Below are 115,343 nucleotides of genomic sequence, written 5' to 3'. Positions count from 1 at the left end.
CTGTTGCCTTATAATAACGGACTGCATAAGAGAGTAACGGTGTAGGAGCTACTTCGGAAAATAAGATGACCTTGATCCCGAAAGATGCAGCCACTCCTGCGGTGACCTCTGCAAATTCTCTGGACCTTCTTCTGGAATCGTAAGCGATTACTAAAATCGGTTTTTTGGATTTTTGGACCAGATATCTAGAAAAGCCTAGGGCTGCTTTTCCCACGGTGAACTCGTTCATTCTACCGATCCCGTTTCCGATCCTTCCCCTCATTCCTCCGGTACCGAATTCTAAAGGTACGGTAAAAGCTTCGACCTCTAGGCCGTTTGTTTCTCCCTTTTTGTATCTATCCAGGACGCCTTTTGCTTCTTTCTGTACCTGGGGAGAAAAGGGGGCTTTGGTCCAGGATTCTATGTGGGATTCTGTGCTCATATATTTCTCTAGTTCACCCTATACTTGGAATAAAAAATCTAGTTCTTCCTGGTTCAAGACGTTTTTTCGCCGATTCTATAAGTATGGAATCTAATGAAATTTCCCGAGAACAACATAGGGAACTGGACTCACTTAGAGCGGTATTAAGGAATATTTCCTTTCTTCTGTTTTTACTTTCCGGAATTCTAACATTCGGAGCCTTTTTGAAAGAGGCTCCCGGAAAGATTGTAATCCAAGCCGTATCTGCGGTTTTATTTTTTATCTTGGGGATTTTGGGTTACGGGGCTTCTCTTTCTTTCCGTAAATCCTTGGTCTTGGAGGAGAAGGACCCGGAGCAGATCTTATTTGCTCTCAAAGACCTGAGATTTTTCTTAAGCGGACTTGGCTGGATATTACTCGGTCTATTTTTACTTTCGTTTTTTGGAGCTTTTGCATTGCTTCTTTCCTGAATCAGGAAACCATGATCCGGACGTGAATTTAAGAGAATTTTTCATAGAAGATCGTCTGGAAAAATTTAGGACGGAAGCTCCTTGCAATTTGGGGGAAAGCGGGATCAGAAACCTGGATCTGGACGCGCTTGCTGAATATCTAGATTTAGATCTAAGAGAATTGGGAAAACTCTCTTTGGCGGACTCTCCTAACTCAGGCAGAAAAGATCTAAGAGAAGAAATTTCAAAACTGTATCATAATGTTTCTCCCGATCAGGTACTGGTAACAACCGGAACGGGAGAAGCACTCTTCATTGCATTTCATCTATTTTTGCAAAACGGCGATCTAACTTCTTTGTTTTGGCCTGCATTCCAGGCATTGTACGAAGTTCCAAGATCACTCGGCGCAAATCTCCAAAAAGTGAACCTTCTTCCCAGATTAGAAAATGAGGAATTGGGATTTGGAAAAGAAAATCTAAACAAACTATTTCAAAATTCTCCCAAACTTATTGTATTCAATCATCCCCATAATCCAACCGGTATCATCGCGGAAGAAGAAGATAAAAAAGAAGTCCAAAGACTATCTGCAAATTTTCCGAATTGGATCTTATTCGATGAACATTATAGATTTCTTTCGGAAGAAGAAGACCTGGGTTGGAGCGGTTTTGGTATTTGTGAAAATTCAATCTCTACAGGTTCGATCACAAAATGTTTTGGTGTGATGGGACTTAGGATTGGTTGGTTGATTGGTCCTAGAGACTGGATCCAGAAGGCAAGGTCCATGAAGGATTATCTAACTCATACAGTTTCTCCCATTTCTGAGTTTTTGACATTAAAACTTCTGCAGAACCGTAAAACACTCCAGAGTAAGATCCAGGAAACTCTCAAGCGAAATATAAGAACCTTCGCCCATGCAGCACGAGAAAATAAACTCCCTGGCATCATAAGTTTTAAAGAACCAAGAGGTGGAGTTGTAGGTTTTGCAAAATTGCAGCCGAGTTTGGAATCTAGGAAATTTGCAGACCTTCTGTATGAAAAAGCGGGAGTGTTCGTTTTGCCTTCCGCTGATTTTGAAACAGAAGGTTATATCCGACTTGGATTTGGGGAAACAGAAGAAAGATTTCGCCTAGGCCTTGCACGTTGGAGTAATTTAGGATCGGATGAGATCGCTCTTTTGAACAAATAGGCGATCTGCCTATCTCTTGCAAATGACTCCGACTCCAGAGTAAAATAGGATTTTCCTAAAAACACATGAGGACTTTCTAATATACTTTCGAATTGTGAATTTTCTCCGGCAGGTTTCCAGGTCCATTCTAAACCTCTGATCCCAATTTTTAAGATTTCTCCTTGGATTTTCCAATAAGTCTCACCTGTCCGGAAAGGTAATCCTTGTCGGAGTCTAGGATCTTCTTCTTTTAAAAGTTCTGGAGAAATCCAAACTCCGAGCGGGAATAATAAAGGTCTTTCCGGATCGATTTCCTCTTCTTTTGTGTGACCATAGACCCAGACTTCGGTTCTATACACTCTGTTGGGACTTGGGTACGTATCTTCGTAAAAATTTCCCAATTGATGAGACAATACCCTCATGGATTGGATCCGGACCTTCCACTTTCCAGGCTCTCCCACTGGAAGAACGGATTCCGGCAAACAATCTTGGAACAGATCGGAAGGAACAGAGGTCTCCCAAATTACGAATGGAGAAAGTGTAAGAGTGCTTGTTTGGGGAAACCAAACTTCCCAAAAATATGGTTTGTTCCGAAGGTGGAATGTTTCTTTTTTACGGGCCTTCTTCTTTGGTTCTTCTTGGAATAAATTTTCTCCAGGATGGAATGCTCTGAAAGACGGTTCTGATTCTTGGAGTTTGGATTTCCAAGGAAGAAAAAAGAGTAAGGACCAAAGGGAAACTTTATGTTTTCGACTACGATAGAATTTTCTTTTTGCATTCGGAAAAACTTCTTCTCTTTCGGTTTCCGTGAAGGAGAAGGGCGGAAGGTTTTGCGACCAGTCTTCGGTCGTTGCGGATTCTTTTCCGTTAAAATTGCGTAAAAACCTGGAATGGGACTCGGCAGTAACGTAAGGATCCAGTCTTTTTTGGAGTCTGATCTTTCCCGCTTCCCATTTAATGGAAAGGTGGAAAAAGGAGGACCGAAACCTGGAGAAAATTTTTTCTTTTAAACTTCTGAGTCCAATCATTCTTGGAGATAGGTTAATAGACAGAGTTGGGAAAGGCAAGCCTAACTTCCCCTAAAAAAAGGAAAGAAATATGGGAAGAACGTCCTTAGAACATGATGAGTTTTTAAAATCCATAGATGCGTTTCATCTAAGGGTCCTTGCAGAGATTGATTATCCTCAATCCCTTTTTAGAGAAGGAAAGATCCAGGATACGATCTGCTTATTCGGATCTGCTAGGATCTTAAGTCCGGAAGAATGTAGAGAGAAAGAGGCAAAAAATCTCTCCGAATCAGAAAAGAAATTATTCCTAAAACAAAAAGAGATGTCCGTTTATTATGAGGCTGCCAGAAAAACCGCGAGTCTTATCACTTCTTGGGGAAAAGAAATTTCTAAAGATGCCAGAAGAATGGCGGTCTGCACAGGCGGTGGACCTGGTATTATGGAAGCCGCAAACCGTGGAGCCAAAGAAGCGGGAGGCCCAAGCCTCGGTCTGAATATCAGACTTCCTTTCGAACAATTCGTGAATCCGTATGTTGATCCGGAGATCAGTGTCGAATTTCATTATTTTTTCATGAGAAAACTTTGGTTCCTAAGACTCTCTATGGGAGTAGTGGCCTTTCCCGGGGGATTTGGAACTGTAGATGAATTATTCGAGACCTTGACCCTAATCCAAACAGGCCGCAATAATAGGAAGATTCCTGTGATCTTATACGGGACCAAGTTCTGGAATGAAATATTCAATTTAGAAAATATGAAAGAATATGGACTGATCGATCCTCAGGACCTGGACCTGATTACTTACTGTGATAGTCCAGAAGACGTCCTAGAAACATTAAAGAAGAAGGTCCCATTGGATGCAGATTGAACCTAAAACTGGGAGAAATTCTAGGATTTTTCCTAAATCTTTTTGGATTCCTTGACATAAGCATATCTAAGAAAATTATGGTCGCAGTATGGCCAGAAAATGTGTTGTGACAGGGAAAGGAACGATATCCGGAAACAATGTTTCCCACTCTCACCTTAAAACCCGTAGAACCTGGAAAATCAATCTGATCAAAAAACGTATCTTCTTAGAAGATGAGAATCGTTGGGTAACCGTTCGTATCTCTACCCGCGCTTTAAGAACCCTGAAAAAGAAAGGGATCAAGGCTGCGATCAAAGATAACGGCGAATCACTAAAAGCACTTGCTCCCAAAAAGTACGTCGGAATCCAAAAAAAGGCGATCTAGTCCTTCTTTTTCCGCTACCCCTGAATATGTTTCTCGAATTTACTTCCTACTCAGGAAGGAATTCGGGGACGTAAATTCTCCTCTCCAATATTCCAAAGACTACGAATTTGCGATCTCGGTAATTCTTTCCGCTCAGTGTACTGACGAAAGAGTAAACCAGGTTACTCCTATTCTTTTTGCAGAACTTCCTACATTGGAATCTATTGCTTCTGCTCCTTTAAAGAAGATAGAAAAGTTAATTTATTCTACAGGTTTTTATAAGAATAAGGCAAAGTCGGTTTCCGGTTTTGCGAACCTTCTTCTGAATGAATACGATGGTAAATTGCCAAAGAGTATCAAGGAACTGATCAAACTTCCAGGTATAGGAAGAAAAACTGCAAACGTCGTATTAAATGAGATCCATCATATTTCCGAAGGATTCGTGGTAGACACTCATGTTAAAAGAATTTCTAAAAAGTTAGGTCTTACCAAACAAACAGATCCGGTAAAAGTGGAGAAGGACCTAATGCAAAATATTCAGCCTGAATACTGGATGGATCTGTCTTTGTATTTTATATTTTTAGGAAGAAAATACTGTAAGGCGCATAAGACATTCTGTGAGACTTGTATTCTCAGAAAAGAATGTCCTTCTTCCACTTCACCCAAAGATTAGAGAGGCCAAAATGAGTGTAGAAGTCTTTTTAGATGAAAAAATCCAAGGAATGGAATTAAGCACACAACATATAGTCATGTCCAGGGACTTAAACCAACACGGTTTCCTCTTTGGAGGACAGATGCTTGCTTGGATCGACGAAGGTTGTGCGATGTATGTCATCGAAAAAATAGGATATTCTAATCTTGTTACAGTAACAATGGATAACGTGATCTTTAGAAGCCCAGGATTACTCGGTGAGATCATTCAGATTTTTTCTAAAATAGAAAAAGTAGGAAAAAGTTCCATCACCATCCGAAGTGCTGCCATTGCCAAAAATCAGATGAAAAAAGAAATAAGAGAGATCATAGATTGTAGAGTAACCTATGTTTGTTTGGATGATTCCGGAAAACCATTCCCTTATTTTAGCCAATTCGATCCGGAAGAATTCCTAAAAAGATAAAATGGCCGCTTTATTTCCGGTCTCTCCCGAAAAAGCAAACCTTCTTCTTTCCAGAATGAAAAAGCTGGGAGTCCAAGAATCAGATTTAGAAGAGACTTTTGTAAGAAGTGGAGGTAAGGGCGGGCAGAACGTAAATAAGGTTTCGACTGCCGTCCGATTACTTTATAAAAAAACAGGCCTCGAAATTAAATGTTCCATCCATCGCACCCAAGGATTAAACAGATATAAGGCGAGAATCCTTCTATGTGAAAAATTAGAGGCGGAAATTTTAGAAGCTTCTAAGATAGAAGATCCTAAACTTACAAAGATTAGAAAGGCCAAAGCGGATAAGGCTAGAAAAGCCAAAAGAAAGGCCATTTCCAAAACTTTGGCAGGTCTAAAAAGAAAAATCTCTCCTGTAGATTGGAGCGAAGAATAGTCCACCATGCCAGATATTATCAATCATACTCTGATTGTAGAAAAACTCAAAAACCTGACTGGTTCTCCAGGATGTTATCTCTGGAAGAATTCAGAAGGTGAGGTGATCTATGTAGGCAAGGCTAAAAATTTAGATAAAAGGATCCGCAATTATTTAAAAGATAAACAGACTGATTTAAAGACTAGATACTTACAGAGAGAAATTTTTGATCTAGATTGGTTTGCAACTTCCACAGAGAAAGAAGCTTTAATTTTAGAAGCTACACTGATCAAAAAACATAATCCCAGATATAATGTACGTTTAAAGGACGATAAAAAATATCCATATATCTGTGTTTCACTTTCTGAACCTTATCCAATGGTGTTTATCACTCGTAAAATAAAAGATAACGGTGATAGATACTTCGGCCCTTTTACCGACGTGAGGACCACTCGTGAAATTTTAGATGTTATCTTACGAATTTTCCCGATCCGAAAAGTTCGCCAAAAACTTCCACTTCCTAAGCCAAAACGTCCTTGTTTAAATTTCCAAATGGGAAGATGTTTGGGCCCTTGCCAAGGAACCGTTCCGGAAGACGAATATGCAGTCATTGTAAATCAGATCATCCAATTTTTAGAAGGTAAAAAAGAGATACTAGCAAACGAACTCACCAAACGTATGGACGAATATTCAGGAAAACTGGAATTCGAGATTGCAGCTCGTTACAGAGATATGTTGGGAAGACTTCAGATATTCCGACAAAAACAAACTGTAGTGAGCATGGACGGAGGGGACGAGGATGTGATTGCATTCGCCCGTAAAGAGGACGAGGGACAAGTAGTTCTTATGGAAGTTCGGGGTGGACTTCTGGATAATAAAAAATCTTTTCCTTTGCAAGGTGTGCAGAATTCGACTGAAGAGGAAATATTGTCCTCCTTCTTCCGAGATTATTATATGGGAGCCGGAATGATTCCCGCAAGTATCGTAGTTCCTATCGGTTTAAAGGAAGAAGGTGAAACCGTGTTGGACTTCCTACAAGAGAAAACCGGATTTAGACCTAAATTAAGATTTCCTAAAGCAGGAGATAAAAAGTCCCTCTTAAAGATCGCAGAAAAAAACGCTGAACTTGGGCTGACGGAGAGACTTCTTGCTACACATTACAAGGACCAAACTGTCGCTCTAAAAGAAATACAAGATATGTTCCAATTGAAGGAACCTCCTCATATTATAGAATGTTATGATATTTCCCATTTCCAAGGATCATTTCCTGTTGCGAGCGGTGTGATGTTTGTGGAAGGAAAACCGTTCAAACAAGGTTACAGAAAGTATAATATCCGAGGTCATGAAGGGATCAATGATCCAGGGATGATGCATGAGGTAATTTCCAGAAGATTACAAAGGATCATCAATGAAGATGGTGTAATGCCTGATCTGATCGTAATTGATGGAGGTCCTACACAGCTTGGAAAAGCCTGTGAGGCAGCAGTGGAGGCAGGTGCCGCAAATCTTCCTATGGTAGGGCTTGCTAAAAAAAGGGAAGAGATCTATTTTCCCGGGGAAAGTTCTCCTTATAGTTTTGATATGAATTCACCTGGGATGAGATTACTTCGCCATCTTAGAGACGAAGCCCACAGATTCGGAGTGGAACATCATCGTTCCAGAAGAAATAGAGAAGCTCTGACCGGTCTGATTCGAGAAGTTCCTGATATAGGTTTAAAAAGGAGTAAACTATTACTACAATCATTCTCCGGACAAAAAAAGATAGAAGAAGCAAATATTGCAGAACTGATGAAGGTACCAGGAATTGGAGAAGCTTTAGCGGAAAAGATTTATAATTATTTCCATACTTCTGCAAGTCCCGACGGAACAACTATTCCAGAAAATTCTCCAACGAATTCTTAAAAATCGCAATTAAGAAATTTTCCCCCAGACAAGTAGCTCTGGAGGAAAAAATGCGAACAATACTATTCACCATTGCGCCTATTATCTTTTTCAGTTCTGTTTCTTGTAAGCAAGACTCCGGTTCCGAATTGCTTTGGCAAAAAAATGAAAAATCTGTCCAATTCCAATACGATCCATTTTACACGGGAGAACCAAAACTTCTTTCCGATCTGATCCATGAAAACGGACAACCCTGCTTAATCTCAGGAGAAGATCCCGGTTTTAAGATCCAGATCTGCATTCAGGAAGAAGGAATTTCAGAATTTGCAAAAATTCTTTTCGCTTGGAAAGAAGGTATACTGGTTTCTGAATTTAGCTCTGTTCTTTCGGATGATTCAGAATACAAACTAGGAACCTATCCTTTTTCTGGGATAAAGAAGAAATTAGAAGGTTCCAAATTTGCGCTCGTTGGGGACAGAAAGTTTAAGTCTTTAAGCTCCAGCGCAGTTACTTGGGATAGAGAACAATTCAATCTCAAAAATCATTTTAGAACTTTTAGTATATTCTTTCTTTCTAATGGAAAATTCGTTTTGGTTCTTTCCCCTATGGAAGAAGGAGAAGTTTATCTTGGACTCACCTTTGAAGCGCCTGGCCTTGAAAAGGAAATCCAAGATTCGATTATATCTAAAAACCAGGTTGGATTGGAAACCTGCGACTCTTCTCTGCCTACCATCACTGAAATTTTCGGCGAAACAAACACTAGTATTGGAAGATGGATTGAGATTTATAATCCAAATACAATGCCGATCTGCGAAGAAGGTCTGGAATTAATTTTACTCGGAAGCAAGGTTTCCATTCCAAAAACAACAGGTTTTCTTTCTCCCTATGAAGCTCGAGTTTATGCGGAAGATTCTGCCTCTTTTGAAAGGATCTCTTTAATGGGAATCAAATGGGGAGATCTGAAGAAGGTAGGTAAAATTGATATAACTCGGGGAGATCGAGCCTTCGAGTTTTCTCTTCCTGGGACAGGTTATCTGTTTGGAGAAACATACTATTCTTGGAAGGGGAATTCTTTTTCCAATTGTGAATCTAATCTTAAGTTTTGTATGGATCCTGGAAGGAATCAAATCGCTGGTTCTAAGAATGAGTTCAGCTGTGATCCAGGAGATTTTGAATTAGAAGAATTGAATCCGAATGGGTTATTGCATAAGAGTATTTTACGAGAGGACTGGAAATACTTAGATCTGATCTATAGAGGTCAGAAAATTTGTGATCCTTCTTCTTTGAAGATCAACTGGGGTAAAAATCTTTTTCCAATCCGGATCTCTAAGAAAATTTCGGAAGGGGAAATACTCAGTATCGGAAATCTTCCATTTCTATTAGGAAGTCCCTCTTATTCACTTTCGATTTTTAAATCCGTTACTACAAACGATATCGTTTCCTTATCCGATTCGAACGGAAAAGAAAAACTCCTTTGGGATGGGATCTTTAGGACCTCAAAGGGAATTCCAACTCGTCTTGTACTCCAAAAAACGAATGGAGAAACCGTAAGCGTTTGTTTTGAGAATGGACGGTCCTTTCTTCATTCTTATGTAAATGCGAAATTGTCTTCTGATTTTACACAGTCGGCATTGGATTTTGAAAATCCTCGAACTTCTGTAGGTAGAAAATTTTGTTCGAAGAAAGATGTAACAGCAGCAAATATTAAGTTTTCAGAAATCTCTTGGATGGGTTCCTACCACGGATCAGATCCGATTTCAAAAGATAGATTTTTGGAGTTTACATCTGGTTCTGAAAACTCTCCCGATTCAGCTTATTTAGAGATCGTCCAAGGCAACGGAACAGCAACCTCGATTTTACTTCCTTTAGAGAAAGAGGGCCTAAGTTTACTTTCCTCCGGAAAGTCGATTTGTTTTCCTAAGACGGAGTTTTGGAAGGATACCGCCTTCAGTTTACCTTCTTCTGGATCGAATACTCTTAAAGTTTATGATCCGTACACGGGAGAACTTTGGGATGAGGTTACTTATAGCTCTTCCGGTCCAGGTATCAATGATACCAGAAATAAGATTCGAAAATCTGCATATTCCAAATTGGAATCAGGAGCACGAGTTTGGTCAGCAAGCCAATATATAGGAAAACCTTATCGTGATCCTGATTGTTCTCTGACAGATGCTAATCCAGGAACTTTGGAATAAGAAGGTGACTCATGAAAAACATCTTCTTCTTATTTCTATTTTTATCAGCCCAAATCTTATCTTCGGAAGAAGTTAAAGATCCTGCTTTGGAGATTTATTTCCAATGGATCCTGTTTAGGACCCAAGGAAGGGTTTCCAATGAAAAAGAAAGTTCAAGAATTTCTGCGTTGTCTTCGCCAGTGATACTTGGATTTAAATTCGAGAAGTATAATGAAAAATTTAAAACCAATCTTGAATGGACACTTATTAGCACTCCTAATTCTGGAGTAATATTTTTACCCGGAAAAAACTCTTATTTTGGAGTGTTATACAAAGGGTTTTTATGGGGAGCCGGAAGAAAGTCCGATTCGGAGGAATTTCCGGCCTGGTCTTCTTGGAAAGACGGAGTAGAAGGTCTGTTTGTAGAAACTGATTTGGATAGGATCAAGATCAGATTCGACGTATTGGATCTATATAGAGGATTTCCTTTAATAGAAAACCAATGGTTGAAACTGCAAGGGAGAGACTCATTCCTTCCAAAACATGCAAGGGACGAACTGCTTACGGATAAAGAATACTCGCCGACTTCTCAATCCAGATATAGGGCTGGCATTAGTCTGACTGGAAATAAAGAAGATCGTTTTGTATATCGATTTAGAGCCCGTTATCTGTCATTGGGAGACTGGGGAAGGTTCGGTTCCGATACAAAGGAATCCAAGTCTGAATCGGTAGAAGGAGATCGAGATTATTTAGTAGAATGGAGACTTGGCCTTGGATTTTTATGGAAAAACTTTTATATCTCCGGAGATTTCTTTCTTTCGAGAGGGATCGATAAAACCGGATACCATCCGGCTCGTTCTGAAAGATCTATACCGATCAGTGGAGAAGCCCTTCGATTTGATTTAGGTTTTTATAATTCTTACGTAAAAATTTCCTTTTTTGGTTTTTTACCGGATAGAGAAAAAAGATCCCCTCAAGGTGATATTTTAGAAATGGGTTTTGTAGGAATGGGAGCTTCTCCCATTTCGAATCCGATCTTACAACAAGTTTGGGGATTTTATCCTTCTGCTTGGATAACAGACCAAGGCTTAGAAAGGGAAGAGACTAATTTCCCAGGCAAAAGACCTGCAAATTTATTCGGTTGGAAAGCAGAAGGAAAGTTCTTAGGAATTTCTCCGGGTATTCATTTCACCTATATCGGTTTTTTAAAAGAAGAGAATTCTTCCTCTGGTCTTTGGGCAATTTCCAGAAATATGCAAAACAAATTTTTGAGGGAGGCGGGAGTAAGTATTGCCTGGTCTCCTTTAGAGGATGGATCCGCGAAGATTGAATTAGATTTAGGAGGTTTTGAATCGGATGAGGTAACGGGACTTAGGCAATGGTACATGCTTTTTCGTATTGGAGGAGTTTGGAAATGAATAAGTTGATCCTAATCTTGTTTGTAATTCTTTGTCTATTCGCCTGCGAAAGAACAGATGAAGACGTTTCTCTTTTCTGGGAGGAAAGTTTATATCCTAAGGTTTTCTTTTCCTATCCGGGCAGATTTGTTCCAATTGGCAAAAAGAGAATGGTTCGAGATGAGGTCTTACGGGTGATTCGAGAAACCAAAGAATTTATCTACATGCATATCTATTCCTTCGATGATCCGGAAATTGAAGCGGAACTCGTCCAAGCGAATAAAAGAGGAGTTCATTTGGAACTCATGGGTGAATGGGGGAAAACGTATCCAAGTTCTATTTTACCTTTTCTAAAATATTGGAAAGGAACGGGCTTGCAACATACTAAGGTTTTGGTTTCGGACAGATCTTTAGTGTTTCTCGGAACGGGAAATTTTACCCATTACGGTTTGGAACAGGATCATAATGCGTATTTGGAATTCAAATTGGACCAAAAAGAATGGGAAAACTTTTCTTCATTTTTAAAGGAAGAATATCCTTTTCCTGTTTTGAAAATCGGCGGATTAGAATTTTGGAATTCTCCCTTGGAGGGAAATTTAATCCAAAACCGACTATTAGATTCTGTTTTCTCTTCCGATTATTCTATACACTATCTAATCTTCGATCATTATGATCCAATTTTAAGTTCAGGATTTACTCGGGCTAATCATGGATCCATTCGTGGAATTTATAATCGTCCTGTTGATCCGGAAGGTGATATTCTCTCCAGTATTTCGGGGATTGAAATTTTCGAGGATGGAAATGAGGATATTTTAGATGACCCGACGATTGGTAAAGGTGGACTTCTACATCATAAAACTATGATCTTGGACGATCTGGAAGTTTTAACTGGATCTTATAATTATTCTCTGAGCGCAAGGGATTCCAACCGAGAAATCCTGATACGAATACAAGATGCAAGAATTGCTAAAAAATTTCAGGAAGAATGGGATAATATTCGAAATAAATCAAAATCTGTTGATGTTTCTATATCAGAATTGCAGGTAAGTAATACTTATAATTTCGAGCCTGGTAATGATTTGATATGTAGATCCGAAACAAAACCCGAGGATTCGTTTTTGGATATAGGATTTGTCTGGTTTCGTTGGATTAATCTGTATAGATGGAAGGAAGAATCTTGTAAATCAGTAACAGATTATGAATCCATCAGTTCTCGTCATTTTGGAGGTAAAAGTGAATTTCCAAAAGACCAAACGGAAGAATTAGGAATAAGAAATTTTACAAGGTTTGGAAAGATCAAATTTTCAATATCAAAATCAGATTTGATGAACGAATTTCATTCCTCGATTTTAAAACCTTCTCTTTTTTTGAGACCATTCCAATTTTTAGCGGCAGAAGGCGCTTGGGTATTTTCAGAAAATTCCGAATTAGCAAACCTTCTTCTTTTTGATAATTTTCCAAAACAAGTTTGGATCTTAGAAAGAGGTAAACTTCTTAAAAAACTAGGAGTTTCAATCGAAGATAATATATTCTATCTTTCGGAAAGTATAAGTTCCAATTCGGGTGTGGTTCTAGTTGAATATGAAAACTTCGGGTTGTATTTCTGCTATAAGTCCATCAATTATAATCTAAATTGGCCAGAGCAAATACTATTTTCTGTCTATAATTTTAGACAAAATTTAGAGTTTCCGAGCCATTCTTCTAAATCTGATCTGGAATTTTTTGCAGAACAAGGCCTTCCAAACCAAAGAAGGAAAAATTTATGCGTTATTTCTCTTTGATAGTAAGATCTCTCCCTTTATGAAAAGACCTAATAGGATCCAGAACAAGATGACCACTTCGTCATCCTGGAAATAACATTGGAATAAACCTGAAACAAAAAATCCGATAAGTCCGTAAAAGAATAAAATGATCTGAAAGTCTTGTTTGGATTGGAATAGATATGCTAAGAAAATTGCTCCCAATCCCAAGTAGATCAATACTGCGGGGAGTCCGAATACCGATCCTAGATGAAAATAATCGTTATGGGCATGTCCTCTTTGTGTAACTTCGTAAAAATAGGAGAGTTCTGGATATTCTTCAGAATGAACAATTCTTACTTTTTCGATCTCTTTATTATAATTTCCGGGACCTACTCCTATGATAGGATGTTCTTGAATCAATGGAAAGCTGGAATCCCAGATGAAAGTTCTGCCTGAGTCGGTATGTTTTTCTTTTCCGAACAGAGGACCTATTACTTTTTTACCCGCGGGACTGAATGCCAATACAAGTCCGATCAAAAACAAAAGTCCTAAAAATAAAGAGGCTCCCTTGATCAAAAAGGATTTTGAAAATTCTTTTCGGATAAAGAACAAATGGATTCCTGCAAAAAAGATACTCACTCCGGCTCCGATCATACTAGATCTGGCTTGATTCAATAAGAATACTAAACAATATAAAAAGAGCAAAAGCCCTGCTATCAGGATCTTCTTCTTATTTCCTTGGATGAGTGTACGCAAAAAACCGAATACAGCAAAAGCGGAGAAAAATTGTAATAGTCCTCCGAAGGTCAAATGAGTGTTCATCAAACCTATAGAGATATAAAGAGGAATAGAAGAAATCGAACCTAATGGATGAGTGAATCTATAATTGCTGGAAGTTTTGTATAAATCACTGATAAGCCTAGAAAGGCGAACTGAGGAAAAACCTCCGATAACTCCGGTAAATACCAGAATCAAAAAGAGCCAGAAGAGTGCGCGATAAACCTTGGGCAAATCTTCCTTTGTAGTAAATCCTACAGAGAGTAATCCGAAAAATAAAAAGAAGTCTTTTAGCTCTCCATTCCAAGCCGCTTTCGAATATCCTGTGTCGGAATTGTCCAAAACAAGATGGATTAGAAATACAATCCCATACCAAAGAAAAAGAGAAATGGAAATTTTAGAAACTGGATGATTTGGTAGGATCTCCTTCCACTTTCCCGATCTTATTTGATCCGATAGTCCGAAAAAAAAGGAAAGTACCAGAAATCCCTGGCTAAGGCTAACCGAAATTCCAATGGAAGGAAGGGTTGCGAGTAAACAGAATAGATGTGCTTTTTTCAAAAACTCGTTCATCTGGTTTCTGGAAATAATCTCACCGATCTATTCTTTGTAAATTCGATTATTTTTCACATAGATTTATGGAATGGAGTAGCAAAATCCATATTATAAAGGAGATTGGTTCCGCATTAGGAACCTAAATGAAGATTCTTTATTTTTCGGACACCTTTTTACCCAAAATAGACGGGGTCGCTATTTCGATGAGAAATTTTGCGGAAGCCCTTGCCGAAAGAGGACATGAATTTTTGATTTGTTGTCCACGTTATGGAGAAGGTGATTTCGACAGAATGGGAGACCATATCCGACTGGAAAGATTCAGAAGCGGATATCTGCCTAGTTACCCTGATATCAAAGTGGTTTTACCTTCTCCTTCTAAGATCAAAAGGGCAATCAAGGAATTTCAACCGGATCTAGTGCATATTCACACTCCTGGACTCATGGGAGTTTATGGGATCAATGCTACCGAAAAATACGGGATCCCAAGTATAGGGACTTATCATACTTTGATGTCCGAGCAGGACATGTATCTTTCTTTTTATAGGCTTCTCAAACTGGATAAACTTTTCATGAGAATTGGAAAGTTGAATAAGAAGATCAAAATAAAGGATTTGGTGAAGTTCGAAAAATTCGACAAGTTCAATATCCGCAAAAAGATCATTCTAAAAATTACCAATAATTTATACGATCGTTGTGATCTGATCATTTCTCCTTCTCATCTGATTAAAAAACAATTGGAGGAGTTTGGATTAAAGAAACCGGTTGCTGTTATCTCTAACGGATTGGATCTTTCTCAATTTAAAGGAAGTCCTAAAACCCTTTCAGGAAGCCCTAAACTTCTGCATGTAGGAAGGATTTCCTACGAGAAAAATTGTGATGTAATTATAAACTCTTTCAAATTGATCAATGAAAAGATCCCGTCGGCTACTCTTACAATTATAGGGGATGGACCTGCTTTGGCTTCTCTTAAGGTGCAGGCCCAAAAACTCGGAATCGATCATGCGATTACTTTTACTGGTTTTATAGATAGAGCGGAACTTCCTAAACATTATCCGAATTATGACCTTTTCCTGACCGCTTCTACCATGGAAACTCAAGGACTTGTGATCCTGGAATCCGTGGCTTGCGGTCTTCCTGCAGTGGGTGTGGATTCATTTGCAATCCCGGAACTAGTGCATGATGGTGTGAATGGATTTATAGCAAAACCATTCGATGTAAGAGATATCGCAGACAAAACGGTTAAAATTCTAGAAGATCCTGCGATGTATGAATCTTTCTCCAAAGAATCCCTAAAAATATCCCAGAACCATGAAATGAAGGCCTGTGTGGATAGAATGGAAGAAGTTTATAGATCAGTTGCAGATCAAAAGAATAAGAAGAAAAAAAGATCTATACTCAATACGATCTTTTCTCTAGATCCATTCGGCATTTTAGGCTGATCAAAAAAGTGTATTGATATTCTTGATGACGTTGATCCGTTTGATCACGTCTTCCGGAGTAATTCTTTCCATACAGGCAAAGTCTTTTCGATAACAGGTCGTATTTCCGTAAATACTGCATGGCCTGCAAGGTAGATCTTCTATCTGTAAAACCCCAGTGTCTTCCTGTCCAAAAGGTGCAAATCCTGAAAGTGGGTGAGTGGTCCCGAATAGAGCGATGACAGGGCGTTTGAGAAGTGCGGCGATATGGATATTGGAAGAATCCATTCCGATGATCACATCCATTCTTTCCATGATCCCCAATTCACCTCTTATTCCCAGTTTGCCTCCGGAAACGATTGTCATGGATTGGTCTCCATTTCTCCATTCTTCCATTTGAGCGGCTTCTTGGGAGGAACCGAATAAGAATATTCTAATATTCGGAAATTCCTCTTTTAGTAGCTTGAGTAGTTCTATACTTTTTTCCAAAGGCCACTCTTTCAATTTATGGCCGGCAAAAGGTGCGTATCCTACCCAGAGGCCTTCTTTTTTATCTATCTTTCTAGCAAGAAGAAAGTCTTTGGCGTAAATTTTGGATTCGGGATCCACATTGATCCAAGGCCCTTTGCGTACTGTCGCAGGAAATCCCGCTTTTTCGAAAACTTTTAGATATCTGTCGACTGTGTGGGGAAGTTTACGCAATATCTTACGGGTCTTGCGTATCTGGCGCATTTTCTCTCTTCTTCCCTTGATGATCCTGAAAACGGAAACACCTCTGATCCAAAAGAAAAAACTGATAAAACGGGATCTAACGCTGGAATGTAGGTCTACAATCTTTTCGTAAGGGCCTAGTTTATTTAGCTCTTTGAATAAACGATATAAGCCTGAAAGGCCTTTATACTTTTTGAGATTGATCCCGATTACATGGACATTCGGGATATTATAAAAGAAGGGAGCGTAGTTTCCTCTCGTAACTACCGTGAGTTGTATATTCGTATACTTGGCGGCTACGGCGATCAATGCCGGAGCCATCAAGGCGACATCTCCCATCGCTGAGAATCTTAGCACCAAAAGATTCATGCTTGTTTTGTATATAAGGATGGGTTCAGATTTTTGTCGTTGTACATTTTCATCTGTCTATACACCTTATAAAATTTATCTCCTTTAGATAAATCGTCCAGAAGTTCATCCAGACATTTGGAAAGGTCTATTCTCTGTTCTAACAAAACATTCAACTTGTTCTGGCAGGTTTGGATATGTTCCGGGCTCACATCCTTTCTTTCCGTTTGTTCTTTCATATGATAAATTTTGAGTTCCAGGATACTCATTCTATCTATCAGCCAAGCCGGGGTTTCCGAGTTCATTCTTGCATTTGGCTTTTTTTCCACGGATTTGTACAGGGCAGAGATCTGATCGTCTATCTGTTCTACGAGATCGGTCCTTTCCTGATTCAAAGCGTCTATTTTTCTTTTGAACTGGACCAGCTCCTTATCCGGTAGGTCGGGTCTTCTAATCTCATCCTCAACATGCCATTGGATGGTATCTATCTGGTTTTTTTGGTAAAATAGGAATTCAAGGGAGGACTGGGGGAATGGATTCGGAGAAAGAACTTCCTCTTTATGCCAGTCCGAGACGGAATTTTTGAATATCTCCACCACTTTGGCCGATTCTAACTTCATCGGAGCTAGAATTTACGTGATAGACCAAAAATCAAGAGGATTTCCTACTGTCGGTCCGTCGGCTAATACCAGAGTAAGATATAGTTCCGCTTTACAAAATAAATTTCCCAGGTTAGGATTTTGCCCGCATGAAAAAAATAGTTCCTCCGGAAGCGTTGCAATTTTTAGCGTCAATCCCCTTGTTCAAGGGTCTCCCGAGAAAATTACTAGTCTTACTTTACGGTCATATAGAAGAACGAAATATCCACAATCATACAGTCATTTATTATAAGGGAGAGATCTCCAAAGAATTGTATCTGATCCGACATGGAGAGGTGATGATCACATTAGGAGAGGCAGGCAAAACAGTTCGTTATTTGGGAGAAGGTGACGTATTCGCCGAAAACAGCGTCCTTACAAGAACGGCTCATACCGGCTCGGCAACCGCCATCTTGGATACATTATTGTATGTTTTAGATGGTGAATATTTTCTAAAACTAGCCGCAAAAGAAAGGGTTCTTTCCCAAAACCTGATGAGGCTAATGGGAATGAGAATGAGAGAGGTGATGGAAGATTCTTCCAGCCAAATGCATTCTCCTAGAAGATTAGTATGTCATATCCCGATTGAAGAAGTAGAAGATTTTAAGGTCCATCTTGAATCCATAGTGGATAACGGTAGGAAGTCACACGAAGGTCATGTTTCCCTTCTAAGAATGGACACGTTTAAAGGAAAATCCGTTTCCGACATGATCCGAACGATTGCCCAGCTTAGAAAGAAGTCATCTATACTACATCTTTATTTCAAAAATCCTGTGATCCAACCTGAATTGGATAAGTTAGTACAACAATGTGATCAGATTGTTTTCTGGGAAGAGAAGCCGGAAAGAAATCTGAAACAAAAAAACGAGATCCTAGGTTATTGGGAACCTAGGATACGCAACTTTTCGGGAAGAACTTCTAGAATTATCGTTTCAGAAAACGGATTAAGAAAACATGAAGAATCCGCTAATCAAAAGATATTTTATAAGGGAGAAACTTTTGCCAGATATTTGGTTTCTAGAACCAGAGGACTTGCATTAGGAGGAGGAGGTGCAAGAGCACTTGCTCACGTAGGTCTTTTGAAAGTTTTGGAAAGAGAAGGGATCCGTTTTGATTTCGTAAGCGGTTCTTCATTCGGAGCAGTGATCGGAGCACTTTATGCAAGGGGAGAAAGTACCGATTCCATCTTCAAAATGATCGGCAAGTTTTTTGGAGGTATCGAAAAGCCTTTCGATCCAACCATCCCGCTTATCTCATTCTTTAAAGGAAAAAGAATGCTTCGAATGTTAAAGGATGCATTCGGGACCCAATTGATAGAAGATTTAAAGATCCCATTTGCAACTTCCGCAGTGGATCTTCATAGCGGACAGGAATATGTAATGGACCAAGGTCCCGTCTGGGAGGCGCTTGCGGCAGCTATGAGTTTACCTGGAATGTTCCCTCCGGTATTTAAAGGAGATCATCTTCTGATAGATGGGGGAGTAATTAATAATGTTCCGGAAAATTTGATCCGAAGAAAGGGTGCTGATGTAATCTTATCTGTGAACGTTTCGCCGCTTAGAGACGAGGGAATTGTTAGGCTTTTAGAAGACAGGAAGGTGACCGGAAAATCATTCTTCAAAAATCTTTGGGAAGATATCACTTATCCTCCCATTCTTAAAATTATGGCAAGAGCTATCACATTAGAAGGAAGAGAGATCACTAAATTACGAAAAGAAAAAATGGATCTTTTTATCAATTTGCATATAGAAGAATTCGCATTTACCGATTTCGGAAAATACAAGGAAATTATTAAGAAGGGAGAATTGGAAACGGAAGCCGCAATCGGCGATATCCGTAAACTATTCTTCCCCGCTGAAAAATAGTTAGAGATAACTTAGGATCTTTTCCTGGAGTTTGTCGGAATGTTTTCTCCAGGAAAGTTTCCATTCTTCGCTACCTTTTGGTCCTACTTTATTCGTAAGAGCGAATATTGTTCCGAAAGGAATATTGAATAAGTTACATACCTTTGCAAGACCGAAGGCTTCCATATTTTCGAAACCTAAACCTTCTACCTTGATCCTTTCCATAGCACGAGGACTTAGATCTTCTAGGGTGACTGAACCTGTTCCATTGGTTGCAGATTCTACAAAATCATTTCCTTCGAATGGAAATTGTAAATCGGGGAATTCGTATTTAAAAGTCATACTTTCGGGAAGTCTAATCTTTTTGTCCAAAAAAGCGATCTGGTAATTTGAGAATATTTTCGAAATTCCGAATTTACCTTCCCATTCTTTTCTCGGGATCCAGGTATAAACTCCTGCAGAACCTATTCCCAAAATCGCTTTGGGTTTCCAGGTAGAAGGATCTGAAAGATATTTTTGGAGATTGATGGCGGCTTCCAATTCTCCAATACCTGCTTCGAAGGTGTGGATCCGAGGATCCGATTTTAATTTGTCTATCTCTCCCGCGAAAGCCGCGCAAAAAAGGATGTCCTGGATTTTAAGGTCGCTCATCTGATTAAAGGAAGATCGTTTTTATAAGATCCGCATAGAGTTCTGCAACCTTATTTCTTTTCACTTTCATGGTTTCGGTGAGTTCTTTTCCTTTTTCGAACTCCTTGTCTAAAAGGCGAAACTCGTTAATTTTTTCGAAATTTTTAAATCCGTTCTTTTCGGAAACCGTATTCTTGATCAGATCCTTATAAAATTTCAGGACTTTTGGGTCTTGCACCAGGGCAGAATTCTCATTCGGCAAACGAATTCCTTGTCCAGAAAAATGATCTCTGAGTTTGGTAAAATCAGGCACAAGTAAGACAGCCAAAAATTTCTGGTCCTGGCCTATAACTACCGCTGTCAATGCCCAGCCTGTTTCTAAAATTTTCCCTTCTATAGGCTCAGGCTCTACATTCTCTCCTGAAGAAAGAACGATTGTATCTTTTGCTCTACCTGCAAATTTTAATTCTCCCGTTTTGGTCCAAACGAATAGATCGCCAGAGTTAAACCATCCGTCCGAAAAATTAGATTGGGTGAGTTCCGCATTTTTATAATAACCGGCGGTTACATGTGGACCCTTATGCCAGGCGATCCCTTTATCTCCCGGTTTAGAAACCACCACATTTTGCTCGTTGACTAATTTGATATGCGCTCCGGGAAACACAGGTCCAATCGAACCGGTTTTAGGGATAGGAAAGCTTCCTAAGGCTCCCATACCTGTGGTCTCAGTCATTCCATAGGTTTCTATAATCGGAACTCCCATGGACCTGAAAAAAAATTGGATCTTGGGAGGCATTGCTCCCGCTCCACAGAATGCGTATCTTAATTGCCCGCCGAATAAAGCTCGGACCGGTGCGAGTACCTTTTGTGCTAAAATATTTAGAGAATAGAAAAGTGGAAGAAGTAGGGTAGAAACTACTGTATCGGTTAACTTATCTTCTTTATTCGATTCTTCCGTTTCCGAATAATTGCCTGTGACCGTATCTAAAAGAGAATTATAGGTTTCGGCGATTCGGACTGCCGTTTTAAAAATTGCAAGTTTTACAGGAGATGATTTGGAAACCTTATCCCAGATCCTACGGTATAATGCTTCCCAAACCCTAGGAACGGATACAAGAACCGTAGGTTTGATGATCTCGAAATCCCGGGTAAGCCCGGAAACATTAGAACAGGCGAGTGAGGCTCCCCAAGATAGAAGAGCTGTTTCTAAAATTCTTTCTGCTATATGCCAAGGCGGAAGAAATACGACTACTCGATCGGAATAATTCGCAGGCACGAATTGTTGTAACTGATCGATCGTCCAAGTGAAGGATCTATGTTTTAAGACAACGCCCTTCGGAACACCTGTGGTCCCGGAAGTATAAATGATTGTAGCAATATCGTCCTCGGTTAAGGATTCTCCAATAGAATGAAGAAGAGATTTTCCTTTTTTTTCCACCCAAGCTCTTCCGCGAGCGATTGCGGTTTCTAGATCTACAAATTCGATTTTAGGATGAGCTGCCTTTAATTTTGCTAAAGAAGCAAAGTTTTCCTCGGACTCTATAAGTATTACTGTTTCTAAATGTTTTAATCTGTTTAGAATATTTCCTAGTTTAAGCAAGACTTGTTCTTTTTCTATAAATGTGATCTTAGAGTTAGTATGGTCTAGGATATAAAATATCTCTTCTTCGCTTGCGTCACATCCTCTTGGAACGTCCGCTCCTCCGGAACACATTACTGAGAAGGAGCATAATGCCCATTCTGTCCTATTATCACAGAATAAGCCGACCTTATCACCTTTACCTAGATTTTTTTGTCTAAAAAACCCGGAAAGATTTTCCAGATTTAAGAACCATTCCGAATAAGAGATCCCGGAGAAACTTTTTAATTTTTCATCCCAGATCCATTGGAAGGGTCTGTCCTTGTAATGAATACAAGAATCCCGGACCAGATGATAGATACTTCTTTTTTCCATGGAAGATTAGGGAAGTAAGCCTAAAGTCTCAGTCTCGTTCAACATTAAATTTATATTTTGTAATGCCTGGCTAGCTGCCCCCTTCATTAGATTGTCCAGAGCCGAAACGATCGTGATATTTTTGCCTCTTTGTCTCAGGCTAATATCCAAGAAGTTCGTATTTTGCACTTTTGCCAGGTCTATCTCTTCCGGTGTTTTTCTGATCCGGATAAATGGTTCTGATTTAGAATTTTCAGCCAGAGTTTCCAGAAAAGGTAGATTTTCTGAATTTGCTTCCAGATAGATTGTGGACAAGATCCCTCTATATACCGGAAGTAAATGAGGCACGAATAAAATTTCAGGTTCGGGAAGTCCGGACCCTGCATAACAATACTCTTGAATCTCTGGCTCATGTTGGTGGCTTAGAATTTTATAAGCTCTGAAGTTTTCGTACACACCATTGAAGGAAAATCCTCCGTCTTCTACTCTTCCCCCGGCTCCGCTGATCCCTGATTTACAGTCGGCTACGATTCTTGGTTTGATCTCTTTTCTGAGATTCCCCAAGAAGTACAATGCCAAAATTACGGAAGTGGAGAAACAACCGGGATTGGAAACAAAGTCCGCTCCTTTCAGTCTGTCTCTGAATATTTCCGGAATACCGAATACTGCCTTGTCCGTTAAAGAGAAGCTAGTATGTTTTAATTTATAATTCGTTTCGAATTTTTCTTGGTTATGAAGACGATAGACTCCGGAAAGATCGATTACCTTATGACCTTTGTCCAAAAACTTTGGAGTCAACTCTAGGGAAGCATCGTTTGGAACTGCGAGAACTACGAGTGAACCTTTTGGAACTTCGTCCTCGTGTTTTTTAAAAATTAAATCTTTAGGTGAAACTAAGTCCGGAAAAACTTCGGATAGAGATTTGCCTGCTAGTTTATCACTAGTAACATGCACCGCTTTGTATTTTGGATGGCGAGCTAGTAGTCCTAATAATTCTTTTCCTGTAAATCCGCCTGCTCCAATGATGCTGATCTCTGACATAGGTCTTCCTTTTGACTAGCGTTTGAAACAATTCTAAAAATCGGGACTAGGCTTGGAATAAAAAAACGCCGGATGAGATTTCATCCGGCGGTCAATGGTTTCTAAAAAGAAAGCCAGTAGTAATATTAGCCTGCTGCTTTTTGGACTTCTTCTGACGGTTGAGCAGGTGGTAATTTTCCGTCAGCTGCTAAAACAGGTAATCCGTTCAGATCTCTTACCATATTCTCTATTTGGAAGGCGATCTCAGGATTCGATTTTAGATATTCTTTAGCGGCTTCTTTTCCTTGGCCTATCTTTTCCGTATTATAGGAATACCAGGCCCCGGATTTGCTAATAATGTCGTGTTTTACCGCTAAGTCAACGAGAGAACTTTCTCGACTAATTCCTGTGTTAAAGATTATGTCGAATTCGGCCTGACGGAAAGGTGGTGCCATTTTGTTTTTTACAACTTTTACACGTACCCTGTTTCCGGTGGCTTCTTCCTTTTCCTTTAAGGTTTCAATCTTACGAATATCTAAACGAATCGTACTATAAAACTTTAAAGCGTTTCCTCCGGTAGTTGTTTCTGGAGAACCGAACATAACCCCGATCTTCATACGGATCTGGTTGATGAATACTACAACCGTTTTGGACTTAGAAATGGTTCCAGTCAGTTTACGAAGAGCTTGGGACATAAGTCTTGCTTGCAAACCCATATGAGAATCTCCCATATCTCCTTCGATCTCTGCTTTAGGAACCAAAGCGGCAACCGAGTCTAAAACTACGATATCAATTGCATTACTTCGTACTAACGATTCACAGATTTCTAATGCTTCTTCTCCGTTATCGGGTTGGGAAACAAGTAGTTCCTCTAAGTTGACTCCTAACTTTTTTGCATAAGCAGGGTCTAGGGCATGTTCTGCGTCGATAAACGCAGCGACTCCGCCTTTTTTTTGGCACTCGGCGATTGCAGAAAGGGTTAGAGTGGTTTTACCAGAAGACTCTGGACCATATATTTCTACGATCCTTCCTAATGGATAGCCACCGATCCCGAGGGCGATATCCAAATCTAAGGATCCTGTAGGGATCACAGGGGCAACTACGCTTGCGGATGCAGCTCCTAATCGCATAATAGAGCCCTTACCGAATTGTTTTTCGATTTGGGTCATTGCCTGATCAATCGCCTGGCGTTTGGAATCGTCCAAACCCTGTGCTTCTTCTTTTTGCTTTTTCATGGACTCTTTAGCTCCTTCTCTTGCCAAGACCCGGTTCCCCCTCAGATAAAACTGCGTGTACTTTTTAAATGGGAATCAATCTTTTCTAATACGAAGGATACTCTTAGTCCCGGACAAATTCCAGATCAGATCTAAAAAACCTTCGGATTCCCTGGGAAAAGTTTCTGATGAAATCACTCTTATGTCACCCAAAAAATTGGATCAGGGTTGAAAAAAGTGCAAATATTTGTATAGTAAATATGGTTGTAGTAGAATGAGCCTGAAAAAATAAGGCTTATTTGGACAAAAATCCCTTCTCGGCCTTCTCCTTGTCCGCCAAAAACGAGGCTTCGGCCTTATGACTTCGTCTAGTCTGTTCTAAAAGGAATCTCCAAAACCTTCCAGCATATAATATAAATATAATGAAAGAAGAAAAGACCAAGAGTATTTTAGAGAGAAGTAATATATAGAATGGCCCCATATTATGATTCGGGAAATAGAAAAGCTCAATTTTGTCCTCAGAGAAGTTTTTCACATTTCCAGCATGCTTTTTATCTTCTTCGAAGAATGTACGGACCTCTCTGATATCTAAGTTTTTTATAGGAAAGTCAGGGATTGTTTTATATAATAAAAGTGCACCCGATCCAGAATAGAGTAGAAAGCTTCCTTGTAGTTTTAATTCTCCCCATTTAGGCAAAGGATGATAGGGAAGATTACGAAAAATATATCTAATAGAGACAGAACCAGTCTCGAATTCGTAATAAGAATCCGGAAAATTCCCCTTATCGTAGAATAATGTCTCCCATTCTTTTCCGGAGAATTGGATCTGCACTCCTTCGAACCTTTCCAGACTTTGCAGATCTTTCCTCAATTTGTCTAATCCTGGTTTTTGGTTTCGCTTTTTATCCGGTTTTAGGTCATTTTTTAGAAACAATTCTAAACTTTGTTCGGAGTCTTTTTTCAGCTCGGTAATATATTCGGCACATAGGTTACGGACTATCCTTTCTTCGGTTAAAATCGGATGTCCGGACCATTCTAAAAAAGAATTCCAAAACTCATCCGTAGATTTTTCGGAAGCAGTAAGGCTTAAGGGATAGGAGAGAAAGAAAAGCAAAAAGAAGAATCGGAAAACCTTTGACATGGACGGCTTTTATTATCCTGTATTACTCAAACCATAATCGAAAACCCCAAACTGAAAAGCTTTAAAAATATGAGCCTCCAAGAACTACATAAAATACAAACCACCAAATCTTCCTGGCAGGATTTTGTGGAATATAGCATCCATACTCCTTTTTATACCGAAACAAAGGCAAAAACCCAATCCCTGGTTGAGGCGATACAGCTCACATTATTTCATGATTATCTCTCCACTTTTTCGCCCGAGGAAAAGTCCGAATTCCTTTCTTCTCCCGATGCGCTCCGGGCATCTGCGGAAAAATTCGTGAATATTCTAGAAGGTGTACGTTATTCCCAAGACGGTTATAATAAAAAGGAAAGATCCTTGTTTTTGGGAATGTTAAAGTCTTTATTGAAAGAATACAAGGTGGATGAGAACGGAGAAAGAAAGGATCTGGAAAGATACCATTTTTATAGATGTATTATCCGTTTCTGTTCTGATACGGATTACATCTTTAGGGTATACGAAAAATACAAATCTTACCTTTCTCAGGGCAGCGGGGTGTAATGGCCCAAAAGACCTTAGTCGTTTCTCCAGATTGTCCCATATGTTCCGTACTACGTGGGCCAAAGATCCCAGGTTTAATTCATCAAAATTCTTCCTTCATTATCCGCCATGCTCCCGAAGATAAAAAAATCCCGGGTTATCTATATATAGAACCAATTTCCCATAGGGAAAAATATGCAGACTGGGACCCTAAAGAATTCAAGGATTTAGGAGAGACATTTTCTTTCGCTACGGATTGGATCCAAAAGAAGTATTCTCCGCCTAAAATTTATACCGTCTTGATCGCCGAAAAAGTGGCTCATATGCATTTTCATCTAGTTCCTAGATACGAAGAAGTAAAAGGACCAGAGTATATTCGATTAGCATTAGAAGGTCTGGCCTCGGCTCCGGTCGGGATACCATTCCCTAAATTCGAATGATCCTTTTTCCTGTCCGTTATTATCAAAAAATTTCTGTCTAAAGTAAAAGGTTATGAATCAATCCAATATAGAAACCCTGATCGACGCGGGTAAAAAAAGAAAAGCGGACTTCGTAGAAATTTATGAAGAAGAATCCCGAAATTCTTCCATTTCACTCAGAGACCAAAAAATAGAACAATCACTTGCCGCAACTGATTACGGGATCGGGATCCGATTGGTGTATGGAACAGATGTATTGTATGCATACACAAGTAATGATGACCAAGAACATTTACTTTCCTTAATTCATTTATTAGCTGATTCCCGGGGAGAAGTGGCAAATAATTCTAGTGTATTTACTCTACCTGGAGATGTTTCCAAATATTCTTTTTCTAAGAATATACATGATCCTAGAAAAGTTCCTCCATTTAGAAGGTTGGAACTCCTACAAACTGCGGACACAATTGCTAGAAAAGTTTCTTCTAAAATTATTCAAGTAGGAGTAAGCGCCTCGGATATAGTTACGAATGTTCTGATCGCAAATTCGGAAGGACTTTGGGTAGAAGATTTAAGAGTTAGAAGTAGATTTTTCCTTTCTGTCACGGCTGAAAATAAAGGAGAAAGATTTGTAGCAAGTGAATCTCCGGGCGCTCTCAAAGGATTCGAATTTTTTGAAGGATTGGCTGTTGAAGATATCGCAAGAAAAGCCGGTGAAAGAGCTCTTTTCATGTTGGATGCAGGTTATATAGAAGGTAAAAAAATGCCAGTGGTCATGGGTAACGGTTTCGGTGGGGTAATTTTCCACGAAGCCTGTGGTCATCCTCTGGAGACAGAAGCAATTCGCAAAAAATCTTCTCCATTTGTAGGAAAGTTAGGAGAGCCTATCGCTCAGTCCTGTTTGACTGCATATGACGACGGAACGATCGAAGAACAATACGGTTCCTTAAAGGTAGACGATGAAGGAATGCCTACACAAAAAACACTTCTGATAGAAAACGGAATTTTAAAAGCATATCTTGCTGATAGGATCGGATCCATGGAAACAGGATCTCCTAGAACAGGAAGTGGTAGAAGAGAATCTTATCAATATGCGCCGGTTTCCAGAATGAGAAATACTTATATCGGAGCGGGAAAGGATTCCTTGGATGAAATGTTCTCCTCGGTGGATTTTGGTCTTTATGCAAAAAGAATGGGTGGCGGCTCCGTTAACCCAGCCACCGGAGAATTCAATTTCGCGGTAGAAGAAGGTTACGTTATTCGAAACGGAAAGATCGCCGAACCTGTCAGAGGAGCTACTTTGATAGGTAAAGGTCATGAAATTCTTCCTAAAATTTCCATGGTAGGAAAAGACTTGGAATTGGCTGCAGGAACCTGCGGTGCTTCTTCCGGATCTATCCCTGTTACTGTTGGACAACCTTCACTCAAAGTAGATGAGATCCTAGTGGGGGGAAGATAATGAATTTGGAACAGGCTGCCGGATTCGTATTGGAAGAAGGAAAACGTTATGGAATTGATTCCTTCGACCTGATCGCCACCGACTCGGAAGATATAGGGATCGAGGTTTTCAAGGGGAGGATTGTTTCTACGGAAACTTCTCGTTCTAGAGGAGTGGGTATTCGTGTTCTGAACAACTCTCGTCCCGGATATTCTTACAGTGAACGTTTTAGCAAAGAAGCTCTTTCCCAAATGGTGAGAGACGCAATGGACCAGACTGAGATTACAGATCCTCTGGACATGGAATTACCAGGACCAAAACCGTTGGCCGAAGTGGATCTAAAACATTATAATCCTGAATTGGAAAAATTAGATTTTGCTTGGATGAGAGAACAAGGACTAGCATTAGACAATGCTTCTTGGGAATCCGACAAAAGAGTAGAGAATGTTCCTCATGTAGGAGTGGGAAAAAGTTCCACCCAAAGTTTAATCGCAAACTCAAAAGGTGTATTCGTAAAAAAAGAATCAAATGTAGCCTATCTCGGAACAGGTCTTGTGGTGGCAGAAGGCGATATCAAAAAGATGGGAAGTTATTATCGTTCCGGTAGAGATATTTCCCAATTCGATACAGCCTATATTGCAAAAGAAGCTGCCCATAGAGGGACCGAGCTATTGGGAGCGAAACCTCTTCAAAGCGGTGTGTATACGATCATTTTAGGAAATCGTATCAGTCCTCAGATATTCGGAATGTTTTCTTCTCCTTATTTCGCGGATGCGGTTCAAAAAGGTTCTTCTCGTTTGGTAGGGAAATTAGGGAACGAAGTTGCTTCTCCTATATTAAGTATTTATTGTGAAGCTCATACTCCGGATTATCCTGGATCTCGCTTAGTTGATGCAGAAGGAATTCCTACATCTGCGCGGACCAAGGTTTTGGAAAATGGAATTCTCAAATCCTATTTGTATAATCTTGAATCTGCTAAAAAAGACAATGTTGCACCTACAGGTCACGGAGTTCGTTCTTATTCGGGAAGGGCAGGAACTTCTTTTTCTAATATGATCGTCCCTTTGGGAAATAAGACCAGAGAGGAACTTTTAGCATCAGATTCTCATTGTATTTTAGTGACTAAATTGGAAGGAGGAGCAGGTTGTAGTGCGGTCTCCGGAGAGATTTCTATAGGAATCCAAGGGATTTATTATAAAAATGGAAAGCCGGAACATGCAGTAGATCGTATTACAATGAATACGAACTATTTCGATTTACTTCATAAGATCCAAGGGATTTCCAATGAATATTCTGACAGTTATTCTTCTATCAAGGTCCCTGATGTTTTAATCTCGGAAATTCACGTAGCAGGTTGATCATGTCGGAAGAAAGAAACAAGCCCGAAACATATTTACTTTCCAAAGAACTGGAAGAAGCAGTACAAGTAGCTGAGATCACTGCGAGACCCTTATTATTGAAGGGAGAACCTGGAACTGGGAAATCACTTTTAGCGGATTATCTCTCCTTCAAGACTAAGAAAAAATTATATTCTTGGCATGTAAAATCCACCTCTCTTGCAAAAGAAGGTTTATATTTTTATGATGCGGTTTCCAGACTGAACGATTCCAGATTTACGGAAGATAAGGAGAAGGTCCGCAATATCGAAAATTATATCCGATTAGGCGCTCTAGGTGAGGCATTCTCCGCAGACGAACATTCGGTTGTATTGATAGACGAAATCGATAAAGCCGATATAGAATTTCCTAACGATTTACTCTTAGAATTGGACAGAATGGAATTTGTGATCCAAGAAACCGGTCGTAAGATCAAGGCGATTCACAGGCCTTTAACTCTGATCACTTCCAATAATGAAAAGGAACTTCCGGCGGCATTTTTAAGAAGATGTATTTTTCATTATATAGATTTTCCTGAACCTTCTTTTATGGCGGATATAGTATCTTCTCATTTTCCTAAAATTGAATCTTCTCTTTTGAAAAGGGCACTCGAATCCTTCTATGTGATCCGTACGATGGATGATATGAAAAAAAAGCCGGGCACAAGTGAACTATTGGATTGGATCCAAATTCTAATCCATATGGGGGCCAAACTTCCAGAAGATGGAAGGATTCCTTATATAGGTGCTCTTGTGAAGAATGAAGAGGATCTGAAATTGTTCAGATAATAAGTTTTGTTTTTTCCTTTTTTCTACAGACTGAAATCATCCGGAGTTCCTATCTCCACCGTGGAGCTTCTGGATTTTTTAAAAGCGACTGAAACACTTACCAGAGGCAAAACATTTCTCTCCGTAAACGAATTCTATAGAGTTTCCAGGCTTTGTCTGGTAAAAGACGTTAAATATTACGATGCGTTCGATCTTGTATTCACCGAACTTTTCGGGGAGCGAGGAGTGCTTAGAGAATCCTTCCGTAAGGAAATGATGGATTGGCTTTCTAATATATTCGAAAATCCGAATAAACTTCCACCAGGTATGATCCCACCAGAAGAGCTCTGGAAAGAATTTTTGGACAGGCTCCAAAATCAAAAAGGGGAACACCATGGTGGAAACAAATGGATCGGTACGGGAGGAAGTTCTCCTTTCGGTCATTCAGGAGTAAATCCAGGCGGGGTTCGGATCGGTGGGGAAGGTGGCGGGAAGTCTGCGATTTTCCAAGCCATGGAAAGAAAATACAAGGACTATCGAACAGACGAACAATTGGATGTTCGGCAGATTAAAATAGCACTTAAAAAACTCAGGAATTTAAGGAAAGAAGGAATCCCTGAATTCCATCTTCCTAAAACCGTGGATGCCACCTGTAGAAATGCAGGAGATCCGGAACTTGTATTTGATCGTACTAGAAAGAACGGGATCAAAGTATTACTTTTAATGGATACCGGCGGGAGTATGACTCCATATGCGGAAAGAGTGAGTAAACTTTTTTCGGCAGCTCACCAGATGAACCATTTTAAAGAATTCGGGCATTATTACTTTCACAATTCAATTTATGATTCCGTTTATCCTAAGGGAGATCTCAGATATCCTATCCCTTTAAAAAATCTTTTTAAAAAACATAAGGATGATACCAAACTGATCATAGTGGGAGACGCATACATGGCTCCTTACGAACTTTTGGATCCCGCTTATGGATTTTATCATTCCAGATTTAGACAAGAGTCTAGACTTCCTGAACATCCTGAATCAGGATTAGATAGTTTTAAAAAGGTCAAATCCCATTTTAGTGATACGATCTGGATGAATCCGGAACCAAAAAGGTATTGGGATGCACCTACCATTTATGAGCTCAAAAAAATATTCCCCATGTTTTTCCTGAGCGTAGATGGATTAGAAGATGGGATCCGAGAACTTCTCGGAAAAAGATAATTAAGGTTTTAGAATAGTCGCTTCGCTCCTGAAGCCCGGATTCTACCATTTTAAGTTAATTCATATTTTTAAGGCCGGACTATAGTCGCTTTGCTCCTGAAGCCCGGATTCTACCATTTTAAGTTAACTCATATTTTTAAGGCCGGACTATAAACTTATATTCTATACTAACCTCGTCCTTTGCAGTTGCAAATAATAGACTAGGCCTTTCTACATCAAAATCGCTCATTAAAACCTGGAATTTGCCAGAGAGAATGGTTTCTTGTCCTTCTTTTTGAATCGTTGCCACAGACCTAATCGTTTTGGTTTTTCCTTTAACAGTCAAATTTCCAGTGACCGTCCATTCATTATCTTTTGCGGTAATGGATGTGCTCGTAAAACTGATATTGGTAATCGTAGGATATCCTAAAGATTCTATGATATGTTCGTCTCTGTTCTCGTCTCCGGATTTGATCTCCGAAAGTGGGATTTCAATTTTTATAAGTTTAGGGATTTGTAAACCTCCGGGTCCTTGTGTCAAACTGGTAGGACTTACAGCGGTCCCGGAACATTTTCCATAAACTGTTTTAAAAGGATGGATTGCTATAAAATTGATCTGAGATTCTTGCAGCTTCAATTCTTCCCCAAAAGCGGAAGAAAAACTTAATATAAACAAAATCAAAAAACGTACAATAAAAGACATGGGAACACTCCTAAAAATAAAAAACAGCGATAGAAACACTGAACGCTCCAAAGCCGGCCCAACCAACCGCTCTCATCTCATTTGCAGCGCTTGGACCTTCCTTCGAGATTCTTTCTCCAATAAATGGAAGTGCAAGCATTGCGGGTAAATGGATCCAAATCATTGCTTTATGAGTGAATATTGTGCTTAGGCCGGGTTCCCTTTCTAAAGTTTTGGAAGGGGAGAAGAATGCAAGTCCCGCCGTCAGCGCATATAATGTAAAAGTGGTCCCGGCCAAAGCAGAATGCATACTCCCGGAAGATTCAGAATCCCAAGGAGAGGACTTCATGAGTGCAGTATATAAAAGTAGATTTTTTTGAGGATCCGAGATCAGCAAATAATTCGCATAAGGCTCATATTCTCTTTTGAGATTTGAGAGAGCTTGTTCTCCGACTAAGTTCGTAGCGAGCCAAAATCCCCAGGTCAAAAGTCCTAAACCTTGGTGCCAGTCCAAAAGTGAACGGCGTAATTCTAGACGTTCTTTTTCCTTTTGTAAATCCTTTGGCTCGGCAGTATTTAAAGTAGAAGATTCCTGGTTATAAAATTTGGGAGAATATTTAGAATAATCAGGAGTTAAAGGATTAACCTCTGACCAACCGGAAAAATCATTATAAACATACGGAGAAGAATGCAAGATCGTGCTCGTGCAGAAAAGAAAAACAATAGAGAAGACTATTTTCTTTTCGAAAGACATATCTGATTTATAAAACGAATTATAAAAAAGAAAATCAATATTTGTAGGAAGTGACAAAAAGCAATAAACGACTTGGTTTTTGGAATGAACGAAAAGGTATAAAATCCTCATAGACGATCAGAGGATTTTGAGAATGTGTTTCTATCTTATCTTTTATTTTGCACTTTTCGAAGGACTTCCGTAACTGCCTGGGTATATCCGTCGTATACACCCTTATCGTAATCGGATAGGGATTTGTAACTTAAACCGGAAAATTCTTTAAGAAGTTTAGAAAGTTCTTCTTCGATTATATTTTTGCGAATATATACTGTTTCGAAATGGTTCGGATGCATAAAGTTATCCGTAAAATTCTGATCTAAGCCTATGGCTAATTTCTTTTTGGTACCTTATTAGAAACTTGGGATATTCCATTTTCAACCAATTTATGGCCTCGCGGTATCTAACGTATTCTTTTTCCTTACGTTTGAATTCTGGGCTATGAATGGAATTTTGGCCGTTTTTGATCCTTGTAGGAAGAATATGATGTAGAATTTCATGGTGCACCACATGCTCCAAAACATAGATCGGCACCTCTTTATGGTCCAATATGGGACTAATACGTATATTCATATTCCGTTTTTCGTAACTACCCAATCTCCTTTTTCCGAGTCGATCCGCCCAGCCAATGGACAATAGTTTTGAATCCATTTTGGGAAAATAAAAAGAAGAAATTTTTTCTAATATCACTTTCAGATCGTATGCGGCTCCGTTTTCTCTTAACTTTTTGAAATTCCCGGTTCCTGACTCGGGAAGAGTATTCAGGAACTCTGCAACTTCTTCTTTCCAGATTTGTTTTGATTTGAGCCCCAATAATTTAGAAATGAGTAATGAAACAAAGGATAATACCGTTTCTTCTCCGGCTTCTAATAAGGAGGTATGAAATTTGGCAGTTAAGATCCCGTTATGATACGATATGGAATGATTCCCGTTTCTATAAGGGTAAAATTTAAGTTGTACAGAACGGACCTGACTCTCTTTAAAACGCCTGGACCTACCTTTTAAAGAATCCCAAATGGAGACTAGGAATTCTTCCCAGTTCCTGTCTGGAATCGGGTCAGGAACCGAAAAACTCTCTAATTCTTTTTCTGGCATCTGACTCGGTTTGGTTTTGTTTTTTTTGAGAAGAAGAAGGATTCGAGGTCTCTTCTTTTTTCTTGATAAAAATTTTATCTAATACTTTTTCGGGCTCTCTGATCTCTTCTACAAATCTGGAAACACGATTGAAATATTGTGAATTTTTCTGTTGAGAGATTTGAGGGTAGGTGAGCACTAATTTCCTTTTAGCTCTTGTAATTCCCACGTAGAATAATCTTCTTTCTTCTTCTAAGTTTTTTTCTCCTCTTCCGGACGGAAAGGAACCCTCTGATACATTCAATAATACGACGGTATCGAATTCTAATCCTTTAGATGAATGAACTGTGGATAAAACCAATCTTTCGTCTTCTTCCTCAGGAGAAATTTTGTCCAGGCTGCGGTTAGGCCCTTCTAAGCTCATATCCACTAAAAACTCATGTAGAGTTTCATATTTTTGGGAAAGAGTTAAGAATGCATTCAGATCTTCTAATCTTCTTTTAAAATCATCATATTTCTTTTCAAGTAGTGGAGAATAATAATCTATAAAGTTTCCTAAAAGTTTTTTTAAGTCTTTTTCGGAGTCATTGGTCAGATTGTACAATTCCTTTAAATAGGACGCTGTGGCACCTTTTGAATCGGAAACGATTCTTTCCAGATTTCCGCCCGATCTTTCCAAGTCTGTGAGAATAGATCTTGCTTTTGAAGCTCCTATCCCAGGAAGAAGAAGTAAAACTCGCAGCCAAGAAACTGAGTCCGTCTTATTCTCCTTAATTTTTAGAAGAGAAAGATAATCTTTCGCGTGAGCACTTTCTACGAATTTTTTTCCGCCGAATTTTAAGAATGGAATATTTCTCTGGGAAAGAACGAGCTCAAGTTGATTTGAATTCCATCCGGATCTAAATAGGACTGCAATATCTTTTAGAGGAACACCATCTTCTCTTCTTTCTAAGATCAGATCTGCGATTCCTTCTGCTTCTTCTAATTCGTCCGCATAACCGATCAACGCTGGCTTTTGGAAGTCTTCATTTTTGGTATATAGATACTTCTCGTATTTTTCCCTAAAATTGGAAAGGACCACATTCGCCAGATTTAAGATAGATGGAGTACTTCTGTAATTTCTTTCTAAATAGATCGTTTTGGTCTTCGGGAATAGTTTCGGAAAATTGAATATACCGTTTACATCTGCTCCACGGAAGGAATATACACTTTGGGCATCGTCTCCGACTACCAAAATGTTTTCGTGATCTAAGGCGAGTAGGCAAGCGATATGAGCCTGGATCTGATTTGTATCCTGGAACTCATCTACCATGATGTATTTGTACTGTTCGCTAATCTTCTTTCGGACAGTTTCATTCTTGTTTAAAAGGTCTCTTGTATACGTCAGAAGATCATCATAATCTAATAGAGATCTTTGCTTTTTATATTCTGCATACTCTTGGAAAATTTTACGAACAGCGGATTCCTGATCCAAAAACTTGGGATATTCAGCTTCCAAAAGTTCTTCCAAGGGTTTTCCTCGATTGATAATAGAGGAATGAAGAGAGATCAATGTATCGTTAGAAGGAAATCTAGATTTCTGTTTTGCGTATTCTCCTTCTGTTCTTAAAAGTTGGAATATATCGGAAGTGTCCGATTCATCCAGAACGGAAAATTGTGAGGAAAATCCAAGCATTGGTGCATATTTTCTGAGGATATGACTTCCAAAAGAATGGAATGTGCCGCCATGAACACGAGCGCAACGTTTATCCAAGAGAGATACGGCTCTGGAAAGCATTTCTCTGGCCGCTTTTCGAGTGAATGTAAGAAGTAAGATATTTTCGGCAGGAATGCCGGATTCGACTAATTTGGAAAGTCTGTGGACGATTGTTTTGGTTTTTCCCGTTCCGGCACCGGCGATCACTAAAACCGGGCCGTTTAGGGTCTCGATAGCTTCCTTTTGTTTTTCGTTAAGTGACTCTAAGGACGCACTCATTTGAGATCAGTGGTGGTGATGTCCTCCCTCACCGTGAACATGTCCGTGACTTACTTCCTCATCGGTCGCAGTTCGGATATTTACGATCTGGACATCGAAAATCAGATCCACCCCGGCTAAAGGATGGTTTCCGTCCACGATCACAGATTCTCCCTTGATATCAGTAATCGTATAAACAGTATCCGGCTCGTCAGTTTGGAACATCATTCCAACACTCAATTCTTCCCCTTCTGGGAATTGGCTTTTAGGTACGTCGAATACTAATTCTGGATTTTTTTGGCCATATGCCTTATCAGCGGAAACGGAGATTACTTTTTTGTCTCCTGCAGTCATACTTTTGATTTCGTCTTCTAGACCGGCAATGATCTGTCCGGTTCCTTCCAGATAAGAAAGAGGATGGCTTCCTTGAGAAGAATCGATTTCGTTTCCTTCTTTATCTGTTAATTTATAGTGAAAAGTCACTACTCTTGGGTTCATGTATTGCTCCAACCGGGGTTAAGCCCTTGACGGGGAAGGGAGGGAAGTTCCGGCACGTGATTTAAGTTAGTATATTCTTGGAAGATCCTAGGACAATCAGATTTTTGAGACTAAGTCAAAAGTCGTAGGAAATTTCGACTCCGAAATTCTCCACATCCTTAATAAATTGTTCTACTCGATTCGCCAAAAAGAACCAAGAATCTCTATGAACAATATCACTTAGAAAATTTAGGAATCGATTTGTATTTCTGAGAGCGAACTCCCTGTCCTGGGTGTAGTTTAGAAGAACTGTATATGCCAAAGACTTTAGAACTTTATCATTTTCAGCTAATTCGAAGTAACCAGGAAGGTCAGGCTCAAATAAGCTAAGCCTGGTTTTGGCGCTTCCGTCGGTTACATATAAATTATAATCTGATGAGTTCGGCACTCTATCGGCTGAGTATACTTTCATTTTAGGTAACTCCTCTAAGAAACCAGAGGAAAATGTGGTTTCCATTAAGAAACATACCCGCAAAAAGTCAACGGGAAAGAATAGTTTTGGCATTTCTTCGCCACAAAACAAACCTTAGTTTAGAGAATGTTTTAGGAAACCTTTCTGAAATAATCTGTTGGACGGAACATTCTTTGCACGTCCAATCGTACCCCTCCAGTAAGTCTAAGAGTATAACACCTGTAATCCCAAGTTGAAAATAAATTTTTGCTAATATTCGTTTTTAGTTTTGTTCCGTTCCAATCCCGGTTGCCGCTAAATAACCTTCTAACATGGCCCTTTTTGCATCTATTCCGGAAGCATCTTTTGCTCCACCGATCAGATAAGAAGGGATAGAACTTCTTTCCTTGCTGAAAATTTCATATAAAGAAGCATCGCTTGTTTGTCCGGCGCAAAGAATGATAGAATCGCATTCCAAAGTTTTTGCTCCTTCTTTTTTGGTCTCGATTACGAGTCCTTTATCATTCACTTCTTTATAAGTAAGTGAAGAAAGAAAATCCACACCTTTGGATTGTAATTCTTGTAAAAGTGCCCAAGAGGTAGTAGCTCCAAGGCCCGCTCCCACTTTTCCATTCCTTCTTAAGATAGAAACTTTCCTATGAGCCGTTTCCGGTTTGATTGCAGCTTGAGTATAAGAGTTCACATTATACTTCTCAAAATAAGTAGGAATATCCGGGTCCTTTTCTTCGGTGAGTTTATGAGCCACGTCTACACCGATTCCCCCACCACCGATAATGGCTACCTTGGATCCTGCTTTGAAGGTCCCATTCAGGAACTCTACATAACTTGCATGAGGTTTTTTGTCCAGACCAGGAAGATTTAAGTTTCTAGGAAGAACGCCTGTCGCAAAAATTACTGCGTCCGGTTTAAGATCATCTAACAATTTTAGATCTGCTTTTGTGTTCAGACGTATATCCACTTTTAAACGAGGAAGTTCGTTTTTGAAATAACGGATTGTTTCAAAAAATTCGAATTTACCTGGGATAGCAGCTGCCAGATTCAATTGGCCTCCTAATTTTTCAGAAGCTTCTAGAAGAATGACTTCATGTCCACGTAAAGCGGCAACTCTTGCGGATTCCATTCCTCCAGGACCGGAACCGACTACTACCACTCTTTGTCTTTTTGCTTGTGGAAGAGATTTCCATTCCAACTCTCTGTTCGCAGAAGGATTTACTAAACAAGAAACCATTTCTTCTTTGAAAGTATGATCCAAACAAGCTTGGTTACAAGCCACGCAAGTATTCACCCTTTCCGTTTGGTTTTCTTTGATTTTATTTACTATATCAGCATCCGCTAAAAATGGCCTTGCCATACTCACTATATCAGCTTCTCCGGCATTCAATACTTGGATGATTGTTTCCGGCATATTGATCCTGTTGGAAGCGATGATTGGAATTCCTGGAACTGCGTTTTTTACTTTCCCTGCGATTTTTGCCCAAGCACCTCTTGGAACTAACTGAGAGATGGTAGGAATACGAGATTCATGCCAACCGATCCCGATATTAAGTGCATCCGCTCCCGCTTCCTTTAGTTCTGTTGCAAGTGCGATCACTTCTTCGAAGCTTGGGTTGCCTGGGATCAAATCTATTCCGGACATTCTAACGATAACGGGAAAGCCAGGGCCAACTTGTTTGCGCACTTCTTTCATTGTTTCGATCGCAAATCGTCTGCGGTTTTCAGGAGAACCACCGAATTCGTCTGATCTTTTGTTTGTTACTTCGGAGAAGAATTGGTTTACCAAATATCCTTCGGAAGCCATAACTTCTACCGCTCTGAAGCCTACTTGTTTTGCACGTAATGCGGAAGATCCGAAATCACGGATGGTTCTCCAAGCATCTTCTGTTGAAAGCTCTTTTGGTATGAATCGATTGATAGGTGCGCGTAGCGCAGAAGGTCCTACAAGTTCTCTGTGATAAGCGTATCTTCCTGCATGGAATAATTGAGCACAGAAAATCCCCATTGGTTTAAGAACGGAGGCGACTTTTTCAAGCTCTACGCAGTCTTCTTCCTTCTGGAAATCAAAAAATATATTAGAACCTTTTCCTTCCGCATTCACCGAAATTCCTCCGGTGGTGATCAGTCCAACACCTCCTTCGAACCTTCTGCCATAAAATGCTGCCATTCTATCTGCGGTATGGGGCATTCCCTCCAAACCCAAGTGCATGGATCCCATGATAATACGATTTGGAATAGTTTCGGCTCCGATGGATATCGGGCGAAAGATTGGGGAAATATCTAAAGAAGACATTCACAGTCCGCCTTTCTTTTTATTTGAGTAGAACAGTCGTTCTACTGAGAAAGGATTTTACCTGAATTTGGAAAAGGCAACGGTTTTTCTAGGAATTTTGAAAATAGATACCGAACATAATTCGGCAAAACTTTTTCAATTTATAGAAAAACGATTTAATGCGGAGATATATGCTTGAGAACAAGCCTCAATAATATCAGTGGAGCTTGCTTTTCCTACAACTCTTTCTCCATGTTTTTCTAAAGTAACGGAAGCTTCTGCCAAAGCGTCTTGTCCTTCTGTTACTGGAGAGATCACGAGCTTAATGAGTTCCACATCGGAGATAGTAGCTTTCTGGATTGCCTTAAAGATAGAATCTACAGGACCATCGCCCGTAGCGGATTCTTCCTTGTGATTTCCTTCGATGGAAAGTCGGATACTTGCAGTAGGAGTACTCTTAGTTCCGGTAGTTACATGAAAACTTTCTAATACGTATTTATCATTGGAAGATTTTCTGGACTCATCAGCAAATAATGCGCGGATATCCTCGTCAAAAATTTCCTTTTTACGATCTGCAATTTCTAAAAATCTTTGGTAGGCTGCTTCTAATTCTTCCGGGTGAGGGCTAAATCCTAAACGAACGATCCTATCTTTGAAACCGGCTCTTCCGCTATGTCTTCCGAGTACCATACGGTTGGATTGGATCCCAACACTTTCAGGAGTCATGATCTCATAGGTTTCTCTATTTTTCAAAACACCGTCTTGGTGGATTCCTGACTCATGAGCGAATGCATTTGCGCCCACAACCGCTTTATTCGGTTGGACTACCATTCCGGTGATCGTTTTCACCAGGTAAGAAGCTTTTGCGATCTCTTCTGTTTGGATCCTGGTTTGTATTCCGAATTTATCCTTACGTGTACGAAGTGCCATGACTACTTCTTCCATGGCGGTATTTCCGGCTCTTTCTCCGATACCGTTTACAGTACATTCTACTTGTCTTGCTCCGTTTTGGATCGCAGCCAAACTATTGGAAGTAGCAAGTCCTAGATCATTATGGCAATGTGCGGAGAAGATCGCCTTCTCACTTCCTTTCACATTTTGGATCAAAAATTTGAATAATTCTCCGTACTCGTACGGTGTTGTATATCCTACAGTGTCCGGGATATTGATTGTGGTCGCACCAGCTTCTATCACAGCTTCACAAAGTTCTCTTAGGAACTCAGGCTCGGAGCGAGTGGCATCCTCCGGAGAAAATTCCACATCATCCACATGATCTCTGCAGATTTTGACAGCCTCTACGGCCATTTTCAAAACCTCGGAAGCATCCTTTCCTAATTTGAATTTCATATGAATGGGAGAAGAAGCGATAAAAGTATGAATTCTTCTTTTTTTAGCGGGAATGATCGCTTTGGCAGCGGCTTCTAGATCAGGACGGACAGCTCTTGCGAGTGCCGCTATGATTGGACCTTCGATCTCTCTGGAAATTCTTTGGACAGCTTGGAATTGGACGGGAGAAGAAACCGGGAAACCTGCTTCGATCACATCCACATTCATTTTTGCGAGTTGGAGTGCGATCTCTATCTTCTCATTCTCGCTCATCGCCGCACCTGGGCATTGTTCTCCGTCTCGGAGAGTGGTATCGAAAATCCGAACAAAATCCAAATTTGAGTTCATATGCTTGGAAAACTTCCCTAACTCCAAAATTATAGTCTGAATTGGGCCGTAAACCCAATAAATACCGGGTTTTGCGCTTTCGGAGGTTAGACTTAATACATGGACCAACACTCCCTTAGTTTTTTTGGAGCCAGTTTAAAGGCCGAAAATTGTACCGAAGCGGCAAAACTTTATTCTGAACTTTTCGGCGGAGAAGTCCAAGTTTTTAGTCCTGGTCATGCTGAACTTCTATTTTTCGAAAACCAAAGAGTGATCTTTAGTAAAGAAACGGAAGACTGTCCCGTATCTCCCGGCACCCTCGTTTGGAAAATTGATCGGGAGAAGGTCCCTTTATTCGAAACCAAACTATTAAGCTTTGGATTTGAGAAGGAATCGGAAACCAGTAAGTATTCTTCTTATCTAGACCCTTGGAAAAACCGGATCTGGTTGTACTGATTGTAAAACTCTTGGCGTCTTTGCGACTCTGCGTGCTATTAAAACTGTTATAATTGGCGCACAGAGTCACGGAGCCACAAAGAGTAGAAGGTCTTGGTTTTTTTGACCTTAGTTTCTCAGTGAATCTTTGTACAAACTTTTAACCGGGATAAGGTTGGACTTCTTCTTTTCCTTCTTTGAGAGCTGCTTCTGCCATTTTATGAGCGTCTTCTCCTAGATATCTTTCGATCCAGTAATGGGCGAGGTAGATCAAAGGAGTGATCCCGATCGCAATAAAGATCTTATAGAAGAAGTTGGTATAAGAAATAGAATTCAGAGTTTGGAAATCATAGGTTCCCCAGTACGCAACAAAGATGACGACATAAGAATCCAATAGTTGGGAGAAGATCGTGGAACCTGTGGCTCTCAGCCATAGAAGTTTATTTTTGGTTTTTTTACGGATCAAATGGAAAACTTGGATATCCACTAACTGCCCAATCAAGTAGGCCACGATAGATCCCGTGATCACTTGCCCTGTGTTAAAGAATACAACCTGAAACGAATGATCGTCTACGGGTGAATTTCCTGCGGCAGGAATTGCCATGTCTAGTTGCAGAAGGAAGAATGCCAAAACGATCATTACCATTCCGACTAGAGTGAGGTATCTGACACCTCTTCTTCCATAATATTCATTCAAAAGATCCGTTACGATAAACGTAATGGGGAAGGGAATCACTCCCAAAGTCATAGTTAATGCCTTGTTCCCGATCAGCACTTGGAACCATTTGGAGCCGGTCACTTCTGCCATCAAAAGGAAGGTTATGAAGATGGATCCTAAAACGAAAAATAGTTTGAAGGGCCGGTGAAACTGCATCTGAGGAAAAATCTTGCGAATTAAGTCTCTGTCAATCAAAGAACAGATGGGATTCCCACAAACGTTTGACAGACAGGCCAACTATAAATCACTGGAAGAGAGTCGGTGCTTTACTTTTAGCCTCCACGATTCGATAAATATATAGAGCTCAAATGAATCCAAACGATGAACCTTACACCCCAGAGGACTTAAGCCGTCCAGTGCCATACCAACCTAAAAAACAGCCTATCTGGCAATCAAGCCTAGTGAGTCTGACTTGGTTGGTACTTTCCGGAATTTCTTTTTATCTAGGACTCCAAGCCTTAAAGGCAGATCCTAAGCCTAGTTCTGCCCAAGCTGGAACAGAGCAGGTAGCATTTCAAAATACTACTTTAAAATCGGACCTGGCTCCTACAGAGGGTGCTTGGGAATCTTGGAAGAAATGGTGGAATTCTAACAATGCTAGTTCAGAGTCTGATGGGACTTCCAATACTGTAAGTTCTTCCGAGCCTGAGTCTGAAGACGATCCTGCTTTCAGAGCTTCTACTTGGTTCTCGGACTATGAAGCGATGAAACGTACTGTTCATCTATACAATGAGATCCATCCGTTTATTTATGGATTCAAAGGAAGAGAAACAAATAGCGGAGATCTTTATTCTCTTTGGGGATCCGCTCAAAAACATGCACGCGTTGCTGAACTTAAATCCTTAAACCCAAAAGTTAAGATCATTCCTACAATTTTCCGCTGGGAAAATAAGAATGAAAAAATCTCCGAGAACATAGGTTTGAACGGACGTAACGATATCAGAGATAAACATATCCAGAATATTCTATACGAAGTTGATACTTATAATTTTGACGGTATTGATATAGATTACGAAGGAATGAGCTGCGAGAAAAAAGAAAAGTTTGAGGAGTTCATCGTTCTTCTTTCCAAAGAGATCCATAAACGTGGTAAACTTCTTTCCGTTGCTGTTCACCCTAAAACTGCGGCTAAAAAATCCAGCCAAAAAGCATGTAAGGGTTTAAAAGAAAAAATTAATATGGACTTTGCCGAGAATTGGAGAGGTCCGATGACCCATGATTACGCTTTCTTAGCAAAACATGCAGACCGTGTAAAAGTGATGGCTTATGAGCTTCATCCTCGTAAGTATAGAAACCCGGGACCTGGCCCTCAGGCTCCTAATGTTTGGATCCGAAATATCATCACTTACGCTAAAGAAAGAGTTCCTGCTAAAAAATTGTACATGGCGATTCCTACTTACGGATACGATTGGGCTTTGAATTGTAATGCAAAGATTAAGTCTGTATATTGGTCCGATGCATTAAAACGCCAACAACTTGGTGTGACCAAACAGCCTACGAATATCAGCCAAGTTTTAGCTGATAATAAGAACTCTGGATCTTGGACAAATCTTTCCAAGTTCAGCTGGGTTCACGAAGGTAAAACTTACGAAGATCCAAGTATCTGGTACAAGTCGGAAGGTTGTGATCGTGTAGCTTTCTTCATGAACAGAAAAGCTTTCGAAGAGAAAATGACCTTATTAAGATCTTATGATATAGGTGGATTCTCTTTTTGGCAGTTATTATCTGATAATGATCCAGGCATCAACGATTACCTAGAATTACTTGTGACTAATAAACTTCCTCCGGTTCCTAAGGCAAAACAGCCTGTGGCTCCTACTCCTGACGTAAAACAAGCTCCTCCGGAAGAAGGTCAGGAAGAAGCCAAGAATACCCAGGATCTTGTCAAAAAATAAAACTACAATCATCACAGAAGATCCTTCCCTTGCGGCAAAAGTGCTGAAAGAGGGGGGGATCGTTCTATTTCCTACTGAGACTGTTTATGGTCTCGGTGCGGATTCCAGAAATCTTTCCTCTTGTTTAGAAATTTATAAAATTAAAGATCGTCCTGCGGATAATCCTCTCATCGTTCATCTGGGAAACCCTGCTCTCATTCCAGATATAGGAGAAGTTCCGGAAACTGCAAAGATCTTGATCAGACAATGTATGCCTGGTCCTTTAAGTCTGGTTTTAAAGAAGAAGGATAAATCCGTTTTTTCAACGGGACTGACTACAATAGCGGTAAGAGTTCCTTCTCATCCAAAGGCCTTGGAAATGCTTTCTTATTTTGGAGGACCGGTTTCTGCTCCTTCTGCAAATCTTTCTGGACAACCATCTATTACTAGATTAGATGATGCGATCTCAGAGTTTGATGGAAGAGTAGATCTGATCTTAAAAGGCGCCGAACCAGAGATAGGTTTAGAATCTACTGTTGCGGATTTTTCCGTTTTACCGCCTAAACTTCTACGTCCCGGATATTTTGGATGGGAAGAATTACAGAAATATGTTTCGGACTTAGAAGACTATAGTCAACTGAAGGAAGGAGAAACTCCTTCTAGCCCTGGACTCAAATATAGACATTATGCTCCCAAGGCAAAGGTAATCTTCTCAGAAAATCAAACTCCTGATAGAGAATCTGCAGCGATCGGGATCGGTCTGACCAGGGGTTGGAAATTTGCTTTGGATCTAAGAAATAACTCCGAGTATATGAAAAATTTATACTCTTTCTTTAGAGACTGCGATCGCCTTGGGATTCCGAAAATTTATTGTTTTCCACCTGCAAATGCTGCCGGCAAAGAAGCGCTCTTAAACCGAATTCTGAAGGCGCAAGAATAGTAGTGAGGCGCAGAGAATTTCCACACAGAGGCACAAAGTCACGGAGATTTCTTATTGTATCGATTTTAAACTCTGCGACTCCGTGGCCCTGTGTGAAAAAAACTTTGTGCCTCATCTTTCTCTGATGCTCAAATATTCGAAAGTTCCTGAGCAATCTCGGAGAGATGTAGGACTTCTAACGGGTTCTGCTTCTTCTCCGCATTCAATTTAGGAAAGAAAGAAAGTTTGGAGAGCTGCATTCCTGGTTTTAAATCCTGTATTAGATCCTTCCAGCTATATGTTCCCGGTAAATAACGCACATCTATCTTTTTAGATTTAAGTTCTTCTTTCAGATTTTGTAATATGTCTAAAAAGGAATCGCAGGAGTCTAAGAATCCTGACTTGCGGAAAGTTTCTCCTGTGAATACCCTTCCTTCTCCCCAATTTTTTTCTAACTCTTGGAAACTGGTTTTTCTGGATTCTATCACTCGACTATAGAATAAGTCTCTGGATCTCAGAACTTCTTTTTTTAAGAATTGTTCCGACTTAGGGGAAAGTTTACCATATTCGGAAAGAATATCTCTATGAGGATAAAATCCGATCCTTTCTTTTTGAACCCCGAATTTATCGTATAGTTTTTTTAATTCGAACCTCATCATCACTGCACCTATGGAGCCTACGATAGAATAAGGAGTTCCATGTATTTCTTTAGTGGCACAGGAAAGATAATATCCTCCGGATGCGGCAACATTCAATACATATGTGATGACAGGTTTTTCTTTCGAAAGTTTTTTGATCTCCCTATACAGAAGTTCTGAAACAAGTGCACTTCCGCCGGGTGAATTCATTTCTAAAACAACAGCCGCAACTTTCGGATCTTCTTTTAAATCTTTAAAAATTTCTTGGTAATATCTAAAGGAAACTTGTCTGGATCTGAAATCTTCTTCTCTTCCTAGATCAGGTAGAATGTTTCCTTGGATAGGAAGAACTGCAACGATTGGAACGGACTTAGGGATAAATGAAAAATTGGACTTTTTATGATATAATCTGAAACCTTTAGCACTCAGTCTTTTATATTTAGGTTTATCCGTTTCCTTCTCTTTTTTATAATTTTCGAATAGATAATTTTCTTCGAACTCGTCTTCTTCCACGAACTCTGTGATAAATCCGATCTTTTTTAGTTTTTCAGAACTGATAATAGGCTCTTCCAAAACTTTTATATCTAAATGGGAGGACTTCTTAAAACCTTCCGAAAGTAAATCGTTCAGATCCCTTAATAATGTTTCTAAATTTTTACGAGCAGGAGCGGAGAAGGATGTTCTTTGAAATGTTTCTCCGAATGATTTGAATGCTCCACTTGCATAAGTTTCTACACCTACACCGAATTTTTTAGCAGCTCCACCGAAAAAGTAAGGCTCTGCAGAAGGAAGTATAGGAAAGAATTCGGATGCGGAAGAAGAGTATCTGTATTTACATTGAGAGAGTAATAATAATGCCTTTGTTCCTCCGCCCAAACAGAAACCGGAAGTCTCGATCCCTTTTTCATTCAATGCCTGAATAGACTTACAGATATTCCAAACTTCTCCAAATCCGTATTCTGGATTAGAAATATGGAAAGAAACTTTTTTCAAACCTGGGACCTTTGTTAAGGCCTTCAATCCCAGTAAAAAATCTATCAAGAAGGGAGCTTCTTCTTTCGGGACCAATAGTTTGACAAAGAAAGATTTTTTATCGAAGGAAAAAGAAGAAGGAATTTCTAAATAGAGATGATCTCCCTTGCGGATAATCCAGGACAAGATCCTAAATCCTTGGAACAAAATCCGGATCGGTAAAAAAATAAGAGAGAACAGAATTCTAAACATTGGAAATTCCTTTTGGCGACCAAAGTAAAACGGACATTTATTCCGGAAAACGTAAAATTACGGAAGGAAAACCGCTTTTCAGCCTGGCTTTCCAGAATTTATCTGAAACCTAAGAGAGGGTTATTCGTTTGGATCATATCCGCATCCGAGGAGCTCGGGAGCATAATCTTAAGAATATCAATGTGGATATTCCGCGGGACAAACTCGTTGTGATCACTGGACTTTCCGGTTCAGGTAAATCTTCTCTTGCTTTCGATACGATCTATGCGGAAGGACAAAGAAGATATGTAGAAAGTCTTTCTGCGTATGCTAGACAATTTTTAGGCCAGATGGAAAAACCCGATTTGGATCTCATCGAAGGGCTTTCTCCTGCAATTTCTATAGAACAGAAGACCACACATCGTAACCCAAGATCCACTGTAGGAACTGTGACAGAGATCTATGATTATCTGCGCCTTTTATATGCGAGAGTTGGAAAACCCCATTGTCCAATCTGTGGAACTCCGATCCAATCTCTCTCCATCGACCAAATCACCGAAAGGATCTTAAATTTTCCCGAAGGAACTAAGATCCAAATATTGGCTCCGATCGTTTCCGGAAAAAAGGGAGAACATAAAGATGTTCTGGAGAAGATTCGAAAAGACGGCTTCAACAGGATCCGTTTGAACGGCGAGATCAAAACTTTAGACGAAGAAATCGTTCTCAAAAAAAGTTTTAAGGCGACGATTGAGATCGTAGTGGATCGTCTTGTGATCAAGGACGGAATACGTTCCCGTTTGACCGACTCAGTCGAAACTGCTCTTAAACAATCGGAAGGAATTCTTCTCATGGATGATGGGAAGAAGGACCATACATTCTCCCAAAAACTTTCTTGCCCGAATCACCCAGAAGAATCTTTACCCGAACTTTCTCCTAGATTATTTTCATTTAACTCTCCCTTCGGCGCCTGCGAGACATGTGACGGACTCGGAAGCCTTCTGGAATTTGATGAGGATCTTTTAATTACAGATTCGGAACTCTCCTTGGTCGAGGGTTGTATCGAAGCCTGGGCAGGAGCAAAGAGTAATAGTTATTGGTTTTTAACAACCGTTCATTCTTTGGCTAAAAAATTAAAATTTGATTATAATATTCCTTGGAAGGATCTTCCTAAGAAGGTAAGGGATACCATCCTTTACGGAGATAAAAATCTCAAAATAGATTACGATTTCAGAAATGAAAAATCACATTATGAATTCAGTAGAGAATTCGAAGGTGTGATCCCAAACTTAAAAAGAAGATATAAAGAAGGCTCAGAAGCAAGACGCCAGCAGTTAGAAGGATATATGACCAATCATAATTGTCCTGCTTGCGAAGGAAAACGTCTGAAACCTGTAAGCCTTCATGTAGAAGTGAATGGTCTGACAATAGATAAATTTTCCGCTTTCAGTGTGGAGAAGGGCTTAGACTTCGTAAAATCCATGAAGCCTAAGGGAAGTGAAGAAATAATCGCAAGACCTATTCTGAAGGAAATCCAACAAAGACTTACTTTCTTAAACGATGTGGGAGTGGGCTACCTAAGTTTAGAACGAGCCGCTGGAACTCTTTCCGGCGGAGAAGCCCAAAGGATCAGACTAGCTACGCAGATCGGATCCAGGTTACAAGGTGTATTATATATCTTAGATGAACCCTCTATCGGTCTTCACCAGAGAGATAATACTAAATTAGTAAATACTCTCAAGGATCTGAGAGATTTAGGAAACACCGTTTTAGTAGTAGAGCATGACCAAGAAACCATGGAAGAAGCCGACTGGCTGATCGATATGGGACCGGGCGCGGGTGTTCATGGTGGAACAATTGTTTGTTCCGGAACTCCGGAAGAAGTTTCTAAAAACAAAAATTCTCTTACCGGTAAGTTTTTATCCGGCAAAGAATTTATTCCGGTTCCTAAATCTGTCCGAACAGGAAACGGCAAAAAACTCAAGATCGTAAACGCGAAAGAGAATAATCTTAAAAACGTAAGTGTGGAGATCCCACTCGGCAAACTGATCGTGGTGACCGGTGTTTCCGGTTCGGGGAAATCCACCCTGATCAACGATATCCTCTATAATGCAGCGGCTCATAAAGTGATGAAGATGAGGACTGTCTGGGGAAAACACGAGAAGATCACAGGTCTGGAAGAAATAGATAAGATCATCAATATAGACCAGTCTCCTATCGGTAGAACTCCTAGATCTAACCCGGCCACTTATACAGGGCTTTTCACAGTAGTACGCGACATGTTTGCGGGGTTAGAAGAATCCAAACTCAGAGGTTATTCTCCGGGAAGATTCAGCTTTAACGTAAGTGGGGGACGATGTGAAACCTGTGAGGGAGACGGTATCCTAAAAATAGAGATGCACTTTCTTCCGGACGTATATGTGACCTGCGATGTTTGTAAAGGAAAACGTTATAACCAAGAAACATTAGAAGTTCGTTATAAAGGTAAAAATATTTACGAAATCCTGGAAATGACTGTAGAAGATTCAGTTCCATTCTTTGAGAATATTCCTGCTTTAAAAAGAAAACTGGAAACCTTGGGCGAAGTCGGCCTTGGCTATATCAAATTGGGGCAGCCTGCTACAACATTCTCTGGCGGAGAAGCACAAAGGATTAAACTGGCCACCGAATTATCTAAACGGCCTACTGGAAAAACATTGTATATTCTGGATGAACCTACAACCGGCCTTCATTTCGAAGACGTTCGACATTTGATGACTGTTTTGCATACTCTTGTGGATCGTGGAAATTCCATGATTGTGATCGAGCATAATCTGGATGTGATCAAACAAGCGGATTGGATCATCGACCTAGGACCTGAAGGAGGAGAAGGTGGTGGAAAGATCATCGCTGAAGGAACTCCAACGGAGATTGCAAAGGTCAAAGAATCTTTTACAGGCCAATACTTGAAAAAAGTTTTGGGAAATCCAGGGAAGAAGGCAGGTTAAATTTTCCATCCAATGATGAAAGAATTAAGAGAGAAACTTTCTTCCTTTCCTCCGGGAGAATTCAGATCCGTTTATAAATCCTCTTTGCCAGATATAGCAAAGGCAGGACTACTTAATGCCTTAAAAGACGGCGGATTCAGAGCATTTCACGAAAAGTTAATATTAATTCCTTCTTTTCCCCATGGGATAGGAGTTGGGGTAGGGCTGATGGCCCAAACAAATGTAGCCGGAAAGATCCTGAAATTAGTTCTCGGTTCCGAAGAGGGAGCTTCTATCCGAGAAGAATCCAAAAGTTTGGTATTGGAGCTCCAGGATAGATTAGTAAACGGCCTCGGAATTTTGGGACTTGGAGTGAGTGAACCAGGTTGGATGGGAAAACTAACCAATCTTACATCTACGGCAAAAGTACTTCTGAGTGGAGAAATTGAATTAAATTTTCACAAAGGATTCGTAACAAACGGCGCAGATGCAGAAGGTTACTTGGTCGTAGCCAGAGAAGAAGAGAAAAATCGTTTCGGAGTATTTTTTATTCCAAGAGATTTCCCCGGTTTAAAAATCGAAGAGGTGTATCTGGACGTCGCTAGAGAAGCTACCCATTGTAAGATCACAGGTGAAAATTTCAAAATCCCTTCTCATTATCATTTTATAGAAGATTATTCTAAACTAGGTGCCGATATCCATTTGTCAGAAATGTTATCCGCCGCAGTTTTATTCTGTGGAGCCATCCGTAAAATTGTTTCCGATCTAAGCCACGGAAACGAATCCAGAGAGAGATTTTCCGTTTTGGGAAAACTCTGGGACCTGAGCGGACTACTTTACGGAAAATGTTTGGAAATTTCCGACAAAAAGGATAAGGATCCGAATTACAAAATAGAAGAGGATCATCCTTATGGATACGAAGCAATCTTGGACGAATGTATCTCTATCTTAGAATCGATTCCGAACTTCGATCATAAAAAAGAATATCCTGACCTGGGACTTTTCTGTACAATCCATCCCGCCAGAAGTCCTGTATATATTAAGAATAGGCTCAAACAATCCAAGAGTTGGAGAAAATTCGGAAACTTTAAAGAAGTTTAATCTGAACCTTCGTATTGGAGTTCCAACATAAACAACTTCAGTGAGAATGATGATGAGCCGGATGATCGTGAGTATGGTGATGGTGTCCCCATTCTTCCGAATCGATATCATGCAGAGTTTTTGCAATGATCCCGTCAATCGTATGAGTGGTAGAAGGATCTTCCAATTGCAGATAGATCTGCTCGAACTTCCATTCCCCTCTCAAAAGTTCGTAAGCTTCTTTTAGAATTTTTTTATGATCGGATCCTTGAGTGATTTGGACTCTAAACGCACAAGCATGGATCCCTTTTGTTAAGGTCCAGGTATGAGCAGAAAGAAGCGAATCCACACCTTTGATATGTAATAGATCTTTTTTCAAATGATCCCATTCATCAAATGTGGGAGAAGATTCTAAAAGTATAAGAAGACTTTCCTTAAGGATAATAGCTGCTGCTCTTAGTATAAAAATAGAAAGAACCAAACTGAGTAATGGATCGATCCAGGTCCAGGCAAAAAGACGGATTAAAATCGCACCTACTAAAACTGCAATTGTACCAAATAGATCATTCAGAACATGAAGATAAGCAGTCCGCAAATTGATATTATCTGCAGAAATTCTTTTTAAAAGCCAGACCGAAATCAGATTGAGACCGATTGTCCCTAAACTGAAAACCAACATAGATTGGGTTTCAATTTCTTGATGGTGACGGAATCTCTGGACAGCTTCGTATATAATAAAAATCGAAATTGCCGAGATTAGAATGGAATTCAAAAATGCGGCAAATACTTCTACCCTGAAGAATCCAAAGTTCATTTTTGCATTTGGTTTTTTGTCAGAAACAAGAACCGCAAATATACTCAGTAAAAAGGCAAATGAATCCGAGATCACATGGCCTGCGTCTGCCAAAAGTGCCAAACTTTTACTTTGAGTGGAACCGAATATTTCCCAGGAAAAGATTCCGATGGAAAGAAAGAACGCAAAAACTAAACTACGTAATGCATCTTTCCTTTTAGGACGGAGAATTGCCTGTCTCGCAAAAGGTTCGAAATTAGAGGATGAATGAGAATCTTTTTCCAATGCCGAAAGAGACCTTAGTGACTCTTGCCGCTTTGAGGCTCTAAGACGATATCTACTCTTCTGTTCAAGGAACGGTTTTCGGGAGTATCATTGGAAACAATCGGTTGGTGTTCCCCGTAACCTGCCACAGAGAAATTCCTTGCATCCAGGTTTTTACTCTCCAGTAAAAAACGAACTACGGAAAGTGCTCTTTCTGTAGACAATTGCCAGTTATCATTAAACTTTTTATTACGTATTGGAATATTATCCGTATGACCTTCTACAATGATTAGGTTACCGGGATACTTGACTAAAATCTCTTTGATCTTATCCAGAGCTGGGAAGATTTGTTTTTTCAATTCTGCAGAACCGGAATCGAATGAAATTTGATCATCTATATTGATGACTAGTCTATTATGAAAACGTTTTACACGGATCTGTCCTTTAGCGATCTCTCCGGAAAGTTTGGATTCGAGTTCGTTTGCCTGTTCTGCCAAACGATTCAATTCTCTTTTTTGGTCTTCGTTTAAGTTTTTGAGTTTGGAAAGACTATCCTCTAGCTCTTTAATCCTTGCTTCCAGGCCGGCAATTTTGGACTCATATTCTCTTTTGAGCTCGTCCATTTTGCGGATACATCCAAGTCTTTCTTTTTCCAGCTCGGACTTTAATTCGGAAATGAGGTCTTGGTACTTTTTGGACTGCCTTTCGTTCTCTTCGATCAGTTCTTTTTCTTTATTCCCGCTCTTCGTTTTGAGAAGTGCGATCTGATTTTCCAAGGCACGGATCAGTTCTGCGGCAAGTTCTCTGTCCTTTTCCCTGAAGGATTTTTCGCCCGCGAGCTGCTCTTCCAGATTTTGGATCCTGGCATCCAAGCTAAGTTTTTCTTTTTTAGCGTTTTCAATTTCGTTTCTGTAGCGCAATCTAAGGGAATCTAACTCTATTCTCAGAGTGGCGTTTTCATTATAGAGTTTATTGTATTCCCAAGGAAAATAAAATGCGTCTGAAAATATCGGCAAAGAAAATAGGAATAGAAGAACGGGAGTAAGTCGGAAAAAAAAAGGTTTCATAGTCAGATTAGGAGAACTAGGTTCTATTCTAAGGCTGCGAGCCCCCAGTCAAATGAAAAACTCTTGTACCAAAAATCAGGAAATTCATTGAACCGATAAATTCTATCAGGATTCTGTCATAGGGGGAGGGACGCCTACATGGACGAAACAAATAGCACTAAGGAAACTTCTTCCCTGAAGGCAAATCCGCAATCCGGGGATTGGATGGATTCCTTCCTCGAAAAGATAGAGAAAAAGGACAATAAGTTCCTACTCAGTTTTACTTCTACCAATCACCCTGCAGATATCGCCGAAGTCCTGGAAAAGCTGGATATCGACGATGCATTCTACGTATTTAAACTCTGCGATTATGAACAACAGTCCGAAATCTTAGTCGAGTTCGACGAAGACCTTCAAGCGGATCTGATCTCTCGCCTGAATATGAAGGAGATCTCTCCGATCGTCGAAAATCTGGAAACAGACGACGTTACAAACCTAATCTCCGAGATTCCCAAGGCAAAAGCTGAGGAAATTCTAAATTCCTTGGACCGGGAAGATTCTTCTCAGATCCGGAAGCAGCTAAATTTTAGGGAATATACAGCCGGTCGTTTAATGACCACTGAGTTTGCCTCCGCCTATGAGACTGACACAGTCAGAAAGGCCATCATCAAGTTAAGAAGGGTCGCTAAAGAGACGGATGATATTTACCTTCTCTATGTAACGGATGCGGAAAATCATTTAAAAGGATTTATCAAATTAAAGGATCTATTCCTCGCCCCCCTGAACCAAAAGGCGAGCAGGCTCGTGAAAGAGGAAGTTTTCTCCATTCATTATGATACGGACCAGGAAGAAGTGGCCCGTATTTTTAGAAAATACGACTTAGTTTCTGCCGCCGTTGTGGACGATCTGGATCGAATCATCGGTCGGATTACTGTCGACGATATCTTGGATATCGTTCAAGAGGAAGCTTCCGAGGACATTTTGAGGATGGGGGGAGTTTCAGAAGAAGAAAGATTGAACACTTCTATCTGGGATTCCATCCGAAGAAGATTGACCTGGCTTGTGATCAATCTTGGAACTGCGGTGATTGCGGCTTCAACGGTTGCACTTTTTCAGGACACAATCCAGTCCTTTGTGTTACTTGCGAGTCTTATGCCAATAGTTGCTGGTATGGGAGGAAACGCAGGTACCCAATCCATTACGGTTGTGGTACGAAATATCGCTACTGGGGATTTGAGCCAATCCAACTGGACAGTCGGTTTTAGGAAAGAAGGCATTATTGGGCTAATCAATGGCCTCACGATTGGTGCGATCACAGGACTTGCCGTATTTTTTTATACGGGAAAACTTGCACTGGCGATTGTTATCTTTTTAGCTATGCTTGCGAACCTGATCGTAGCAGCCCTCGTAGGGGCCTGTATCCCAATGCTACTAAAAGTGGTTGGGATTGATCCTGCAATTGCGTCTTCCATATTTGTAACAACTACAACGGACGTGTTCGGCTTCTTCTGTTTCTTAGGGCTTGCCACACTGTTCTTGCAATATTTGGTATAGTTGGAAAATTCGAATAAAATTATAAATTTCCTTGGATAGGAGAGGCCAATGTTTCGTGTTTCGGTTTGCCGAACTTTTTTAGCAGGTTTTGCGGTTCTATATTGTTTATCATTTATTTCTTGTATTAGCACAGGAGGAACAACCCAATCTCCGGAAACTCCAAAAGGAGAGGTTCTTCCCAATCCAGCCGGAGAGAATGAGGAGATCATAGACGAAGAAGGTAGAGTCGTGAAGATCAGCACTGTTGATCCTGCTTCCTTCCAAAGCCAGTCCAAAGACAGCGCCGAGTATTTTAGAGTCCATATCACAAGCGAATCTTACCAGGTCCGTCAGATCAGAGGTTCCAAGTATATTCGTAGAAAAGTGGATAAAGGCGGAGACGCGCTCATCAGCGAAGAACTAGTAAAATATAACCGGATTAATTTTAACGACGACGGGATCATCTTAGTGATCTTGAACGGAAATACAGGTGCAGTAGAAACGATCCGTTTTAATACAAGAGTTCCTAGAATCAATAACCTAGCTAAGATTATACAAAATGATGTAACCCGTTGGTCTATGGAACATTCCGAAGAAAAGCCTGTGGTTACTAAGTATCAAATTCACTATACGATTAAATTGGAAAATAAATCCAATACGACTAGAGACACTGTTAAAGAAGAGCTCAAGGGTGAAGTGAAGAAGAGATAATTTTTTCTTTACAATCCGCACATCAGTCTGAATTCTCGATGAATATCGAGAATTCAGACCATCTGGCCTTTCTTCCTCTTCTCGCTTCTCAACCACTCCAATCTTCTCTCTCCACTTAGCAACTAACGCATCGAGTCCAAATACTTTTAGATTTTTGTAAAAGCAGAATTCGTTTAGATAAAGCTGTGAATACTCGGGACGAATGTATCCGTAAGATGAAAATGCTTGTTTGATTACTCTGTGGTTTCCTTCCGCGTATTGGACATGCACTCCGTCCTTACTCCATCTGTTTCTTGCCCAGCGATGTCTTTTGTCTTTCGAATGCGCGGTATGATTCACCATTCTATGATTTCTATATACCGATAACCATGGGTATCCGCTATCTGTGAAAATTGCTGTATTGTCTGGGATACTTTTTTTGAATAGCGGCCCGAGTGTATTCATCTTTTGGTTCGGCACGGAATCTAATATGAGCGCTCCGTTACTTGCGGCGATCGTATGCACCATCGTTCCTATTTGCTTTCCACCGAGTTTATCGCTCATGTATATAGAAGCCGTGCATCCCTTGGATTTGTGCCTTTTACGGCCTTTGTTAGCTCTCTGGGAGGCAGAGTAGAGGACCATTGTATCTGCGTTTGTTATTGTCTTTCCTTTGAGCGATTTTTGAAGAAGTTTCTTAGGATTTTGCTTAGCTAATGTCCGCTTTTCCTTGTATATGCGTTCGTTTTTGCGACCATGAGTTTTGTTTGGGTATGCCTGATCTGTTGGAAATTCGAATTTTCTATATTCTTGTTCGAGTTTGGAATATAGTAGTTCTTGAAATACTTCTCTTTGCTCACTTGCGAATAATTGTATTCTACGTTTGAGAAGAAGTGCTGATTTATACGAGATTCCCGTTTTTCTAACTATCTCTGATGCCGTTACAACTTTTGGACTTTGTTTGTATGATTCATCTAATACATATCCGAATACCCAAAGAGGAAGCTTAAAATGGTGCAGGGGAGTATATGAAAGTCTGGATGCTTGGTAGTGACAGATCTCGCAGCGAATGAGATAATCTCTTGTACTGATCTTTTTGGTGAGTTGGATTTCGCAAATAGGGCAAAATTTTGGGTAGAAATTATCTAAGAAGTATTCTGTTATACGTTGGTAAAACTGGGAATTAATAGGTCCTTCTATACCGCATTTGTGCGGATTAGCGAGGAAGAATATGGACCTTTTGAAGAGTTTTCCAGGTTCCCTGTATGTGCCATTGAGCGTTTTGCATTTCATCTTAAGAAATTAATCTTCGTGGGTAAGAATGAGTAAATTAGATAAATTACAATTTATACGAAAAAACCTGACTTTCGAAATTGTTTGAAAAATATGTTTAAATTTGTGTCGTCTAATTTTGTATTTTGAAGGAATTTTATATATTTGGGATGCCTGATCTGATCCCTGATCTAAAATTAATGTTTCTGGACCTTTCTATATTACACTCACTAAACTGCTTCTTTTTTTCCGTATATTAAGCATACAATTTATTAAAAAGACTGAGACACGATCTTTTTCACCGCCGATTGAGATTACATGGAATCATTGCCATTTAATACAAAAATGATGTTAATCCTTACTCCCTTACCTGATGATCTTTGGGAATCCTTGAAAGTTAAGATAAAAGGAAAAGAGGATAGCGATTCAAAACCATTAGTTGGGCGTCCAAAAAGTAGCGATAGGTATATTCTTGCTGGAATTGTTTATCGTATGGAGCACGATATATCTTGGAAAGAGTTGCCCGCGAGATTTGGGAAACGTTCTACAATTCATTCTCGATATCGACAATGGATGCAAGATGGAACTCTAAAATCGTGTAAAAATAAAATTCTCCAATATTACTGGGACAATTTCGGGATCGAACTTGATTGGCAGATATTAGAAGGAAAGCGGGTAAAAAGAAAATCTAAGGATTTGAATGATACCGAAGAGGTTGAAATGTCAGAGGAGATTGAAGAAGAGTAAATTAAATCACAATTATCCTGAATAATGCATTAAATTAGTCTGTCTTTTTATTTATTATAAGTTCATTTACGATTCTTTTTATTTAAATGTCTTTTTGCATAAAATGATCGACAGATATTACAGGTATATCTTTCCAGTTAGACGTAAAGTAGGGAGAAATAGTGTCTCTTCTCATTCGCCAGGACCTTTTTCCAAAACCAGTGATAGCAGTCCTTATTTTGCCAGTATAGTATCGATTGTTGATGCCTACTACAGCTTCAGTAATCCTATCATCTGAATCGCCGTAAAAGAGATCTTTCTGTATTTGATCCTCATTTACTAAGGCGGAAAGCATAACTCCTGACTTCTTATATAAAAAATCAGATCGATAGATTTGTTTAAGAGCTTGTATACAATAGTTTTGTAATTCGAAGAGATCTCTAGTAGCGACTGGTATTTGGACTCTAACAGATTGAGAATATTGTTTTTCATCTGTTTTGAAAGGATCTGTTCGGATATATATTGTCAAAGTTCGAGCATATCGTTCCTCTCTCCAGAGTTTCTCTACTGCACGAGTGAGATAAGTACAAGTAGCTTCAATTAAGGAATCTAAATCGTGTATTCTTTCCCCAAAAGCTCTAGCAACAACAATTTCCTTTTTAGTCTGAGGCACATCATCTATCTCGTAGCAAGCATAACCGCAAAGCTCATAAGCTGTTCTTAATCCAACAACTGTCATATTCTTACGTATCCAGTTCTTACGAAGCTGGCTAAACTCCCAGGCATTACTTACCCCAATAGAAGCTAAAAGACTTTGGTAGGCGGGTCCTATTCCCCAAATCTCATTAATGGGAACTTTAGTAAGTATTGCTTCCGTATCTTGTCCTATAAGAAATATTCCTTGTTTACTTTTATCTTCTTTAGCGAGGTAATTTGCTACTTTAGCTAAGGTCTTTGTTGAACCAATGCCGACGCACACAGGAAGCCCTAACCATTGTTCCACACGAGCTTTAATTTCTTTCGCAAATTCTCTTAGATCTTTCTTAGCCTTAGCCATATGCGTTAACTCAAGAAAGCATTCATCAATAGAATAAACTTCTACGTCAGAACAAAGAGTCTCTAGAACCTCCTGGAAACGAGAAGAAATATCCCCATAGACAGTGTAATTACTAGAAAGAGTAATAAGTTCTTTATTCCCGAGAATTTCCTTAGCCTGAAACACAGGCATACCCATCTTGATCCCTAGTGCTTTTGCTTCTTCACTTCGAGAAACAGCACATCCATCATTGTTGGACATGACAATGACTGCTTTCCCTTTTAGATCCGGTCGGAACAGACGTTCACAAGAAACGTAGAAGTTATTTACATCAACTAAAGCAAAGATTCGGTTCTTGTTAGAATCGATGGATTCCAAAAGAAATGATCCCCCAAATTTCTACATCTCCCTCAGGTTCTATAGGAACGAGGTTTAAGTTGTTATCTCTTTCTAAGAAAAATAACCTATCACCAACTTTCCCAATCTGGCGGATTGTAAAGTTGCCAGCATATGTAACGACTGCAATTCGTCCGTGACTTGGAGGAATTGAACGATCAATAACAACATGATCTCCATCGTGGATACCGTACTCACTCCAACCATTCCCGGAGATGCGCATGTAAAACGTTGTAGAAGGGTTTATTTCCAACAGATCCTTTGGATCTAGCCTTTTCCGAAGGTAATCATCGGAAGGTCTAGGGAATCCGGCGGCTAAGGTAAAATTTAGCAATGGAATCTTAACTGTGGATTTTTCTATATAAATCTGAGCTTGACTCATAATCTATACGTATATATAGTAAATATTTACTGAGGCAAGTACTTCAGAATAATTCAGGAGAATTTTCTTCGATATATACTTCTTTGAGACAATTCTCATCATAAATGCGGTTTTTGGTGCTTATGACCTGTTTCGAGACAGGATAAACTTCCATTTTCTCAGCCGGATAAGTTTGAAAAAACAAAGCTATGTCATCCTTATGGGATAATTTCTCGTCTAACCAATGCTCGTAACTTTCCGGCGGAAGTATAATAGGCATCCGTCGCTTTTCATGATATTTCGCGACTAACTCATTTGCCTCAGTTGTAATTATTGCAAAAGTGAAAATTTCACTACCTATATCCTGATTTAACCACTTAGAAAAAACGCCAGCCATTCCAAAAGGTAATCCGTCTTTCAATCTAATAGCGTAAGGCTGTTTTGCTCCACTGGCTCCAGTCGATTCGTAAAATGCATCAACCGGTATTATACATCGTTGAGTTAGTATTTTACTCTTAAAAGATTTCAGTTCAAAGATAGTTTCACTCTTTGCATTAAAGGTAGAATACTGCATGGCATCTTTAAAGCTTTTAGAACCTTCATTAATAAGCCAGAAGGTTGCATCCTCAACAGTATAATCAATTCCAGGTTTAAGAATAATATCAGCCTTATCCGTTAAAGTGATATTGTATCTACTTATAGGTTCCTTTTTAGGTTTAGCAAAAAGAAAAGGTTGGGCTTTGGACCAGCGATTAGATTGAGCTATTCGAGAGCACATTGTAAGCAAAAAGAAGACAGAAGGATAAGAGAAAAATCAACACTTAATAACTTAAAGCTCTTGTTAAAATTTTGAGGAAATGCCTGATCTGCTGCCTGATCTAATTAAAATAGTTCTTGGACTTATCTAAAGTAAAGAGACTTAAAGTCTCATCCCTTATTTTCTTTTACTCTTTTCATCAAAGCCCGAAAGTGGAACATTTATTAAATCCTTCGGATGGACTCCTAAAGCGTCTGCAATTTTGAATAAACTTTCCAAATTCGGAGCATTTATTCCGGATTCAATTTTCTGATATGTTCTTACTCCCATATTCATACCGGAAACTTGCTCTTGAGTTAAATTCTTTTCAATCCTCAATTCCTTTATTCTTTTGCACACTCGATTCTTAAAAGTGGAATAATCCATTGTCCGTTATTTTAACGGGAAGCCGTCCAAAAGACCACGGACATAAGAACACGTATATAAATACGTATTGCATTAGGAATCCCTTCTGTTAATTATTGTCAATAAATAACACTTCGATAAGTGGAGATGGGAATTAACCTGTATGAATCGGCATATACAACCAGTCTTAGAAACTATATTTGCGATAGTTTGCATTTTTCAAATTTCATGTACATCTCTTCCGGGAAAGCTATTTGTAAAACTTAATGAAATAGATAATTCAGTTGAAGCTTGCCTGAATTACTTGGCTGGCAAGAAAGATTCGATTCATTCGGTTTTAGGTGAATTATCTGCAAGCGATCAGCAGCAACTTCTAAAGGCAAATGGCCAAATTTCAAGTTTAGTACCAGTATTCTCATATTTTCCTTATAATGGAACAGGAGGATTGGCATATTCATTTGGAGGGAACTTATATTATTATCAAACTTCCGAAAAAATACTGAGTTCTTCAGAGGTTATGGATTGGAAATGCGTAGAGAAAGTAAGACTAGAAATTGATAATCAGTTTGAAGAAGCGTCATTTATGTACGCTATGAATCCTAATAATGTAGCACCGATTTGGGCCAAAGTAAAAAGGGCATCGGATGTTTACTCTCAGTTAAGCAAACTAATAATTAATAGGTCTGAGTTCTTAATTGGATATTTGTATCTACCCGTAATTTATGGAATGAGCAGCACAAATCAAAACTATAACTTTGCGTGCCAGTTTTTGGATGTTGCAGGTCCAACTGCAATACTAGCATACTCGAAGAGTTCAAATACAATTCAGAAACAAGCATTCCTTTCGAATTCATATATGATCGTTGAACTTTCAAAGAGATCATTTTGTAAATAATACCTGCATGGTTTTTCGAGATAGAATGTTGGCTTACTTAATACTAATGGTTAGTCTCATCTTATTTTTCAACTGTATTTTTGATCGAACGGCTATTCCTGAGTTATTTCGTTCTGAATCAATTAATAGTAAAATTAAGAATGATGGAACAAATTGTCCCTTCGGAAATCCATTAGCGACAGATCCTAAACGTTACGGAAAGATTCATATTATTCATAGAGAAGGATATACGCTCGGACATAGTTCAAAGTATCGAATGGCGATTTGGGTTTGTGAAGAGATCTTATCGGAAGAGCTACTGGGGAAAGCAACGAGAAGAAATCACTTTAAGCCGGAACCTCTTTTATCAAAAGGAGAGCGTGCTGAACTTTCAGATTATAAAAATTCGGGATACGATAGAGGACATCTGGCAGCAGCAGACAACTATAGGAGTGATCAAAGATTAAATGATGAGAGTTTTTATCTTTCGAATGTTGTTCCGCAAGATCATTCTTTTAATGCAGGGATTTGGAAGAAGCTCGAAGAGCAAATTCGATCGTGGGTTAAAAGATATAACCGGGTTATCGTGATCACTGTCCCAGTCTATATCGATGACAAAAATCAATTTCCAAGATTTATCGAAAAGAATAACGATCTTACTGTACCGAACCATTTCTTCAAAATACTAGTCCGAGATGAAAACGGTTCTACCTTACTATTAGCCTTCTTAGCTAAGCATAAGAAGGCAACAAATATATCGTTAGAGAGTTTCCTTACAACGGTTGATCTCGCAGAGGAACATACGCAATTGAATTTTCTACCTAATATACCCGATGTAGATGAAAGTTTAGAAGCTACGGTTGGAGTTTATTGGCCCTAAAAGTATATGTAACTCTATAACTTTCTGCCAAAGACTCTTTAGCGGCCGCTATAATACATCACTAAGGTAATTATTTTAGGGTCTATTTTACTTTCATTGTATTATCAATCTGTCAAATCGCCATAAAATGTTTAACGTTGAAGTGAAGCATAACTTAAAAAACTTCGAAGAGCAAACCAATGATAAAAAAATCTTATAATTTTACATTTTGACATAATAGTCATGAAAACTTGTGGGTAGTTGACATGGTCTTAAAAATCATGGTCCTGAGTGAGAATGGATATATTCCATCGCTCAAAGCGTAAAAAGTATGAGGAAAAACGTAAATGCTTAATAAACATAAAATTAGAATATTCTTTTTCTCTGTTATTCTAACTTGCTCATCCTTATTTATCGCCTGGAATCCCTTAAGACCATTTCTTAAATATCTCACTTCGGCAATGACTGGTACTGAATCAAGTATTCCGCTTCCTCTTCCTAATATCCAAGTTGGGATAACAGGAAAACCAGCTTTTTCTTTAAATGTGCAAATTCCTCCAGGAGCTGGAGATATTGCTCCTTCAGTCGCAATCAATTATACAACTAGCGCGAATCAATCCATTGTCGGTAGAGGGTGGAGCTTAAGCGGCTTTCCTAAAATTTCTAAAAATCCCGGTATGGGAATTCATTTCGGTTCTTCCGACGGATATAGTTCCAATATTTTAGGAGACTTTATATCAACAGGAAATGGTGGCGTATATAGAACTAAGATTGAATCGTTTTATAAAGCTACTTTCGACGGAACTTCCTGGGTTCTTCGTGATACTACCGGATCGACGTATGTATATGGCGGAAATAATGCAAACGGTTCTAATTCCATTGTTCAAGGCGATTCTGGTCCGGTCGCTTTCTACTTAGACAAGGCGCGTGATATCTATGGAAACGGATACGATATTACATATCTTGCCGAAACTCTAAATTCCGATGAACCCCTTCCCCAAGAAATTAAATATACGCGCGGAAACGCAAGAATTACCTTCTCATATTCCAATCGATCTAGTGGCTGGAAAGAACAGATTTTCTTTTTAACAAATAATGCAATTCGCAAGAAAATATTAAGTAAAATTCAAGTGTTCGCTAAAGATGAAAGCGGATCTGAACAATTAATCGAAACTTATGATTTAGAATATACTACTTCGGACGAACACGGTCCCCTGCTTTCTTCTTTCGAAAGAGAAAATTATAAGCCAGTTACTTTCAAATATACCGAAAGAACGACGGATAGCACTATATTAAGTTCGAACGGAAAGACTTTCGATATTTCTTATAGAGCAATGGATCCTGGCGTACAAACAAATTGCACAGATACGCAGGCAGCTTGTGTTTGTTCGGCTATTCCGTCTTGTATGGCCCTTTCTTGGGGATTAGCCGGTGTTGCATGTGCTTCCGGTATAGCGAATTTTCAAGATGTCTGTACGAATGGTGTAACAACTTCCTTTGTATCGCCCGCAGATACAAATGGAGATGGGGTTCCTGAAATTGTTCGAGTTTCTGGTAGCATGACAAACCAAAAGTTTTCGGTAACGTCTTTATCAGATTGGGAGAATGCCTCCGACAATTCCTTATCAGGCTCAAATACGTTAGTCGGAAATCATATTGGAATAACTATAATAGGAAGAATTCTCCCTGGCGATTATAACGCTGACGGTAAAACCGATTTCTTGGTTCTCACAAATAATGGAGATCCGCTAAAGGTTTATTACGGCCCTAATTTTTCTTCTACAACTTATTCTTCCGTTACAGTACAAGGATTAGGTGCAACTTCCAATATCTTAAAACAATTTGTCGCAGATGTAAACGGCGATGGAAAGACCGACTATATTCAAGCTGATTCTAGTAACAATTTAGTTGTTTATACTTCTACCGGGTCCGGATTCCAAAAACTTCAGACGTTAGCAATGACTAATTTTGGAACAGAGTTTCAACAATTTGTAGATCTTGATAAAAACGGTGTTCCCGATTACGTCCGAATCGATGGAACCACGTCGAAGGATCTACTTGTTACCTTTTTGGATTTCCAGAACGGCTCTTTACAAAATTTAGAGACGACAAAAGTCTCGCGAACCGATTTTGGAAAATCTGGTGATCAATTTATTAACGATATTAACGGGGATGGATATTTAGATTTCGCTTTCTTTGCAATGTCGGGAAGCCAAGGAACCATTTCTTATTATCCGTTTACAGGCAGAAAATTTTTGGCGAATGGAGCAAGCCCGTTACAGACTATAAATGTAAACAAAGCATATGCAAAACAAGTATCTGGTTCGTCAGCAAACACTACATATGTTAATATAGATCTTTCTGGAGACAGTGTTAAAGACCAAGTCTCATATGATAACTCCAGCGTTTCTAATTCATTTTTTAACGTATCAATTTACGATTCTACTCAAGCGAAATACCTTACTGCAATTAAGGTCCCTTGGAATCAAGATGTTTCCTCAGATTTGAATGGTGATGGTACGGCTGATACAATTAGGGCGGATTCTACGACCGAAGAACAGACTAATTCAAACGGTGTTACAAGTGTTGTTTCTGTAACTAAATTTAAAGTAACAATTACTAACGGATCTTTTCTTGAAGTTCCCATTGATCTAAATTCGTATGTTGCATCTAGTTCAACGTCTGGTGATTCGTCTTCGATGGGATATTTCAATTGGAGAAACCCCAAGGACTTTTCAGATCTTAATATGGATGGGAAGGCAGACTTTATTCGGTATGATGATTCCACTTCCACTCTTTACGTTTCATACGCAGAGTTAGATTCAAATGGATTCATTACCTATTCTGCAAATGGAGATGATAGCTGGCCTACGGGAGGCTATATGATGTCATTAGATGCCAATGGTGACGGAAAGCCTGAAATTTTTGGCATGAATGCAAACAAGGTAAACCTGTTTAATTCTGTTCAGAGTAGCGCTCCAGGAATTTTAACTAGGACAAGTCGAAACTTTCCTTATGAGTCGAAGGTAGAATTAAACTATATTCGTTTTAATCAAAGTTTGCCCGGTGGACTGCTAACCCAAGTTAAGAACGGGTCTTATTCCTCTGCGGGCGATTTAGAATTAAATTTGGAATATCAGCTCTTAAAAAATCATTCCGGGGCAGTGCAACCAAATCTATATAGTGCGTCTTACCCGCAATTTTTACCTTTTACAGGGGCCGATTATTTAGTTAGTTCTGTTTCGCAGAAAACGGGAGACAATCTTCTCGGAAAAATAAGCTATTCGTTTTCATTTTCGCGTTCTTATTTAAGTGGATTTAGGAATTCTTCATATATTGGATTTCAAAAAATCATTCAAAAAAATGAAATTTCGAATGAGGTATCAGAAACTCGATATGATCCGAGTTTTATTGAAATGGCGGGTCGGCCAACTTATCAGTTGAGTTCGAAGAATGGAATTAAGCTCTCGGAATCTACAACTTCGTATAATAAATCTACTTCTATCTTCGGTGGTGCTCTGGTTCAATCTGGGGATAATACTCAAATAAAATACCAAGCTGGCGAACCTTTAAATACAATAGTCACTTCGAATACTTACGATAGCTACGGAAATGAAAGCAGTAAATGTATAAATATCAATGGTAATATGATAGTCGAGACTATTGCATATCTAAACGACTGGAATACTGGTTTGATCGGAAAGCCTACCGAGATTCAAATAAAGAATAATGGAGAAATCATTTCTGATAAGAAGATTAGTTATTCGAATTCTCAAATGACTGAAATTAAGGAACTGATATCAGGTAATATCTGGAGAACTTCCGGAATTCAAGCATATGATGAATTTGGAAACCCAACCATTATTCAAGAGGTGAGCGGAAATATAAATACGGTTGAATACGATCCAATCGTTCACAAATATCCGATTACTGTAACAAATTCCCTAGGTCACATTACTCGTAAAAGTTATGATTTTACGACTGGTTTTCTCACGTCTTTAACTAATCCTAATGGGGGAATTTCTAAGACAGAGTTTGATGTTTTTGGGAGAGCGATCACTGGCTACCTTCCCGGAGAAACGGATTGGTCGGAAAAGATTGAATATGAAAATACAGGAGATTTGGAAAACCAAATCATTCGAAAGAAATTCCGTAAAACAACTGGTGAATCTTGGCAAGAAGAGATATCAAATTCATTAACCGGAGTGCTTAAGAAAAGAAGTAGTTTAACTGATGGATTAATATTAGTTGAAGAATCGTATCAGAATAGAGAAGGACAGACTATAAAAAAAATAGACTCTTATTTAGAAGGTGCAAGCCCAATATCTTGGACTACTTATACATACAATTCTGAGGGAAACTTAACAAAATCCGAAAGAAGCGACGGTAAAGTAACAAATATTTCTTTAGAAGGCTTTACGAGCACTTTTCTTATTACGAAGAACGAAACTGAGATTGGAAAACTCATCGAAGTTAAAGATTCTTTAGGAAAGGTTATTTCGAGAACCAATCAGGGCAAAACAATTCAGTTTCAATATGGATCAAATGGTAAACTTTCTCAAATAAAGGATCCTGAAAATGGAATCACTACTATTGAAACTGATCTCGCTGGAAAGCAAACCAAAGTAATAAATCCGAATTCTGGTACAACGACTTATACATATGATAATACCTCTGGGAAATTGGAAGAGCAAAGGAATGCCAATGGTTCTCGAGTTGTATATTCTTACGACATATTGGGAAGACCTACTCTTGTCCGAGGCATTGATTCGAATGGAGCGAGTATTGATCATATCTATGAGTATGACAGCACTGAAATTTCAAATGGAATTGGGAAATTAAGTAAAGTTACAGACTCGCTTGGGGACACAGAATTCGGATACGACATTCGAGGAAACCAGACTGAGCTGAAGAAGCATATCGTAGAGGAAGATTTAACTCTGCTGATTAAGAAAACTTATAATCTCCAAAATCAAATAGAGCAAATCGTTTATCCAGACGGCAGTATTACAAAAAGCATATACTCAGCGGCCGGATATCTATCTGGAATTACTTTAACTCCTGGAAACGGAGGAGGCTCCGATTTTGCTGTGGTTCAATATGTAGGGCCAATTTTTGAAGATGGAAATTTAAAATTTCAGAGACTTCTTGGAAATGGAGTCACAACAAATGTTGTTTATGATCCCATTGAGAAGAGACCGGTTAGCGTACAGACAAGTAAGGATTCTGAAATTTATGAAAGTGTAACCTATTCGTACGATAATTTTGGAAATTATATTAAGATTGATGATCAGAAGAATCCAACTAGAAAGCAAACTTTTATTTACGATAATTTGAATCGCCTTTCATCCTCAACAGGAATTTATGGGACACAGGAATATCAATACTCTGATTCGGGACGACTTTTGAAAAAGGGTAATCTGACGTATTCCTATAACGATTCGTCACATAAGAACGCAGTTACGCAAGTTGTAGGTGATGACATTACTTATACCTATTCCTATGATCTTTCTGGGAATGCAATTAATCGAAATGGAGAAACGATTGAATATAATCCCTTCCAAAAAGTGAAAAATATTCAGACAGCAGATCAAGGATTGATTTCTTTCGATTATGATTTTACTGGAACAAGAATTCGTAAAGTCTCTTCTACTGACGGATCAAAAACCATAAGTTTGGGTGGTTTGTACGAAATAGATTTTGTCCCTGGGAAAGAACCAAAGCATACACTCTATTTTAAAGGAGCCTATGGTGATTTAATAGGGCAATGGACGAGAAAAGATGCCAATCTTATTACTGGAACTGTTAATTCGGACTCTCTAACAGATAAAACCAAATTAGCCTGGAATACCTTTATTGGAAAAATGGGAGATATTTCGATTTCAGGCGTTAAGTATATTCTGTTTGAGAAAGAATCTATTATCGTTCTTTTATGCGTTTCTATAATTTCTGCGTTATGCTTTTCCTTACTTCATACTAACGAAGGACTCTGGAATTCTATTCTAAAATTTTCTGCTCCGATTTTGATCCTTTCTATCTCAAATTGTTCAGTTTTAATTCCTGGCGGAAATGGTGACACTCCTTGGGAAGAAGCTTTAATTATAAATGCCAATACTCCGGGGGTTGGAAATGGCCCAGGAAGGATCTTTCCTGTAGATGGATTCGTATTCTTACATCCGGACCATTTAGGATCGATCACAATGGCAACTGATGGAGACGGTAAACGAATTACAGGAGGGACACAAGCCGGAGCTTCTCATGTTAGTTATGAGCCTTACGGTGAAATAAATCGGACCGATTCCTTTGGACCAGATGTCTTTAGATATAAATATACTGGCCAAGAAGAAGATAAAGAAACGGGTTTATATTATTTTAAAGCAAGATACTATGATCCTTTAATCGGTAGATTCTTGCAAGCAGACTCCATTGTTGATGGAAATCGCCCAATGGGAATGGATTCTTACATGTATACCGAAGGTAATCCGCTCAGATATGTGGATCCATCCGGACACAGCATGCTAAGCGCATGGTTGAGTCAAAATGGATTGGGAATGTTGAATTTTAGCATTTCATTAAGTTCATTTTTCCAAAACGCTTTCTATGTAAGTAGCCAAAGATGGAGTGCTTTTGGGTTATCTGTCTTTAATTATTCTTTATTAAGCTTAGGCCAAGGAGGAAGTGCCTGGGATAAAAGCGGCCAATGGCTCGATCGCCAAGCGATTGATCCGGTTGCTCATATGAGCACTCAAGAACTAATTGTAGGTGGTATTATTTTAGCCGCTGCAATTTTCCTCGCTATCGTAGTCGGACCGGAAGTGATTGCTTGGGCAGGGAGCCTCGTCGAAGCTTATGGAGCAGGAGCAGTATTAGCCGCACAAGTCTTTGCCAGCGTGACATTCGGAATAGCTGTAGAAATGGCGGGGGCCGCTTTTGCAGAAGTTCTTGGCTCGCTATCTACTTCTTCGTTCAATAATATACATTACGATAAAAAGGCAGGCGTGGCGATGAAAGATATCGGAGCGAGTGCCGCATCCGTTGGTGGTCTATATGGCGGACTTATCGAAGCTGGGATGAGTGCCGGAAGTGCAGATAAAGTAATTGATGCAGGAATAGATTCTGCTGATGGAACTTTGGCAAATGGAGCCGTTTCAATCCCTATGCAATATGAATTCGAATTTTTTAATTATAAATTCGTTGTGTCTTCAACCATTAATATGGATTATGCGGTAACCTCACGAATTTACTACCCATATATGAACTCTATCTTCAATGCTGCTGCTAGAGATGCAGTATTGACTTGCTGGGTTTATAATAAAACGGCCAAAGAGTGTTCTGTGAAAAAATAGAATCTGAATTTTATGAGTAAAAGAATGAATCAAATATTTAGCAAGGTGCCATTTAGAATTGGATTAGCGTCTATTTTTCTAACTATTCTTTTCTTACAGAATTGTAGATATACAGTCTATCCGGAAGCACCTACACTTCCTCCATTCGAAAAAATAATCATAGCGCCTTCGGAAAAGAAACGAGTCTTACTGCAGATAGATTACGCCTCTTTTACCAATGGGAAATTATTAACTTCCGAGCGAAATAAGACAATCATTGGCGAGAAGTATTATAATGAAATAAAAGATGAGTTGGAGAGCACCGGCTTATATACATTAGTCAAAGACGGAGATCTTTTTGATTATAAGGTCTCAGCAAATATTCGATTATATATGAACCAGAACACCGGAATTTTAATTCTTTCTGGATTTACAGCCTTAATCATTCCAACAGAGGAAAAAGGCTCGTTAGCTATGGTATTTCAGATATTTGATCCCGGCGGAAAAGAATTATCCACAATTCGCAGGTCAGAAGAGCATTCATTCTTAGCTCAGATCTTATTAGTTTTCCTTATGCCGTTTGATTGGCCTTTCGGGAAAGATGCAGAGCAACGAGAAAGATTAATTCGCTCTGCTATAAATGAATTTCGCCTTTTAACGAAGGAAGCAAGTCGGATCTGAAATAAGCGGGAGACGACTATTGAGAGAAAAATGAGTGGGTTGCATTCATAAGAATGGAAAATTAATATTAGCTCTTATTGTTTCCAAAACGTTCCCAAATTTCTTTTAAATCATATATTCCTTGCATTGTGTATAAATTATATATTTCTAACGCTATCTTTCTGTTTTTATTACATATTTTTTCAAATAACTGTTTCCTTCCCTCATCTGGATAGTAAGGAAAATTTTTCTTTCTTAAAATGTTTATATATGCGTCGAGCACTAAATCAGGGGTCTTTTCCCAGTGCTTCGTAAATGCCTCTATATAATAATCAGAAAAATGTGATTCACTTGTTAACTGAGCTAATTTAGTTATTAATTGCACTGTTTCTTGATTCCATTCATCCAATAATTCCGGCCATTTGTTTAAGTGTTGAAGAATTGAATTCCGTTCTTCTCCTTCAAATTCGTGCAATCTGCCTACAATGAGCTTAAAGACACTAGGCATTATCATTTGAGCTTTAGAATTAGTTCTATCAGTGTATTCCCAAAATAGCCAACCAATCCGAGAAAGAATATAATAGTCTGAACTTCCTATTAGATCATTTATGAGGGATTTTTTTTCTAATACGTTTTCACCCTTCTCCATTCCTCCAATTAAAATATAGTGTGCAACATTTTCCTTTGCTCGTTCTGATAAATTTGAAAGGCGAATTGCTTTTTTAAATAAACCATTAGAAAAGAAGTATTCGTAAATCTCCATGTAGACATGAGGAATAGTTTCAAATAAACCATTCAATACATGAGCAAACTTGGCTGCATCACTTTTCATGAGTTGTTCGAACTTTTCGATTGTCCACGGCTTTTGGTAATACCAAAAACTATGGAAACCTGAACCGAAGTAGAAAAGAAAATCGTCTTTGCTTTGATTATACGATAAATTCTCTTCAATTATTTGCGTTATTTCATTTCGAACTAACGCATTCGGATGTATCTTATTATATTCCTCAATTAAGCTCCAGAGAATATTTGCTACTTCATAGATTTTGCCCGAGATTGAGTTTATTAAATCATCTAAAGTTAATTTACCATCAAAGATGATCGTGTTATTTCTCAAGAGCGTAAATACAATTTTTTGACTATCGACGATTAGATCTTTTTCGATGAACTTCTTTCTTTTTATTAAAATTTCGCGGGTTAAACGTGCAACTTCTCCGACTAAGGAAGCTTCAAAAGAGTAAAACCTTTCTGAAATCGTTACTTTTTTCCAAAATTCCTGATCATTCATTAATTTCAGAGTAAAATGAAAGATTTTCTTTTCATCAAAATGATCTGATTTCCTTACGATTTCTATTAAAGAATTGAATAGAGTATATTTGTAGCTGCTCGGAATATTTTCAAAGTCTTCCAGATTGTTAATGAATTTATTTGGATCAGCTGTTAGTGTTTTTTCAAATTCTCTTGCAAGGCCATTGTGATTAGGCCCCTCTGGGGACGTAGCTGGATCTGGTTGAAAATTCCTAATATATTCAGCTATTGCTTTGTAGTCTAATTTTATCAGGTCCTCAGAAGAAATTGGAGATTTTTCTATAAAGAAACCCCCTTCGCTCGGTGCAAAGAACTGTCCACCAGGAATAGAGCGTTGCCACTTACAAATCGCTTTGTTTTCTGTAATTTTATCTATTATTTTTTGATAATTTGAATCCCCCAAAGCTTCCAAATACCATTCAAGCTTATCATAAGCAATTCTTTGCTGTAACCATGTTTCTCCCCTTCCATTTAACGAATTATTGTATTTTTCCATGTCAATATCTTCTACCCACTTAATGACATGATCTGCTTCTACTTCTGTTAGGTTTAGAACATTATTCTTCAGTAATTCAAAGAGTTCGTGTTTAATTTTAAATTCATGAATAGGATTTTCTTCGTTGAAATGATTCCAGAATAAATTTCTTAATTCTGTAAAATTCTTTCCAATAAAATATATAGCCAACCTTTTGAAATAACTGTGATTCTTTGAGAAAAGGAAATATATTATTTTTTTCCTTTCACTTATATTAAGTATTTCTATCGAATCTCGCAATAAGTCTGAGAGGATATAGTGAAAAGGGTATAAAGAATAATGGCGTAGTTTATTATTATCCTCTATTGTAGTTATCCGGTAATATTCAAACTGTTTCGGATCTTCTCCGATAAGGGATTCAATTATTTGTAATGAGGTTGCATATGTTTTTTGAAATTCCGGCTGCGAGAGATTATTACAATATGTATTAATTATTTCACTTAGTATTCGTGTTGGTAAGATGGAGCGAATTTCTATAGAATTTATTTCAGAAAAATGCCCTTTTTTAATTGTTGAACTATATCTCAATATCTGATCTAGAAACTTCGAAATGAATACTGGATTTTTCGATCCGAATATATTCGGAGCTATTTGATTTTTAATTGTGTAAGCTAAAGCTGATTTCTGCTCGGAAATTAAATTTGACAATAGGTCTATATTATTATCATCCAAATGTTCTACTGGAATAGAACCGAAAATTTTTAATAAACTTAGATCGGTTTGTAAGCCTCTTTCTTCATTTTTTAACCGAGAAAGTATCTGAGAAATAAAGTTAATTAGGTATCTGCTAATTTCTCTGTCTTTTAATTCTGAATTTATTTTAGATAGATTCTCCAAATACGGAAACCCTGGCCAGAACTCGAACTGGATAATCTTTTTGCCCTTTTCATAACGCTCAATAATTGGTAATATTTTGGATGGTATAAGCATCTCTGCGTTTTCCAAATCGACTAACCAGGATTCAGGTTTATTGGTAACCGCTAATTTTGAAAATAAATAGCGGTATGTAGCCGGGTCTGCTTTGGCTAACTGAATAACTTTAATTCTCGCTTTCTGTGATTCGGATTGCATCATCGACTTCCCGTTGAGATTTAGGAATTAACTCTGTTGATCTTACTAATTGAGAATACCAATTTGATAATACTGACATAAGTTGCCTATGCCCAAAGGTATCGATAGCAAAAGGAATAATGGTTATACCCATTGATTCATAAGTTGCATTTTCAATATTCGCAAGACCAGTTTGGTTTTGGAAGTATCCTTTTAACCAATACCTTTTATTGTTAGGTTCAATTATATATTTTAGTAGTTCGATTTCTGAAAGACTGTATCCGATAAAAAAAATGACATCTGAATTGATTAGAATCTCTTCTAAAAATGTAGTGGTATAATTTTTTTTCGAATATTGATTGATATAATCTTTTAATGAGAATATTAGTGAACTCTCTTCTCCCTCTCTAATAGACCCGTGAATTCTATACAATGTGTCACCGTTGAATCGATCTTCACTTGAATCCGGTGTAGGTATCTTATCCTTTGGAAAAATTTTGAATTCTTCATTAAAGTAAATATCAGCGTTTGTTGTAATATATACTAATCTTGGGAATACAGCCGAAAAATATTTCAGTGTTTCATAAACCGATATATTTTTAATTAAACTACTATTATTTCTATCTTTGATTCTTGGATCTAATAATTCTTTAAAAGCGATTAGGAAATCCTGTTCAAGCTTCTTTTCCTTGTATTTGTCCTTAACCGCTCCAATCTTCATTCGATTATCGCTCATTTGGTTTATCAGATCGCAGTCATGGTAGCTTAAGATCCCTCTATCAGCCGCTTGTTCAGCTAGTTGCCGCGCAAATTGATCCCAACCAGGACAACCGATTAGACGCGAGACCCCCGCTCCAATAAAAAAGGCTATAGATTGTTGGCTCGGCTCAATGCCAGAAGGAAAATCTGGCATTTCTTCAATTTTATCTATCTTTTCCAACATTGAATTTATATAAACTTACCAAATTAGAATCTTACTCGAATCATAATATGGTGTAGTATAGAATTTGGCCGTTGTAACCGGAGATGAATGGCCCAAAACTTTCTGTGCCGCGATAGATCCCGCCTTGTCTAACATCTTTTGCCCAACTGTATGCCTCAAAGCGTGAGGATGAACTTTCCTCCCTTGGCAGGTCATTACATTCCATGTTCCGATTATTCTTTGCAAGCTTCTTGTTGTTAAAGGAGTTCGAGTTGATTGATTTCTCTTCGGCCGCGATAGGAAGAACATGTCAGATTGAATTTCAAAAGCGGTGTGGTATTTCCTAACAGTTTCTAATGAAACTTCTGGAATAACAGCGAACCCAAATCGGCCACCTTTCCTGACAAAAGTTACAAGAGTTTCTCCAGTAGGAGCTTTTGTTAAATTAGAGAATCTTAAAGAAACAAGCTCTTTAGCTCTTAGGCCTGTCTTACTTAAAATAGCGAAGATCGCACGATTTCTGTAATCTTCTTCTGTCTTGGGTTTTGAGAATCGCCGAGTAAGCTCTCTCATCGATTCATCCGTTAGTCCCTTTCCAAACATAGAAGGGGGAGGCGGCCCACCAGGACCACGTCCTCGACGTTTCCGGACTGATTCTATACTTACGATTTTTTTAAAGTTAGCCGCTACACCCATACTACTCAAAAAAATAGACGATTATGTATCGGTGTCAAGAAAAACGCTTGAAATGGTCTTATTTCAGGTCATTTTCAATGTCCGAAATGTTGTAGAAATCGGACGTTGAGCGTTCAATTTTCGCAAGCTGTAGTGGGTGAAATGAATCTAAATATAGAAATCGAGAAAATAAAAAGAAAAATTGCAAGCGGAATAATACTGTTTACAGGGGCTGGATTTTCGAAAGAAGCAAAAGATTATAACGGCAAACCAATTCCTCTCGGGGCAGAATTAGCAAATGAGTTATGGGATATATATTTTCCAGGCCAACCAAAAGATCAATCAACGTTAAAGGATATATTTCATCATGCTCGTAAAAAGGATCCGAAAAGACTAGTAGCATTTTTGCAGTCAAGGTTTAGGATAAATACTAATGAACTTCCAAAAGAATATCAGGAATATATTAATTTCCCCTGGGGAAAAGTTTATACACTGAATATAGATAATATATGGGAATCAATATATGAAAAATTTGATGGGCCATTTCATATAAATCCCATTTCGTGTACTTCAGATAGAAACCATTCCAGGGGATATAATCGCAATCTAGATATAGTTCATTTAAATGGAACTCTTAGCGACTTGCCAAATAATGTAACATTTACCGATGAAGATTATGGGCTTGTATTAACTAAGGAAAATCCATATTACTCCGAATTTTCTTCGGAATTTATGCGACAGATGGTTATCTTCATTGGTAGTGAATTAGAAGAAAGTGTATTATGGAAATACGTCAACTATAGGCATCCTCGAAAAAAAATTCATGGAGAAAAGGAGTTCAGGCCGGAGAGTTATTTCATTTCACCAAGTTTAAGTTTAGCAAGGCGTAATCTTCTCGAAGATTACAATGTAACCTGGATTAAAATGACAGCCACCGAATTTGCTCGTGAGGTGTTAACTAAATTGCGGATAGAAGCAACTATTGTTGTTTCTGATAGATTGGCCCGAATTAGTCGACGAAGTGATAACGCTACAATCCCGATCGTTTCTGACAAAATAAAAGTTTCGAAAGCTGGATATTCAAAAAGTAGCTTTTTCTTGGGGCAGCAGCCAGAATGGGATGATATTGTACATCAAAATCTGATAAAAAGAGAACTAGAGATAGAAGTAGAAGCTCATTTGCAACGTGTGCTTGAGAGTCCAACACTTTATTGGAGCGAAATACCAGCAGTGGTTGTGTATGGTACAGCAGGCGACGGGAAATCAACTTCGCTAATGAACCTCATGTATAAGTATAACAACTTGGGATCAAAAATTGGATGGATAAGTTCAGAAGATGACATTCCATTACATTCTTTAAAGAAATATATTAGAAATACTGCAAATTTAGACATCTTAGTTCTTGATGATGCGGATTCTTATGGAATTGAGGTTTTTGATTTAATTAAAGAAGCATATTTTGAAAAGCTGGTTAAATTAGTAATAGTAATTGTGCGTTCCGGTCGATGGTTAGCTATCGAAAGTGAAGCAAAGACAAAAAACATAGAGATCGTTTCTGTAGTATCAAAGAAATTGAACTTTCGAGAGATAAACGATCTATTGAAAATTTTATCTGAAACTTCTATGCTTGGAAAACTCAAATCATTGTCGAGCGAGGAGCGAATTAGGGTTTTTCATGATCGTTCCTCCGCCGATTCTCAATTAATAGCAGCGTTAATTGAGGCTACTTCGGGGAGGAAATTTGATGAAACTATTGCGAGTGAATTTTCTGAATTAGACGAATTAAAAAAATCGATTTATGCTCTATTGTCAATCCCTACAAGCTTACGTCTTGGTTTAGATGACATTGAGATTTCGATCAGTTTAGGATGCACCGGTAATGAATTGTTGAATGCCCTGGATAAGCTAGAGAAAGCGAGATTAATTGTCAAAAGAAAGAATGGCTTTCAGTTGCGGCATAAAATTGTCGGGCAAAAAGTCTTCGAAGAGCTAATTTCACTCGGAATAGTTTTGGAGTATTTTAATAAATTATCATTTGGAACAGCAATACTAATTAATAATGGAAAGCATGATCAGAAGAAGTTGAAGAATATTAGGAAATTTTGTATTAATCACAAAAGAGTCATCGAATTTTCGGGAAATAATTATTATAAATCTAAAGAATTTTATGAAGGTTTAGAAACCGCATTGAAAGATGATTATCAATATTGGCTGCAGAGAGGATCATTTGAATTGGAAAAGGGAGCTCTTGATATAGCCGAAATTTGTTTAATCAATTCTCTTTCTCTGAATCAAAAAGATGATATTGTTCATATTCAATATGCAGATTTGAAAATGAAGAAAGCAAATTCATCTCAACACGAAGAAGATGCAAGGGCATTGCATAACGAAGCCAAGTCGACTTTACTTGCGATGATTCAAAAGAGGGGATTTAAAGATCCTTATCCTTATCACATTCTTGCGCATCAAGGTCAAATTTGGCTCCTTCGATCGTTTGTAAAAGATATTGAAAAAGATGCTCTCAAAGGAGAGTTTAAATACGTTCTGGACGAAGGCGTTAAGAAACATCCGCTTGATGATCAACTTAAGCAATTACGGATTGATTTTTATAAATTATATTTTGATACGCTGAAGATTTCGTAGGAACATGAAAATTATAGATTACGACTATCAATTTATTTCTTATATGTTAATCATTCTTAAATATCCCTAATTTAAATAATATTGAAGCAGATAGGAATTAGTTATATTGCCGATATTTTTTGAATCTGAGAGTTCTTTATAATCGATTGTCAGTGATTTATTCTCCTTTATTTGTGAATTATTAGTTATCATATCTGTGGCTATTTGTGGCAGAATTTTTAAATAACTGTCTTGGAAAAGAAAAGGCTTATGTTGCTGAATAAAGTAAAAATAGTCTTCTATAAACATGTGAATAATAGCTGCGCTTCCAGAAACAGCGATTATTTCAAATGGTAGATCTATAATCGAATGATCTGGAATTACTTCTGGTTCTGACACTGAAAGTATAATACTATTTCCATTATAGGAAATTTCAAAATCGAATAAAACAGTTTCACCATTAATCGATTTCACAGGGTATTCTGTATAAACGATATCTTCTCTAAAATACTTTAATGAAAGTCTTTTTAATTCCGAATGTGCATTTCGACGGGCAATTGCATATGTATAGTCAGTAATACTGGGGAGGAATTTCTTTTCGTATTCGGTCAAAGCAGGGGAATCAAAATTTATCAAGTTAAAACCAGATGTTAATAGTTGCGCCCTTTGATTTGGTGATATGCTAAGAAATTCATTTTTCATATGGCTAAATATCCGGCCTCTAAAACAAGCCTCGACACTCAAGTGCTTAATCTTGAATCCTTGCCCATCGACAGAAAGGATGTTCTTGGGAGCAAGCTCGTCACCGTGCTTGAATTCAGCCATGTTTTCTCTTAATAATGAGTCATATGTAAGAATGGTTAAATCATTATTGGATAAAGTCTTTATTCTATCTTTTTGGGCTTCAGTGAATTCAGTTAGATTTCTTCCGATAATAAGGACATATTTAATATCCAAGTCGACCATTTGACAATCAGTAAGGCGGCTGACTCTATCCTTTATATAGTTTTGATTTTTCCGAATGCTTTCCTTCCAAGAATTAATTTGACTAATTGCAGCGGTTAAATCGGCGGTTGGAGAGATGTTTTGAGTAAATAATGGTTTGCGATGGGACTCCAATTCGACTAGAACTAGTCTCCATTCAGCACTATTTTTTGTTAAATATGCAAAGTCGGAAATTAAAGCATTCGCGACCGGTAATTTAGATATAACAGATTGATAAAGTAGCCCATGGTGAAATAAATATGGAGTAAAAAATATTCTATTGTTTACTTCTAAGAATTTTTGAATAGTATTCTCAGTTGTATTCACATCATTCAGTAAAGAAGAAAATTCTTTCTTTAGAGATTCATTTATTTCCATAGTCGCCTACACTATTTCCTGAAAGTGCGTTAAACGTAATTCAATTGCTAACTTTTTCTTTATCTTTGCAATCTCTTTCTAATTGCTCCCTCACTCTCGCCTCAGCAAGTTTCCAAGGCTGGGATGATTTAAGAGAAAATGTTCTTCGAATCCTTGTGAATGCAATGAACCATTGGTCTTCCCAAGTTTCTGTATCCGGAATTTCTGATTCGATTTGTTTCTTTACTCTCCGAAAAGGGCCTTCCGGATCTTCAGATCTGCTTTTCTCTGTCTCTGTATTCCTTTTAAGAGAATCACTAAAATATCGTGCGGTTCGATAATAGACTATTTTGTATTCATTAAGGTCTTCATTTTCACCTGTCTGAAACTTTAGTGAATTTATTTCTTTTATAATAATTTGCTCTCTTTTTTCCGATTCATGAATATATTTATAATAAAAATTGTCGAAATAATCCAATACTCGCGCCTGTGCATCTCTCAAAGGATTTGTAATATGTTGAAAGATTTCTAAATAGCGGGTGTCTTTGTAATATTGTTTTTGTATTCTCTCTAAGACCATTCCCAAAGACTGAAACGTTTTTTCTTTCTCAGTATTGCACCCAATGGACTTTCTTTGTAGCTCTCGTCTGGCGAAATTTTCGAAATTTGCAATTTTTGACTTAGCGATCCTACTTGGGATTTTTTTTATTTGTTGAGACCTTGTAACCATACTTATTTCCTAAGGTTCGTATTACGTCCGCTGAAATTTCCACCAATTCCTTATCGGTTAATTTTCGCTTTATATCTCGAATCTCTTCAACAACCAGACACGTATTATCAAAAATATGTTCTCCTCCCTTTCTAATTGGTATTATGTGAGAACCATTCATGTTAGCTGAATTTAATTCGCGGCCGGTTGCATAGCACTTATTATTTTGCTTTTTACGCAATATATCAAATTCCTGTTTTCTAAATTTGAATTCAGAACCTTTAGGTTCCGGCTTCTTTTGTTTACTATCTATCATTACAAACACTCCTAACTTGCTCGGAATGACTCGAATATAGTAAATTAGGTAATTCTGTAAATTTCCTTTTTAGCATATAATTTTTCGAAAGTTCTATATATGGCCTGTATTTTCCTTCATAATATTCAATAATCGCATTCCTTTTCCAGATTCTCATGATGCGATAAGCAGATGAATGCGGAATTCTATATCTATTTATAATGTGGGAAATTGGATTGAACGATGAGTCGGAAATATTGGCCCAAATCAATTTGGCAAAATGGCTGTATTTCTTTTCACTATATCTTTTATAATATTTAATTTCAGGATCATTCCAAAATTCATCATTATTTGTGATCGCAATCTTTAACGCTTTGAATTTTGACTTTGATAGCAAATTCTTATTTCTCTTTATGAAAGATTCGTTCGTATAACTTAGCTGTAATTTTCTATCAGACAGAGAGAGTGGTGCATACAGCCATTTCTCTAATTTGTTAGGTATAAAGCTTCCTCCCTGTTCATATTTTTTCTTTACAATCCGCACATCAGTCTGAATTCTCGATGAATATCGAGAATTCAGACCATCTGGCCTTTCTTCCTCTTCTCGCTTCTCAACCACTCCAATCTTCTCTCTCCACTTAGCAACTAACGCATCGAGTCCAAATACTTTTAGATTTTTGTAAAAGCAGAATTCGTTTAGATAAAGCTGTGAATACTCGGGACGAATGTATCCGTAAGATGAAAATGCTTGTTTGATTACTCTGTGGTTTCCTTCCGCGTATTGGACATGCACTCCGTCCTTACTCCATCTGTTTCTTGCCCAGCGATGTCTTTTGTCTTTCGAATGCGCGGTATGATTCACCATTCTATGATTTCTATATACCGATAACCATGGGTATCCGCTATCTGTGAAAATTGCTGTATTGTCTGGGATACTTTTTTTGAATAGCGGCCCGAGTGTATTCATCTTTTGGTTCGGCACGGAATCTAATATGAGCGCTCCGTTACTTGCGGCGATCGTATGCACCATCGTTCCTATTTGCTTTCCACCGAGTTTATCGCTCATGTATATAGAAGCCGTGCATCCCTTGGATTTGTGCCTTTTACGGCCTTTGTTAGCTCTCTGGGAGGCAGAGTAGAGGACCATTGTATCTGCGTTTGTTATTGTCTTTCCTTTGAGCGATTTTTGAAGAAGTTTCTTAGGATTTTGCTTAGCTAATGTCCGCTTTTCCTTGTATATGCGTTCGTTTTTGCGACCATGAGTTTTGTTTGGGTATGCCTGATCTGTTGGAAATTCGAATTTTCTATATTCTTGTTCGAGTTTGGAATATAGTAGTTCTTGAAATACTTCTCTTTGCTCACTTGCGAATAATTGTATTCTACGTTTGAGAAGAAGTGCTGATTTATACGAGATTCCCGTTTTTCTAACTATCTCTGATGCCGTTACAACTTTTGGACTTTGTTTGTATGATTCATCTAATACATATCCGAATACCCAAAGAGGAAGCTTAAAATGGTGCAGGGGAGTATATGAAAGTCTGGATGCTTGGTAGTGACAGATCTCGCAGCGAATGAGATAATCTCTTGTACTGATCTTTTTGGTGAGTTGGATTTCGCAAATAGGGCAAAATTTTGGGTAGAAATTATCTAAGAAGTATTCTGTTATACGTTGGTAAAACTGGGAATTAATAGGTCCTTCTATACCGCATTTGTGCGGATTAGCGAGGAAGAATAAGAGATAATCTCGCTGTTTACTGAACCAAATATGCAGGGACTGTGAATGAAAAAAATCTTAAAGATTGTTGGAGTATTAATTATCCTTTTACCGGTTTCGGGTATCGGATTTTTATATTTTAAATTTCCGAATGCCGAACCTGCTCTTGAAATTTCCGCAGGAAATAGTACAGAGCGTATACAAAGAGGAAAATATCTCGCCAACCATGTAACGGTCTGTATAGATTGTCATTCCATCCGGGATTGGTCAAAGTTTTCCGGTCCATTGATCCCGGAAACAAGGGGAGAAGGTGGAGAAGTTTTTGATCAAAAGATCGGCTTTCCTGGCTCCTTCGTTGCTCCAAATATTACTCCGAGCGCCTTGGGTAAATGGACGGATGGAGAAATTTTAAGAGCAATTTCCAGCGGAATTAACAAAGAAGGAAATGCTTTGTTTCCAGTTATGCCTCACCCCGCATACGGACAAATGGATAAGGAAGATCTGATTTCTATCGTTGCTTATTTAAGAAGTCTGGAGCCAATCGAAAAGAAAAATCCTAATTCTAAACCAGATTTTCCATTTAACTTGATCTTAAGAACGATACCCAGTCCCGCAAAGTTTGGTAAACTTCCTGATAAAACAGATAAGGTTGCTTATGGAAAATATCTGTTTGTTGCAGCTGCTTGCACAGAATGTCATACGAAGCAGGATAAAGGAAAACCGATTGCAGGTATGGAGCTTGCTGGAGGGTTTGAATTTCCTTTAGGTAATGGAGCTAAAATTATTTCTGCAAATATAACTCCGGATAAAGAAACTGGATTAGGTAATTGGACCGAAGCCCAGTTTGTCAAAAAATTTAAGAGTATGGAACTTCCTTTATATAAACCTCATTCGGTGAAAGAGGGAGATTTCCAAACGATTATGCCTTGGACAATGTATGCGGGAATGACAGTGGAAGATTTAGCTGCTATGTTTGCTTATTTGCAAACCGTTCCTTCCATCAAAAATAAAATTAATAATTAACTCTATTTTAGTGAACAGAAGGGAGGAATTCTCCCTTCTTGCATATATCATTAATTTTTAGCTAAATCAAAAATTCCTCTTTCGATCGAAATCCCGAGTCTCTGCAACATTCCAGGCATATCAAAACCTTCTTTTTGGTAGGAAGTCTGCACTTCCTTTTTCGCATTCGAAATTGCTTCTTCATTTTCCCAAATTGCAACAGTCACAAATTGGATCTCGTCTTCACTTCTTTCACGGATATAGGCGGAATCTTGGATAAAACCAGGAAGGCTTTTAATCAAGTTTCTATTTACCTTGACTCGAGTAAAAAATTCTCCTTCCGCTTTTTTAGGCACGATAAATGTATCAATCAGAACTTTTTGCATTTTTTGGTTCTCCTTTTGGAAATAGAATACTCTATCCAGAGAAGCAAAAATTGTAAAAATTCAGGATTTTACCAGTAAGGAGTAGAAAGTTTAAAAAACTGTTTTGGAGTCTCATCGGTAAAAGTTTTGAAATCTTTGATAAAATGAGCCTGGTCAAAATACCCCGCTTCTTGAGCAGCTTCTGTTAAACTTGTTTCTGAAGAATAGGAATCGATAAAATTTCTCAACCTCACCAGGTTGGAAAATTGTTTGGGACTGGTGCCGATCATTTCTCTAAATCTTTTTTCATAAGAATCTCTGCTAATAGGCATTCCCATTAGTAAGTCGACAATTTTCAGATTTCCCTTGGATTTTCTAATCTTACGAATTGAATCCAGAATTAGATTATCTTGTTTAGATCCAATCCATTCAGAAATTAGGAAATTTTCTACAATTGAGATCTTTTCAAAATTTGTTTTTGTATGGAAAAGTTTCTCTTCTATTTCTGAAATTTTCTTTGGAGAAAACAAATGATTTAGAGATAAATTCATTTCGAATAAATGGTGGAGAGGTTCTTTGATAAAACTGGCAGCTCCACCTTCTTTAAAAATAACTAATAGGGTAGAAGTCTTCCTCGAATATTCAATCAACCTTGGTATACGCCTTAAGCCTGCGATGCCAGAAATTGGAAGAACATCCTCCTGGTTTTCTATCTTATGAGAAATCTTTCCGTTAAGTCTAAATGAAATTACAAGGGAAGATCCGGGTAAAATTTTATTTTGCATTCCACTCTCGCTTCCAATGATCAGGAATTGGCGGATATATGGTTGTAAATTTTTATTCGGTAAAAAGGTTTCAATATTCACGAGAGAATTCTTACAAGTAGGCTCTTTCTTCTCTCAAAACTCTCAAGCAAAAAAACGGATCTTTCTAATTTCCCAAATAAGACCAGAGATTAAACCTAGTCCAACGGAGAAAAATATCCAATCTAATGGTATTTTTTGAAAACCGAATAACTTAAGGCTAAATTCAAATTGGAAACTTGCGACCAAGGCAGAAGCCGCTAAAAAGAAAATCCAGAACGCGCTGGAATACAAGGATCTAAGAATAGAAATAAATCCTCCTTTATGAGTCAAATTTGTAAGCATCAAACTAAAGTTAGAGACTACTAAAAATATGAAACCGAAGGATCTGATTTGATTTTCATTATGACCATTTTGTTTCATACAGAAATATAAGACCAATAGTAAGACGAGAACGATTGCTCCTTGGGAAAAAGAGAGAAAAAATCGAGAGAAGGTCATTAGGCTGGAATTCTTTCTACTTGTATTAGAAAAACGATCTCCTTTTTCCAACTCCAATGACTCAAAAACGATGGAGCAAGTTGGATCTATAATCAGCTCCAATACTAGTATATGCGCGGGAAAAAAGAAAATTGGATCTCCAGTGAAGGCTGGCAATAACGACATGCCTATGATTGGGATATGAACGGATACAATATAAGAAATACTCTTTTGTATATTCTCGTAAATCCTTCTTCCCAAAAATACGGACTTTACTATGGAGGAAAAATTATCATCTAATAATACTAGATCGGAGGCTTCTCTAGCTACATCTGTTCCTCTTTTGCCCATAGAGATCCCGATATGAGCGGTTTGTAAAGCCAGAGCATCGTTCACTCCGTCTCCTGTCATTGCAACTATCTCTCCCTTTTTCTGAAATGCCTTTACAATTTTCAATTTCTGAGCAGGTTTGATTCTGGAAAAAATCCCAACTGTGTCCAATTTAGAAGCTAACTCTTCTTCAGTGAGTTTTTCTAATTCGTCTCCAGTTATACTCTCCTTGTGATCTACTAATCCTATTTTAGAAGCTACTGCTTTTGCTGTTCCAGCATGATCTCCTGTTATGATAACCACTCTGATCCCTGCTTGGATACATTCCGAAACGGAGGCAGGTACAGTTTCTCGGATAGGATCCTCCAATAAGATCAAACCTAAAAAATTGAATTCAAAATCATGTTGGTTTTCTGGAAGAGAAGAATTTACAATTTCCGACTTCGCTACTCCGATTGCTCTGTATCCTTGCAGAGAATAATTTTCTGTGATCTTCTCCCAGTATTCTGTTCTTTCTTTCGAAAAATGGCAAAGATCAAATATTGCTTCAGGTGCACCTTTGGTTCCAATTACAAATTTTTCCTGGTTTTCCGAATTCCAGGCGTAACTGAGTGCAAGTAACTTAGGGGAAAGCGGATATTCCTTTTCTAAAGTCCAATCCGCATGAAGATGTTCGGTATCATATAGAAGATTGATTCCTAATTCTCGAATCGCTTTTTCCATTGGATCGAAAGGATCCTTTTTGCACGCGAGAATGGAAAACTCCAATAACAAATGAAATTCTTCGGAGACTTCAGGAGTTTTAAATTCAAATAAACTATTTTCTAAAGAAGAAACTAAACCTTTAACCTTCATTCGGTTTTCGGTTAAGGTCCCTGTTTTATCCACACATAGGACAGTTGCAGCCCCAAGTGTTTCTATCGAGTTCAAGTTTCTTGTCAAAACTCCGCTTTGAGAAATTCTCCAAGCTCCTAATGAAAAAAAGACACTAAGTACTACCGGGATTTCTTCAGGTAATACTGCCATCAAGAAGGTAAGTGTGGCTAAGACCGCCTGTATCCAATTTCCATTCCGCGTCCCGAGACCATAGATTAGAAAGAAGGAAATCACTAAGGCTCCTAAAAAGAAGAATGAAGTGAACCTTTTAGCTTCCTTTTGAAGTGGGCTCTCTGACTCGGAAATTTCTTCCATTTCTTTTCCGATAGAACCTATGTATGTGAAGTCTCCAGTGAATAAAACTTTAAAGATCCCTTGTCCGGAGACTATCTTTGTTCCTGAATAGATTTTTTGCGAATCTGAATATGGCCCTTGGTTGTGAAGATCTGTTTCTTCCTTTAAAACTGGAATAGATTCTCCGGTTAAAAGAGATTCGTCCGAATGTAAATTTAAACCATCTACCAAGTATCCGTCTGCGGGAACCTTATCTCCTTCCGCTAAAAAGACTATATCTCCCGGAACAATCAGGGAAGAATCAATTTCTATCTTTTTTCCTTCTCGTATAACTTTCGCCCTTAGCGGAGAAAGTTTCCTCAAAGATTCTAAAGCTTTTTCAGATTTATTCCTTTGGTAGATGGTTAAAGAAATAACTACGATCACTGCAATGGAAAGTGTGACCGCTTCTTCTAAATCCCCCAATATCGCATAGATAAAACCGCATGCCAAAAGTAGGGAAAGCATCGGCTCGGAAAGTATAGAAAGACTGATCCTCCAAAAGGATTTCTTTTTTAGTTTAGATTCGTTTGGTCCAAACTTTCGGAGAAGTTTCGAGGCTTCCAAAAAACTTAAACCTTGATAAAAAATCTCCGTAGTTGGCGGCATAGATATAGAATGAGCATGTATCCGATCTTTATCGCAAGATCTTTCTTAGAAAAGTCAGATGACTGAGTGACTTAAGATCTTTTAGAATGGGTCCGAGTATTCCAACCAAATAGGGAATAAATGGGACACCAGCCTACAATACCTGTGGCAAGTATTATAAAACCGACTGCAAAAATCGCAAGCTTATATAGATCCTCTATATAGAAGGCCCATGTAACTAGGGAGGTACCTAAAACCACTCTAAATGCTCTATCCCAAAAATTTGAATTTATAAATTTCATATGTAACACCTATTGACCAAATCTCTATTAGAAATAATCTTTCATTTTAAGTCTTTGTCAATGTTTGGACGGATATAGAATCGTGCGAACCTAGTGATAAATATCATCAATGCCTGAATTCGGAAGTATTATGAAAGTTGATCGTTACATTATCAAAACTATATTGAAAACATCCGTAGAGTATGTCTTCATTATTTCTTTAGGAATATTTCTGATCTTTTTAGATGAGAGTGAATTTGCAGGTTTGGAGATTAAGTATCTTATTCTCACTATGGCTGGCTTTAAATCCTGGTACTTTTTGACCAAAGGTTTCAGAAGGATCTCCGAATTTTCCGGATTAGACCTGAAATATTATGAATTTCTTGTATTTATTGCGTTCAATATCAGTGTGATTGTTTTATCGTTCGGTTTCGATTATTTTTGTATCTATAAAACGGATATAAGCTCTTTTTCAGGTGTTCCTCAGGACTTAGGCTATCCTTCTCTATTTTTCAAATTTGTTTATTTTAGCCTAATGATTTTTACCAATATAGGGATTATTAAAATTGTACCGGAAAGTACTGAGGCGGAGATCTTGGTGATTTTCGAAGCGATCCTATCCTTCATCACTATCATCTTTATTCTTTCCGATTTTCTAAGTCTGAAAGAATCCTTGAGCAGCTCTAATATTAAGAGTGCGGACCCCAGCTAGGAAGCACCCAAATTCCCTTTTACAATTTCGATCCTTCTGAAATACATGTAAAAGCTTTATGAAAAAAATCCTGATCACCGGTGGAGCCGGATATATCGGCTCCCATATGAATAAATATCTCCATAAGTTGGGTGTGGATACTGTTGTATTCGATAATCTTTCTAACGGCCATGAGAAGGCGGTAAAATGGGGAAAGTTTTTCAAGGGAGATTTATTAAATAAAGCGGATTTGGACCGGGTATTCTCAGAGCATGAATTCGAAGCGGTTATTCATTTTGCGGCATTTGCATATGTGGGCGAATCAGTTACCGATCCCCAGAAATATTATATTAATAATGTGGTAGGAACTCTCCAACTTTTAGAAACAATGAAGAATCATGGGGTTAAATACTTCATCTTCTCATCTACCTGCGCCACTTATGGTGCTGTTACAGAAGTTCCTATCTTAGAGACGACTCCCCAGAATCCGATCAATCCTTATGGTCAATCTAAGTTAATGATCGAAAAAATTTTGTCGGATTATTCTCATGCATACGACTTAAAGTATGTCGCTCTTCGTTATTTTAATGCTTCCGGCTCCGATTTGGACATAGGAGAAGAGCATGATCCGGAAACTCATCTTCTTCCAATTGTAATTGAAAAAGCCTTAGGTAAAAGAGATTCACTCACAGTAAATGGAAACAATTACGATACAGAAGACGGGACTGCAGTTAGAGATTATATCCATGTAATGGATCTGGCCCAGGCACATTATCTAGGATTGGAGTATCTGAAAAAAGGCGGATTTTCGGACTTCTTTAATCTAGGGACAGGACAAGGATTTTCTATTTTGGAAATTATCAAAACAGTGGAAAAGGTCTCGGGAGTGCAGATCCCTTATAAGATCGGTCCCAGGAGAGAAGGGGATCCTGCTAAATTGATCGCGGATAATACAAAAGCCAAAAAGGTTTTAGGTTGGGATCCTAAGTTTGCAAAAATAGAAGATATAGTTTCCAGCGCTTGGGAATTTCACAAAAACCATTCTCATTAAAAAGAAAAGGTTTCTTCCCCGATTGGAGAAGAAACCTGAAAGATCGGTAAATAGTGATTAGAATTCTGCTGTTTCGTTTTCTTCTATAATGGACCAAGCGCCGGTAATCTTATTCAATTTATATTTGTAAGTTAACTGTTTTCCACATGTGCTTACACTTCTGCTAAGATTACGGGTTCTTAATACGGTTCCATTCAGCTTTAGTTCAATATCCAAAGCGGTCCCGAAACAATTTGCGTTAATCAATTCCACAGTGAACTCATGTTCTGAACCGACACTCATCGCATTATTCAAATTAATCTCAGGTCCCGTATACACATCCGCTTCCGGATTTGTGGAGAAGAACTCTTGTCCATCCATTAAGAAACGAACCTTATCATCCACTTTTCCAAGTTTTGCAGTAAATACCTGAGGATTTTCGGAATAAGTTGCTTCACAATCTCTTTGGTCATACACTGTGGTGTAGCTCATTTTAGCCACGGTTCTGTCTTTCAGATAGTTTAATGTATAAGCGATCGGAACTCCAGGGTTAGCGGCGGAATAGTTTGCAGCTTCCGGATTTGCTAAGAAGTTACGGATAGCTTGGTACATACTTCCCGGAGTAGCGGAATCAGCCGCACTGATCGGAGCAAGAGCGAGACCTGCATTTCCACCTCTTACAAAATAAGCGATCCTGGTCTTGTCTAGGACCTGCTCATGAGTTACGGAAACTTCTCCACCAATTGGAGGTACAGGAGAAACCGCGGAAAGAATTCCAGGGTCCCAAGCAACTTCCAATGCTGTTTTTACTTGAAGTGCTGTATATTCCGATTCCAAAAGGAAATAAACCACTCTTCCGTAAGATACTTTAGAAACATATAATGGAGGATTGTTTGCAGAAATCTGCCCTTCCGGATCTTGGAAGTTAGCTCCATCTTTAAATACTGATGTAGAAAGAGTTGGATCCTCGAAATTTACATCATAGAATTTCTGGGTGAACTTCATCAAAATATAGTTCTTTTTACCCAGATTGTCTATTCCAAGGCTGACCTTTAGACCAACATCGGAGAAACGAGCATCCAATCCAAGATTGAATAAAAGGTGATTCTCATTATACACCTGCTCCACGCTAAAGGAAGCATCTGCAGCAGTTCCTACAACGTCAGTGGATAGAATGTCCTGAATCCCTTGTTGGATATTAGATGCGCTTACTTGCGGCAACTCTTTAGAGTAGATCGCATTTGGGCTGAGTTTTAAACCGGTTAGGAAAATTTTACCTCCGGATCTTGGAATGGTAACCGGAGTATACCCACCTGCTTCCAGAAACTTACCTTGTAATAAAGCGCCTGGATAAATTACTTCGGCTCCTTGGTTTAGAATGGCCCGATCCACAAGGCTTCGTACCTCGGATGCTCCCCACTTAGTAGTGGTGCAAGAATAATGCCCATTCTTGGATTCCGGAACAGGGATACCCGCAGGAAAAGGAGTAATTGTTTCGTTACTGGAAGAAGAAAGAGCCTGCCCATAGGAAGGTTCCGTATATAATTCGCCTGCTTCCGCGATTTTAACTGCTCCAGGTCCCGTTTCTTCCACTTGTTTAGAGGAACCAGAGCCCGCTAAGAAGCCCAATAAACCGCTTAAGTTAGATTGATTTGGGGAACAACTCGCTAAGTATCCCGCAGTCAAAGCCACGGCTACAGAAGGTTTGATCCAATTTTTCACTATCTTCATTCTTTCAAAATACCTTATTTCTTTTCAGTGCCTACAGAATTATCTGCCCAAATTTCTGTAGCAAGCGCTAAAATAAAATCATGAGATTTTTATTTATTATTAAAACATAATATATAAGAAGAATACAAAATCAGATGTAAGTCTTCTTGATAGAAAGTAAGAGATGGCTTAAAATATAAGTAAAAATTAAGCGCTTATTTTTGAGGTAGTTTTTGGGGGAATTTTAATAAAAGGAAGGAGATAGGAAAGAAGAAGGTCACGGATGCGGATCTTCTTTCTGCGAGGCAAACAAAGAAGATCCGCCGAAAGAATATTATTTTTTTATAAATGTTAAGAAATGTTCCACTTCCTTTTTGGAACCTACAACGAATGTGGTTCTTTCATGAAGCTCTTCCGGTTCCAGATCCAGGATCCGCTTACCTTCTACAGTAACTGCCATTCCACCCGCTTGCTCTGCAATGAGCGCCATTGGAGCAACTTCGTATAAAAGTCTAAGTTTTCCTTTTGGATATTTGGAAGATTTAGTATCGTTCGGATATAAGAAGATACCACCTTTCAAAAGGTTTCTGTGAAAATCCGCTACAAGAGAGCCTATATAACGAAGCGATTGAGGTTTACGTCCCCCTTCGATGGATTTAATATTTCGGATATAGTTTTTCACTTCATCCGACCAATAATCGTAGTTCCCTTCATTGATGGAATAGATTCCACCAGACTCAGGCATTTTCATTTCAGGATGAGAAAGAATAAATTCCCCACAAGATGGATCTAATGTAAAACCGGAGACACCCTTTCCAACACAGAGAACAAGCATGGTAGAAGATCCGTAAACGATATATCCTGCTGCTCTCTGTTTAGATCCTTTTTGCAAAAGATCTTCTTTCGTTCCAGGAGTTCCTTGAGGAGAGGTTCTCAAGTGAACCGAAAAAATAGTACCAATAGAAACGTTTGCATCAATATTAGAAGAGCCGTCCAAAGGATCGATCGCGATCGTATATTTTCCGACCTTATAACCTGTAGGAATTGTGATGATATCTTCCTGTTCTTCGCTTCCCATTACGCATAAATGCCCGCAGCGGGTAAGTGTATGGGTAAAAATTTTGTCTGCGTATTCGTCCAGTTTCATGACAGTTTCGCCCTGGACATTGGTTTGTTCGGTGGCTCCTAAGATATTTTCTAAAAGACCGGCTTTTCGCACTTCTCTAGAAACAACTTTGGCGGCGTATACGAGATGGCTCATGAGTGCCGTAAAATCCCCGGTGGCCTGGGGAAGTTTGAGTTGTTCCTCGATTAAATATTGGGAAAGACTCATTAATTGGGTAGGGTGGGCGCTCACTTGCGTGTTCTCCTTTTTGCTTTTTAGCTATACCGGATATAAAATCGCTCCAGGGCAGCTTGACAAGCCTGATTTCTGGCAACCTTTGCTCGCCGCTAAATAGATTTTGTAGCGATTTATCTAAAAAAGAAGGTTTCCTTCTTACGAAAAAGTTAGGCTTTTAGAGAGCCCCTAGTCGATATTTCTAAATGAGATGGAAACAGCGAACGAAAGACAGCCTATCCCGGATGTGTTCGAAGAATTTACGAACCAGTTCTTAAGAGATGTTAAAAATTCACTCAGCACAGAAATGGTGCTGACCCATTTTTATTTTCAGGACCTTTCCCAATATTTCAAATTACTTGGAGAACAAAAGTCCGGAGAAATTGTAGAAGAATTAAAATCCGTGATCCAGGCCCATCTTCGTCCGTACGATAAACTTTATGTTTTAAATTCCAGATCCTTCTTAACTTTTTGTCCTGATTGTAGATTGGATATCGTAAAAAGTAGATTCGACGAAGTGATCTTCCAAGTGAACCATCTGATCATAGACTACGAAATTAAATTTCTAGAATTCACTGAACCTTTGGATTCCTTCCAACCGGTTTACGAAAAACTTCTCAAAGCACATTTTTAAAATATCTCCGCGTCTTAGTGACTCTGCGTGAGATAAAAATATATAAAATTGGCACGCAGAGACGCAAAGGTTCGGAATGGTACTAATCGCCTGTGTATCTTCTTCGCATTATTTCCTTTCTCTGGTTAAAAAATTTATTCAATCGGTTTGAAAAAACTCTCTCGTGAAAATGAACGGTTGTACCGTAAATCAGAACGTAAGGGAGGAGAAGATGAAAGACAGGGCGAAACAATTCAAGGACACCTTGGAACGTTATATCAACTACCGCGGAATAGATATCATTCTCACTCTAAAAGACGGGACCGTGATCGAGCTGGATAAAAATAGAAAAATGAACGGTAACGTAGTGATTAAAAACGGAGATTTCGGAATAGAAGCAGAAATCGAAATTTCTTCCATCCAAAAAGCGGATTTTTTTGCAGCTTAAACCATCCTTTAGTTCTTGTCCGACCTAATTTTCTAGACTACAATTTTCCCCCGCGAGCGGGAGGAATTATGGAAGCAATAGGATTGATCTTCGTGGCCGGCTTTGTCGGAACCATTTGTATGTCCCTTTCAATGTGGTCCATCCACTATGCAGGATCTGTAAATGCAGATATGATCCGTGCAGTAGGAAGTTTTTTCACAAAGGATATGAATAAGGCCTTAGTCCCCGGGATAATCACGCATATTATCGTTGGGATTATATTTGCTTTTCCTTACGCATTCCTGATTAGTTTGGCTCCTCATATTTTGATCGCTTCCATTGTCACTGGAGGAGCAGTGGGATTCTTCCATGGATATTTGGTAGGATTCCTTTTAGTGGTATTGGTGGCCAGAAACCACCCTTTAGAGCAATTTAGAGAAGCTGGAATCAGTGTTGCTGCCGCTCACGTTTTCGGGCATTTGATTTACGGGGTAGGGATTGGAGTCATACTTGGTTTGTATGGATATGGCTGGACCTCCATTTTGGCCATATAAGGTCATTTTGGGGTTTTCTAGGTTTCAGGTCTGAAAAACGGCCAAATCACCTTGACTTCCCACCCAGTCAACAGAAATTAGTAAATACGGGGCATTTTGTCCCCAGACTCCGGACCTCTGTTTATTGCAGTGGTCGGTATCGTTTTTTTGCGATATTGTTTATCCGGTCCTAAAACAATCCAAACAGGAGAAATCCACCGAATGGTAGGAATCATTGTAAAGGAAGGCGAGTCCATCGAATCCGCTCTCAAACGTTTTAAGAGAGATTGCGCTAACGCCGGAATCATGAGCGAGATCAAAAGACGTGAATTCTACGAAAAGCCTAGCATCAAAAAGAAAAAGGCTTTGGAATCCGCAAAACGCAAATTAGAAAAGAAAAAACGTCTCTTCTCTCGTAAAGACCGCGGTTAATCCCCGGTCTTAGGTTCCTAAGAGAAATAGGGGAACGGGCATGTCCCTGCAATTAAAAATTAATACTGACCTGAAAGAGGCTATGAAAGCAAAACAGGAGCCTCTTCTCTCCACCTTACGCCTACTCAAGGCTGATATCCAATACGAGCTTACGAAAAACGGAGCCCAAGAATTGAGCGATGAACAGGTCATCGTTTTAATCAAACGTGGTTACGTAAAACGTACTGATGCAATCCAAATGTACGAAAAAGCGAATCGTAACGATCTTGCGGATAAAGAAAAGGGTGAAGCTGAAGTCTTAAAATCATATCTACCTCCCGATGTGCCCGAGGATCAAATCATCGCCGCAGTAGAAAAATTTGTCATAGAACTCGGAGCTTCCGGACCCAAAGACATAGGAAAGGTTATGGGAAAAGTAATGGCAGAGTTTAAAGGCGCGAACATCGACGGATCAAAGGTTTCTGCGATCGTTAAATCTAAACTTTCCTAAGCTGGCCAATCTTGCAGTTCCAAAGGGAATTTATCGACCGTATTCGTAGGGAAGTTCCCATCGAAAGTTATATCAGTCGATTTGTACCCTTACAGAAAAGAGGGAGAAATATGGTTGGGCTTTGTCCATTCCATCAAGAAAAATCTCCTTCATTCAACGTTTCCGTAGATAAACAATTCTATCATTGTTTCGGATGTAAGGCATCCGGAGATCTATTCCAATTCGTGATGAGTTACGAAAGAGTGGATTTCCAAAGAGCAAAAGAAATTCTTTCCGAGTATTCAGGAATTCCGATCCAGGAAAAAGCCAAAGAAGAAGTAGAAAGGACGGAAAACTTATACAAAGTAAATAAGAAGGCACTTCTTTTCTTCCAAGAAAATTTACGCGGTCCACAAGGACTCGCAGCAAGAGAATATTTGAATTCTCGAGATCTGGGAGAAGAAATCCAAAAATCATTCCAACTTGGGTATGCTCCCGGCGGCTATAATCACTTAACCGGAAAAGTTTTTAACACAAAGGAAGAAATCAGAGCCGCTCTAGAGGTAGGACTTATCCGCGAATCCGAAAAAGGAAAAGAACCTTATGATTTTTTCAGAGATCGGATCATGTTCCCAGTTTTCGATCTTTCCGGCAGAGTAATCGCGTTTTCCGGAAGAATTTTAGGCCCAGGAAAAGAGTCAAAATATGTAAACAGTCCGGCTTCTTCCATATTTGATAAAGGAAGAACGTTTTATCATCTTCATCAGGCAAAAGAATCCATCCAAAAGTCCAGGACCTCAATTTTAGTGGAGGGATATTTGGATGTGATCGGTCTCGTAGATAAGGGCTTGGAAAATACAGTTGCGTGTATGGGAACCGCTGTAACTGAAAATCATATCCGGACCATGAAAAAATTCTCCGACAAATTCCTTTTGGTTTTGGACGGGGACTCCGCGGGTAGAAAGGGCGCACTACATGCAGCCGAACTTTGCCTGAAAGAGGCCTTAGATTGTTTTGTTATATTATTGCCGGAAGGAAAAGACCCTTTCGATCTTTCTAAAGAATTGAACCGCCAAGAATTGCATAAACTTTTGGAAAACCAAATCCCTGCTTCTTCCTTTGTCGTGGAAGAACTTTTGGATAAGGCAGATTCTCGAGCTCTTCCGGAAAAGAAAAGAAGGGCTTTGGATAATCTTTACCAATTTCTGAAAGGATTCAATCGAGACTCCGATAAGGAGTTTTTCTTAAGTCTTGGGGCAAGAAGACTCGGGATCAGTATGGATGCAGTTTTGCGAGATTATAAGGGGGGAGGAGCCAAGTTTGCCTCTCCAGGGTCCGATAATAATAAAGATAAATCCGCTAAACGAGTATCGGGCCCAAATCCTGCCGAAAAATGCGAAAGAGAGATCATTGCCTTGCTTGTGAAGGCTAATCATTTATTCCGTTTTTCCGAAGAATTATCCGGACTGGAATTCTTGGACTCTAAAAGTGCGTTTTTATGGGACTTTATATATACGAGATACGCAAGCGAAGAAGAAGTTTCTCCCGCTTCCGTGATTTCTTCGGAGATCCCGAACGAATTTAAGGAATCCATAGCTCCTTTCCTGATATCGGAAGCGGATATGAGTCCTGAAGATTCTGTAAAGGTGTTTCGGGGACTATTAAACCAACAAAAACTTTTCGTGATCGATAAGAGAATGGAAGAGTTGGATTCGGGCTCACCTATAGATGATCCCGAACATTTTACAAAACTGGCATATTATAAGACCGAGAAAGCAAAATTATTGGAATTTATCCGTAGTGAAAACTCGGGCGTAAGATAGGGGACCGCAGAATGGAAAATCTACAAAGCATGCCGGAAGTTCAGAAGATCATCGCGATAGGAAAAGCGAATAGCGAAATTTCCTACGATGAAATCAATGAAATCCTTCCGGATAAGATCTTAAACTCGGAGAAGATTGACGATGTATTCACTCTTCTTCACGAGATGGGAATAGAGATCGTAGAAGAATATACTAGGAAATCTTTGGAGCCGGCTACTTCTATCCTGCCTAAAGACGATCCGGCTCTTCCGGTAAAACCTGCCCGCAAAAAGAAAGAAACTGCTTCTTCTGCAGGTGGTTCAGAAGATCCGATCCGACTTTATTTAAAAGAGATCGGAAAGGTAAATTTGATCTCCGGAGAAACCGAGGTTTTTCTTGCTAAGAAGATAGAAAAAGGCGAGAAGATCATTGAAGAAACCATTTTAGGTTCTTCTATCCTTAGAGCGAACTTCATCAAACTTCTTCCTAAGATCCGTAGTAAAAAGACAAAAGTGTATGATCTTGTCCGTGTAGACAAGATGTACGCGATGAATGCGGAAGAAGCGAAGAAGTTAGAAGAACTTTTCTTCAAGAACATTTCCGTTATCCAAGAACAGGAAAAAGTTTTACAAGAAGCTCAATCTAGGATCCGCAAATATTCAGAGAACTCAAAAAAATACAAAGAGTTTAAAGAGAAAATAGATATTTCCAAAGGTATCATAGATACCGCTGTAAGGGAACTTGGAGTTTCTCAAAAAGAGATCCAGAAAATTTCCCAAAAGATCAAATCTATGGTCTTCAGAATCAAGGAAATCGATCGTCATTTCTTAAAGATTAAAGCTCAGTACGGTTACGACGTTAAGGATATCAAAGCATTCAACCGTTTCATCGAGAAAAATGAAAAGTTAGAAGATATCGAAAAAATGATGGGAGTCTCTATAGACGAGGTCCGTGAGGTCATCAAGGATATCCGCAACAACGAGCGTAAACTTCGTCGTATGGAACAGGAAGCCGGTTCTTCTGTCCAAGAGATTAAAGACTGGGGCGAGAAGATTATCAAGGGCGAAAGAGAAATCGCTCAGGCTAAAAAAGAACTAGTAAAGGCAAACCTAAGACTTGTGGTTTCCATCGCGAAACGTTACGCGAACCGAGGAATGCATTTCTTCGACCTGATCCAAGAGGGAAATATCGGTCTGATCAAGGCCGTAGACAAATTCGAGTATAAGAAAGGATATAAATTCTCCACTTATGCTACTTGGTGGATCCGCCAGGCGATTACCCGCGCGATTTCCGACCAAGCGAGAACGATCCGTGTTCCGGTTCACATGATTGAACAAGTGAACAAGGTGATCCGTGAGACTCGTTTGTTCGTTCAGGAATTCGGCCGTGATCCTTCCAATGAAGAAATTGCAGAACGTTTAGGCTGGCCTGTCCAAAAAGTAAAAGCAGTTAAGAATGTAGCGAGAGAACCGATCTCTCTTGAGATCCCAGTAGGATCAGAAGAAGATTCGGAGCTAGGAGATTTTATCGAGGACAAGGATGTGGAATCACCTGTAAATTCTGCAGCTTCCAGCATTCTTGCAGAACAGATCAGACAAGTACTTCATACTCTTCCTGCAAGGGAGCAGAAGGTGATCCGTATGCGTTTCGGTTTGGATGATGGTTATCCTCAAACTTTGGAAGAGGTTGGTTATCAGTTCAAGGTAACCAGGGAAAGGATACGTCAGATCGAAGCAAAGGCTCTTCGAAGACTACGCCACCCATCTCGTTCCAAGAAGTTAAGGGACTATATCGATTAAAAGTCACAGAGTTTAAGAGAGACACAGTGTAGTCTCACACAGAGTCACGGAGACGCAGAGGTTTTACCTCAAATCACTTGCTCCGTGTCTTTGTGTCTCTGTGCGAAAAAACCTCAGAGTCTCTCAAAACTTCGTGTCCTATTTACCGTTGTAAGTAGCTCGAAGTGATTCGATCAGTTCGAGTGCTTCGGATTCCTTTTCCTTTCTCTGTGCTTCTTTCCAACCTAATTGTTTAGCTAAAATTTGTGAGACCGGTGTTGCAAGTTTTGCGGATAGTTTCAGATCCAAGAATTGGATACGGAATCTTCTCGCAAGAACGTCTGTGACAGTGAGTGCAAATTCTTCTTTAGCAAACCATTCCACTTCTTCTTGGAAATATTCTACACCTTTCAAAAGAGGAGTTGGTTTTTTGCCTAGGATGATGAAAACTTCTCCGCCATAAAAGTTTTGGAGACGTTTTGCGGATGTCTCGCTTACCTTATACATTTTCTGGATTTCTTTGTATAAGTTTTCGGAATAACCCACTTTTCCAGGGAAGGCGTATTTTGCAGTTCTGCTGGAACCGAATTCCTCTAAGGAAGCTTCTTTCAAGACTCGATCAATTAGATCCTCGGACATTTTTCTATACGTAGACCATTTTCCTCCTCCCATCGTGATAAGCCCTGAAGAAGAAACTAAGATCACTTCTTCTCTGGAGATACTCTTTGTATCTTGGTTTCCTTCCGGAGAGATGAGTGGTCGGATACCGGAGAATACTGAGATGATATCTTTTCTTTGTAGAGGTGATGCTAAATATTCTGAACCTGTTTGTAATAGGAACTCCACCTCGGATTCCAATGGAAGAGGATCTTGGCTGACTTCGTGGATTGGTGTGTCTGTGGTTCCTAAGATCACATGATCTTCCCAAGGAATTATAAATACTACACGTCCATCTTTTGTTTTAGGAATGATAAGCGCTGTATTACAAGGAATAGTTTCTTTTTTGAAAACTAAATGGATTCCTTGGCTTGGGGAAAGTACACGATAGGTTCTTGGATCGTCTTTTAAGCGAATATCATCCACCCAAGGTCCGGTCGCGTTTACTACAATTTTCGCTTTTACGTTATAGGTCTCTCCACTTAAGAGATCTTTTACTTTTCCACCTATAATTTTGCCGTCCTTCTTCTGGAAGGAAAGAAGTTCAGTTTGGTTCAGTACCAGAGCGCCTTCTTTAGATGCTGCTCTCGCGAGGTTGACGTTTAGCCTTGCATCATTGAATTGAGAATCGTAATATAAGATCCCACCTGTTAAACCCTTGGTTTGGAGAGCCGGAAAATCTTTTTCTACTTCTTCTTTGGAAACCCTTTTATGAGAAGGCAGATTTCCTTTCCAAGCTAGGATATCATACATTGTCATTCCGATACTGTAATACGGTTTTTCGTACAGTTTGTATGTGGGAAGAATGAATGGAAGCGGTTTGACCAGGTGAGGCGCGTTTTCCAAAAGCCTTTGTCTTTCTGTGAGAGCCTCGTGAATTAGTTTGAAATGGAATTGGGCGAGATAACGAACCCCTCCGTGTATTAGTTTTGTGGAACGTGAAGAAGTTCCAGAAGCAAAATCCGATTTTTCTAAAAGTGCCACTTTCAATCCTCGGAGGCTCGCGTCCAGAGCTGCTCCGGCTCCTGTGGCTCCACCCCCCAAAATTAAGAGGTCGAATTGTTCTTCTTTCAATTTTTCAAACCGGCTTTTGCGATCGTGTTTTTGCATATGTACAAGGTCTTCCTGCTTTACAGGCTGATTTCGCCGGGTGAAATTGCAATAAAAGAGCCAAATGGAACCTAAAAAACAAATCGAATTGATACGACGTGGGACAGTCGACCTGATCAGCGAAGAGGAACTTACCTCCAAACTTACCAAAAAAAAGTCCTTAAAAATCAAAGCCGGTTTCGACCCGACAGCTCCGGACCTTCACCTGGGGCATTTCGTTTTACTCAGAAAATTGAGGCATTTCCAGGACCTGGGTCACGAGGTGAATTTTCTACTCGGGGATTTTACCGCGATGATCGGAGATCCTACAGGCAAATCCGAAACCAGAAAAAGACTCTCTAAAGAAGAAGTCCTGAAAAATTCGGAGACCTACCAAAACCAAGTTTTCAAGGTTTTGGATAAGGAGAAGACCAAGATCGTTTACAATTCCCGTTGGTGTTCCGGGATGAATTTTGAAGACGTTCTGGTGCTGACTTCTAAATACAGCGTGGCCCAAATTTTAGAAAGGGACGATTTCAGCAAAAGATATAAAGGCGGACAGCCAATCTCTCTTATCGAATTTTTATATCCTCTGGTCCAAGGTTATGACTCCGTAGAAATGGAAGCAGATGTAGAACTCGGCGGAACAGACCAAAAATTCAATCTTCTCGTAGGTAGAGAATTACAAAGAGAATACGGAAAAGAGGCACAATGTGTGATCACTTTGCCACTTCTCGTCGGTTTGGACGGAGTCAAAAAAATGTCCAAGTCACTTGGAAATTATGTAGGGATTACGGAAGAGCCGATCGATATGTTCGGAAAACTCATGTCAATTTCGGACGATCTCATGTGGAATTATTTTGAATTACTTACGGATCTTCCTCTGGAATCGGTTGGGGAACGCAAAAAAGGGATCCAATCCGGGGAATTACATCCTAAAGAGGTTAAAACAGAACTTGCAAAATTAATAATGGACCAGTTCTCTTCTTCCGATGCAAATGTAGAAGCGATAGAGGAATGGAATAAGGTCCATAACCCTAAAGCGAGAGCGATTCCGGAGAATATTCCGGAAACAAAATTAGGTCCCGAATTTTTCCAAGAATCCGAAACTCCTCAACTGATCTGGGTACTCGCCAAACTGGGATTTGTTCCTTCTACCTCCGAAGCGAGAAGGCTGATCAAATCAGGGGGGATTTATGTCGACGAAGAGAAACTCTCGGACGAAAAATTTACCGTAAGTAAAAACGCAGAATACTTGATTCGCCAAGGCAAAAAAGGAAAATTCATCCGTCTGGTCAGTTGACCGAAATCAGAACATGCTCAGCGAAGAAGAATCCACAGTACTTTCCAAGACGATCAAGGAAATCCAGGACAACGAAGTAGAGTCGGAAGTCCTGGAAAAGAAATTTCGTCAGATTAGAATCGGTTCTTCCGTATTCTTTTTCCTTACCTTAAGCATCACCACTGTTTTTGCGTTGACAAGAAGGTTAGATTCTCTCCAAAACACCGTCCAAAAACAGAACGAGGTAATCTCTGTTCTTTCAGAAGACATTACAAGTTTAAGATTAGAAGAACAGCAAAGAGAAGAAGAAGTCCTTCGTTTTAAGTCTTCGATCTTAGATGATGTTCCTGATGGCGATTTAAGTGAAGAAGTTAATAAAAACTTAAATTCCCTACAAGCAGTCATTCCAAAACCTGGAACTGGTAAAAATATCAGTAGAGGAAATCCGAATTTTAAAGAAATCTCTCTTACATTCGATTTAGGAACAGGAGAGGATCTACAAATACTTTATGAATTTATGATGAGGTTTCCGATCAAGGTGACCTTGTTTGTTTCCAATGAGAATCCTGCTAAAAAAGGGGGTTCTTTATTCTCGAAGACCAATTTGGTTTATCTCAAAAAATTAGCAGCCTTAGATGGAAGAGTGGTTTTTGGGAATCATACATGGAGCCATTTTAATTTACCTAGAAGTTTAAAAGAACCTTCTCTTAGAAAAAGAGCACTTCTCAGTTATGTTGCAGATGAGATCCCGGATTTTAATCTTCTTCTGGAAGAATTAACTTCCGTGGAGGACAAATTTAGAACTATTACCGGGCTAACTCTTACAAAGTATTATAGACTTCCTTACGGCGCAGTAGATCAGATTATTTTGGATGTATATTCTACCCAAGGTTATGAAAATCATATTTTCTGGAGTAATAATACTGTAGGTTCTCTAGATGTTCCCGACTTCGTATATAAGAAGTATATTACCAAAAGAGATCCTGTTTCCGGAAAAACGAAGCTAGTCCAAAACCCTCATTATAAGACTAAGGAGGAGATGTTGGACTTTTTATATCGTTGGGAAACTTCCGACAAAAACGGAATGAATGGTGCGATTATTTTAATGCACTTAGGTTCGCCTAGACAATCCGAAAAATTGATCTATATTCTTCCTGATTTTATCCAGGCAATGCTAGACAAAGGTTATAAATTCGTAACCGTTCCGGAAATATTAAACGAAAAGCAGGACTAAATTCCCACTTTTCGTTTATAGCTTACTTCTTCTTTTTACCTTTATTATTCGGTCCAATCGGCTCAGGCTCGCTGGAAAATTCAGGGCTTGGGAAATACACAGGTTTCACAGCTTGTTTTTTACCAAAAATCCTTTCCCACATTCCATAAAACCAATGCTGAAAATTATATAGATGAAGATAGAATACAGGCACCATGAGTAGGGTAATGATACTTGCAAATGCAAGTCCCCAACCGAATGCTAACGCCATCGGGACTAAGAACGGATCGTAACCTCCTATGCCGTAAGCAGTAGGTAAAAGTCCTAAAACCGTGGTCACCGTAGTTAAGGTAACAGCTCTAAGTCTTAAATTTCCGGTATCGACTAAGATTTCTTTAATGTCCTTACTTGGATTTTCTCTTCGGAGGGTGTTAGCAAAATCTACTAGTACGATAGAATCGTTTACTACAACTCCCGCAAGACCTACTATTCCAAGCATAGCTAAGAATCCGAAATATTCTCCATGACTTACGAACGCTAAGATCACTCCAATAAAGGAGAAGGGGATAGCACTTCCGATCACGAGAGGCTGCATCAAAGACCCAAATTGGGAAGCGATAATAATGTACATGATGAGTAAGGCCATCAAGAATAGAAATCCTAGTGAGCCCATAGACTCTTCCGTATCTTTATTCTCTCCGCCGAAGCGAACTATATAGCCTGGATACTTATCTACGATCTTTTCTTGGTCCGCTAATTTTTTAGCGGAAGCATTTGCCTCACTAGAGTTGGCTTGTTTTCCGCCTGCAAGATTTGCAGAGACAGTGATCAGACGTTTTCCATCCAAGTGATTGATATTCGAAACACCTGGAAGTCTCTGCATGGTTACCAGTCTAGATACCGGGATCATTTTGCCGATGGAGTTGGAAACATATACATGGTTCAAACTATCCACGGACTTTCTATAAGATTCGGGAAAGCGTACTTTGACTTCTACTTCTTCGTCAGTTCTTTTGATCTTTGTAGCAACAGTACCTTGGAAGGCAGTATTGATCGCCTGAGCCACTTTAAATACGGAAACTCCCGCTGTAGAAGCAAGTGATTCGCTGACTCTAATACGGACTTCGTCCTTACCTTCGTTGAAATCGTCAGCAATATCGGTGACTCCTTTCACGTGTCCTAATATACCCTTATATTCGGATGCAATTTTCAGAAGAGTGTCGTAATTATCTCCTCTGATCTCAATCGCCACAGGTTTTCCAACAGGAGGACCTCCGGAAACTTTTTCATATTCTAGAGCAATCAGCTTTCCACGAAGTGATTCAAATTCTTCCGGGATCACATTAGGTTCCGGAATATCGCAAGGGTTTTTGGTTTCTTCCGCTTCTTTTTGGATTTTCTCTTCTTCAATCTTGCGAGAAGTTTCGTTTAATAACCAGAGAGTTTTTCTTCTAAGTTTTTGGATGATATCGTCCGTTTTATGGCATTTTTTACGGTTTTCTTCCGCAGTTAAATAAGCCATTACCATTCCGTAATGTTTTCCCCTTTTGGTAAAAGGGTCATTCGGGTTAGCTTGAATGATCCCGACACGAGTCGCATAATTTTCCAGATCTTCCTGAGGGACTTTTGCGATTTCTTTTTCGATCACCTCTAAATAACGATACGTTTCATTCAAACTGGCTCCGGTTTTTGCGGTGACTTTTACGTAGAACTGGTCAACGGAACCTGGGAATAGTTTAAATTTGGAGAATAATATCTGAATGATAAAGCTCGCGATGAGCAATGTAACGATCCCAATCGTCATTTTCCAAGGATTGTTCAGAGCGAATCTAAGCGCAGGAACATACTTTGTATTTCTAAATTTAGAGAACCATCCGGATTCTTCTTTGATTTCTCCCGCTTTTACTCCACCTTTATTGATATCATACAAGTGGTTCGGTAGAATAAAGAACGCTTCTGCAAGAGATGCGCAAAGTGCTATGATCACAACGAGAGGAATACTGAATACGAACTTACCAAAAATTCCCGGCATAAAAAGAAGGGGAGCAAATGCAGCAATCGTAGTAGTAACAGTTGCAGTCACTGGAGAGACCACTTCTAAGGTTCCCTTTAATGTAGCCTCGTAAGGAGGAAGTCCTTCTTCTATATATCTGTATACGTTCTCACAGATAATAATCGCATCATCTACAAGTATCCCGACTACCAAAACTAGACCGAACATCGAGATCAAATTCAGGGTCAGACCGAATTGATCCATGATGAAGAATGTAGCACCAAAAGACACCGGGATCCCGAGAGCAGTCATTAACGCCACTCTCCATCCTAAAAAGAAGAATAAAGAACCTGTAACTAGGATCATCCCAAAGGTAGCGTTTGAAATTAAAACATTCAATCTGCGTCGAATATATTTAGAAAGATCATTTACGAACGCGTATTGGAATTCGGGAGAAGTTTGACGGAATTTTTCTACGGTGGCTTTTACGCTGTCTACTACCTTGATCGCGTCCGCACTTTGTCTTTTTAGAACAGTGAGTGCTACCGTTTTAGTTCCATTTACATTTTCGATATAGTCGGCTTCTCGTAAACCTTCCGTAACTCTCGCAATATCTTGTACTCGGATCGCATTTCCAATCTCGTTTCCTCTCACATGGACTCTGGAAATTTCCTCTGGAGTATCAAATTCTCCTATAGTCCTAAGAATGATTTCTTTATCCAGACCGGTGACATTTCCACCAGGAACGTTTACGTTACGATTTCTTAATGCGTTGATTACGTCCTGACCGGTAAGATAAAAACCGAATAAACTATTCGGAAGAATATCCACTTGCATTTCGGTCTCTCTCCAGCCTCTGCGAGAAACCTTTGCCACCCCGGAAATATCCAAAAGAGCCTGTTCTACAATTTTTGCTTGGGCACGTAATTTTTTCTCAGCTTCGACAGAACCATCATCTTCTTTTAATGTGATGGAAACCTCGATCACAGGAGTTCTTGCGGTTGTAATCTCGGTAACGATAGGATCTTCTACTTCTTCCGGAAGATCTTCAACCCGGTCTATGGCGGATTTAATATCATCCACCACTTTTTGAGTATCCTTTGTATCCGGATCCAATGTAACCACGATACCGGATCTACCTTCGATGGAGGCGGATCTATATTCTTTGATCCCATCCACTTCCTTGATCGCTTTTTCGAGGGGATTTGTGACTAACTTTTCGACCTCTTGGGGAGAAGCTCCCAAATATAGAGTAGAGATAGAAACTATATCGAAGTTAATATTCGGGAATGCTTCTCTATTCATCTTAACAGCAAGAAAACTTCCGGCAAGAATGATCAGAACGGTAAGTAAATTTACGAAGATACTTTTCGAGAGGAAATATTCGATGATACTTTTCATATGGGTATTCTGCTTAAGGGTTTAGGGGAGAATTTTTTAGTCCAGAATAGGACCGCTTAGTTCCATGGAGTCGTTGAATCCGAACATTTTTGTACTTTTTAATCTATCTACGTACAAAACTCCGTTTAGGTGATCGCATTCATGTTGGTATACGATTGCGGAATATCCTTCGATAGTTTCCTCGTGGGAATTTCCTTTTTCGTCCATCCATTTCATTTGGATCTTATTAGGTCTTTCTACATAACCCCTCATACCCGGAACGGAAAGGCAACCTTCCCAGTTTCCGTCTACTGATTCCGTGATAGGTTTGATCTCCGGATTGATAAGAATTCTTTCAGGAACCCTAGATGGGCTATCGTCCTCGGGGTCGGAACCGACTACTACTATCTTCTTCATGATACCGATCTGAGGAGCTGCAAGGCCTACACCGTCCGCATGTCTCATCGTATCGAACATGTCCCGGATCAACTTTTTGAACTCTTTGGTTCCCAGTTCGTCGGGATGAACATTTTCACTGGTCTTTCTAAGAAGGGGATCGCCGATTTTGAGAATTTTACGCACTGACATTTTCAGAACCTTGTCCTAGAGCTATCCTTCACCGGTTTTTGCCCACCAGATTTTAAGAATGGTTCTAGGATTTTAGACAGCATTCCAGCGGTCGGTTCTAAAAATCTTGGATTTTGAGCTTCCCATCTGAATACAGAAGTTGCGACCGAAAGGTTTTGTAATATCTCCGCCTGGGTTTCCAATGGGCCAACGGTTCTAGGAAGAAGTAAACCTATAGGACATTTTGCCTTTTGAGAATAGAGATCTTCTTTTTCCAACCCGTTCCAAAGCTTTTCTAAACCGAAAGGGTCCCAAAAAAACTTAGGGATCTGGGTTAAATTCCGAAGAAACCAATCCGTTTTTTCAAGAATAGAGGCGGAGTATCCTGATACCGGCAGTGGATTTGGAAAAACTAAAAATGCAGAAAGTATTTTGTCGTGGGGCTCTGTGAGAAGGGGCCAGATCAATCTCGCAGAAAATCCTTCCGCAATTAGAATTTGTTTCTTCTTTCTTTTCTCTAAAAATTCCAGAATATCCTGATTGGAAAATCCTGAGAATTTTTCAGGACCTTCTGCCACCGTAAGATAATAATTGGAAGAAAGTTCCGGGCTGAAAGCTCGGTCAAAAGAATGTAAGGGGTCCCGGAGCCAAAGCACCTCGTCTTTTTTGGGATTTCCCCGGCTGGTAAAAGTCCAATGATTCTCTCGCATTAGTCTTGACAGTGATTAGGAAAGGAAACTATCTATTAGGTTCGGCTGAGGATGGTGGAGACGAGGGGAATCGAACCCCCGACCTTTTGAATGCCATTCAAATGCTCTCCCAACTGAGCTACATCCCCTTTGATTCCAAATTGGTGTCCTTGGGCATGCTGTCAATATATATTATTTTAGGAGCAATCGGATGAGCGATTCCGTCGAGGAGCTACAGAAAAAAATAAAAATCCAAAACGATATCATCAAAGGTTATGAAAAAGTTTTGAGATTGAACGAGCAGGAACTGGAGAATGCGGATGAGATCATTCGTATGTATGAGACTATTATCCAATACTCCGGACAAGAATTAAAAGATGTTAAAGAAGCTTTTGATGCAACTTCAATCGTGACTAACTTATCCAGAGATGAATTAATTTCTGCAATGAATCGAATCAAAGAACTCGAACTCGCTAATAGAAAACTAAGGGAAGAATCCCTTAAATTCCAATCCTAAATTCCGACCTTGACCCAGATCAAAAAACAGGAGACCCTACTTAGAAGTCGAAGTGACGGTTCCTTCTTTTTAGAAGAAGGATTAGGGGTCTCCTCTATCTTTGATAGTTTCCTGAGGGAGGCGATTGCACTCACTCATGCAGATCTAGGCGGTATATTTTCCACAACAGAAGCCGCCAATATAAGACAGATCTCCGGTCGTAATGAAAGAGAACTGATCGAAGCTGCACACTGGGCATTCTCCCAATCCGGAAAAGATCTACTTTTAGAAAAAGGTAAAACACCTCCTTGGGCAAAAGCACCAAGTAGTTATCCACTTTTGGTTTGCAGATTGAAAGTAGACGATCTGGATTCCAGTTTAAAGGCAAATCGTGCTAGTTATGCCGTTTTGGTTTTGCAAGGTAAGACCACTGCGGATCGTTTTTCCAAAACCGATTTTGAACTTCTTCGTACTACATGTAAAACCGTAGGAAGATTATTAAAAGAATCTCATGTATCCGGAGATGCTTCCCTTGTCACTCTTTCCTTACTCGCTACCACTCAGTTAGTATTAGAAGCAGCTCAAGCAAAAAGGCAATCAGAACGTTTTGACTTCCTTCTAACGGAAGTGATCCGTGTATCAGGGCTCATCAATTCTTCTTTAGATCTTTCTCAATTATTAGAAGCTATCATGCTTTCTTCTAAAACAGTATTCAGAACGGAAGCATGTAGTGTTCTTCTTTTGGATGAATCCAAAGAATATCTCTATTTCCACACAGTGCTTGGCGAAAAAAGTGAAGCAGTCACAAAAATGCAGGTTCCTGTTGGAAAAGGTGTGGCTGGATTAGTCGTTCGAGAACGTAAGCCTATGATCATCAATGATGCTCAAAATGATGATCGTGTTTATAAAGAAGTAGATAAGGCTTCTCAATTCACTACTCGTAATATTATGGCTGCACCCTTGGTCGCAAACGACGAAGTCATCGGTGTAATCGAAGCAATCAATACTGTAGACAGAGAAACGTTTACAGGAGAAGATCTGGAACTTTTCTTAAGTTTTTCAGGAACTTCTGCGTTAGCCATTCAGAAGACTGGACTTCTCCAAAACTTAGAGAATGCAAACAAGGATCTTCGTAAAAAAGTTTCGGAGTTAGAGTCTTTATTCGACTTATCCCAAGCAGTCAGCCTTTCCACGAATAGATTAGGCTTGGTGAGAAAATCCATCCGCTTGATCATTCGAGAATTGGATGCGAGTGTCGCTGGTATCTTCTTATACAGTCTTTCGAAAGAAAATTTTATCAATTGTGCTTATTACGACGGGAAAGCCGAAAAGATAGACCGGGTATTGGAAGAGGAAATTTTCGGAACCCAGGTTTTATCCAGTATTAAAGAAGGTCTTCCGGTCCTAAAAAGAGATATTTTGGACCAACCGTTTCCTCATGAGTTAGACAGAAGATATTTAAAAGGTTCTTATATTATTGTTCCATTATTCTTATCCAGCGGAGAGCCTTATGGGGCCTTGACTGTCGCTGATAGAAAGGATAAACTTTCTTATCAGGACTCGGATTTCCGATTATTGCAGACAATGGCTTCCCAGTTTACCAAGGGATTTGAAGCTTTCCGTCTTAGAACGGAGATGTTGGAGAAAAAAGCGATCCAACAGGAGATGGAAATTACTCGGAAGATCCAGCAGAATATTCTTCCTTCCGAAAAAGTATTTCATTCTAACTTCGATTTGGGAATTCTTTCTGTGCCTGCAAAGGACGTATCCGGAGATTTTTACGATTATTACCAGTACAGCGATGGTCAATATTCTTTTTTGATCGCAGACGTTTCCGGCAAAAGTCTGCCGGCAGCACTCTTTATGGCGATGAGTTCTTCTATCATTCGAACTCTTGCCAGAAACCATGATCTAACTCCGGAAGAAATTTTAAGACAAGGAAACGAGCTGATTTTCGAAGATTCTCATTTTGGAATGTTCGTTACTGCATTCTTCATTCATTATAATCCATCCATGTTCACGATAGAGTATGCGTCCGCAGGTCATAATGACCAGGTCTGGATCAAAGAAGATGGCTCTTACGAATTATTAAAAGGACAGGGACCTCCACTTGGTGTGATCCCGACCGCAAAATATAAGGGTGGAAATTTTACAGTCAAACCCGGAGATATTTTCGTTCTCTATACGGATGGAGCGGTAGAAGAAAAAGACGCCCAAGGAAATGAATTCGGTCTGGAAAGAATGATAGAAGAAATCAAATCCAGAAGACATCTTCCTGCCCAAAAAATTGTGGAAGAATTGTACGCTACGATCCGTTCTTTTTCATCCGGAAAAGAACCTTTCGACGATTTTACAGTGCTTCTATTGAAGTACAATAATGATTTCCAATTTTTCAGGACTTTCGATGCAAATACCGGACAAATTCCTATCTTCCGAGAATTTATATATGATGCGATCAAGGTCAGAAATCTGCCGGATTTCTTAAGAGACGATATTCTTTTGGCGGGGGACGAGGCGGCTACCAATATCGTAATGCACGGGTACAAAGATACTCTGCTCAGAAATCCGAAATTCGATTGTAAAATTCGGTTCACTGAAGATTCTATCACGATCGTGCTGACTGATTCCGGAAAAGGATTTGACAGAACGAATGTGAAAGACCCGTCCATAGAGGAAAATCTCTCCGGAAAAAGAAAAGGCGGATTCGGTGTGTATCTGATTGAGACACTGATGGACGTGGTGGATTATAAAATGGAAGAGGGAAGAAACATACTCACTCTCCAAAAATTTTTCCGCTGACGATGGGGGCAAAATGGAACTGACGGTAGAAATAAAAGGGAACTCTAGAGTGATCCATCTTATCGGGAATATGGACGTTCATAATACACATAGGATCGAACAAGCATTCATGGATCATATTCGAAAAGCTACAGAATCCAATATCGTCTTGGATATGTCCAACGTAGAGTTCGTTTCTTCCGCAGGTTTAAGAGTCATCGTTGGTTCCTTAAGAGTTTGTAAAGAAAGAGAAATACAGCTTAAACTTGCAGCTTTACGCCCCGCAGTTCGTAAGGTTTTTGAGATCATAGATATGGATTCCCTTTTTAAGATCTATGATACCGTGGATTCTAGCCTGCAATAAATCCGTTTGCCAAACCGCGGTTTTTAGCTTTCCTCCCTGGCCTTTCTCTAAAAACTGTGTACCGTATGTCGGAACAAGCGTACTCTATAGATAATCCGTTTCAATCTTCTAACCAATCGGAATCCCAACCCGTTTCCAGTATTTACGACGATGCCAATGCAATGGGCAAAGAGTTACTGGAAAAACCTCTTCAAGGAGGAGGGACAGATAGGATCCTAGTACAACATTCTAAAGGAAGAATGACTGTTTGGGAAAGGATCAAAGTCCTTACCAATTCAGAGCCTAATATTCTCTACCAGAACTGGGGAAAAAATTTAGACGGGGCTTCCTTAATTACCGGTATTTTAAATATTAACGGAAGGGACGTAGCGATCTACGGACATGACTTCACTCTCAGAGCGGGGTCCATGGATGCTACTAACGGAAACAAACTCGCAAGACTTATCTATATGGCAGGCGAGCATGGAATTCCTCTGATCGGAATGAACGACTCTGCAGGTGCCTATGTTCCTGCAGGAGTGGGCGGTCTAGACGGATATTCGGAAGCGTTTACAGCGCTCAGAAAGATCAGCGGTGTAGTTCCAAGCTTAATGTTAATGTTTGGATTTAACGCAGGTGGTGGAGCTTATCTTCCAAGACAAGGTTCTTTTATGATCCAACCGGAGAATACATTCTTCGGATTGACAGGACCTGGAGTTGTTAAATCAGTTTTGGGTGAGGATATCAGTGCTGATGATCTGGGAGGACCAAAAGTCCACGGACAGAGTGGGGTAGTTGACTTAGTTACTAACGATGAGTTAGGAGCTTTAAGAACAGCACTCAGACTTCTTTCTTATCTTCCGGATAATAGTTCCAGTGCAGCACCTTTCCATCCAACGTCCGATCCTACTGATAGATTCATCTACGAAGAAGAGATTTTATTTAAAAAGACATTCAATTCTCCTACGGGGATGAACACACCATTCGATATCACATTATATATCCAAAATATTTGTGATCATGGTCAGTATTTCGAGATCCAACCTCAAAGATCCAGAAACCTGGTTACTGCATTCGGTAGATTGGGCGGACATGTGGTGGGATTTGTTGCGAATAATTCTGCGGTTTCTTCCGGTCAGATAGATATCGGTGCAGCAAGAAAAGGTACAAGATTTATCCGCTTCTGTAACGTGTATAATATTCCTTTAATCTTCTTAGAAGATACCACCGGATTCTTGCCTGGAAAAGAGCAGGAGCAGAACGGTATCGTTCTCGAAGGAAGAAAACTTCTGGATTCGATCATCGATATCCGCACTCCAAGATTGACCTTGATCATTAGAAACGCATTCGGTGGAGCTTACGCAAGTTTCAACTCATACCATACTGGTGCGGACATGGTGTTTGCACTCCCTACCGCAAGAATCGCGGTAATGGGACCTGCAGGTAAGGATTACGTTTACAAAGACGAGATCACTGCGATCCAAAAAGAATATAAGGAAAATCTGAAGAATGGTGCATCCGAAAAGGATGCCGCCGCGACGAGGGATAAGAAACTGCAGCTTCTTTCTCAAAAATACGAGAAAGATCTAATGAACCCTAAGGAAGCATTATCTTTAGGTTCCGTTTCCAGGATCGTTCTTCCGGGAACTACCAGAAACATTCTGTATAAAAATTTAGATTATTTAATCCGACACTACAAACCCGGACCGATGTCCGGACCTCAAAGGGAATTCGAGTAAACAAAGATGATCGACTACCAAAATCGGCGCATTACATTTCGCGAATCTACTTCTCCTTGGATCCATTCTTTCTCTTTAGAAACGATCAAATGTCTGATCGTTTGCCGGGGCCCAGTTCGAAAAGAGGCAATGGAAATTTTCGACCAGATCGGGATCAGAGAATATGGTATTCTTCTTTCCGAAAAAGATTCAGTCGTTTATCCGATGGCACTCGCTCCGGAGCTTAGGGATTTTAGATTCCCTTCCAATATCCACAGGGTTCCAGATTATATGGGAGCCGGCGCAGAAGAAAAAGCTGCTAGAATCAAACAGATCATCCAAATTGCAAAAGATAATGGTTACACTCATATCTTTGCAGGTTACGGATTTATGGCGGAAGATTCCGAATTCATCGAAGCAATCGAAGAGAGCGGAATTACCTTTATGGGACCTTCTTCTCATGTAGCCCACCAAGCGGGTTCTAAGGACGAGGCAAAAAAACTCGCTCGCAAGCTGAATGTTTCCGTAACTCCGGGTGTGGATACAATCTCCGCTACTTGCCTTCTTAAAAAAGCAAAGGACGAAAAAGCGTTAGTTACTCTTGCGAAAGAAAAGGGTTTAAACTATACGTATAATTCTTCTATCTCTTTGGAAGAAAACGCTGAAGCCTTATTATACGCAGGTTACGAAAAGATCACCGAATTAGTAACCATTCCTGAATTACAGGCTCAGGCAGAAATCGAAACTGCAGAGATCTGGAAAAAATATCCAAGCAATCGTATTCGTTTTAAATACGTTGGCGGTGGTGGTGGAAAAGGCCAGAGGGTTGTTTCTAAACCGGAAGAAGTAAAAACTGCAGTACAAGAAATACTATCAGAATCTAAAGTAACAGCTCCAGGTTCCAACAGGAACTTTTTGATAGAATTAAATATCGAAAAAACCAGACACAATGAGATCCAGTTGATCGGTAACGGAGAATGGTGCCTGGCTCTTGGTGGAAGAGACTGTTCTGTGCAAATGCACGAACAAAAACTTCTGGAAATTTCTCTTACTCAGGAACTTCTACAAAACGAGATTGCCGTTCTAGAAAAAACATCTCCTAAAAAAGCGGAGATCATGAAGGCGGACTTACAAGTTCTCAAAGAAATGGAAGAACAATCCGAAAGATTCGGAGAAGCTGTAGCTTTAAATAGCGTTTCCACTTTCGAGTTGATCGTAGAAGGAACCAATCACTTCTTCATGGAGATGAACACCAGGATCCAGGTGGAACATAGAGTCACCGAAATGGTGTATTCTTTGAAGTTTACCAATCCCGAAAACAAATCCGAATTCTTTATCGTAGACAGTTTGATCGAGGCAATGGCTCTTCTTGCTCTTCACGGAAAAAGATTACCTAAACCGGAACGTGTCGTTCGAAATATTTCCGGAGCGGAAGTTCGTATCAACGCTACCAATAAGGCGATTCAACCTCACGCGGGTGGAGTAATCTTAGGCTGGTCCAAACCTTTACCGGAAGAGATCAGGGACGACCAAGGGATTTCCGTTAGAAATCCTGATACCGGTCTATTCGTACATTATAAAGTAGCTGGTGCTTATGATTCAAATATAGCACTTTTGATCACTTACGGAACCAGTAGAGAGGATAACCTTCGTAAACTCGGAAATATTCTTAGAAAGACCGAACTTAGAGGTCAGGATTTACAGACCAACTTGCTCGTTCATTATGGCTTGATCCATTGGATCTTAGGAAAGGATCCTTTATTCAAACCTTCTACAGCATTTATGATCTCTTATCTTGCTGCAGTGGGCGCTCTCGAGAGCCTAGGCAAAGATGTGGATCTAGAAGTCGCTTGGACAAAACTTCTTTCTAATGCTCCTGCAGAAGGAAAGAAAGTTCTTTCTCGCAAGCTTACCTTGATCACAAGACCTGTGGCTGAACTGCTTGCAGATGCTCATGTTTTAGCAGGGTTCTTAGGTTATCATGAGAATGTTTCCTGGAAGATCGAAAAAGATCAGGTAGTTTGGTTGCGAAATCCAATCCATATTCTTTCCGACCTTTACTATTATCTGCATATGGAAGGTGAATTACACCAATCTCCTTCCGAACAGATCTGGGACCATGACCAAGCAGTTTTACAATCTGCATTAGCTTTTTATAAAGAACTGGGAAAACTTACCGGCAAAAAAGAGGATTCTCCGGATTGGGACTCCGTATTTGCAGGAAAGGCTCCTGCCGGAGTGGATGCTGGTGTTTGGACCAAGGCGATTTCTTCCCATAAAGGTTTCCAAATCGGATTGGAATTACTAAAACTTATTCCGAACCTTGGAAACAAATCCGGTTTTTATAAACTTGGCGTGGATGAAAATTTAGAGCCGGTGATCCCTGAAGAATTTAAGAAGGCGGACACAAGAGACGCATTCATCAAATTTTTGGCTCCAGCTCCTAAAGCAAGTTCCGACGAGATCGTTTCTCCAATGGGAGGAATGTTCTACTCTAAGGAAGCTCCGGATCTACCTCCGATGGTGAAAGAAGGTGAACATTTTAAAGCAGGCCAACCTTTATTCATCGTAGAAGTAATGAAGATGTTCAATAAAATCACCGCTCCATTCTCGGGAACCATCAAAGATGTGATCCTGAAGGATAGCGATGGAAAGATTATCCAAAAAGGACAAACCATCTTTAAGATCGTTCCGGATGAGGTCGTTAAGATCGAAACTCCTGAAGAGATCCAAGATAGAAAGAATAAGGTAACTTTCTCTCTTCTTTAAGTTTATATCTTCTAAGGTTCTCGTCGGTTAACCGGCGAGAATCTCGGAAGGAACATCTCCTAAGGAAAGTATTTTTTCCGCAGCTCCTCTTTCTATAGCTTCCCTGGGCATACCGAACACTACTGAACTCGCTTCGTCTTGAGCGATGGTTCTTCCTCCGGCTTTCCTAATCTCCAAAAGACCTGCAGCTCCATCTGCTCCCATTCCCGTAAGTAAGAAAGCTTTTGCATTTCTTCCCACATGTTTTGCGACCGAATGAAATAATACATCCACCGAAGGTCTATGACGATTTACGAGTGGTCCATCCGTAATTCTTACGATAAATTGAGCGCCACTTCCTACTACTTCCATATGTTTATTACCTGGGGCAATAAGTGCGATACCTTCTTGTATTCGGTCTCCGTCTTTAGCTTCTCTTACTGTAATTTTGCAGATTTTATCCAAACGATTTGCAAATGTTTCCGTGAATTTTTCAGGCATATGTTGAACGATCACTATACCCGGACTATTTGCGGGAAGAGAAGTTAGAATTTCCTCCAATGCAATTGTTCCTCCTGTAGAAGTCCCGATAGCCACGATCCTATCGGTAGTTGCAATTTTTGTAAAATCAAGTCCGTTCGGTCTGGGAGAAGGAACCGGAATTTGATGTTTCAGTTTAGAAACAGATGCAGAACGAATACATTCTCCCAAATAAACTGCGGAATCTTCCAAAAAATCTTTTAAACCGATTTTGGGTTTGGTAACAATTCCAACTGCACCTTCCTTCAAAGCGATCCAAGCGGTTTCCGAGGATTCCTCCGCAAGAGAAGAGCAAATCAATATAGGAGTAGGGTGAGTGTGCATTATCTTCTTTAAAAAACTGATCCCGTCCATCCTAGGCATCTCGATATCCAGAACGATCACATCGGGCCATCTTTCCGACTTTCCTAATTTTTCTAAAGCGAATACAGGATCGGGAGATGAACCGATTACAGTTATATCCGAATTCATTTCTAATACTTGTTTAAGTACGGATCGGACTACAGCAGAATCGTCGATAATATATACGTATATCATGTTATACTAATTTTTAGGATTTTCCATATACACCTCTCCATCCCAAAGGGAGAAATATATTTTTCGGTGGGATTTACCTCCTATATTGGAGGCGGTTAGATCTATATTTGCCTTACGGACCAGATCCAAGACGGATTCCACATTTTTTTCACCTATTTCTACGATCTTTTTCACCTCTTCTAGTTTATCCTCTTCCGGAGAAAACATGGAAGCTCCACCAAAAATTTTGCATACGAACCTTCCCGGTCGTTCTCCCAATTTTTGGAATTGTTGGAGAAAACTTTCCAAGGCATCGTCCGCATATTTAGGATGAGGTTCAGAAATATGAGGAGGTCGTTTAGGTAACATGATATGGGCCATTCCACCCACTTTCGAATATGGATGCCAAAAACATAATGCGACACAGGAGCCTAAAAGAGTGCGGATCCTTATTCCATTCTCCCCCCAGTAAAAGCCTCCTGGTTGCAGAAAGATATCCCGAACGATTTCAGGCTCCATCTTTCAGCCGGCAGGAATTGCGTTAGCCGCTTCTTCTTTTGTTTCTTCCAATGCGGTCAATTCTTCTACCGTCAATAAGCGGAGAAGGTTTAGTAAAAGAATGAATCCGCTGGCTTGTCTTGCCATTCCCGCTAAAAAATCCACACGTATCCTGGATCCGAATGTGGGAGGAGGTTCTATCTCGGAAGAAGGAATACTCAACACCTCATATACGGATTCAACGATCAGGCCGATATCCATTCTAGCCCCGTTTACTGATTCGGGAACTTCTACGATCACGATACAGGTTCTTTTATCTGGAGAATGTTTTTTCCTGAAAAACTTATCACATACGTCCAAAACTGGGACCACATTTCCTCTTAGATTGATTACCCCCGGGATAAAAGAAGGCATCATCGGAACCGTGGTAACATGAGTGTATTCTAGGATTTCTTTTACATTCAAAAGCCCGATCCCGAAAGTTTCCTCTCCGATCTTAAAGGTCAAATACTGGTTGTCTTCGAAAGTGCTCATTACGACACCTCAGTATTTTTCAAATTTAGGTTTGTCTGGGATACTTACAGTTCTCACCGATGCTAAACTTTTGGACCCGTTACCGGAACTTTCTCTTGTCTGCGACTCTTTGTTCAAACGGAAGAATAGTACGGATTCTCTTAGTGATTCTGCTTGGCTATTCATCTCTTCTGC

Annotated in this window: 97 protein-coding genes, 1 tRNA gene and 1 pseudogene (2 of these 99 cut by a window edge); 49 read left to right on the top strand and 50 right to left on the bottom strand. The window is 39.3% G+C overall.

Annotated elements, in window-relative coordinates:
* On the bottom strand, positions 1-421 hold the beginning of the coding sequence (locus CH365_RS01035; RefSeq protein ID WP_100766752.1) for a phospho-sugar mutase. The gene continues 1,346 nt to the left of window position 1, outside the view; only the first 421 of its 1,767 coding nucleotides appear in the window; it begins with the start codon at positions 419-421; its stop codon lies beyond the left edge, outside the window.
* 83 nt (positions 422-504) lie between these two features.
* Between CH365_RS01035 and CH365_RS01030 the strand changes: the two genes are divergently transcribed.
* Both CH365_RS01030 and CH365_RS01025 read left to right on the top strand, forming a co-directional pair.
* The gene (locus CH365_RS01030; protein ID WP_020768199.1) at positions 505-870 is read left to right on the top strand and encodes a hypothetical protein; all 366 of its coding nucleotides are present in this window, start codon (positions 505-507) and stop codon (positions 868-870) included.
* A gap of 22 nt (positions 871-892) precedes the next feature.
* On the top strand, positions 893-2,035 hold the full coding sequence (locus tag CH365_RS01025; RefSeq protein ID WP_100767010.1) for an aminotransferase class I/II-fold pyridoxal phosphate-dependent enzyme: 1,143 nt from the start codon (positions 893-895) through the stop codon (positions 2,033-2,035).
* Here CH365_RS01025 and CH365_RS01020 read toward each other — a convergent pair.
* Positions 1,933-3,081: a hypothetical protein gene (locus CH365_RS01020; protein ID WP_125226286.1), complete on the bottom strand. Its 1,149-nt coding sequence runs from the start codon at positions 3,079-3,081 to the stop codon at positions 1,933-1,935. The genes CH365_RS01025 and CH365_RS01020 overlap by 103 nt on opposite strands.
* A 31-nt stretch (positions 3,082-3,112) precedes the next feature.
* On the opposite strand from CH365_RS01020, the gene CH365_RS01015 reads away from it, so the two are divergent.
* The 9 genes from CH365_RS01015 (at position 3,113) to CH365_RS00975 (ending at position 12,974) form a co-directional block, all read left to right on the top strand.
* Positions 3,113-3,886 carry an LOG family protein gene (locus CH365_RS01015; RefSeq protein WP_100766748.1) on the top strand — a complete coding sequence of 258 codons (774 nt, stop codon included), beginning with the start codon at positions 3,113-3,115 and terminating at the stop codon, positions 3,884-3,886.
* 88 nt (positions 3,887-3,974) lie between these two features.
* Positions 3,975-4,250: a 50S ribosomal protein L28 gene (gene rpmB, locus CH365_RS01010; RefSeq protein WP_008590546.1), complete on the top strand. Its 276-nt coding sequence runs from the start codon at positions 3,975-3,977 to the stop codon at positions 4,248-4,250.
* Complete coding sequence (locus CH365_RS01005; RefSeq protein ID WP_100766746.1) at positions 4,207-4,902, top strand: endonuclease III domain-containing protein; 696 nt, start codon at positions 4,207-4,209, stop codon at positions 4,900-4,902. Before rpmB ends, CH365_RS01005 begins: the two co-directional genes overlap by 44 nt.
* A gap of 10 nt (positions 4,903-4,912) precedes the next feature.
* Positions 4,913-5,344, top strand: a complete 432-nt coding sequence (locus CH365_RS01000) for an acyl-CoA thioesterase (protein ID WP_100766744.1) — start codon at positions 4,913-4,915, stop codon at positions 5,342-5,344.
* Between the two features lies 1 nt (position 5,345).
* The gene (locus CH365_RS00995; protein ID WP_100766742.1) at positions 5,346-5,762 is read left to right on the top strand and encodes a peptide chain release factor family protein; all 417 of its coding nucleotides are present in this window, start codon (positions 5,346-5,348) and stop codon (positions 5,760-5,762) included.
* Between the two features lie 6 nt (positions 5,763-5,768).
* A complete protein-coding gene (gene uvrC, locus CH365_RS00990; RefSeq protein ID WP_100766741.1) occupies positions 5,769-7,643 on the top strand; it encodes an excinuclease ABC subunit UvrC in 1,875 nt (624 codons plus the stop codon).
* Between the two features lie 50 nt (positions 7,644-7,693).
* Positions 7,694-9,817 carry an LIC11755 family lipoprotein gene (locus CH365_RS00985; protein WP_100766740.1) on the top strand — a complete coding sequence of 708 codons (2,124 nt, stop codon included), beginning with the start codon at positions 7,694-7,696 and terminating at the stop codon, positions 9,815-9,817.
* Between the two features lie 11 nt (positions 9,818-9,828).
* Positions 9,829-11,214, top strand: coding sequence for an LA_2168 family protein (locus tag CH365_RS00980; protein WP_100766739.1), 1,386 nt, complete (start codon positions 9,829-9,831; stop codon positions 11,212-11,214).
* Positions 11,211-12,974: a phospholipase D-like domain-containing protein gene (locus tag CH365_RS00975; RefSeq protein ID WP_100766737.1), complete on the top strand. Its 1,764-nt coding sequence runs from the start codon at positions 11,211-11,213 to the stop codon at positions 12,972-12,974. Before CH365_RS00980 ends, CH365_RS00975 begins: the two co-directional genes overlap by 4 nt.
* Here the strand turns inward: CH365_RS00975 and CH365_RS00970 are convergent.
* On the bottom strand, positions 12,954-14,285 hold the full coding sequence (locus tag CH365_RS00970) for an O-antigen ligase family protein (protein ID WP_100766736.1): 1,332 nt from the start codon (positions 14,283-14,285) through the stop codon (positions 12,954-12,956). The two genes, CH365_RS00975 and CH365_RS00970, sit on opposite strands and share 21 nt — an antisense overlap.
* 125 nt (positions 14,286-14,410) lie before the next feature.
* On the opposite strand from CH365_RS00970, the gene CH365_RS00965 reads away from it, so the two are divergent.
* Positions 14,411-15,706 (top strand): glycosyltransferase, encoded by a 1,296-nt coding sequence (locus CH365_RS00965; RefSeq protein WP_100766735.1) that lies wholly within the window; start codon positions 14,411-14,413, stop codon positions 15,704-15,706.
* Here CH365_RS00965 and CH365_RS00960 read toward each other — a convergent pair whose 3' ends face one another.
* Together CH365_RS00960 and CH365_RS00955 are read right to left on the bottom strand one after the other, a co-directional pair.
* A complete protein-coding gene (locus CH365_RS00960) occupies positions 15,707-16,765 on the bottom strand; it encodes a glycosyltransferase family 9 protein (RefSeq protein WP_100766734.1) in 1,059 nt (352 codons plus the stop codon).
* Positions 16,762-17,364 (bottom strand): DUF4254 domain-containing protein, encoded by a 603-nt coding sequence (locus CH365_RS00955; protein WP_100766733.1) that lies wholly within the window; start codon positions 17,362-17,364, stop codon positions 16,762-16,764. The genes CH365_RS00960 and CH365_RS00955 overlap by 4 nt, the downstream gene beginning before the upstream one ends.
* Before the next feature lie 128 nt (positions 17,365-17,492).
* On the opposite strand from CH365_RS00955, the gene CH365_RS00950 reads away from it, so the two are divergent.
* Positions 17,493-19,247 carry a patatin-like phospholipase family protein gene (locus tag CH365_RS00950; RefSeq protein WP_100766732.1) on the top strand — a complete coding sequence of 585 codons (1,755 nt, stop codon included), beginning with the start codon at positions 17,493-17,495 and terminating at the stop codon, positions 19,245-19,247.
* Here CH365_RS00950 and CH365_RS00945 read toward each other — a convergent pair whose 3' ends face one another.
* The 5 genes from CH365_RS00945 to CH365_RS00925 form a co-directional block, all read right to left on the bottom strand.
* The gene (locus tag CH365_RS00945; RefSeq protein ID WP_100766731.1) at positions 19,248-19,877 is read right to left on the bottom strand and encodes a phosphorylase; all 630 of its coding nucleotides are present in this window, start codon (positions 19,875-19,877) and stop codon (positions 19,248-19,250) included.
* Between the two features lie 4 nt (positions 19,878-19,881).
* Positions 19,882-21,810 carry an AMP-binding protein gene (locus tag CH365_RS00940; RefSeq protein ID WP_100766730.1) on the bottom strand — a complete coding sequence of 643 codons (1,929 nt, stop codon included), beginning with the start codon at positions 21,808-21,810 and terminating at the stop codon, positions 19,882-19,884.
* A gap of 6 nt (positions 21,811-21,816) precedes the next feature.
* Positions 21,817-22,830 (bottom strand): N-acetyl-gamma-glutamyl-phosphate reductase, encoded by a 1,014-nt coding sequence (argC, locus tag CH365_RS00935; protein WP_100766729.1) that lies wholly within the window; start codon positions 22,828-22,830, stop codon positions 21,817-21,819.
* A gap of 125 nt (positions 22,831-22,955) precedes the next feature.
* Positions 22,956-24,044, bottom strand: a complete 1,089-nt coding sequence (recA, locus tag CH365_RS00930; RefSeq protein ID WP_100767009.1) for a recombinase RecA — start codon at positions 24,042-24,044, stop codon at positions 22,956-22,958.
* 274 nt (positions 24,045-24,318) lie between these two features.
* Positions 24,319-25,164, bottom strand: a complete 846-nt coding sequence (locus CH365_RS00925; protein WP_100766728.1) for a hypothetical protein — start codon at positions 25,162-25,164, stop codon at positions 24,319-24,321.
* Between the two features lie 69 nt (positions 25,165-25,233).
* Here CH365_RS00925 and CH365_RS00920 point away from each other — a divergent pair, with 69 nt between their 5' ends.
* Genes CH365_RS00920 through CH365_RS00895 form a run of 6 tightly spaced genes read left to right on the top strand, consistent with a single transcriptional unit; the run spans position 25,234 to position 30,901 of the window.
* On the top strand, positions 25,234-25,707 hold the full coding sequence (locus CH365_RS00920) for a hypothetical protein (protein WP_100766727.1): 474 nt from the start codon (positions 25,234-25,236) through the stop codon (positions 25,705-25,707).
* Entirely contained in the window at positions 25,707-26,126 is a 420-nt protein-coding gene (locus CH365_RS00915; RefSeq protein ID WP_100766726.1) for an HIT family protein, read from the top strand. The genes CH365_RS00920 and CH365_RS00915 overlap by 1 nt, the downstream gene beginning before the upstream one ends.
* Before the next feature lie 52 nt (positions 26,127-26,178).
* The gene (locus tag CH365_RS00910) at positions 26,179-27,561 is read left to right on the top strand and encodes a TldD/PmbA family protein (protein ID WP_100766725.1); all 1,383 of its coding nucleotides are present in this window, start codon (positions 26,179-26,181) and stop codon (positions 27,559-27,561) included.
* Positions 27,561-28,898 carry a TldD/PmbA family protein gene (locus CH365_RS00905; RefSeq protein WP_100766724.1) on the top strand — a complete coding sequence of 446 codons (1,338 nt, stop codon included), beginning with the start codon at positions 27,561-27,563 and terminating at the stop codon, positions 28,896-28,898. Before CH365_RS00910 ends, CH365_RS00905 begins: the two co-directional genes overlap by 1 nt.
* 2 nt (positions 28,899-28,900) lie before the next feature.
* On the top strand, positions 28,901-29,704 hold the full coding sequence (locus CH365_RS00900; protein WP_100766723.1) for an AAA family ATPase: 804 nt from the start codon (positions 28,901-28,903) through the stop codon (positions 29,702-29,704).
* 6 nt (positions 29,705-29,710) lie between these two features.
* A complete protein-coding gene (locus tag CH365_RS00895) occupies positions 29,711-30,901 on the top strand; it encodes a VWA containing CoxE family protein (protein WP_100766722.1) in 1,191 nt (396 codons plus the stop codon).
* Positions 30,902-31,037: 136 nt separating this feature from the next.
* On the opposite strand, the gene CH365_RS00890 is transcribed toward CH365_RS00895, so the two are convergent.
* The 9 genes from CH365_RS00890 to CH365_RS00850 all read right to left on the bottom strand — a co-directional run bounded on the left by CH365_RS00890 (position 31,038) and on the right by CH365_RS00850 (position 40,269).
* Positions 31,038-31,583, bottom strand: a complete 546-nt coding sequence (locus CH365_RS00890) for a YceI family protein (protein WP_100766721.1) — start codon at positions 31,581-31,583, stop codon at positions 31,038-31,040.
* Positions 31,584-31,593: 10 nt separating this feature from the next.
* A complete protein-coding gene (locus CH365_RS00885; protein ID WP_100767008.1) occupies positions 31,594-32,316 on the bottom strand; it encodes a hypothetical protein in 723 nt (240 codons plus the stop codon).
* 146 nt (positions 32,317-32,462) lie between these two features.
* Positions 32,463-32,648: a hypothetical protein gene (locus tag CH365_RS00880; protein ID WP_008590780.1), complete on the bottom strand. Its 186-nt coding sequence runs from the start codon at positions 32,646-32,648 to the stop codon at positions 32,463-32,465.
* A gap of 4 nt (positions 32,649-32,652) precedes the next feature.
* Positions 32,653-33,447, bottom strand: a complete 795-nt coding sequence (locus CH365_RS00875; RefSeq protein ID WP_100766720.1) for a SprT-like domain-containing protein — start codon at positions 33,445-33,447, stop codon at positions 32,653-32,655.
* Entirely contained in the window at positions 33,410-35,401 is a 1,992-nt protein-coding gene (locus tag CH365_RS00870) for an ATP-dependent helicase (RefSeq protein WP_100766719.1), read from the bottom strand. The genes CH365_RS00875 and CH365_RS00870 overlap by 38 nt, the downstream gene beginning before the upstream one ends.
* Positions 35,402-35,407: 6 nt before the next feature.
* On the bottom strand, positions 35,408-35,878 hold the full coding sequence (locus CH365_RS00865) for an FKBP-type peptidyl-prolyl cis-trans isomerase (RefSeq protein WP_100766718.1): 471 nt from the start codon (positions 35,876-35,878) through the stop codon (positions 35,408-35,410).
* A 115-nt stretch (positions 35,879-35,993) separates the two neighbouring features.
* Positions 35,994-36,329, bottom strand: a complete 336-nt coding sequence (locus tag CH365_RS00860) for an LIC14007 family protein (RefSeq protein ID WP_100767007.1) — start codon at positions 36,327-36,329, stop codon at positions 35,994-35,996.
* 262 nt (positions 36,330-36,591) lie between these two features.
* Entirely contained in the window at positions 36,592-38,616 is a 2,025-nt protein-coding gene (locus CH365_RS00855; protein ID WP_100766717.1) for an oxidoreductase, read from the bottom strand.
* A 135-nt stretch (positions 38,617-38,751) separates the two neighbouring features.
* Entirely contained in the window at positions 38,752-40,269 is a 1,518-nt protein-coding gene (locus tag CH365_RS00850) for a 2-isopropylmalate synthase (protein ID WP_100767006.1), read from the bottom strand.
* A gap of 99 nt (positions 40,270-40,368) precedes the next feature.
* Between CH365_RS00850 and CH365_RS00845 the strand changes: the two genes are divergently transcribed.
* Positions 40,369-40,704 (top strand): hypothetical protein, encoded by a 336-nt coding sequence (locus CH365_RS00845; RefSeq protein WP_100766716.1) that lies wholly within the window; start codon positions 40,369-40,371, stop codon positions 40,702-40,704.
* Between the two features lie 139 nt (positions 40,705-40,843).
* Here the strand turns inward: CH365_RS00845 and CH365_RS00840 are convergent, their stop codons facing one another.
* The gene (locus CH365_RS00840) at positions 40,844-41,557 is read right to left on the bottom strand and encodes a queuosine precursor transporter (protein WP_100766715.1); all 714 of its coding nucleotides are present in this window, start codon (positions 41,555-41,557) and stop codon (positions 40,844-40,846) included.
* Between the two features lie 152 nt (positions 41,558-41,709).
* On the opposite strand from CH365_RS00840, the gene CH365_RS00835 reads away from it, so the two are divergent.
* Entirely contained in the window at positions 41,710-43,296 is a 1,587-nt protein-coding gene (locus CH365_RS00835) for a glycosyl hydrolase family 18 protein (RefSeq protein WP_100766714.1), read from the top strand.
* Complete coding sequence (locus CH365_RS00830; RefSeq protein ID WP_100766713.1) at positions 43,283-44,215, top strand: L-threonylcarbamoyladenylate synthase; 933 nt, start codon at positions 43,283-43,285, stop codon at positions 44,213-44,215. Before CH365_RS00835 ends, CH365_RS00830 begins: the two co-directional genes overlap by 14 nt.
* 128 nt (positions 44,216-44,343) lie before the next feature.
* Here the strand turns inward: CH365_RS00830 and CH365_RS00825 are convergent, their stop codons facing one another.
* A complete protein-coding gene (locus CH365_RS00825) occupies positions 44,344-46,056 on the bottom strand; it encodes a S49 family peptidase (RefSeq protein WP_100766712.1) in 1,713 nt (570 codons plus the stop codon).
* Positions 46,057-46,184: 128 nt separating this feature from the next.
* On the opposite strand from CH365_RS00825, the gene uvrA reads away from it, so the two are divergent.
* On the top strand, positions 46,185-49,019 hold the full coding sequence (gene uvrA, locus CH365_RS00820) for an excinuclease ABC subunit UvrA (protein ID WP_100766711.1): 2,835 nt from the start codon (positions 46,185-46,187) through the stop codon (positions 49,017-49,019).
* 12 nt (positions 49,020-49,031) lie between these two features.
* Positions 49,032-50,099: an acyl-CoA dehydrogenase family protein gene (locus CH365_RS00815; RefSeq protein ID WP_100766710.1), complete on the top strand. Its 1,068-nt coding sequence runs from the start codon at positions 49,032-49,034 to the stop codon at positions 50,097-50,099.
* Positions 50,100-50,136: 37 nt separating this feature from the next.
* Here CH365_RS00815 and CH365_RS00810 read toward each other — a convergent pair whose 3' ends face one another.
* Together CH365_RS00810 and CH365_RS00805 are read right to left on the bottom strand one after the other, a co-directional pair.
* Entirely contained in the window at positions 50,137-51,156 is a 1,020-nt protein-coding gene (locus tag CH365_RS00810) for a cation diffusion facilitator family transporter (protein ID WP_100766708.1), read from the bottom strand.
* A gap of 14 nt (positions 51,157-51,170) precedes the next feature.
* Positions 51,171-52,202 (bottom strand): OmpA/MotB family protein, encoded by a 1,032-nt coding sequence (locus CH365_RS00805; protein ID WP_100766707.1) that lies wholly within the window; start codon positions 52,200-52,202, stop codon positions 51,171-51,173.
* Between the two features lie 138 nt (positions 52,203-52,340).
* Here CH365_RS00805 and mgtE point away from each other — a divergent pair, with 138 nt between their 5' ends.
* Together mgtE and CH365_RS00795 are read left to right on the top strand one after the other, a co-directional pair.
* Entirely contained in the window at positions 52,341-53,735 is a 1,395-nt protein-coding gene (gene mgtE, locus CH365_RS00800; RefSeq protein WP_100766706.1) for a magnesium transporter, read from the top strand.
* A 48-nt stretch (positions 53,736-53,783) separates the two neighbouring features.
* Positions 53,784-54,425: an LA_2219 family laminin/E-cadherin/plasminogen-binding protein gene (locus tag CH365_RS00795; RefSeq protein WP_100766705.1), complete on the top strand. Its 642-nt coding sequence runs from the start codon at positions 53,784-53,786 to the stop codon at positions 54,423-54,425.
* Positions 54,426-54,638: 213 nt separating this feature from the next.
* Here the strand turns inward: CH365_RS00795 and CH365_RS20075 are convergent.
* Positions 54,639-54,932, bottom strand: a pseudogene (locus CH365_RS20075) (transposase); the annotation flags it as partial.
* Positions 54,933-55,994: 1,062 nt separating this feature from the next.
* Between CH365_RS20075 and CH365_RS00785 the strand changes: the two are divergent.
* Complete coding sequence (locus CH365_RS00785; RefSeq protein WP_100766704.1) at positions 55,995-56,423, top strand: transposase; 429 nt, start codon at positions 55,995-55,997, stop codon at positions 56,421-56,423.
* Between the two features lie 82 nt (positions 56,424-56,505).
* On the opposite strand, the gene CH365_RS00780 is transcribed toward CH365_RS00785, so the two are convergent.
* From CH365_RS00780 to CH365_RS00765, 4 genes are all read right to left on the bottom strand, one after another.
* Positions 56,506-57,816, bottom strand: a complete 1,311-nt coding sequence (locus tag CH365_RS00780) for a Y-family DNA polymerase (RefSeq protein ID WP_100766703.1) — start codon at positions 57,814-57,816, stop codon at positions 56,506-56,508.
* Positions 57,797-58,216 carry a LexA family protein gene (locus CH365_RS00775; RefSeq protein ID WP_100766702.1) on the bottom strand — a complete coding sequence of 140 codons (420 nt, stop codon included), beginning with the start codon at positions 58,214-58,216 and terminating at the stop codon, positions 57,797-57,799. Before CH365_RS00775 ends, CH365_RS00780 begins: the two co-directional genes overlap by 20 nt.
* A 43-nt stretch (positions 58,217-58,259) precedes the next feature.
* Complete coding sequence (locus CH365_RS00770) at positions 58,260-58,973, bottom strand: SOS response-associated peptidase (RefSeq protein ID WP_100767005.1); 714 nt, start codon at positions 58,971-58,973, stop codon at positions 58,260-58,262.
* A gap of 156 nt (positions 58,974-59,129) precedes the next feature.
* On the bottom strand, positions 59,130-59,378 hold the full coding sequence (locus CH365_RS00765) for a helix-turn-helix domain-containing protein (protein ID WP_100766701.1): 249 nt from the start codon (positions 59,376-59,378) through the stop codon (positions 59,130-59,132).
* A gap of 142 nt (positions 59,379-59,520) precedes the next feature.
* Between CH365_RS00765 and CH365_RS00760 the strand changes: the two genes are divergently transcribed.
* From CH365_RS00760 to CH365_RS00745, 4 genes are all read left to right on the top strand, one after another.
* Entirely contained in the window at positions 59,521-60,252 is a 732-nt protein-coding gene (locus CH365_RS00760; RefSeq protein WP_100766700.1) for a hypothetical protein, read from the top strand.
* Positions 60,253-60,277: 25 nt separating this feature from the next.
* Entirely contained in the window at positions 60,278-61,111 is an 834-nt protein-coding gene (locus tag CH365_RS00755; RefSeq protein WP_165782555.1) for a DNA/RNA non-specific endonuclease, read from the top strand.
* Positions 61,112-61,437: 326 nt separating this feature from the next.
* Positions 61,438-68,436, top strand: coding sequence for an RHS repeat-associated core domain-containing protein (locus CH365_RS00750; protein WP_100766698.1), 6,999 nt, complete (start codon positions 61,438-61,440; stop codon positions 68,434-68,436).
* A gap of 24 nt (positions 68,437-68,460) precedes the next feature.
* Positions 68,461-69,096 carry a hypothetical protein gene (locus CH365_RS00745; RefSeq protein WP_125226284.1) on the top strand — a complete coding sequence of 212 codons (636 nt, stop codon included), beginning with the start codon at positions 68,461-68,463 and terminating at the stop codon, positions 69,094-69,096.
* A 67-nt stretch (positions 69,097-69,163) separates the two neighbouring features.
* On the opposite strand, the gene CH365_RS00740 is transcribed toward CH365_RS00745, so the two are convergent.
* Genes CH365_RS00740 through CH365_RS00730 form a run of 3 tightly spaced genes read right to left on the bottom strand, consistent with a single transcriptional unit; the run spans position 69,164 to position 73,586 of the window.
* The gene (locus tag CH365_RS00740) at positions 69,164-71,992 is read right to left on the bottom strand and encodes a hypothetical protein (RefSeq protein ID WP_100766696.1); all 2,829 of its coding nucleotides are present in this window, start codon (positions 71,990-71,992) and stop codon (positions 69,164-69,166) included.
* The gene (locus CH365_RS00735; protein ID WP_100766695.1) at positions 71,958-72,911 is read right to left on the bottom strand and encodes an SIR2 family protein; all 954 of its coding nucleotides are present in this window, start codon (positions 72,909-72,911) and stop codon (positions 71,958-71,960) included. The genes CH365_RS00740 and CH365_RS00735 overlap by 35 nt, the downstream gene beginning before the upstream one ends.
* A 15-nt stretch (positions 72,912-72,926) precedes the next feature.
* Positions 72,927-73,586, bottom strand: coding sequence for a tyrosine-type recombinase/integrase (locus CH365_RS00730; protein ID WP_100766694.1), 660 nt, complete (start codon positions 73,584-73,586; stop codon positions 72,927-72,929).
* A 105-nt stretch (positions 73,587-73,691) separates the two neighbouring features.
* On the opposite strand from CH365_RS00730, the gene CH365_RS00725 reads away from it, so the two are divergent.
* Positions 73,692-76,208 (top strand): P-loop NTPase, encoded by a 2,517-nt coding sequence (locus CH365_RS00725; protein WP_100766693.1) that lies wholly within the window; start codon positions 73,692-73,694, stop codon positions 76,206-76,208.
* A gap of 66 nt (positions 76,209-76,274) precedes the next feature.
* On the opposite strand, the gene CH365_RS00720 is transcribed toward CH365_RS00725, so the two are convergent.
* From CH365_RS00720 to CH365_RS20070, 4 genes are read right to left on the bottom strand one after another with little or no spacing between them, the layout of a single operon-like run.
* A complete protein-coding gene (locus CH365_RS00720) occupies positions 76,275-77,549 on the bottom strand; it encodes a Shedu anti-phage system protein SduA domain-containing protein (protein ID WP_100766692.1) in 1,275 nt (424 codons plus the stop codon).
* A gap of 40 nt (positions 77,550-77,589) precedes the next feature.
* The gene (locus CH365_RS00715) at positions 77,590-78,258 is read right to left on the bottom strand and encodes a hypothetical protein (RefSeq protein ID WP_100766691.1); all 669 of its coding nucleotides are present in this window, start codon (positions 78,256-78,258) and stop codon (positions 77,590-77,592) included.
* Positions 78,218-78,553, bottom strand: coding sequence for an HNH endonuclease (locus CH365_RS00710; protein WP_100766690.1), 336 nt, complete (start codon positions 78,551-78,553; stop codon positions 78,218-78,220). Before CH365_RS00710 ends, CH365_RS00715 begins: the two co-directional genes overlap by 41 nt.
* Complete coding sequence (locus CH365_RS20070; protein ID WP_244282931.1) at positions 78,543-79,598, bottom strand: transposase; 1,056 nt, start codon at positions 79,596-79,598, stop codon at positions 78,543-78,545. Before CH365_RS20070 ends, CH365_RS00710 begins: the two co-directional genes overlap by 11 nt.
* A 714-nt stretch (positions 79,599-80,312) precedes the next feature.
* Here CH365_RS20070 and CH365_RS00700 point away from each other — a divergent pair.
* Positions 80,313-81,269, top strand: coding sequence for a c-type cytochrome (locus CH365_RS00700; RefSeq protein ID WP_100766689.1), 957 nt, complete (start codon positions 80,313-80,315; stop codon positions 81,267-81,269).
* Between the two features lie 50 nt (positions 81,270-81,319).
* Here the strand turns inward: CH365_RS00700 and CH365_RS00695 are convergent, their stop codons facing one another.
* The 4 genes from CH365_RS00695 to CH365_RS00680 form a co-directional block, all read right to left on the bottom strand.
* On the bottom strand, positions 81,320-81,634 hold the full coding sequence (locus tag CH365_RS00695) for an antibiotic biosynthesis monooxygenase family protein (protein WP_100766688.1): 315 nt from the start codon (positions 81,632-81,634) through the stop codon (positions 81,320-81,322).
* A 68-nt stretch (positions 81,635-81,702) separates the two neighbouring features.
* Positions 81,703-82,479 carry a helix-turn-helix domain-containing protein gene (locus CH365_RS00690; RefSeq protein WP_100766687.1) on the bottom strand — a complete coding sequence of 259 codons (777 nt, stop codon included), beginning with the start codon at positions 82,477-82,479 and terminating at the stop codon, positions 81,703-81,705.
* 42 nt (positions 82,480-82,521) lie between these two features.
* Positions 82,522-85,044, bottom strand: a complete 2,523-nt coding sequence (locus CH365_RS00685; protein ID WP_100766686.1) for a cation-translocating P-type ATPase — start codon at positions 85,042-85,044, stop codon at positions 82,522-82,524.
* Positions 85,045-85,115: 71 nt separating this feature from the next.
* A complete protein-coding gene (locus CH365_RS00680) occupies positions 85,116-85,325 on the bottom strand; it encodes a YgaP family membrane protein (RefSeq protein ID WP_100766685.1) in 210 nt (69 codons plus the stop codon).
* A 130-nt stretch (positions 85,326-85,455) separates the two neighbouring features.
* On the opposite strand from CH365_RS00680, the gene CH365_RS00675 reads away from it, so the two are divergent.
* Entirely contained in the window at positions 85,456-86,016 is a 561-nt protein-coding gene (locus CH365_RS00675; RefSeq protein ID WP_100766684.1) for an ion transporter, read from the top strand.
* 58 nt (positions 86,017-86,074) lie between these two features.
* Positions 86,075-87,046: a UDP-glucose 4-epimerase GalE gene (gene galE / locus CH365_RS00670; protein WP_100766683.1), complete on the top strand. Its 972-nt coding sequence runs from the start codon at positions 86,075-86,077 to the stop codon at positions 87,044-87,046.
* Positions 87,047-87,103: 57 nt separating this feature from the next.
* Here galE and CH365_RS00665 read toward each other — a convergent pair whose 3' ends face one another.
* Positions 87,104-88,756: a thiol-activated cytolysin family protein gene (locus CH365_RS00665; RefSeq protein ID WP_100766682.1), complete on the bottom strand. Its 1,653-nt coding sequence runs from the start codon at positions 88,754-88,756 to the stop codon at positions 87,104-87,106.
* 313 nt (positions 88,757-89,069) lie between these two features.
* Positions 89,070-90,092 (bottom strand): class 1 fructose-bisphosphatase, encoded by a 1,023-nt coding sequence (gene fbp / locus CH365_RS00660; protein WP_100766681.1) that lies wholly within the window; start codon positions 90,090-90,092, stop codon positions 89,070-89,072.
* A 193-nt stretch (positions 90,093-90,285) separates the two neighbouring features.
* On the opposite strand from fbp, the gene CH365_RS00655 reads away from it, so the two are divergent.
* The 7 genes from CH365_RS00655 (at position 90,286) to rpoD (ending at position 96,149) form a co-directional block, all read left to right on the top strand.
* On the top strand, positions 90,286-90,708 hold the full coding sequence (locus CH365_RS00655; protein WP_100766680.1) for a hypothetical protein: 423 nt from the start codon (positions 90,286-90,288) through the stop codon (positions 90,706-90,708).
* Positions 90,709-90,919: 211 nt separating this feature from the next.
* The gene (locus CH365_RS00650) at positions 90,920-91,135 is read left to right on the top strand and encodes a hypothetical protein (RefSeq protein WP_100767004.1); all 216 of its coding nucleotides are present in this window, start codon (positions 90,920-90,922) and stop codon (positions 91,133-91,135) included.
* Between the two features lie 68 nt (positions 91,136-91,203).
* Entirely contained in the window at positions 91,204-91,668 is a 465-nt protein-coding gene (locus CH365_RS00645) for a hypothetical protein (RefSeq protein ID WP_100766679.1), read from the top strand.
* Positions 91,669-91,869: 201 nt separating this feature from the next.
* On the top strand, positions 91,870-92,079 hold the full coding sequence (gene rpsU / locus CH365_RS00640; RefSeq protein WP_008591132.1) for a 30S ribosomal protein S21: 210 nt from the start codon (positions 91,870-91,872) through the stop codon (positions 92,077-92,079).
* A 40-nt stretch (positions 92,080-92,119) separates the two neighbouring features.
* Positions 92,120-92,569, top strand: coding sequence for a GatB/YqeY domain-containing protein (locus CH365_RS00635; protein ID WP_100766677.1), 450 nt, complete (start codon positions 92,120-92,122; stop codon positions 92,567-92,569).
* 11 nt (positions 92,570-92,580) lie between these two features.
* Positions 92,581-94,371, top strand: a complete 1,791-nt coding sequence (gene dnaG / locus CH365_RS00630; protein ID WP_100766676.1) for a DNA primase — start codon at positions 92,581-92,583, stop codon at positions 94,369-94,371.
* Between the two features lie 11 nt (positions 94,372-94,382).
* On the top strand, positions 94,383-96,149 hold the full coding sequence (gene rpoD, locus CH365_RS00625; RefSeq protein ID WP_008589554.1) for an RNA polymerase sigma factor RpoD: 1,767 nt from the start codon (positions 94,383-94,385) through the stop codon (positions 96,147-96,149).
* Positions 96,150-96,287: 138 nt separating this feature from the next.
* Here rpoD and CH365_RS00620 read toward each other — a convergent pair whose 3' ends face one another.
* A complete protein-coding gene (locus tag CH365_RS00620) occupies positions 96,288-97,895 on the bottom strand; it encodes a glycerol-3-phosphate dehydrogenase/oxidase (protein WP_100766675.1) in 1,608 nt (535 codons plus the stop codon).
* 64 nt (positions 97,896-97,959) lie between these two features.
* Here CH365_RS00620 and tyrS point away from each other — a divergent pair, with 64 nt between their 5' ends.
* Together tyrS and CH365_RS00610 are read left to right on the top strand one after the other, a co-directional pair.
* Positions 97,960-99,177 carry a tyrosine--tRNA ligase gene (gene tyrS / locus CH365_RS00615; protein WP_100766674.1) on the top strand — a complete coding sequence of 406 codons (1,218 nt, stop codon included), beginning with the start codon at positions 97,960-97,962 and terminating at the stop codon, positions 99,175-99,177.
* A 13-nt stretch (positions 99,178-99,190) separates the two neighbouring features.
* Positions 99,191-100,390: a polysaccharide deacetylase family protein gene (locus CH365_RS00610; RefSeq protein ID WP_100766673.1), complete on the top strand. Its 1,200-nt coding sequence runs from the start codon at positions 99,191-99,193 to the stop codon at positions 100,388-100,390.
* Between the two features lie 22 nt (positions 100,391-100,412).
* On the opposite strand, the gene CH365_RS00605 is transcribed toward CH365_RS00610, so the two are convergent.
* The 4 genes from CH365_RS00605 to CH365_RS00590 all read right to left on the bottom strand — a co-directional run bounded on the left by CH365_RS00605 (position 100,413) and on the right by CH365_RS00590 (position 105,147).
* Positions 100,413-103,763 (bottom strand): efflux RND transporter permease subunit, encoded by a 3,351-nt coding sequence (locus tag CH365_RS00605; RefSeq protein WP_100766672.1) that lies wholly within the window; start codon positions 103,761-103,763, stop codon positions 100,413-100,415.
* A gap of 36 nt (positions 103,764-103,799) precedes the next feature.
* Positions 103,800-104,330 carry a peptide deformylase gene (def, locus tag CH365_RS00600; RefSeq protein WP_100766671.1) on the bottom strand — a complete coding sequence of 177 codons (531 nt, stop codon included), beginning with the start codon at positions 104,328-104,330 and terminating at the stop codon, positions 103,800-103,802.
* Between the two features lie 2 nt (positions 104,331-104,332).
* Positions 104,333-105,019, bottom strand: coding sequence for a hypothetical protein (locus CH365_RS00595; protein ID WP_100766670.1), 687 nt, complete (start codon positions 105,017-105,019; stop codon positions 104,333-104,335).
* Between the two features lie 52 nt (positions 105,020-105,071).
* Positions 105,072-105,147 (bottom strand) — tRNA-Ala (locus CH365_RS00590).
* Between the two features lie 62 nt (positions 105,148-105,209).
* Here CH365_RS00590 and CH365_RS00585 point away from each other — a divergent pair.
* From CH365_RS00585 to CH365_RS00565, 5 genes are all read left to right on the top strand, one after another.
* Entirely contained in the window at positions 105,210-105,515 is a 306-nt protein-coding gene (locus CH365_RS00585) for a hypothetical protein (protein ID WP_100766669.1), read from the top strand.
* A 96-nt stretch (positions 105,516-105,611) separates the two neighbouring features.
* Entirely contained in the window at positions 105,612-108,293 is a 2,682-nt protein-coding gene (locus CH365_RS00580; RefSeq protein ID WP_425268530.1) for a SpoIIE family protein phosphatase, read from the top strand.
* Between the two features lie 13 nt (positions 108,294-108,306).
* On the top strand, positions 108,307-108,636 hold the full coding sequence (locus CH365_RS00575; RefSeq protein ID WP_100766667.1) for an STAS domain-containing protein: 330 nt from the start codon (positions 108,307-108,309) through the stop codon (positions 108,634-108,636).
* Between the two features lie 65 nt (positions 108,637-108,701).
* The gene (locus CH365_RS00570; protein WP_100766666.1) at positions 108,702-110,354 is read left to right on the top strand and encodes an acyl-CoA carboxylase subunit beta; all 1,653 of its coding nucleotides are present in this window, start codon (positions 108,702-108,704) and stop codon (positions 110,352-110,354) included.
* A 6-nt stretch (positions 110,355-110,360) separates the two neighbouring features.
* A complete protein-coding gene (locus tag CH365_RS00565) occupies positions 110,361-113,102 on the top strand; it encodes an ATP-binding protein (RefSeq protein WP_100766665.1) in 2,742 nt (913 codons plus the stop codon).
* A 27-nt stretch (positions 113,103-113,129) separates the two neighbouring features.
* Here CH365_RS00565 and CH365_RS00560 read toward each other — a convergent pair whose 3' ends face one another.
* The 4 genes in view from CH365_RS00560 to CH365_RS00545 are tightly spaced (at most 9 nt apart) and all read right to left on the bottom strand, a layout consistent with a single transcriptional unit that may run on beyond the window.
* Positions 113,130-114,158 carry a protein-glutamate methylesterase/protein-glutamine glutaminase gene (locus tag CH365_RS00560; RefSeq protein WP_100766664.1) on the bottom strand — a complete coding sequence of 343 codons (1,029 nt, stop codon included), beginning with the start codon at positions 114,156-114,158 and terminating at the stop codon, positions 113,130-113,132.
* Positions 114,159-114,164: 6 nt separating this feature from the next.
* A complete protein-coding gene (locus CH365_RS00555; RefSeq protein WP_100766663.1) occupies positions 114,165-114,656 on the bottom strand; it encodes a chemotaxis protein CheD in 492 nt (163 codons plus the stop codon).
* A gap of 3 nt (positions 114,657-114,659) precedes the next feature.
* The gene (locus CH365_RS00550) at positions 114,660-115,169 is read right to left on the bottom strand and encodes a chemotaxis protein CheW (RefSeq protein WP_100766662.1); all 510 of its coding nucleotides are present in this window, start codon (positions 115,167-115,169) and stop codon (positions 114,660-114,662) included.
* Positions 115,170-115,178: 9 nt separating this feature from the next.
* Positions 115,179-115,343, bottom strand: the end of a protein-coding gene (locus tag CH365_RS00545) for a methyl-accepting chemotaxis protein (protein WP_100767003.1). 2,622 nt of this gene lie beyond the right edge of the window; 165 of the gene's 2,787 nt are visible here — the last part of the coding sequence; its start codon lies beyond the right edge, outside the window — the gene reads right to left on this strand; it ends in the stop codon at positions 115,179-115,181.

This window comes from Leptospira neocaledonica (assembly GCF_002812205.1).
Taxonomy (GTDB): Bacteria; Spirochaetota; Leptospiria; order Leptospirales; family Leptospiraceae; genus Leptospira_B; species Leptospira_B neocaledonica.
This window is presented reverse-complemented; position numbering and strand designations above follow the sequence as displayed.

Coding starts and splice junctions, on each gene's coding strand:
- CH365_RS01030 (WP_020768199.1), top strand. CDS start 505: ATGGAATCTAATGAAATTTCCCGAGAACAACATAGGGAACTGGACTCA.
- CH365_RS01015 (WP_100766748.1), top strand. CDS start 3,113: ATGGGAAGAACGTCCTTAGAACATGATGAGTTTTTAAAATCCATAGAT.
- rpmB (WP_008590546.1), top strand. CDS start 3,975: ATGGCCAGAAAATGTGTTGTGACAGGGAAAGGAACGATATCCGGAAAC.
- CH365_RS01000 (WP_100766744.1), top strand. CDS start 4,913: ATGAGTGTAGAAGTCTTTTTAGATGAAAAAATCCAAGGAATGGAATTA.
- CH365_RS00995 (WP_100766742.1), top strand. CDS start 5,346: ATGGCCGCTTTATTTCCGGTCTCTCCCGAAAAAGCAAACCTTCTTCTT.
- uvrC (WP_100766741.1), top strand. CDS start 5,769: ATGCCAGATATTATCAATCATACTCTGATTGTAGAAAAACTCAAAAAC.
- CH365_RS00985 (WP_100766740.1), top strand. CDS start 7,694: ATGCGAACAATACTATTCACCATTGCGCCTATTATCTTTTTCAGTTCT.
- CH365_RS00980 (WP_100766739.1), top strand. CDS start 9,829: ATGAAAAACATCTTCTTCTTATTTCTATTTTTATCAGCCCAAATCTTA.
- CH365_RS00975 (WP_100766737.1), top strand. CDS start 11,211: ATGAATAAGTTGATCCTAATCTTGTTTGTAATTCTTTGTCTATTCGCC.
- CH365_RS00970 (WP_100766736.1), bottom strand. CDS start 14,285: ATGAACGAGTTTTTGAAAAAAGCACATCTATTCTGTTTACTCGCAACC.
- CH365_RS00965 (WP_100766735.1), top strand. CDS start 14,411: ATGAAGATTCTTTATTTTTCGGACACCTTTTTACCCAAAATAGACGGG.
- CH365_RS00960 (WP_100766734.1), bottom strand. CDS start 16,765: ATGAATCTTTTGGTGCTAAGATTCTCAGCGATGGGAGATGTCGCCTTG.
- CH365_RS00955 (WP_100766733.1), bottom strand. CDS start 17,364: ATGAAGTTAGAATCGGCCAAAGTGGTGGAGATATTCAAAAATTCCGTC.
- CH365_RS00950 (WP_100766732.1), top strand. CDS start 17,493: ATGAAAAAAATAGTTCCTCCGGAAGCGTTGCAATTTTTAGCGTCAATC.
- CH365_RS00945 (WP_100766731.1), bottom strand. CDS start 19,877: ATGAGCGACCTTAAAATCCAGGACATCCTTTTTTGCGCGGCTTTCGCG.
- CH365_RS00940 (WP_100766730.1), bottom strand. CDS start 21,810: ATGGAAAAAAGAAGTATCTATCATCTGGTCCGGGATTCTTGTATTCAT.
- argC (WP_100766729.1), bottom strand. CDS start 22,830: ATGTCAGAGATCAGCATCATTGGAGCAGGCGGATTTACAGGAAAAGAA.
- recA (WP_100767009.1), bottom strand. CDS start 24,044: ATGAAAAAGCAAAAAGAAGAAGCACAGGGTTTGGACGATTCCAAACGC.
- CH365_RS00925 (WP_100766728.1), bottom strand. CDS start 25,164: ATGTCAAAGGTTTTCCGATTCTTCTTTTTGCTTTTCTTTCTCTCCTAT.
- CH365_RS00920 (WP_100766727.1), top strand. CDS start 25,234: ATGAGCCTCCAAGAACTACATAAAATACAAACCACCAAATCTTCCTGG.
- CH365_RS00915 (WP_100766726.1), top strand. CDS start 25,707: ATGGCCCAAAAGACCTTAGTCGTTTCTCCAGATTGTCCCATATGTTCC.
- CH365_RS00910 (WP_100766725.1), top strand. CDS start 26,179: ATGAATCAATCCAATATAGAAACCCTGATCGACGCGGGTAAAAAAAGA.
- CH365_RS00905 (WP_100766724.1), top strand. CDS start 27,561: ATGAATTTGGAACAGGCTGCCGGATTCGTATTGGAAGAAGGAAAACGT.
- CH365_RS00900 (WP_100766723.1), top strand. CDS start 28,901: ATGTCGGAAGAAAGAAACAAGCCCGAAACATATTTACTTTCCAAAGAA.
- CH365_RS00890 (WP_100766721.1), bottom strand. CDS start 31,583: ATGTCTTTTATTGTACGTTTTTTGATTTTGTTTATATTAAGTTTTTCT.
- CH365_RS00885 (WP_100767008.1), bottom strand. CDS start 32,316: ATGTCTTTCGAAAAGAAAATAGTCTTCTCTATTGTTTTTCTTTTCTGC.
- CH365_RS00880 (WP_008590780.1), bottom strand. CDS start 32,648: ATGCATCCGAACCATTTCGAAACAGTATATATTCGCAAAAATATAATC.
- CH365_RS00875 (WP_100766720.1), bottom strand. CDS start 33,447: ATGCCAGAAAAAGAATTAGAGAGTTTTTCGGTTCCTGACCCGATTCCA.
- CH365_RS00870 (WP_100766719.1), bottom strand. CDS start 35,401: ATGAGTGCGTCCTTAGAGTCACTTAACGAAAAACAAAAGGAAGCTATC.
- CH365_RS00865 (WP_100766718.1), bottom strand. CDS start 35,878: ATGAACCCAAGAGTAGTGACTTTTCACTATAAATTAACAGATAAAGAA.
- CH365_RS00860 (WP_100767007.1), bottom strand. CDS start 36,329: ATGAAAGTATACTCAGCCGATAGAGTGCCGAACTCATCAGATTATAAT.
- CH365_RS00855 (WP_100766717.1), bottom strand. CDS start 38,616: ATGTCTTCTTTAGATATTTCCCCAATCTTTCGCCCGATATCCATCGGA.
- CH365_RS00850 (WP_100767006.1), bottom strand. CDS start 40,269: ATGAACTCAAATTTGGATTTTGTTCGGATTTTCGATACCACTCTCCGA.
- CH365_RS00845 (WP_100766716.1), top strand. CDS start 40,369: ATGGACCAACACTCCCTTAGTTTTTTTGGAGCCAGTTTAAAGGCCGAA.
- CH365_RS00840 (WP_100766715.1), bottom strand. CDS start 41,557: ATGCAGTTTCACCGGCCCTTCAAACTATTTTTCGTTTTAGGATCCATC.
- CH365_RS00835 (WP_100766714.1), top strand. CDS start 41,710: ATGAATCCAAACGATGAACCTTACACCCCAGAGGACTTAAGCCGTCCA.
- CH365_RS00825 (WP_100766712.1), bottom strand. CDS start 46,056: ATGTTTAGAATTCTGTTCTCTCTTATTTTTTTACCGATCCGGATTTTG.
- CH365_RS00815 (WP_100766710.1), top strand. CDS start 49,032: ATGATGAAAGAATTAAGAGAGAAACTTTCTTCCTTTCCTCCGGGAGAA.
- CH365_RS00805 (WP_100766707.1), bottom strand. CDS start 52,202: ATGAAACCTTTTTTTTTCCGACTTACTCCCGTTCTTCTATTCCTATTT.
- mgtE (WP_100766706.1), top strand. CDS start 52,341: ATGGACGAAACAAATAGCACTAAGGAAACTTCTTCCCTGAAGGCAAAT.
- CH365_RS00795 (WP_100766705.1), top strand. CDS start 53,784: ATGTTTCGTGTTTCGGTTTGCCGAACTTTTTTAGCAGGTTTTGCGGTT.
- CH365_RS00785 (WP_100766704.1), top strand. CDS start 55,995: ATGGAATCATTGCCATTTAATACAAAAATGATGTTAATCCTTACTCCC.
- CH365_RS00775 (WP_100766702.1), bottom strand. CDS start 58,216: ATGAGTCAAGCTCAGATTTATATAGAAAAATCCACAGTTAAGATTCCA.
- CH365_RS00770 (WP_100767005.1), bottom strand. CDS start 58,973: ATGTGCTCTCGAATAGCTCAATCTAATCGCTGGTCCAAAGCCCAACCT.
- CH365_RS00765 (WP_100766701.1), bottom strand. CDS start 59,378: ATGGATTATTCCACTTTTAAGAATCGAGTGTGCAAAAGAATAAAGGAA.
- CH365_RS00760 (WP_100766700.1), top strand. CDS start 59,521: ATGAATCGGCATATACAACCAGTCTTAGAAACTATATTTGCGATAGTT.
- CH365_RS00755 (WP_165782555.1), top strand. CDS start 60,278: ATGTTGGCTTACTTAATACTAATGGTTAGTCTCATCTTATTTTTCAAC.
- CH365_RS00750 (WP_100766698.1), top strand. CDS start 61,438: ATGCTTAATAAACATAAAATTAGAATATTCTTTTTCTCTGTTATTCTA.
- CH365_RS00745 (WP_125226284.1), top strand. CDS start 68,461: ATGAATCAAATATTTAGCAAGGTGCCATTTAGAATTGGATTAGCGTCT.
- CH365_RS00740 (WP_100766696.1), bottom strand. CDS start 71,992: ATGATGCAATCCGAATCACAGAAAGCGAGAATTAAAGTTATTCAGTTA.
- CH365_RS00735 (WP_100766695.1), bottom strand. CDS start 72,911: ATGTTGGAAAAGATAGATAAAATTGAAGAAATGCCAGATTTTCCTTCT.
- CH365_RS00730 (WP_100766694.1), bottom strand. CDS start 73,586: ATGGGTGTAGCGGCTAACTTTAAAAAAATCGTAAGTATAGAATCAGTC.
- CH365_RS00720 (WP_100766692.1), bottom strand. CDS start 77,549: ATGGAAATAAATGAATCTCTAAAGAAAGAATTTTCTTCTTTACTGAAT.
- CH365_RS00715 (WP_100766691.1), bottom strand. CDS start 78,258: ATGGTTACAAGGTCTCAACAAATAAAAAAAATCCCAAGTAGGATCGCT.
- CH365_RS00710 (WP_100766690.1), bottom strand. CDS start 78,553: ATGATAGATAGTAAACAAAAGAAGCCGGAACCTAAAGGTTCTGAATTC.
- CH365_RS20070 (WP_244282931.1), bottom strand. CDS start 79,598: ATGAGCGATAAACTCGGTGGAAAGCAAATAGGAACGATGGTGCATACG.
- CH365_RS00700 (WP_100766689.1), top strand. CDS start 80,313: ATGAAAAAAATCTTAAAGATTGTTGGAGTATTAATTATCCTTTTACCG.
- CH365_RS00695 (WP_100766688.1), bottom strand. CDS start 81,634: ATGCAAAAAGTTCTGATTGATACATTTATCGTGCCTAAAAAAGCGGAA.
- CH365_RS00685 (WP_100766686.1), bottom strand. CDS start 85,044: ATGCCGCCAACTACGGAGATTTTTTATCAAGGTTTAAGTTTTTTGGAA.
- CH365_RS00680 (WP_100766685.1), bottom strand. CDS start 85,325: ATGAAATTTATAAATTCAAATTTTTGGGATAGAGCATTTAGAGTGGTT.
- CH365_RS00675 (WP_100766684.1), top strand. CDS start 85,456: ATGAAAGTTGATCGTTACATTATCAAAACTATATTGAAAACATCCGTA.
- galE (WP_100766683.1), top strand. CDS start 86,075: ATGAAAAAAATCCTGATCACCGGTGGAGCCGGATATATCGGCTCCCAT.
- CH365_RS00665 (WP_100766682.1), bottom strand. CDS start 88,756: ATGAAGATAGTGAAAAATTGGATCAAACCTTCTGTAGCCGTGGCTTTG.
- CH365_RS00655 (WP_100766680.1), top strand. CDS start 90,286: ATGGAAACAGCGAACGAAAGACAGCCTATCCCGGATGTGTTCGAAGAA.
- CH365_RS00650 (WP_100767004.1), top strand. CDS start 90,920: ATGAAAGACAGGGCGAAACAATTCAAGGACACCTTGGAACGTTATATC.
- CH365_RS00645 (WP_100766679.1), top strand. CDS start 91,204: ATGGAAGCAATAGGATTGATCTTCGTGGCCGGCTTTGTCGGAACCATT.
- rpsU (WP_008591132.1), top strand. CDS start 91,870: ATGGTAGGAATCATTGTAAAGGAAGGCGAGTCCATCGAATCCGCTCTC.
- CH365_RS00635 (WP_100766677.1), top strand. CDS start 92,120: ATGTCCCTGCAATTAAAAATTAATACTGACCTGAAAGAGGCTATGAAA.
- rpoD (WP_008589554.1), top strand. CDS start 94,383: ATGGAAAATCTACAAAGCATGCCGGAAGTTCAGAAGATCATCGCGATA.
- CH365_RS00620 (WP_100766675.1), bottom strand. CDS start 97,895: ATGCAAAAACACGATCGCAAAAGCCGGTTTGAAAAATTGAAAGAAGAA.
- tyrS (WP_100766674.1), top strand. CDS start 97,960: ATGGAACCTAAAAAACAAATCGAATTGATACGACGTGGGACAGTCGAC.
- CH365_RS00610 (WP_100766673.1), top strand. CDS start 99,191: ATGCTCAGCGAAGAAGAATCCACAGTACTTTCCAAGACGATCAAGGAA.
- CH365_RS00605 (WP_100766672.1), bottom strand. CDS start 103,763: ATGAAAAGTATCATCGAATATTTCCTCTCGAAAAGTATCTTCGTAAAT.
- def (WP_100766671.1), bottom strand. CDS start 104,330: ATGTCAGTGCGTAAAATTCTCAAAATCGGCGATCCCCTTCTTAGAAAG.
- CH365_RS00595 (WP_100766670.1), bottom strand. CDS start 105,019: ATGCGAGAGAATCATTGGACTTTTACCAGCCGGGGAAATCCCAAAAAA.
- CH365_RS00585 (WP_100766669.1), top strand. CDS start 105,210: ATGAGCGATTCCGTCGAGGAGCTACAGAAAAAAATAAAAATCCAAAAC.
- CH365_RS00575 (WP_100766667.1), top strand. CDS start 108,307: ATGGAACTGACGGTAGAAATAAAAGGGAACTCTAGAGTGATCCATCTT.
- CH365_RS00570 (WP_100766666.1), top strand. CDS start 108,702: ATGTCGGAACAAGCGTACTCTATAGATAATCCGTTTCAATCTTCTAAC.
- CH365_RS00565 (WP_100766665.1), top strand. CDS start 110,361: ATGATCGACTACCAAAATCGGCGCATTACATTTCGCGAATCTACTTCT.
- CH365_RS00560 (WP_100766664.1), bottom strand. CDS start 114,158: ATGATATACGTATATATTATCGACGATTCTGCTGTAGTCCGATCCGTA.
- CH365_RS00555 (WP_100766663.1), bottom strand. CDS start 114,656: ATGGAGCCTGAAATCGTTCGGGATATCTTTCTGCAACCAGGAGGCTTT.
- CH365_RS00550 (WP_100766662.1), bottom strand. CDS start 115,169: ATGAGCACTTTCGAAGACAACCAGTATTTGACCTTTAAGATCGGAGAG.